Consider the following 114,674-nt stretch of genomic DNA (forward strand, 5'->3'; position numbering starts at 1 on the left):
CGTGCTCGACGGCGCCTGTGCGGGCGGCGACGGCCGCGCCCCGGTGTCCGCCATCCCGATCGGGCAGCGGTTCCGCTGGCTGACCGCGCCGCGCAGCACCCTGGTCCAGACCTCGCCGACGCACCCCGGCCTCACCGCGGACCCCGGCGCCGACCTCGACCGCCTGTTCCGCGCCCTCGTGTTGCCGCCCGACCAGCCCGGATAAGCCGGACCCCGGTACAGATGACCCGCGGGCGCGGGCCATTCCGGCCGCCTTTCCCGAACACGACCGCACGACGACCGGGCAGATTCTTTGCACCGCACGGAAAACCGACCACCCGGCCGGTGATCCTTTCGGTCACGAGATCACGCGGATGACGGGACGATCAGGCCAATTAGCCGGCAAATGGACCGGGTTTCCCGCCGACCGTGCCCGGTACGGTCGAGCCCATGGACCGCCTCGCCGAAGCCGACCGCCTGGTGGAACTCCTGGGGGAGTGGACGACCGCGAGCGGGCCGCTGTACCGGAAGCTGGCGGGCGCCGTCGCCCGCGGCATCGAGGTGGGCGATCTCATCGCGGGCGACCGCCTGCCCTCCGAGCGTGACCTGGCCAAGCTGCTCATGGTCAGCCGCGCCACCGTGGTCGCCGCCTACGACGAGCTGCGCGGCAAGGGCCTGGTCGACAGCGTGCGCGGCAGCGGCACCCGGGTCAGCGGCCGCCGCGCGCCAAGCGACCACGGCCGCCGCGGTCGAGCAGGCACCGGCCGCGACCCGCGCGGGTGGGCCGCCGGGCCCGCACCGATGATCTCGCTGGCGCTGGCCACCGAACCGGCCGTGCCCGAGCTGGCCGAGGCGTACCGCGCCATGGACGACGCCGACCTGGCCGAGCTCATGGGCGACGTCGGCTACCATCCGCGCGGCTACCCGCCGCTGCGCGCCGCCGTCGCCGACTACTACTCCGCCGCCCGCCTGCCCACCGACCCCGACCAGGTGCTGATCACCACCGGCGCCCAGCAGGTGATCGGCCTGGTCGCGCAGATGTACCTGCGGCCGGGCAGCACGGTCGTGGTCGAGTCGCCGAGCTGGCCGGGCTGCCTGGACGTGTTCCGCGCGGCCGGGGCGCGCCTGGTCGCCGTGCCGATGGACCGCGAGGGCGTGCGCGCCGACCGGCTGGCCGCCGCGTTCGCCGAGGAACGGCCCGTGCTGGCGTACCTGATGCCGACCTTCCACAACCCCACCGGCACCCTGATGTCCGAGGAGCGCCGCCGCCAGGTGGCCGAGCTGGCCGCCCGGCACAACGTGCCGGTGCTGGAGGACAACGCCTACAGCGGGTTCCTCGGCCGGACCCCGGATCCCGCGCCGCCGCCGCTGGCCGCGTTCGCGCACGGCAACGCCGAGGTGCTCACGGTCGGCTCGATGGCGAAGTCGGTGTGGGGCGGGCTGCGGATCGGCTGGGTGCGCGGCCCGGCGGCCATCGTGGAACGCCTCGCCCGCTACAAGGTGCGCGCCGACCTGGGCAGCCCGGTCCTGGACCAGGCGCTGTCGGCCCGGCTGCTGCCGCGCCTGGACAAGATCGCCACCGCCCGCGGCGAGGTGCTCCGCGCCCGCCTGGACCACCTGCGCGCGCTGCTTGCCACGCACCTGCCCGGCTGGCGGTGGACCGAGCCGCACGGCGGGTCCGGGCTGTGGGTCGCGCTGCCCGGCACCAGCGCGCAGACCTTCGCCCAGGTCGCGTTGCGGCACGGGGTGGAGGCGGTGCCCGGCTCGGCCACCGACCCGACCGGCGCGCACGACAACTACCTGCGGCTGCCGGTCACCTTCCGCACCGAGACGATCACCGAGCTGGTGCACCGGCTCGCCCGCGCCTGGGCGGACCTGCAACGGCACGGACCGGCCGAGCCGTCCCGCCCGGTCGTCTGAGCGGAGCGGGGGTGTGGCCGGGCGCCACCCCGCGCGGACGGCGCCCGGCCACGATCATGGGGTCACCGGCCCTGCAGGGCCTTGACGTTGCGGCCGAAGCTGAAGCCCTTCGAGCCGTCCCAGTTGAACGACCAGTCCATCAGGCCCTTCACCTGGCCGCCCACGCTCTTCCACGCCTGCGAGACCAGCGACGGGCTCATGTAGCCGCCACCCGCGCCCGGCTGCGCGGGCAGGCCGGGGACCTGCTTGTCGTAGGGCACCTTGATGGTGGTGCCCTGGATGGTCAGACCGCTGTTGAGACAGTCGGTCTGCACCTTGAAACCCTGCACGGTCGCGGCCTGGTAGGAGTCGCCGTGGCAGCCGTACATGCTGCCGTTGTAGTACTGCATGTTCAGCCACCAGAGGCGGCCGTTGTCCACGTACTTCTTGATGATCGGCAGGTAGGCGCCCCAGATCGAGCCGTAGGTGACGCTGCCGCCGGTGACGTACGCGGTCTCCGGGGCCATCGTGAGACCGAAGTCGGACGGCATCTGGCCCAGCACGCCGTCGATGATGCGCACCAGGTTGGCCTGCGAGGTGGACAGCTGGGTGATCTTGCCGCCCGCGGTCAGGCCGGTCTCGATGTCGATGTCGATACCGTCGAAGTTGTACTTCTTCAGGATCGGCACCACGGTGGCGACGAACTTGTCCGCCACGGTGGCCGAGTTCAGGTCGATGCCCGCCGCCGCGCCGCCGATGGACATCAGGATCGTCGCGCCCGCGTCCTTCGCCGCGCACATCTGCTCCGGCGTGGACACCTTGACGGTGCTGTCCATTCCGTCTTCCCAGAGCACCGTGCCGTCGCCGCGGATCACCGGGAACGCGGCGTTGATCACGTTGTAACCGTTCTGCGCGATCCGGGAATCATTGATCGGCACCCAGCCGAACGGCGGGTGCACGCCATTCGAGGAACCGTCCCAGTTCTCCCAATAGCCCTGTAACACCTTGCCGGTCGGCCGTGACTTCACCGCACAGGTGTCCCCGGCGGGCGCCGCCTCGGCGGCGGACACCGACAACGGAACACCCAACGCGAGCGCCAGCACGGCGCCGAGCAAACGCGACCCCCGACGAGTCATGTGCTCTCCCGAATCTCCCTGTGATCACATCGTGGTAACAGTCGAACACCGGCCGACGGCGAAGTCCATGAATCGCGGTTGCCATATCGGTCGTCGAGTATTCCGCTGGCTGAACGGACCCCGAATGGCCCGCCGCGCGGCGGCTTGAGAGGATCGGGGGGTGCCGAACCCGACCCCGCGACCCGTCCCCGACCAGTCCGACCAGGTCCCCGGCAAGCCCGCCGTCCCCGCCCAGCGCACCCCGCGCGTCCGCGTCGCCCAGGACCTGGCCGACCAGATCCGGGCCCAGCGGGCACACGCGCAACGGGTTCAGGCCCAGTTGTCCGACGCATCGTCTGAAGGTCCGGTGTCCGAAGCCCAACAGCCTGGCCCCCAGCGGTCCGAGGCCCCCCGCGCCCCCGAGCCGACCGTGTCCCTGCACCGCACGGAGGCACCCCCCGACCCCGGCACCCGCCGCGCCACCCAGCCCACGGTGTCCCTGACGCGCTCGGCCGCCCGGCCCGGCGACGAGTCCGGCCTGCCACGGTCCGGCACCGACGTGTCGGGAAGCACCCGGCCCGGCGGTGACATGGCCCGGTTCGGTACCGACGATCCGGGGAACGCCCAGGTCGGCGAGGTCGACGGCCTGTCCGCCCTGCCCGGGGGAGATGTCCGTTCCGTCGAGAACGGGCGTCCCGACGATGCCCGATTGCCGGGGAATGTCCGGACATCCGGGAACTCCGTCCCCTCCGGGAACGTCCAGCCAGGTGTGAACGCGCAGCCCGCAGGGAACGTCGTCCCGCCCGCCGGAAACGCCCCCTCCGGCGAGGACAGCCTCCGCCCGAGCCCGGTGCCGCGCCCGGTCACCCGCCCACGGCTGCTGCCGGACCCGGAAGCGGAGCCGCACGCGCTGTTCAACCCGCCTGCCGACCCCACGGTCCGCTTCTCGCCGATCCGCCACGGCTCAGGCCCCGCGCTCACTCCCGGCACCGCGTCCCCGACCACTCCCGAGGCGTCGGCCCCGAGCTCTGCTGCGCCACCTTCCACCAACCCCACGGCGCCGCACGCCGCTGACCCGATGGCGCCGCACGGCTCCGGTCCCGCGGCACCTCCCGGTGTCGCGGCTCCGCATGCTTCCGGCTTCGCCCCGCCACACGCTCCCGACCCCGGTGCACCGCGCACCCCGGGCCCAGACGGGGCTCCCATCGACGGGACTGCCGCGTCCGACCCCACCGCATCGTTCGGGACCGGACCGGTTTCGGCGTCCGGGACACCTGGCACTCCACCGGCGCCGTCGGGGACCGCAGGTTCGCAGGATGCCGGGTTCGCACCCTCCGCCTTCCCGGGCACGCCGCCTCCGGGACTCGACACCCCGAACACGGTTGCCCCCACCCAGCCCGCGGCCGGTTCTGCCCCGCACGCCACGCCCGGGTTCGCGTTCGGGGCCAGGACCAGCGCCGGACCCATCGCGGCAGAAGGCGCGGCACCCGGGGACGGCGTGAGCCCCGCCGCACCGCCGTCGGGCCCGGCCACCGACGCCCGGGTGTCTCGCGGTCCGGTTCCACCCGCCTGCCACGCGGGCGCCCCGCACCTGCCCCCGGCAGCGGCCCCCCGGACACCTGCGCAGCCCCTGCCGGGCTCCGCGACCGAGCCGACCGCCCGCTTCGCCCCCGTGTCCCCGGCCCCCACCCCGATGCCCCGCTCGGCCCCGCGCCCGCCGCAGCCCCACTCGATTCCACCCGGCGAGATCTCGAACCCGCGCCCGCCGCAGCCCCACCCGATCCCGCCCGGCGAGATCTCGACCCCGCGACCGGGCACCACCCCCCTCCCTGCAGGTGGCCAGCCCGCCCCGACGGCCCCCATCCCCGGCGGCCCGATCCCGGCCGACCCCGCCCCCGACGCCCCGACCAAGCCCGCGACGAAGGCAAGCTCGGCCAGGCCGAAGTCGTTCCTCCGCCGCATGGCCCGCAAGATCGTCGGCCCCAGCCTCCTGCAACGCCGCGAGTAGCCCAGCCTTCCGAAGGCCGAGTCGTCCACAGCCCACCGGCCGACTCGGCCTTCGGCTTGTCCGGTCCCGGGCACGGGGCCGCGAGTTGTCCACAGGTAGGCCCACGGCGCCATCCCGAGCCTGTTCGCCCCGGTAGACTCGAACTCGGGGGATCCCCGGAAGTTATCCACATCCAGGCGAGTCATCCCCAGGTTCGGCGAGGGCCTTGACAACGCCGGATGAGGTCCCGGCGGTCCTCGACAGATGCCTGGTGCAACTCCAGGAATACGCCACGGTGGATGAACTCCAGCCGAGAAGAAGGCTGCGGCACCGTAATGGATTGTTCCCGTCGTCGATTCTCGATTCGGGCTACGATGGCCTTGGGAGAGGTATTTTCGGAGGGGAACGGCGTGGTGCGGACAGGCATGGGGAATGACCCGGTCGGGCAGCGGATCGCGCTGGTCACCGGGGCGAACAAGGGGATCGGGTTCGAGGTGGCGGCGCAGCTCGCCGAGCTGGGGATCACCGTGGTTGTCACTGCCCGCGACGATGCCAGGAGGCAGGACGCGGCGGCCAGGTTGCGGGAGAAGGGCGGGCAGGTGCACGAGGTCGCCTTGGACGTGACCGATTCGTCGACCGTCGAGGCCGCCGCGCGCTATGTCGACGAACGGTTGGGCAGGCTCGACATCCTGGTCAACAACGCCGGTATCGGCGGCGACGTCGCCGCCCAACGGCCGAGCAGCGCCGATCTGGACATGGTGCGGAAAGTGTTCGACACCAACTACTTCGGCGTCATCGCGGTCACCAACGCGATGCTGCCGCTGCTGCGCCGGTCGGCAGCGCCCAGGATCGTCAACGTGACCAGCGGGCTCGGGTCGCTCACCAACCAGGCCGACCAGGACCACTACCTGGTGAACGTCCCGGCCATGGCCGGTTACCCACCCGCCAAGACCGCGCTGAACGCGCTGACCGTCCAGTACGCCAAGGAGCTGCGCGCCGACGGCATCCTGGTCAACGCGATCGACCCGGGCGGCTGCGACACCGACTTCACGCGCGGCCGGTTCACCGTCCAGCGCACCGCCGCCCAGGGAGCCGCCGTCGCCGTGCGGCTGGCCACCATTCCCGCCGACGGTCCGACCGGCGGCTACTTCAACGAATCCGGCACAGTCGCCTGGTAGAGAATCAGCCCGGCGAGCCTGCAGGCGGCCGCCGGGGGTTGGTTCGATGATGGGGCGGTGGGAGAGAACTCGGGTGAGGTGCACGGGGACCTGACCCGGATCGGCTCGGTGTACGGAGACCTGTACGTCGGTGGGGCAGCGCCCGCGCGTAGCCACTATCTCAAACAGGTGGAACGGTTGGCGCCGCCCGAGCTGGTGGGCCGCGCGGCGGAGATCGCCCAGCTCACGGACTTCTGTAGGTCGGGCGGCGGGTATCTGTGGTTGCGGGCCCCGGCATGGTCGGGCAAGTCGGCGCTGCTGTCGTCGTTCGTGTTGGAGCCGCCTGACGGGGTGGTGGTGGTTTCGTTCTTCATCACCGCGAACCTGGCTCGACAGGCGGACCGGCGGGCGTTCGTGGACAGCGTGCTGGAGCAGCTCTGCGCGCTCCTCGGACGGCCGTTTCCGCACCACAGCCCGGAGACCAACCGGGAAGCGCACCTGTTGGGCCTGTTGGCGGAGGCGGCCCGGCTGGTCCGCGATCGTGGCGAGCATTTCGCGCTGGTGGTGGACGGGCTGGACGAGGATCTCGGGGTCGACGGCGGCCACGACGCCCACAGCATCGCCGCTCTCCTGCCCGTGGATCCGCCTGCCGGGATGCGGGTGATCGTCGCCGGTCGGCCCGCGCCGCCGCTTCCGGTCGATCTTCCGGAGCACCATCCCCTGCGCGGGGATTCGGTCGTCTTCCCCCTCACCCCGTCCGAGAAGGGCAAGGCCGTGCGCGCCTCCATGGAACGCGATCTCAAACGACTGCTCACCGGTACAGCTGTCGAGCGAGACCTGTTGGGGCTGGTCACGGCTGCCGGCGGTGGTCTCGGCACGGCAGACCTGGCCGCATTGACGGACTGCTCGGTGTGGGAGGTGGAGGACCGCCTGGAGACGGTCGCGGGCCGCAGTTTCACCCGCCTACCCGGGGTCGGTGGCGACTCGCCCGACGTGCTCGTGCTGGCCCATGAGCGCCTGTTGGTCACCGCCCGTCGCATGCTCCACGGCAAGCTGGCTCCCTACCACGAACGCCTGCACACCTGGGCTGACGACCACGCTGCCCGAGGCTGGCCATCCGACACTCCGGAGTTCCTGTTTCGCGGCTACTTCGCCCTGCTCACCGCGATCGGTGACCATGCCCGAATGGTCCGACTGGCCACAGATCCCGCGAGACACCGCTGGTTGCTCCGGACTACCTATACGGACAGCGCTGCCCTCGCCGAGATCGCCGCTACTCAGGCGGTTCTGCGTGGCGTTCCGGACCTCGCCAACCTTGCCCGGCTGGCGGTACACCGAGCCGCCCTGTTACGGCCGAACAACCGGTTCCCGACGAACCTGGCCGCCGCGTGGGCGATGGCGGGTCAGACCGAACGCGCCGAGGAGATGGCCGGTCTCTTCGTGTGGCCGCCCGAGCAGATCGATTCGCTGCTCGCCACCCAGCGTGCCGTGCGCGATCTCGGGGAGACCGAGCGAGCGGACAGATTGCTTGCCCAGGCCGAGGCGGCATGTGCGAGGGTTCATCAGTTCTTCGGCGGCAGGCCGATCGCGCTTGTCGCCGCAGAGTATGAGCGGCTCGGCGAGTGCTCGGCGGCCGAGCGGGTGTCCGGGCTCGGTGCGAACGAGTTCGAGAGGATTCGGGCCCTCACCGTGCGAGCCGGGGCGACTGTCGCGACGGATCGGGCGTGGGAGCTGATCGCTCGTGCGGAGGCGGTGACGAGTGTCGAGCAGTGGCCCAGTCGGGCGCTCGCCGACCTCGCGACAGTGGTCCACGGTCTTGGTGAACCTGTGCGAGCCACGGATCTTTTGGCTGCGGCCGAGTCGAACCACGGTTGGACCGGTGCCCTGAAAAGCCCAGGACATGCCGACCTGCTGACTGCGGCCGGGTTCGAGGTCGATGGCATCCTTGCTCCGATCGACGCGGACTATATCGCCGAATGCGCGGCGGAGGTGGGTGATGTCCAGCAGGCGGTCCGGCTCGCGGCCCAGGTCGACAAGAGCAATCGTGAACCGCTGATCGACAGGCTGGTCGAACGGATCGCTCGTCTCGACTCCGGTCGCGCCGAGGAACTCGCTCGTCCTACGGCAGATGGAGCGCGGTTGGGCGTCCGGCTGGCGATTGTGGCGGCGTCGGCCACCGGAACGCGTGCAACGGACCTGATAGCCGAGGCGGAGACCCTGGCCGGGGAGACTGTTGATCCCGTGCAGCGGAGTACCGCGTTCCTGGCTGTCGCGACTGCCTTGGCAGAAAAGGGTGACACGGGGCGGGCCGTGGAGATGGCACGCGACTACGCGCGCCCCGAAGCCGGGAACGCCGTAGTGCGTGTGGCCGCGCGGCTGCTGCGTGCCGGAGACGTCAAGGGTGGTACCGGGCTGCTCGAACTGGTGGAGGTGTTGACCAGGGGGCGTTACTCGGTCGAGGACGAGCGTCGGGCCGTGAAGTGGGTGCAGGCGATGGTGGACTTCGGTGACCTCGACCATGCCGAGCGGGCCGCCGCCGGGTTCGCCGACGCGACCGCGCGGTCCGCCGCTTGGGCGGTGATCGTGGAAGGTGCGGTCCGAAGAGGAGCACTCGATCTCGCGGAGCGCGCCTTGGCCGCTGTCGAGGACGAGGCCCTACGCAGGTGTCCGCGACTCGACTTGATTCGCGGTCGGCTTGCCGAGGGAGACCACGCGCGTGCAGCCGATCTCGCCGGTGCGGCGCCCGACCCCGAGCACGCGGCGGACGCATTGGCCGTGGTGGCTGCCGACTCGCGTCTTCCGGAGCACTTGGCCTTGGCCCGGCGGGCTGTCGACGCCGTGCCCGAACCGCATGTCCAGCGGCGGATACTTCTCGATCTCCTTGAGGCGGCGGCATCTTCGGGCCGTCGTACGGCTGTCGAAGATCTGGTGGGGGACCTCGACAGGGTCACTCAGGAGGGCCTGACTCGGTTGGAGACGCCTTCGCTCCGCCGGGGTGCCGCGCGATTCCTGGGGTTGCGCAGGTTCAGCTTGCGGAGCCTGCGCGAGATTGTGGAGACGATCGACAGTCATCGACGTGTGTCGATGAGCCCAACGGTGTCTCTGAACGTCTCGAAACGCGTGGTGCCTGTGGAACCACCTGCCCGGCGCACGGACACCGCCGGGCTGCCTGCGGATCAAGTCTTGGCTGTGGAGCTGGTCGAGCGGGACTGGCACTACGTGCTTGACGACCTGCTCGACCGGCACCCGGAGATCTACCCCGTGATCCTGGCCGAAGTGGACAAGCTGTCAGCGGGCGTTGTGTAGTCGGATCCCGCTGAACTCCAGGGTGCTGGTCGTGACCGCCGCCCAGAACGCGTGGAGCTCCGGCAGGACCCGCAGCTGGATGCCCGCCTCGTCGTGCAATGCGAACAGGTCGCCGACCGGTTCGGCCGGGCCGAGCGGCTCGACCGTCTCCGTCGTCACCATCGCGTGTCCGACCGAGTGGAACGGCTCGGCGGGCAGCCGGTAGGCGTAGAGGCGCACGGTCCGGATCGCGTCGAGCCAGCCGTATTCGACCGCGTGGACGCGGGTGCCGCCGCCGGGGCCGATGATCCGGTCGTGGTCGTCGGGGCTGGTGGTCGGACCGACCCAGGCCATCGCCCGGGGGCATTCGCGGGGGAACCAGTAGTCGGGGCTGCGGGGGGAGCCGACGGCCCAGACGCGGGGTTCGGATTCCGCGGCGGTGACCGCGACGTGGGGGGAGAAGCGGGTGATGGTGGGGTCTTCGGAGAAATGCAGCACCTGGCCGGGGTCTGGACGCATACCCGAGGCTATGCCGGGCCTCGTTTCTATCGCCACCCATTCTGGCCGAAGGTGGCGCGGATGCGGTCGATGTCGTGTCCGGTGGCGAGCAGACGGTGGAGGAGGATGCGGGCCTTGAGCGGGTCCAGGAAGTGGGCGCTGATCAGTCCGCGGTTCAACAGGTCCGATTCGGAGCCGGGGAATCCGTAGGTGCGGCTGAGCACCGACCCGGCCCCGGTGCGCGAGGCCAGTACGACAGGCATGTTCGCGGCCAACTCGGTGAGCCTGTCCACGACGCCCACGGGCACGTGCCCGGCGCCGAACCCGGCGATCACGAGCCCGTCGAACTCGTGGGCCGCGCGGAGCGACGTGCCGGAATCCCCGAGCGTCATGGTGACCAGCCCGACGTCGACCGCCTTGCCGAGCGCCCCGACGACGGTCTTGCGACCGGTCTGGCCGTTCAGGAACCGGGGCTGCCCCTCGACCACGTATCCGAGCGGTCCGCCGTCGGCCGAGACGAAGGTGTGCCCGCTGGTCGAATGCGTCTTCCGCACTCGCGCGGCCGCATGGATCTCGTCGGCGAGCACCACCAGCACACCGTGCCCGGACGCCGTGGCGGCGGTCTGGATCGCGGCCAGCAGGTTCGCCGGACCGTCGGCACCGGCCTGGGCCGCGTTGCGCATCGCCCCGGTGACCACCACCGGCTCGGGTCGGGTGTGGCCGAGGTCGAGCAGGTAGGCGGTCTCCTCGATCGTGTCCGTCCCCTGCACGACCACCACCCCGGTCGCCCCACCCGCCAACCGCTCCTCGATCGCCTCCGCCAACGCGTCCACGTCCTCGAACGACACCGACGCCCCCGGCACCCGCCGGAACTCCACCACCTCGATGTCGATCCCCGCCGCGGCCAACCCGGGCACCGCCGCCACCAACTCCGCCGCCGACAACGCCGGAACGGCCCCCGCGCCGGTCGCCGAACTCATCGAGATCGTGCCCCCGAGACCGAACACGACGACGTGGGGCGTGGAACCGGACATGAGCATGTCCTCCAATCGGCGGGTGATCATCGAAGCGTAACCGCCGCAGGACATCCGGGGAGCATGGCTCAGTTCGCTGCCAGTCCGCGGAGGGTTCGGAGGGTTTCGTCGGCCCAGGCGAGGGTGGCGCGGGCGCCGTGTTCGCCCGCCGAGACGGTCAGCAGCCAGAACGGATGGTGGGCCCGGTCCTCTTCCTCGGTCGCCATCGTGGCGCGGATCGCGGCGTAGTTGGCGAGGCGTTGTTCGGCGTCGACTTTGGCGGCCTGGACCAGTTCCACGCACGCGTCCACCCCCAGCTCACGGCCGAAGAACAAGCGCAACAGCAGGCCGTTGCGTTCGGGGCGCGGTGACTCCGGTTGCCGTAGCAGTTCCGACAGCCGGGCCCGGCCCGCGGTCGTGAGCGAGTACGTCATCGATCCGGACCGTTCCCCGCCGTGGCGGTCGAGGAGGCCTTCGGTGTGCAGGCGGGTCAGGGTGGGGTAGATCTGGCCGTAGCTCTCGTTCCAGAAGTGGCCGAGGACGGTGCGGATCGCTTCCCGGACCGCGTATCCGGTCATCGGGCGGACGCTCAGGGCGCCCAGCACCGCCATCTCCGACTGGCTGACCCTTGCCATCGCCCACCTATCTGTTAGATATTTCTGTCAGATACTCCATGAGGATAGGGGAACACGATGACGACCACCAGGGTCGCGGCGGCCGCCGCCGGGCTGTTCGGGGTGCTCGGCCTGTTCCAGGCGGCGCTCGCGCTGGGGGTGCCGTGGGGGAGGGCGGCGTGGGGAGGCTCGGCCGCGGAGTTGCCGACCGGGCTGCGGATCGCCAGCGGGGTGGCCGTGTTGCTGTTCGCGCTGGCCGTGGTGACGGTCCTGAGAGCGGGCGGGCATCCCGTGTGGACACCGCTGTCCGACACCTGGGCGCGCCGGGTCGTCTGGTTCTTCGCGGTGTACTGCGTGCTCGGCACGGTCGCCAACGCCATCTCGCGCAGCGCCGTCGAGCGCGCCGTCTGGACACCCGTCTGCCTCGTCCTGGCCGTGCTCACCTTCATCGTGGCCCGGTCCGCCCGACCGCGGGTCACCTGACCGTCCGGCGTCGGTCGGCGCGGCCGGGCGCCGGACGAGCTGTGGACGGCATTCGTGGTCGCCCGGGTTCCTTGTTGGACCCGGCCAGATTGTGGGTGGCGAGTTCCTCGCGCATGCGGGGATGCCCCGGCCCTGAGTCGCCCCAGGGACCGGGGCACCCCACACTGCATTCTCTTCCCAAGCCACGTATGGCCATGTAGTCGATTTCGGGAACCGGGCAGTCGCCTTGGGGGCCACCAGGTGGCGACTTGTCCACTGGTAATGGGCTCACCCGGTTGGTGGTATTCCGCCCCGGCCCCCGCGGGATGGACGGTGGTTGAACGTTGCCCGAACAGGTCTATCCCCGGCCGCCCCCACCATCTAGTTTCAGCCGGCAACTGTTCTCACAAGGCAGGGAGTTGACGTGCGCTCACGTCTGCGACGGCTGTTCGGCGGGGTGGTGGTGACCGCGCTGGCGGGATCCGCGGTCGCCGTGGTCGGCGTCCAGTCCGCCGCGGCGGCCGGGTTCGCGCCGGGCAACATCGTGGTGGCGAGGGTGGGGAGTGGGGACGCGGCGTTGAGCAGTGCCGCGACCGCCGTGTTCCTCGACGAGTACACCCCGTCCGGCACGCTCGTGCAGTCGGTACCGCTGCCCACCGCGACAGGTGCGGGCAAGCGGCTGACGTTGAGCGGGTCCGCGACGTCGGAGGGGGCGCTCGCCCGGTCCGCCGACGGTCGCTACCTGACTCTCGCGGGCTACGACGCCGATCCGGGTACCGCGAGTGTGGCGGGCACGACCGCCGCCGCGGTCAACCGGGTCGTGGCCCGGGTCGACGGCAACGGGACCGTCGACTCCAGCACGGCCATCTCCGACACGTTCAGTGCCAACAACGTGCGCGGCGCGGTCACCGACGACGGCAGCCGGTTCTGGGTGGTCGGCGCGAACGGCGGTGTGCGGCTGGCGAACCTGGGCGCCACCGGCACCAGCACGCAGATCAACTCCGCCAACCCCGTCAACCTGCGCGGCGCGGTCATCGCGGGCGGACAGCTCTACGTCTCCACCGGCAGCGGCACCACCGGTGTCTACTCCGTCGGCGCGGGCCTGCCCACCACCGGTGGCCAGACCCCGCAGCTGACCGTCCCCGCCGCCAGCCCCTACGGCGTCGCCGCGCTCGACCGCGACCCGGCGGTCCCCGGCATCGACACGGTCTACGTCGCCGACGACACCTCGGCCACCGGCGGCATCCTCAAGTTCTCCTCGGACGGCACCACCTGGACCGCACGCGGCACGTTCCGCCCGGCCAACAGCGCCGTCCGCGGCCTCACCGGCGAGGTCACCGGCTCCGGCGCGACGCTGTTCGCGACCACGACCAACAACCTGCTGGTCAAGGTCGACGAGACCGCCGCCCCCGCGGCCACCATCACGGCCACCGCGACCACGCTGCGCACCGGCGCCGCCAACACCGCCCTGCGCGGTGTCGCGTTCGCGCCCGGCGCGAGCACGAGCGCGCCGTCGATCACCACGCAGCCGCAGGACACCTCGGTCGCGTCCGGCGCCTCGGCCACGCTCTCCGTCGCCGCCACCGGCACCGGCCCGCTGACCTACCAGTGGTACACCGGCACCGCGGGCGACACCGCGAACCCGATCGCGGGCGCCACCGCCGACACCTACCCGACCCCGGCGCTCACCGCGTCGGCCTCCTACTGGGTGCGCGTCAGCGGCCCCGGCGGCCAGGCCGACAGCCGCACGGCGGCGGTCGCGATCTCCGGTGGCGTCAACACCCCGCCGACGATCACCGGCGGCGCCGAGATCGCGCTGACCGCGGGCGACCCGGACAACCCGCCCGCCGTCCGCACGGTCACCGTGGCCGACGCCGAGACCCCGGCGAGCGGCCTGACCGTCACCGTGACCAGCAGCGACCCGGCGATCGTCACCGGCGGCAGCACCGGCACCGGTGACGTCCGCACGCTCACGTTCGCCCCGGTCGCCGTGGGCCGCGCGACGCTGACCGTGACCGTCTCCGACGGTTCGGCCACCGCGTCCACTGCCGTGCCGGTCGCCGTGTCCGCCGCGCTTCCCGCGGGCAGGCACAACTACTACGGCGCCAGCGACGCCAGCACCGCGATCGACCTCGGCGACGGCGCGATGGTCGTCGCCGACGACGAGACCAACGTGCTGCGCGTCCACGACCGCGACCACTCCCGCTACCCCGCGCAGTCCCTGGACGTGCGCGCGGCCGGGTTGGCGCTGCGCGACACCGACGTCACCCGCGAGATCGACATCGAGGCCGCCGCGCGGTTCGGCGACACGATCTTCTGGGTCGGCTCGCAGGGCCAGAACTCCTCGGCCAAGACCCGCCTCAACCGCCAGGAACTGTTCACCACCACGGTGACCGGTACCGGCACGGGCGCCACGCTCGCGCTCGGCGGCAGCTACCAGCACCTGCGCGACGACCTCGTCACCTGGGACCAGGCAGGAGGCAACGCGCTCGGCCTGGCCGCCGCCGCGGCCCGCGCCCCCGAGGGTGACGGCGCGGGCGGCCCGACCGGCGTCAACATCGAGGGCGCCGAGTTCGCCCCCGATGGCGCGCTGCTGCTGGGTTTCCGCGGTCCGCTCACCGCCGACGGCAAGGCCATCGTGATCCCGGTGACCAACCCGAACGCGCTGGTCACCGCCAACCCGACCACCGGTGCCGCGGCCACCTTCGGCACCCCGCTGCGCTGGGACCTGGGCGGCAAGGGCATCCGCGAGATCCGTCGGAACGGCGCGAACCAGTACCTGATCATCGCGGGCCCCTCGGACGCGGGCACCGGCGCGGCGGGCGAGTACCGGTTCTACAGCTGGGACGGTGACGCCACGCACCAGCCGGTCCCGCGCGCGGGCTCGCTCGACGCGTTCACCCCGGTCGGCAAGCCCGAGGCGATCGTGGACGTGCCCAACCCCCTGCTCGACTCGTCCTCGGCGCAGATCCTCTCCGACGACGGCGACACCGTCTTCTACGGTGACGGCACCATCGCCAAGGAACTGCCGCTGTGGCAGCGCAAGGCGGTCGGCGCCACCGTCGCGATCGGCGCGGCGCCCGCGTGCACGTCGTCGGTCGTGACGATCGGCTCCGTGCAGGGCACCACCGACACCAGCCCGCGCAACGGCCAGACGGTCAGCGTCCGCGGCACGGTCGTCGCGGACTACGAGGGCGCGCAGCCCGCGCTGCGCGGCTTCTACCTCCAGGACGCGGGCGACGGCGACGCGAACACCTCGGACGGCATCTTCGTCTTCGACAACGGCGCCGACCTGGTGTCCAACGGCGACGTCGTCCAGGTGACCGGGCCGGTCTCGGAGTACCAGGGGCAGACGCAGATCACCGCGTCCGCCGCGGGCGTGCAGGGGTGCGGCGCGCAGGCCGCCGTCGCCCCGACCGTGGTGACGCTGCCGGTGCCCGACCCGAACTACCTGGAGCGCGTCGAGGGCATGCTGGTCAAGTTCGACCAGACGCTCACCGTCACCGAGCACTTCCAGCTCGGCCGCTTCGGCCAGGTCGTGGTGTCCGCCGGTGGTCGGCTGCTCCAGCCCACCTCGGTCATCCGGGCCACCGACCAGGCGGCGGTGCAGGCGAAGCAGACGGCCAACAACCTCAGCCGTCTGATCATCGACGACGCCACCCAGGCACAGAATCCCGACCCGATCGTCTTCGGTCGCGGCGGTCAGCCGCTGTCGGCGTCGAACACCCTGCGCGGTGGCGACACCGTGACCGCGCCGGTCGGTGTGCTGACCTACACCTGGGCGGGCAACGCGGCCAGCGGCAACGCCTTCCGGCTGCGGCCGATCGGCGCGCTCGGCGGCTCGGCGGTGTTCGACGCGGCCGACCCGCGCCCGACCGACCGGCCCGACGTGGGCGCCGCGACCGTGCGGGTGACCGGTGCGAACCTGTTGAACTTCTTCAACACCTACACCGGCTGCAAGCTCGGCACCCAGGGCGCGACCACCGACTGCCGTGGGGCCACCGACGACACCGAGTACCAGCGCCAGCTGGCCAAGGAGGTCGCCGCGCTGCGCTCGCTGAACGCCGACGTCACCGGCATCATGGAGATCGAGAACGACGGCTACGGCCCGACCAGCGCCATCCAGGCCCTGGTCGACGCGCTGAACGCCGCCGACGGCCCGGGTTCCTGGGCGTTCATCGACCCGGACGCGGCCACCGGCGTGGTGGACGTGGCGGGCACGGACGCGATCAAGGCGGGCATCCTCTACCGGACGGCCGCGGTGACCCCGGTCGCCACCTTCGTGGACCAGAACCCGCTGTTCGAGCGGCGCCCGGTCGCGGAGACCTTCCGCACCGCGGACGGCGGCCGGTTCACCGTCGTGGCCAACCACTTCAAGTCCAAGGGCTCCTGCCCGACCAGCGGCCCGGACACCGACCAGGGTGACGGGCAGAGCTGCTGGAACGCGCACCGCACCGCGCAGGCGAACGAGCTGGCGGGCTGGATCGGCTCGACGGTCGTGCCCGGCGCGGGCGACCCGGACGTGCTGATCGTCGGCGACCTCAACTCGTACGCGGGCGAGGACCCGATCGCCGCCCTGGAGACCGCGGGCTACGTCAACATGCCCAAGGCCTTCCACGGCGACGAGGCGTACTCCTATGTCTTCGACGGCCAGTGGGGCTACCTCGACCACGCGCTCGCCTCGCGGTCGCTGGTGTCGCAGGTGACCGGCGCGGCCGAGGCGCACACCAACGCGGACGAGCCGTCGGTGCTGGACTACAACACCGACTTCAAGACCCCGGGCCAGGTCGCGTCGCTGTACGCGCCGGACCGGTTCCGCACCAGCGACCACGACCCGGTCCTGGTGGGCCTGCGCCCCGGCGCCCCGGCGACGATCTCCGGCACGCCCGGGGCGGCCGCGGTGGGCGAGCCGTACTCGTTCGCGTTCACCCTGAGCGGTCCGGCGGCGGTGTCGCCTGCGTCGGGCACGTTGCCTGCGGGCCTGTTCCTCAGCGAGGAGGGCGTGCTCAGCGGCACCCCGACCGTCGCGGGGGAGTCGACCTTCACCGTGCGCGCGTCGAACAGCTACGGCGCGACCGAGACCACGGCGACCGTCCGGGTGACCGCGGGCGTCAGCACCACCAGGCTGACCGCCACGCCGAACCCGGTCGCCGTCGGCGACCCGACCACCCTGACCGCCACGGTGACCGGGCCGGTCCCGGCAACCGGCTCGGTCCGCTTCCTCGACGGGACAACGGTCCTGGGTGACGCGGCCCTGGTCGACGGCTCGGCCTCGCTGTCGGCCACGCTCGCGGTCGGCAACCACCCGGTGACCGCGGTCTACTCCGGCAACCCGAACCTGGCGGGCTCGACGTCCGCCGAGGTCCGGGTGGACGTGCCTGCGAAGGCCGCCACCACGACCACGGTCACCGGCTCGGCCGACCCGTCCATCCTCGGCGGCGCGGTCCGCTTCACCGCGACCGTCGCCGGGTCTGGTGGCTTGGTCCCGTCCGGCACAGTTCAGTTCACTGTGGACGGTAAGAACACGGGTGCCCCGGTGGCCTTGGTGAACGGCGTCGCGGTGAGCGCGCCGGTTTCCGGCCTCGCTCTTGGCGCCCACCAGGTTCGTGCTGTCTACAGTGGATCGTCGTTCTTCGTGGGCAGCACGGGTTCTGTCGGCCAGTATGTCCAGTTCGGAATCCGGATCCTGTCGCCCGCGGACAACTCCAAGGCCCGCGCGGGGGACATCATCCCGGTCCGTTTCCGGCTGGTCGACGCCAACGGCAACCCGATCCCGCCGCTGGCCTCGGCCCTGGTGTTCCTGACCGGCCGCGTGACGGTCTCGGTGACGGGCGTGCAGACGCTCGCCTCGACACCCGCGTTGTACGACCCGTTCGGTGACTCGTTCGTGGTGCTGTGGAAGTCGGCGAAGAAGCCGACCGGGCAGGTGACGGTCACGGTGTCGGTGAACTACCCGGACGGGCCGGTGCAGAAGGTGCCGGTGCGGGTCACGCTGAACTGATCGAGGAGTGAGGGAAGGGGCGCACCCGGCACGGGGTGCGCCCCTTTTCCGTTCACCCGCGCGCTCAAACCGACAAAACCGGCGTGCTTGGTCAACCGGATGAACTCATGACGGACCGGCGCGGCGGATCTTGACACGTGCCGCGATTCTCCAGGACTCTGGCATCGCTCGCCGACGGCCGGGAACAACGCGAACCACCCGCCCGTCGGCGACGATTCGTGGCGTGTGGCTCGCGTGATCGGCGGGTCGCACGCCATTGATGTGGCGACCCTGAAATCACCGCCCGGGGGAGTATCGGCCCTGTTCCGGGGGTACGGCACAGCGGAGGAGTAGGAATGCTCATCGCAACCCGACGTAGACGCGGTCTCGCTCGTTTCGGCGCGGCTCTGGCCATCGCTTCCTTCCTGACCACGGTCCTGGTCGGCGCCCCGGCGAACGCGGCATCGATCACGGGCCCGCTCGCCAACGGCAGCTACCTGTTGAACAACGCCAACAGTGGCCTCTGCCTGGCCTACGACCCGTCCGCCCGCGGCGCCGCCCGCCAGGAGGGCTGCAACGACGACAACACCACCACCTGGTACGTCGCCAACGCGGGCGGCGACAACTACGTCATCATCAACGAGCACAACAACCAGTGCCTCTCCATCTGGGGCGGCGGCGTCAACGACGGAGACGCGGCTTTCGTCTACGACTGCCAAGGCACCACCGACCAGATGTACACGCTCATCCCGGCCACCCTGCCGATTTACGCGGGTTCCTACCAACTCCGAAACGTCCACAGCGGCAAATGCGTCGCGGTCGGCGGCGGTCGGACCAACAAGGGCGCCTGGGTGATCCAATGGGGCTGCGCCGAGAATGGCGCGTACATGTGGCGCGCGTACAACTTCTAGGAAATCCCGGATAACCACAGCACGAGGTCACCCGGAGATGGGGCCGGGTGACCTCGGCGACCATTCGGCCTGTCGTGACCAAATCGCCGCGGATTACGCGCTCACTGAAGGGTGCAGCGGCGACACGATCCTCCGGACGCTCGCCCACCTAGGGTTCGATCAGATCGAGATAGGCGGGAATGGCTTTGTCCGGTGGGCCGTCGAAGGCCACGCGAGTGTCGTCGAAGACGAGGACGCGGTCGAAGTCGGTCAGCAGGTCCAGGTCGTGGGTGACCAGGACGACCCGTTGTGGGAGTCCGGCGATCACGGCCGCCACCCGGCGTTTGTTGCGCAGGTCCAGCAAGGTCGTCGGCTCGTCGAACACCACGTGGGCCGGTTCCGTGACCAGCACGGCGGCGATCGCGAGCATCTGTTTCTGGCCGCCGCTGAGCAGGTGGGCCGGGTGGTCGCGGTGTTCGGCGAGGTCGTACGCGGTCAGGGCGCGGTCGACGAGGGCGGGGATCTCGGTCTTGGGCACGCCGTGGTGCCTGAGGCCGAAGGCGAGGTCCTCGGCCACCGTCGGCATCACGATCTGGATGTCCGGGTCCTGGAAGACGAACCCGACCCGCCGCCGGACTTCCCGGCCGCGTTTGCGGGTGTCCAGCCCGTCGACCGTCACCCGCCCGTCGCTGGGCAGCAGCAGGCCGTTCAGGAGACGGGCGAAGGTGCTCTTGCCGGAGCCGTTCGCGCCGATCACGCCGACGCGGTGTTCGTCCAGGCGGAGGTCGATGTCGCGGAGGACCCAGCGGTCGCCGTACCGGTGGGCGACGCCGGTGAGGTCGATCATGCGCGGGCCTCGACCAGGGGATAGGCGCGACGGACGGCCACGGCGGCGAGCGCGGCGACAATGACCTTGGCCGCGTCGCCGGGCAGGAAGACGATCGAACCGGTGATCGCCTTGCGCAACGGGAGGTCGCCCACCACAGCCATCCACGGGATCCCGATCACATAGAGCACCAGCGCCCCGCCCACCGCGTTGCACAGCAGCGCCCACGCCAGGTTGTACCGGCGCCAGGCCAGCTCGGTGAGCAGTCCCGTCACGAACGCGCCCACCGGGTACGCGACGATGAAACCGCCGGTCACACCCAGGATCACACCGATACCGCCGCGGCCGCCGGGCAGCACCGGCAGCCCGATCGCCACCAGGACCGTGAACAACAGGATCGCCAGGCCGCCGCGGCGGGCGCCCAGGATCGAGCCCGCGAGCATCACGCCCAGGGTCTGGGCGGTGAAGGGGGCCGGTACCAGCGGTAGCTCGATCAGCGGGAACAGCCCCAACACCACCATGACTGCCGCGAACAACGCGATAAGCGCGATGTCCCTGCTGCGCACCGGCTCCCCCTCGACACCTCGGCGGGGCGCGGTGCCCCGGGTCAGCCCCGGGCCGTGACCAGCTGCAGCGGGTGCGAGGACCTGTGGCCCAGGGCCAGCCGTCGCTCGACCTCCTCGTCCGAGGGACGCGTCCGGGTGAACACGTCGAATCCCACCATGGTGGACTCCCAGAGGTTCGCGGGAGTGGTCTGGACGGTCAGCAGCCAGGTGGTGGTGAGCCGTTCCTCGTCGATCTGGAAGTACTGCCCGCTCCAGGTCGTGACCGAGTCGGAGTCGTGCGTGCCGTTCACCCACGCGACCGTCCACCCGACGGCCGACCCGTACCGGGTGACCACGCGCGAGTCGTTGACCCTGCCCACGAGCTGGTACTCATCGGGAGCGTCACCGACCACGGACTGGTAGGTGCCGACGATCTGCAGGCCGTCGGGCTGGGTGTTCAGCGTCATCTTGGACTGCAGCTCGTTGTACCAAACCCCGTCGATGCTCATCGATCCCCCTGTGGATCCGCGGATGGGCCGTGCCGCACGGTAGCGCTCCCGGCCTGGGAGCGCTCCCCGGAACCGACGCCCCGTGCGTCCAGCGCCTCGCCCAGCCCGGCCGCCAGCCGCAGCGTCTTGATCAACAGCGGGGCGAGGAACCCGGTGCCCCGGCGCGCGCCCCGGGCCCGTTGGGCGGCGCGGACCTGGTCGGCCTGCTCCTTGATCACCGGGATGAACCGGATCGTCAGCGCCACGACCAGACCGACCCGCTCCGGCCGCACGCCCAGTGGCCGCAGCGGCCGCAGGAGTGCCTCGATCGTGGCGACCATGGCCGACGTGCGGGTGGTCAGCGTGACCAGGTTCGCCAGCAGCACCACGGCGAGCAACCGCAACGCCACCAGCGCCGCGGTGCTCCAGCCGGTGAGCAGCCCCTGCGCCGCCGCGATCACCACCAGCGGCGGCAGCACCGGAACGGACTGCCGCAACGCGACCCGCCACGGCACCCGCGCGATCACGTACAGAACCACGACTACGCCCAGCGCGGCGGCCAGCACCGGAACCGACCGCACCAGGAACGCCGCGGAACCTGCCGCCAGGAGTACCAGCAGCTTGACCCCGGCGGGCAACGCGTGCACGGGGGACCTGGCCTCGTGGTACAGGCTCAACATCCCGGGTCCCCCACTCGGCTCTCGTGTCCCGAACCTACCCAACGCGCCGGGACCGGGTCTCGAACAGCCCGTGCCATGATCGGGAGATGGACGCCGCCGACCTGTTCACCGCCCTCGCGCGGAAGGCCCTGGACCGCGAACCGCCGACCCGCGCCGAGGCGCTGTCGGTCCTGAGCGCGCCGGACGACGACCTGATGGACCTGGTCGCGGCCGCGTCCCGGGTGCGCAGGCACTACTTCGCCAACCGGGTCAAGGTCAACTACCTGGTCAACCTGAAGAGCGGCCTCTGCCCGGAGGACTGCGGCTACTGCTCTCAGCGCGTCGGCTCCAAGGCGGACATCCTCAAGTACACCTGGCTCGAACCGGTCGCCGCCGCGGCCGCCGCCGAGACCGGCGTGGCCCGCGGCGCCAAGCGCGTCTGCCTGGTCGGCAGCGGCCGCGGCCCCACGGACGGCGACGTCGGCCGGGTCGCGGACACCATCGTCCGGATCAAGCAGGACCACCCCGACGTCGAGGTCTGCGCCTGCTTCGGCCTCCTCACCACCGGCCAGGCCGAACGCCTCCGCGAGGCGGGCGCCGACGCCTACAACCACAACCTCAACACCGCCGACAGCCGCTACGCCGACATCTGCACCACACACGACTACAGCGACCGCGTCGACACGGTCAACCAGGCCAAACACGCGGGTCTGTCACCCTGCTCCGGCCTGATCGTCGGCATGGGCGAAACCGACGACGAGATCGTGGACGTCCTGTTCGCCCTGCGCGAGCTGGACGTGGACTCGGTGCCGGTGAACTTCCTGATCCCGATCAAGGGCACCCCGCTGGACACCCGCTGGTCCCTCACCCCACAACGCTGCCTGCGCATCCTGGCCCTCACCCGGCTGATCCACCCGGACGTCGAGGTGCGCGTCGCGGGCGGCCGCGAGATCCACCTGCGCTCGTTGCAGCCCCTCGCCCTGCACCTGGCCAACTCCCTCTTCCTGGGCGACTACCTCACCAGCGAGGGCCAGGACGGCGACCTGGACCTGGACATGATCGCCGACCTCGGTTTCACCGTGGAGGGCGCCGACCAGCCGATCCTCCCCGAAGGCCGCCACGACCTCGTCCGGTCCCGCAAGCGCGGCGCGGGCACCGACCTCCCCGCCAACGCCTGAGTCATCCGAAAAGCAACCGGTACCCCATGGAATGGCTTTGTGTGGGGCCCGCCTTGGCGAACATCGCTCCGACAAACCCGCAACCAGAAAGCCGTCCACCCCGTACACCGCAACCGGAGGAGCCCCACCGGCCGTAGCCATTCATTCGAATGGAGCCATCCTCGTAGCCCAAGCGCGGACCACCCGTGACCGTATTCCGCCACCCGTCACTCCAAACGGCTGACCGCACCGGACAGAAACGCGTCACCTGCCCGATCCCGGGACCGCGACCACCCCCTCCCGCGTACAGTGCCCCAGGTGGGGGTGGACCGACCGCGGAGACTCTGGCAGGCACGACTACACGATGAGGCAGGCCGCACGATCGGCGCGGCCATCGTCCTGGATCAGGACCACATACTCACCTGCGCCCACATAGCAGACCCTGCCGCGCCGATCCTCGTCCATTTCCGGGGAGCCGACAAAGCGACCGCGCATGTGCTCGATGGTCATCGGGTCCCCGCCACGTCGGACGAACGCGGCAATGTGGCCCTGCTGAAGCTGGCCGAGCCATTCCGCGCGGCGGAAAGCGCCCCGCTGCGTCGGAAAATAACGGTCGACGACCAGATCGTCGACGTATACGGATTCGCGGAGACCTCCGACAGCGGATCATGGACGAGCGCAACCCTGGCCGACACCGGCGTTCCGGGTTCCGAATGGCTGCGGCTGCACCGGGATGCCGAGCCGATCACCCGGGGATTCAGCGGCGCACCCGTCCTGGAGCCGCCCTCCGGCGACGTGATCGGCATGGCCGTGAGCAACGGCCACCAGGCCTGGATGATCCCCGTCGAGACCATGGCGGGCCACCTCCCCGCCCTGTCCCGCTGGCTCACCGGCACCCCCGCCCTCGACGACACCTTCGCCACCGTGACCCACGACGGCGTCGACCTCACCTTCACCCGCGAGGTGGTCGCCTGGTTCGCGGGCGCCGGTTCGCCGGTATGGGTGGTGATCACCGGCGACGCCCGCTCGCCCCGCGCCCGAGCCTTTCGCCTGGGCGTGGCCCTCGCCGATCGCGAACGCGCCCCCCGCCTGTCGGCCCTGCTGCCCGACCTGCGGCCGCGGCCGGGCAGCGTGCACGTCGCGGTGGACGCCGCGGGCAAGACGTCCGACCAGGTCGGCGGCCGGATCGCCGAACGGATCGGGCCCGGTTCCACCGCGCTGCGCACGATCGTGGTCGACGGCATCGACGAGGCCATCGACCCCGACCACCTGGTCCGCACGGTCATCGCCCCGCTGGCCACCAGCGCGGGCGTCCTCGGCCTCCGCCTGGTCCTCGGCTTCCGCCACGAGGCGTCGCCCGCGGTCACCGTCGCCCGCTCACTGCCCGGCACCGCCCACCCGCCCGGCCCGCTCGACGACCGGATCAAGGCGATGGCCGAGCTGGTCGACGAGCTCGCCGCCATCGAGGAACACCATCAGGTCATGGCGCCCCGGTTCACCGGCGTCCCCCGGCTCGCCCTCAAGGCCAGGCGCCTGGGCGGCGCGCTCACCCAGCTCCGCACCCACCGGACCGCCGGTGACGCCACCTGGGTCGCCCGCAAGCTCGGCGACTGCGAGCGTTCCATCACCGTCGCCGTCGAGGCCGGTCGCCGCGGCCGCGCCGGTATCGACCACCTGGTGTCCCGCCGCGCCGAGCTGCGCGCGCGGCTCGCCGCCTACGCCGAGATGGCCCGCGACCACGACCTGGTCGAGGACGCCGCGCTGGACACCGCCTACGGCCGCGCCTACCGGCTGCTCTTCGAGGGCCCGTGCGACATCGAGGAGGCCGGTCGCGCGGTCGACGCCTACATCGCCGTGGTGCGCGGCAGGATCGAGGGTCGCGGATGATCGGCATCGGGGGTCGGGCATGACCGTCTGCGGCCGGAACGGCTGTCCGGGCACGATAGGCCGATCCGGGTTCTGCGGCACGTGCGGCTTCCCGCCCCAGGACACCACCGCCGAACCCCCACCCGCCGACGACCCGCCGGTCCTGTTGCCGGGCCGGGTGACCAGCACGATCGCGACCCGTGCCCAGCAGACCACCGGCCAGGGCACCGGCGACGTCGGCGTGCCGCTGCCGGAGGTGGAGCTGCCCGACCTGGACGGCCTCGTCCTCGCCGACCCCACCGTCCCGCCCGAGGACCGGTTCTGCGGCAAACAGGGCTGCGGCGCCCGGGTCGGCCGTTCCATCGGGGGCGGATCCGCCCCGCTGGAAGGGCACTGCGCGGAGTGCGGCAGCCGCTTCTCCTTCCGCCCCAAGCTCAAACCGGGCGACGTCGTCGCGGGCCGCTACGAGGTGCGCGGCTGTGTCGCGCGCGGCGGCCTCGGGTTCGTCTACCTCGGCAACGACGTCCGCCTCGGCGTGCCGGTCGCGATCAAGGGCCTGATCGACACCAACAACACCGCCGCCACCCGGCTCGCGGAGAACGAGAGCCAGGTGCTCATCGCGTTGGAGCACCAGAACATCGTGCGGATCTTCGACGTGGTCACGCACGAGGACGCCCGCTACATCGTGATGGAGTTCGTCAACGGACTGTCCCTGCGCGAACTTCTCGTCCGCGAGGACCGCCTCCTGGTCGAGCACGTGGTCGGCTACGGGAGAGAGATCCTGACCGCGTTGTCCTATCTGCACAATCAGGATCTCCTGTACTGCGACATGAAGCCGGACAACGTGATCCACGGCGACCGCCGGGTCAAGCTGATCGACTTCGGCGCGATCCGCCGGGTGGGCGACCACGACAGCGTCCTCGTCGGCACCGACCGCTACCAGGTCGGCCCGGAGGAGATCGCCCACCACGGCCTGACCGTCCGCTCCGACATCCACACCGTCGGCGTGACGCTCGGCGACCTGTTCGCCGCCAGCGACGGCGCGCGCGCCGGGGGCCACCACCCTGCCGCGTTCGGCATCGAGTCCTTCCGGCACGTCCTGGCCCGCGCCACCGCCCCCTACGAACGCCGGTACGCCAGCGCCGACGAGATGCTCGTCCAGCTCGACGGGGTGCTCAACGAGATCCGCGGCCTGCGCGAGGGCAAGTCGTTCCCCATGTTCTCCACCCTGTTCGCCGAGCCGACCGTCCTGCTCGACGCCGGACTCGGCCACGCCCCGCCGCTGGCGCGTTGGACAGGCGAGCAGACCACTCTCGACACCCGCCCCACCCCGCACGAGATCGCGACGGCCCTGCCCGCGCCGCGCGAGGACCCCGGCGACGAACGGATCTCGTTCCTGCGCACCGTCCGTGCCCCCGATGCCGCGCGGCTGCTGCGCAAGCTCGACGGCACGTCCTCGGTGGAGGTCGAGTTCCGCCGCTGCCGCGCCCTGCTTGAGCTGAGCAGGATCGACGAGGCGAGGCAGGCCGTCGCCGAGGCGGCCCGCCTGCTCGCGGACAAGGCCGCGCACGACTGGCGCGTGCAGTGGCACCACGGCCTCGTCGCCCTCGCCGACGGTCGCACCGACGCGGCCCGGACCCATTTCGACCGCGTCTACCGCGACCTGCCCGGCGAGGAGACCCCCAAGCTCGCCCTCGGCTTCTGCGCCGAGCACCTCGACGCCGCCGACCCCGCCCCGTACTACCGCGCGCTCTGGGTCAACCACAACCAGGTCAACGCCGCGTTCGGGCTGGCCAGGGCGGCGCTCGCGCGGGGCGACCGGGCGGCCGCGTTCGCCGTGCTGGACGAGGTCCCGGCCTCCTCCCGACACGACGAGGCCGCCCGTATCGCCGGTATCCGGGTGCTCTCCGAGCCGCTGCCGTCCGCGTCCGGGGTGTCGCTGCCGTCCGAGGACGACCTGACCGAGGCCGCCGGGCTGCTGGCCAAGCTGCGCCTGGACCGGGTCCGCGAGGCCCGGCTCACCGCCGTGCTGCTGGAGACCGCGCTGAGCCGGATGGAGGCTGGGTTTGCGCCCGGCGCGGTGCTCGACGACCCGACCGAGCGGTGCCTGCGGTCGCGGCTGGAGGAGACGCTGCGCGCCCTGGCCACCTGGGCGCCGCGCGCCGCCGAGCACGGCGTGCTGACCGACCTGGCCAACCGGCATCGGCCGGTCACGTGGTTCTGACCGCCCGGGAGGAGCGATGACGTCCGTCGAACTCGGTGTCGAAGTGCACCAGCAGAGGTTCCTGTCCGCGGGCGAGGCGGACATGCACGCCGTGCTCACGGTCAGCTCGCGCGGCGCGCCCGCCAAGCCCGCGGGCCGGGCCGCAGAGGTGCTGCTGGTCGACTGCTCCAGCTCCATGCGCTCGCCGCACACCAAGATCGAGGCAGCCAAGCGGGCCGCCGCGGCCGCGATCGGCGTGCTCCCGGACGGCGCGCGGTTCGCCGTCGTGCGCGGGACCGAGACCGCGGACATGGTCTACCCGCGCGACGAGGCGCTGGCGGTGGCCTCGGCCGACACCCGGCGGGAGGCGCAGCGGGCGGTCGCGTACCTCGCCGCGTACGGCGGCACGGCGATGGGGACCTGGCTGGACCTGGCCCGGCGACTGCTGGAACCGCAGGCCGACAGCGTCCGGCACGCGATCCTGCTCACCGACGGCCGCAACGAGACCGAGTCCCGCACGGCCTTGCGCCGCACGCTCGCCGCCTGCGAGGGCCGGTTCGTCTGCGACGCGCGCGGCATCGGCGACGGGTGGGAGCCCGCCGAGCTGACCGAGATCGTGACCGCGCTGCGCGGCAACGTGGACTCGGTGGTCGAGGACGACCGGCTCGCCGACGACTTCCGCGGGCTCATCGAGACCGCGCTGACCAAGGTGCTGCCCGAGGTGCGGCTGCGGATCGGCCTGATGCCCTACAGCAGGCTCCGGTTCGTCAAGCAGGTGCGGCCGGACAAGTACGACCTCACCGACCGTTGCACGCCCGACGGCGAGGGCGAGCTGGTGCTGTCGCTGGGGGCCTGGGCTGGGGAGGAGTCGCGGGACTACCACGTCTGCCTCGACCTCGACCCGAGCCTGCCGCCCAGCCGCGACCAGGACCGTCAGCTGGCGTGGGTGGACCTGGAACCGGTGGGCATGGACCGGCCCGCGGTGATCCTCGGCCGGTGGACGCTGGACCCGGTGCAGCCCACGCTGATCCACCCCATGGTGCTGCACTACACGGCGGAGGCCGAGCTGGCGGCCGCCGTCACCGAGGGCGGCGACGCGCTCGCCGCCGGGCGCACCGCCGACGCGGAGGCGGCCTGGGGCCGGGCGGTGCGGCTGGCGACCGAGCAGGGCAACGACGAGATCCTGCGCAGGCTGCACCGCGTCGTGCGGGTCGACAAGGACTGTGTGCGGCTGCGGCAGGACGCGGGCCGTAGCGAGGTGCTGAACCTGCTCATCTCGCACGTCTCGCGGATCGCGCACCCCCCGAACCGCCGCGGGCCGGACACCGACGGCCCGCTCGTGGCGTGCCCGCACTGCGCGAAACCCACGCGCGCGGACAAGGAGTTCTGCGTCTCCTGCGGGAAACCGGTCCGGACGGGCGAAACATGAGCCGCGCCGGGACACGGGTCCGGCTGACCCGGCTGCGGGCGGCGCTGCTCGCCGTCACGACCCTGATGCTGGTGCTCTCGTTCTGGGCGGTGAGCCTCGTGCAGGACACCGCCGAGGTCGCGCGCGACCGCGCCACCGTGGCCGTCCTCGGCACGGCCGACGTGCGGACCGCGTTGGTGGCCGCGGACCGGGCGGCGGTCACCACGTTCGCGCCGGGGGAGACGACGCTGGTCGGGCTGGGGCAGGAGTACACGAACCAGCTGGCGATCGCGAACCAGAGCCTGGCCCGGGTCGCGGAGGCACACCAGTCCGCCGCCGGGACCGGACAGCTGCAGGTGGTCGCGGGCCTGGTCGCCGCCTACGCGGGGGCGATGGCGCAGGCGGACGCGCACTATCGGCAGGCCGACTCGCTCGCGCTGGGCACCGCCGACCTCTGGTACGCCTCGCGCCTCCTGCACGGCCCGGGTGGCGTGTTGGACCAGCTGTCCGATCTGGAGGATGCCGAGCTGGCGGTGTTGGACGCCCAGTTGCGGGACGGCGGGTCGGAGGTGTTGCCGGAACAGCTGCGGTTGTTGCCGGTCGCGTTGATCCCTCCCGCGGTGTTGTTGGTGCTGATCGTGTTCGCGCACCTGGCTTTCCGGCGCTGGTTCCGGCGGCGCCTGGTGCCGGGGCTGTTGGTGGCGGCGTTGTTGACCGTGGGCGTCGGGGTCGCGGTGGTCGGGGCGATGAGCAGGCAGGGGCGGCTCGACGCCGTGCGGGCGGAGGTGCATGCGGAGGTGACCGACCGCGGCCTGCGGATCACCGATGAGGACGTGCTCGGCCAGCGGGCGCTGGAGTCGTTGCTGGCCAAGCGGTGCGTCGATCTGTGCGGTGCCTCGGTTGCGGCGTTCCGGAACTCGTTGCCGCCCACGCCGCCGGAGCCGGGGCCTGCTTCGCCGCGTCCCGTCGCCGCGATGGCGCGGGACGCGGCGGAACCGTGGATCCCGGAGTGGCTGGTGGCGGTCGCCGTGGTGTTGGCGGGGGGTTCGTTGGTGGTGGGGTTCCGCGCGCGCATCGAGGAATACCGGTACCGGGAGACGGAGGCGGTATGAACCACCGGACTCGCCTGGTGTTGCTGCTGGTGATCACGGCGTTGCTGGGCAGCGGGGCGTGCTCGGCCCGACGCGCCACGGTGACCGTGCTGGCGTCGTGGACCGGGGACGAGGAGGTGCGGTTCCGGGCCGTGCTCGACGCGTTCGAGCACCGCACCGGCATCCACTACGACTACGCGGGCAGCCGCGCGGTGGACCAGGTGCTGGCTTCCCAGGTCCAGCAGGGGAACCCGCCCGACATCGCCGTGCTGCCCAACCCGGGCTCGGCGGCGGCGTACGTGCGGAGCCGGAAACTGACACCGCTCGACGGTGTGCTGAGCCCCGAGGTGCGGGCCGGGTATGGACCCGCGTGGACGGTGCTGCAGCGGATCGGCACGGACAGCCAGTACGCGGTGGCGGTGAAGACCGACCTGAAGAGCATGATCTGGTACGCGCCCAAGAAGATGGCCGAACCGTTTCCCCAGACCCGGCAGCAACTGCTGGACCTGAGCGCGCGCCTCACGGCGGCCGGACGCACACCGTGGTGCCTGGGGATGGGCGCACCGCCCGCGTCCGGCTGGCCCGGCACGGACTGGATCGAGGACATCCTCCTGCACGCGTCCGGCCCGGACTTCTACCGACGGTGGTCCGGGGGCAAGGTCGCCTGGACCACCCCGGAGGTCCGGGACGCGTGGCAGACCTGGGGAACGCTGGTCACCGGCCAGGGCGCCGTACGCGGCGGCTCACGCGCGGCACTGCTGACGGACTTCGGCGACGCGGGCGAGGGCCTGTTCACCGACCCGCCCGGATGCCTGCTGGAACACCAGGCATCCTTCGCGCTGAGCCGCTATCGGGCCGAACGATCGTCCACGCGGTCGGTCGCAGGCCAGGACTTCGACTACTTCCCGTTCCCGCCCCGGGGAGTGTCGGAGGTGTCGGCGGACCTGGCCGTGATGTTCGACGACACCCCCGAGTCCCGTGCCCTCATCGACTTCCTGGCGGGCGACGAGGCCCAACTGATCCAGGCGGGCACCGGCGACAACGTGTTCTCGCCCCGCCGCAGCCTCGCCGACCAGCACACCGACGTCGTCAGCCGAGGCATCGCCCGAACCCTGACCGCCGAGTCGCTCTGCTTCGACGCCTCGGACCTGATGCCCGCCCCGATGACCGAGGCCTTCTACCGCGCCGTCCTGGAGTTCCTGGACGACCCGGCCCGCCTGGACGCCCTGCTGCACGAGCTCGACGGCATCCGCCTCGCCATCCCCGCCGACCAATGGCTCGACATCCCTTGTGGACAGTGACAGGTGCTCGACACGATCCGGCTCGCTCGCTCACCCGCCTGGACCGAGAACCGGGTCGTGGCGTCGGTGCGCCCGGACTCGCCGTCGGTCGTCGGGGTCGGTCAGAGTCGGTCGAACCATGTGCGAGCGGCGGCCACGCCGCCACCGGCGCCGAGGGCGGTCATCAGGGCGACGCGGGCGTGCGGGCCCGCCAGCCCTCGGGAACCGATGGCCCCGACCCGCAAAGCCAGGGCGGCGGTGTCGTGCCGCTCGGGGCGGGCCCGGGAGGCGATGACGACCGGGATGTCCCAGCCGGTGAGTTCCATGATCGTGGTGAACAGTTCCACGGGGACGTTGCCCGCTCCCGTGCCCTCCAACACCACCCCCCGCGCTCCCGCGTCGACCACCGAGGTGAGCACGACCGTGGGCATCCCCGGATAGGTCTTGATCAGCGCCACGTCCGTCTCGGGCGGATCGTGCACCGGGCCGAGCCGGTCCGGCGGGGGAGTGGTGACGATGACGTCGTTCCCCGCCACGCGACCGAGTGGCGCGTGGGGCGCCGAGGAGAACGTGACGTCCGTCAGCGTCGCCCAACGCGCGGCGTGCAGTAGGTGGTCGAAGCAGACGACTGCGCCGAGTACGCGGGTCACGGGATGGGCGGCGGCGACAAGCGCGTCCGCCAGGTTCGCGAGACCGTTACTGTCGGGGTCGTCCAGACGGCGGGTCGCGCCGGTGAACACGACACCGCCCCGGGCCGGGCCGAGGAACAGGTCGGTGAGGAAAGCCGTCTCCTCCACCGTATCGACCCCGTGCGTGACGACGACGCCGTCGAACCCGTCGGCCGCCAGCGCCTTCCGGGCCCGGCGAGCCAGGGCGAGCATCGTCGCGGGCGAGGTGTCCCAGGACGGTTCGGCCTGCACGTCCTCGACCCGCACGTCCACCGGCACCTCGCCGAGCCCGGCGAGCAGCTCGGCCCCGGTGGCGATCGAGTTCCGGCGGTGGGCCAAGGTGTCGCCGGTGGCCAGGAGAAGTACGCGGGGAATCACACCGCTCCGATCAGGATGAGCACGACTGTCGCCACGAACAGCGCACTGCTAGTGGTGCGACCCAGAACGTCGACCATGTCTCGACCCGCCCACGACGTGCCTGACGGCACCGCCGAAACGACCAAGTACATCCAGTACGAGGCCGTCCCGGCGGCACCGCCAGCCACGCCGTGGACCCGCCGATACACGGCCGACGTTCTGAGTCGCACCACTAGTCACCGGCCCGCTGTTCCAGCCGCTCCACCCGTTCCAGCACCGGCCGCAGCTCCTGCCGCACCACGGCCGCGATCATGCCCGCCGCGTCCCCACCCGTCTGTGCGCGCAGATGCGTGTACCCGGTGAGCGCGGCGACGACCGTACGACGCGCGACCCGCAACTCGACGCCGACATCCCGCAGCACCTGCCCGCCGGTCCCATCGGGCTCGCCGACCAGGCCGAGCAGCAGGTGCTCGCAACCGACATAGTTGTGCCCCAACGCCAACGCCTCGGTCACCGTCAGCTCCAACGCGTTCGCCGCCGCCCCACTGAACTGCGTCGCGGTCCCTTCCGGCCCGGCCTCGGCATTGGCCAACGCGCGGGACACGTGCGCGGGATCAATCTCCATGGCCCGCAACACATGCAGCGCGAGATTGGTTCCCTCGGCGAGCATCCCGTGCACCAGATGCTCGGTCCCGACCGTCGCCGCCCCAACCTCCCGCGCCTGCCCGACAGCCAGCTTCACCACGACCCGCGCCCGTTCCGTGAACTGCGAGAACTGCGCCGTCGGATCCTCGGTCTCCAGATCGCCCAACACGGTCGCCCGGATCGCGCTGACCCGCCGCACCGACTGCTCCAACGCCCGCTGGCAGATCGCGGACACCGGCACCCCGGTCGCCTTCACACTGTCCGCCAGCTCATCGGGCAGATACACGTTGATCTTCGGCATGCCGACCACCTCCCGAATCTATAACCCTATTTATAACCCCGATCGGGGTTAGGGTCAACCGGGTGTCGGTGGAAGGGGCTTGTCCACCTCCGGGGCATGGGCCGGTGGTGGACACGGCCGTCAGGACGATGCTGCTCCCTCGCCCCGGACGCGGCCCGCGATCCACGGCGGGAGGCCGTCCTCGTCGTTGCGTCCCTTCTCGATGAAGGCGATGTTGTGGTGGACATGCACACCGACGACCGCGCCCGCGGTCGCGCCCGGCGTCGCCGCCGAGACCCGCTCGGCGTGGTGCAGGCCGTCGAGCAGGGACTTGAGCAGCCCGACCGAGGTGTGCCCGGGTGCGGTGTCCGTGTCGACCCCGCCGAACGACGGCCAGTACGCCGTCTGCAGGTCCTCCACCACGTACACGCCCCCGTCGCGCACGTGCGGGAACAGCGTGGCGAACGTGCTGTGGACGTGGGCGTTCAGGTGGCTGCCGTCGTCGATGACCACATCGAACGGTCCGTGTTCGCGGGCCACGGCCAGCAGTGTCCCCGGATCGGACTGGTCGCCCACCACGACGGTCACGCGCGGCGCGGTCAGCGCGGTCTTGTCGACCACGTCCATGCCCACGATCCGGCCGCGCGGGAACCATCGTCGCCACATCCGCAGGGACGCCCCGCCCAGTTCGCGCCCGTACCCGCCGATGCCGATCTCCAGGAGTCGGATCGGCCGGTCGCGGAAGGGCGCCAGGTAGTTCTCGTAGTGCCGCGTGTACCAGTGGAAGCTCGCCCACTTGTCCGAGCCGTACCGCACGGACAGCTCGCCGAGCGCGGGGGCGGCCGCCAGGCCGGACATGATCGTGCCGGTGGCCTGTGCGGCGGCGCGCATCAGCGGGTCCGGTCCGGCGTGGTCGCGCGGGGGAGCGGGCAGGAAGCGGTTGCCGAAGTCACCGCCTCGCCGGGTACCGCCGAAGAGTCGGCAGGCGAGGTCGACCGCGGTGAACCGCAGGACCATGCCGACCGGTTCCGCGTCGTTGTCCACCGCGGTCGGCGGTTCGTCCCGCACCAGCCGGAGCGCGGTCCGTGCCGTCTCGGTGCCCGCGGTGATGTCCAGGACGACGTGCACGGGGTGGGTGTTGGCGGGCGGGTCGCAGCGGAACACGACCTCGTCGACCAGCACCGCCGCCACCGCGGCCAACCCGGCCTCATCGACCAAGCGGGCCACCGCGTCCGGGTCCGGTCCGGCGAGCAGGAGACGGGTCACGATGTCCACGGGACCCCTCACCCGGCCATCGCGGAGTCGCCCGCGGCCACGACCGCCGGGTGCGGGATCGGGCGGATGAACCGACCGCCGCCCGCGAGGAACTCCCGTTCCCGCCGCACGATCTCGTCGGTGTAGTTCCACGCCAGCAGCAGGAAGTAGTCGGGCGGGTTCGCCCTGGCGTGCGCGGGCACCTCGACCGGGATGTGGCTGCCCGGCAACACCTTGCCCTGCTTCAGATCGGTGGTGTCGATGCAGAACGACACCTCGTCCCGGCCGATGCCGCAGGTCGTCAGCACCGTGTTCCCCTTGGCCGGGGCCCCGTACCCGGCGATGGTCGCGCCGCCCGCGCGCAGGTCGCGCAACAGCTGCGGCAGCTCGGCCCGGATCAGCGCCACCCGCCGGGAGAAGTGCCCGTAGGTCCCGTCGTCGAACACGCCCGCCGCCCGCTCCAGCTCGACCAGCCGGTCGACCGACGGCCTGGTCGGCCACGGGCCCTCGGCGCGCGCGACGACCACCACGACGGAACCGCCGTGCACCGCCGTCCGCTCGACGTCGACCACCCGCAGCCCGAACCGCGCGAACAGCGTCGCCATCGTCGACACGCACAGGTAGGACAGGTGTTCGTGGTAGATGGTGTCGAACGCGGTCTGGTCCAGCAGGTCCAGCAGGTACGGCACCTCGATGGCGAACACGCCGCGCGGCGAGAGCAGCTCCCGCACGCCCTCGGCGAGCCCGGCGAGGTCGTCGACGTGGCCGAAGACGTGCCGTCCCAGCACCAGGTCGGCGTGGCCGCGCTCGCGGGCGATGCGCCTGCCGAGGTCCGCGTCGAAGAACTCCACCAGGGTCTGCACCCCGTTGGCCGCGGCGCGGCCCGCGAGGTTCCTGGCCGGGTCCACGCCGAGCCCGCGCATCCCCGCCCGCTGGAACTCCACCAGCTGCTGCCCGGTGTTGCTGCCCAGCTCGACGACGAACGAGCCGGGGCCGAGCCCGAACCGGGTGCCCAGCAGCTCGGCCACCCAGCGCATGTGCCGGGTGATCGTCACCGACTCGGAGGTCACGTACGCGTAGTCGCGGTAGAGCAGCTCGGGGTCGACCACGTGGGTCAGGCTCATCAGCCTGCAGGACCGGCAGGACTGGGCGCCCAGCGGGAACGTGCGCTCGTCCGCGTAGGACGCGGCCGGGTCGAGGTAGTTGTTGGCCAGCGGGACCGAGCCGAGGTCGACGACCGGCAGCCAGTCGTCGGCCCCGCAGACCCGGCAGGCGGTCACGCGGCGCACGCCGTCGGCGGTGTTCACAGTGGAGCCTCCCTGTCGGCGCGGTCGGTATGGCCGCGGCCGGTCGCGGTACCCGCGATCTCGTAGAGCTCGTACCGCCCGGCCGGGCGGTCGAGGTGGCGGTAGCCGTCGAGCTTCCCGGTGTGCGCGCGGTGCGCGGGGTCGTCGGCCCAGGCGCGGAAGGCGACCAGGCTCTCCCACTCGCTGGCCACCACGAACTCTCCGGGCGCGGACACCGACCGCAGCAGCTCGTTGCCGCGCAGGCCGGGGACGTCCACCAGCCCGGCACCGATCTCCCGGTAGGCCCGCTCCAGGTTCTGGACCTCATCGCCCGTCGCGCGGTACCACAACAGCGCGCGCACGCGGCCCACCTCAGCCACGGCCCGCCCCGGCCAGCTCGGTCACGACGGTGGTGGTCCACATCCGACCGCCCTCGCGGAACGGCTGGAGCCGCTCGCGGTGGCCGACGTGGGCGTCGCTGTGCTCGAAGGTCCGGAACGCCGCCTCGTCCGTCCAGTCGCTGATGATGTAGTAGTGGCCGTCACCGGTGGTGCTGCGCATCAGCCACTGGCCGAGGTTCGCCGGGTCGCCCGCGACGACGTCCCCCACGCTCACCCATGTCTTCTCGAACTCCTCTGCCATGCCCTCGCGGATCCGCATCTGCAGGATCACGCGGAACGGCGCGGAAACACTCATCTCCAACCTCCGGAGGGGATATGCGCGGGAAGCCCGCGCGGGGTCTCAGGCGAGCACGAGGCACACGGCGACCGCGTCCGCGACGACGGCACCGCAGATCAGGCCTGTCCGCACCAGGTGCCAGCGGCGCCACCGCGCCCGCGGGTCGACGGCGGCCCAGTCGGCGGGCAGGTGGTCGGCGTCCAGACCGGCCACCCAGCGGTTGATCGGCGCGGTGCGGGTGGCGGAGACCGCCAGCACCGCCGCCGTCGCCAGCACCGCCACGACCACCGGGACCCGCGCCCGCTCCGGTACGGCGACCGCGGCGCCCAGCTCGCACAGCCAGGACAGGCAGGTCAGGATCGGCATCAACGGCTCCAGCCGTGGTCCGGCGAACTGCTTGGCCAGCACGTAGTCGCGGGGCGCCATGGTGACCAGCAGTGGTTCCGAGGCGAGGGCGGCGCCCAGCATCACCCCGGCCACGACGGCGCTCATGGCGAGTGCCAGCGTGGGCAGCAGACCGGCCATGTCACCTCCCATTGTGCGTTCTCCCGGTGCCGCAACGACTATCGCGGCCGACGGTCGAGGCGATCTCGAATGGACTCAGGTCCGCAGCACCGCCGCGGACCAGGTGAAGCCGGACCCGATCCCGAGCACCAGCAACAGCCGGTCGGTGGCAGGCGCGCCCGCGCGCAGCAGGTGGTCCAGGCCCGCGAACTGGTCGGCCGCGCCCAGGTGCCCGATATGCCTGCTCCACGCCCAGTTCGTGGCGTCCGGGTCGATGCCGAACGGCCGGAGGAACCCGGCGGTGAGGCGGCCGAAACCGAAGTGCGGCAGCACGAAGAGGTCGATGTCGGCCAACCCCACGCCCGCGTCGGCGAGCGCCCGGTCGACGGCGGCGCGTTGCCCGTCCAGGATGCGACCGATGACCTGCGCCAGTCCGACCCGGCGCAGGTACTGCCGGACCCGGGCGTCGGCGGCGAACGGCACACCGCCCGCGAGCGGGGTGTCGGTGAACGGCTCGTCCCCGCGGTGCATCCGTTCCAGCTCGCCGTCGCCGACGGTGGCCACGCTGAGCAGTCGGGCGAGACCGCCACCACGCGCCAGCACGATGGCCGCGGCCCCGTCACCGAAGACCATGCCGTTCTCCGCGGTCCACCGGTCGAACGCGGGCGGGCAGAACTTGTCCCCGGCGGACAGCAATGCGGCCTGCCGCCGTGGGTCGGCCGCCAGGTAGGACGCGGCCAGTTCGAGCGCCGCCATGCCGCCGTTGGACATCTGCCGCACCTCGAACGCCGGGCAGCTCCCGCCCACCGCCTCGCGTTGCACATAGGACGCGGGCGCCCACAGGTCCAGGCCCTGGTGGTACACGCTCGCGTGCAGCACCAGGGCGAAGTCGGCCGGGTCGCGCCCGGAGTGCGCCACCGCGCCGATCGCGGCGGCGGCCGCCATCTCGATCGCGGCCTCGTCGCCCGCCACCCGGATCGCCGCCACCCGATCGGTCACCAGCCGGTCCGCGGGCCAGCGCCCGGCTTCCACCGCCGCCCGAGTGGGCACCTCCGGCGGGAGGTAGGAGCCCGTACCGGCCACGTACAAGTCGTCGCACCGCACGCGGGCAGCCTCGCGGTCCGGCCTCGAACCGCCCTTGACCGCACCGTTCGAGGCCGGTTCGAGGCCCGGGATCCACTGTGGATTCCGGAACCGTGGATCCCGGAAGGGAGTCGCCATGACCACCGGGGAGCCCCGACTGGTGTGCTGGTGGGGCGCCGACGAGCGGGCCGCCGCGCGGATGGCCGAGCGGGTCGTCGCGGCCCTGGCCGCGGGGACCGATCCGCCCGACCCGTCGGTCGCGGGCCCGGGTGACCTGGTGCGCGGCGCCGTGGTCGCCGCGGACGCGGCCACGGCCGCCGCCCGGGTGTCGGCCGTCCGACCGGTCCGCGCTCGTGACCGCCCGGTCGTGCTCCTGCTCCCCGGCCAGGGCGCGCAGCAACCGCGCATGGCGGCGGGCCTGTACCGGCACGAGCCGATGTTCACCCGGCACGTCGACGAGCTGCTCGACCGGTTCGACGACCGGGTCCGCGCGGCCTGGCTCGCGGACCCGGCCCCCGGTCCCGCGGTCTTCGACGACCTGGCCATCGCCCAGCCGCTGCTTTTCGCGATCGGCCACGCACTGGCCCGGGTCGTGCTCGGGTGGGGCCTGCGGCCTGCCGAGCTGCTCGGCTACAGCGTCGGCGAGTTCGTGGCGGCGACGGTGGCGGGTGTCTTCGCCCCCGCCACCGCGGCGGAACTGTTGCGGGAGCGGGTCGAGCGGCTCGGCGAGGCCACCCCCGGTGGGATGCTGGCCGTGCTGGCCCCGCCCGACGCGGTGGCCGACCTGCTCGGCGGGGGAGTGGCGGTCGGCGCGGTGAACGCGCCGCGGCAGACGATCCTCGCGGGTCCCGACGGCCCGCTCGACGCGGTCGCGGCCCGGTTGCGCGAGCGCGGGATCACCTGCCGTCGGGTGCGTGCCCGACAGCCCTTCCACAGCCCGGTCATCGCCCCGGCCTGTGCCGCGTCGATCCCCGCCGTGGCGGCGGTGCCGCTGTCCGCGCCCGTGATCCCGGTGCGCTCGGCCTACACCACCCGGGTGCTGCGCCCCGACGAGGCTCGCGACCCGGTGTTCTGGGCCATGCAGCCCGCGGAACCGGTGCTGTTCCACCCGACGCTCGACACCCTGCTCGCCCGCGACCACCTGCTGCTCGACATCGGACCGGGACAGAGCCTGACCTCACTTGCCGCGCTGCACCCGGCGGTGCGGTCCGGGGCGAGCGGGGTGGTCCCCCTGCAACCGGCGGCAGCGTCGCCTGTGGACGATCGAGCCGCGCTGCTGGCCGCCAAGGGCAGGCTGTGGGCCGAGGGCTCCCTGCCCCTGCACGGGTCCCGATCGATCTGAACTCCGTTTCCCGTCCCCTGCGCGGGTGATCCCCGTGGGACGGCACGGCACCGCCCGACCGTGAGATCGTCGCGGTCGGGCGGTACCCGTGGGACCTCAGCGCCGGGTCGCGATCACCAAGGTCTCGGTGCCCGCGATCGGTTGCGACGTCACGTCGTCGAACCCGTGCCGGACCAGCAGCTCCCGACAGTCCGCCACCGTGTACTCGGCACCGTCCGGTGTGGTCAGCAGCATGTTCAGGCTGCCGAGCAGGCTCAACGCCGACCCCCGGCGGTCGTCGGCGATCATCCGGTCGTAGATCGCCACCCGGCCGCCCGCGGGGAGCGCGGCGTGCGCCTTGCCCAGCAGCATGGCGCGGTCGTCGGGGGACGCGCCGTGCAGGACGTGGCCGAGGACGAGCACGTCCCCCGCGGGCAGCGGTGCCCGCTCGAAGTCGACGGCGGCGAACCGGATCCGGTCGCCGAGCCCGAAGCGGGGGATGTGCTCGTCGTACAGGCGTTCCACCGCGGGCAGGTCGAGGCAGACACCGCGCAGCGTCGGGTTGGCGGACAGCAGGACGCCGAGCAGGTTGCCGCGGGCGCCGCCGACATCGACCACGGTGGTCGGCTCCGGTGCCTCCGACAACCGGAGCGCGGCGGCCAGCTCGACCGCCACCCTGGTGCTGACGGTGTCCATGGCGGCCATGAACTTCCGCGCCGTGACCGGGTCCTGGTACATGCCGTCGAGGAACACCGCGCCTGCCGCGCCCTGCGGCTTGCCCGTGCGCAACGCCTCGGTGAGGTTCCCCCACACTCCATAGAGGACTGTCCCGGCCATCTCGGCCAGTCCGCCGAGGTAGGCGGGCGAGTTCCGGTCGAGGAACATCCGCGTCGACGGGGTCGGCTGGTAGCGGTCCTCGTCGTCGCGGTCGAGCAGGTCGAGCGCGACCAGCGCGTCCAGGAAGTCGCGGCTCGACCGCGGGTGCAGGCCGCACCGCCGCTCGACCTCGGCGGCCGTGCCCGCCGCGGCGGCCAGCTCGGTGAACAGGTCGAGCTCGACCGCGGCCTGCACGGCCCGGGAGGCGAAGAACCCCATGGTGAGCTGGTGCAGGCGGGCGGGGTCGAGCCCGGCGGTGGTGGTCATGCTGGTCTCCTCGTGGTCGGGTGCTCGGTGGTCGGTCGGCAGCGCAGCACGGTCCAGCGGCCGGGTTCGGGGTCCTCGACCAGTCGGTAGCCCGCCCCGCCGACCAGCTCGCGCCAGTCGGCGAGGGTGCGGTCCCGGCCGCCGAAGACGGCGAGCATGTCCAGGTCGAGGAACTTGGCGTTGTCCCACGTGCCGGGTTCGGCGAGCACGCGGTCGAGCACGTGCACGTCCGCGCCCGCCTCGGTGGCGACACCGTGCGCCCAGCGCAGCACCCGTCCCGCGGCGTCGTCGTCCAGTACGTGCAGCACGCTCTTGAGCAGGTAGTGCGTGCAGCCGCGGGGCGGGTCGGCGGTGAAGAAGTCGCCCCCCACGACCTCGGCGCGGTCGGCGACCCCCGCCCCGGCCAACACCGCGGGCGCGTGCGCGACCGCGGCCGCGCGGTCGAACAGCACCCCCGTGCACTCCGGGTTGGCCCGCAGCAGCGCGGCCAGCAGGGTGCCGTCGCCGCCACCGAGATCGGCGATCCGCGAGCCGGGCGGGAAGCGCAGGCGGGCCTGGTAGACGTGGCTGACCGACGCCGCCAGCGCGCCCATCGCCTCGTCGAACACCGCCTCGTGCTCGGGGTGCTGTTCGATGTAGCGCCAGACCGGGGCGCCGAACACGGCGTCGAACGCCGTCTCCCCGGTGCGCACGCTGTGCCGCAGCGCGCCGAAGGACCGCCAGCCCAGCTCGCCGCCGAGCAGCCGGAACAACGCGCCGGGCCCGCCGCGCAGGCACGCGCTGACCTCGTTCTGCGCGAACCGGCCGTCGGGGAGCTCGGCGAACACCCCGCCGGTGGCGGCCGCCCGCAGCACCCGGTGCAGCGACCGCGGGTGCGCGCCGACCCGGTCCGCCAGTGCCGCGGCGTCGCACGGACCGTCGGCCAGCTCGTCCGCGACGCCCAGCTCGGCGAGCACGGTCACCGCCTGCATGAGCCGCATCCCGTCGGTGACGTGCAGCAGCCGGGCGACCGGCGGCAGCGTCGCCGGGTCCGGTCCGGCGGTCACGAGCCGACCCCGGTGCGCGCCGCCAGCTCGATCAGGCCCTTGATCCGTGCCATCTGCTCGGCGGAGCCCGCGGTGATCCGCCGCGCCATGAACTCGTCGTCCACCGGCGCGGTGTCCTTCAGATGGAACTCCTGGCGCCACCGCAGCTCCACTCCCGCGGGCAGCTGCCGGTACTCCCAGGTGATGTGCATGAACTCGAAGTGGCCGGTCTCCACGCGCTCGGCGCGCACCCGCAGCCCGGCCCGGTCGCGGACCCGCCGGGACACCCAGCTCCAGGCCCGCCCGTGCTCGTCCGGGTGGGTGTGCAGCCGGAAGGTGGTGGTGACCCCGTCGTCGTCGAGGATCTCCACCCGCGCGTACTCGGAGAACAGCCCGGTCCACGACGCGACGTCGTTGGACATGTCCCACACCAGGTCGAGCGGCGCGTCGATGACGACCGCGTGCTCGGTGCGGGCGGTCACGACCGGGCCTCGACGAGGCGGTCGTTCACGTAGTCGACGACCGACCGCGGCGTGGTCAGCCGCTCGACCAGCTCGTCGGGCACCTCGAAGTCGTAGCGCCGCCCGATCAGCGAGGTCAGCTCCAGCACGGCGAGCGAGTCGTAGCCCAGCTCGGGGAACCCGGTGTCGAGGATGTCGGCGCCCAGGTCGACGCCGTCGTCGACACCGACCGCGGCGCGCATGATCTCCCGCAGGTCGTCGAGGGTGAACGTGGTGGTCTGGCTCATGGTCTGGCTTCCTCCCGCGGTCGGTGGTTCAGCGGTCGAACGGGTCGTGGCGGACGAGGACCATGGCGCTGTTGAACCCGCCGTGGCCGCGGGCGACGACCAGGGCGGCGCGGACCGGCGCCTCCCGCGGCCGGTCGAGCACCAGGTCCAGGTCGCAGCCGTCGGCGAGGTCCCGGGTGGCGACCGTGGGCGGGATGAGCCCGTCGCGGATGGCCAGCGCGGCGGCGGCCACGTCGAGCGCGGCCCCCGCGTAGAGGCGGCCGGTCATCGTCTTGGGCGCGGTCACCGGCACCCCACGCGGCCCGAAGACCTCGGTGAGGACGCTGGCCTCGGCCAGGTCCAGCTCGGCGACCCCGGCCGCGTCGGCGAACACCACGTCGATGTCGGCCGGGGCGAGACCCGCGTCGTCGAGGGCGCCTGCGACCGCCCGGCCGAGACCGCCGGGCCGCCCGGAGCCCGGCCTGGGGTCGAAGGTGGCGGCGTGGCCCGCGATCCGCGCGTACGGCCGGGCGCGCCGGTGCCGCACCGCGTGTTGCTCGTCCTCCAGGACCAGGATCGCGCCGCCCTCGCCGGGCACGTAGCCCGCCGCGTCCCGGTCGAACGGCGTGTACGCGGCGGCGGGGTCGGTGCCGGTGGCGAGGTGCCCGGTGGTCAGCTGGGCCACCAGGCCGTACGGGGCCAACGAGGCGTCGGTGCCGCCGCTGACGACCATGGTGGCCGGGCCGTCGCGCAGCACCCGCCGGGCGTGCGCGATGGCGTCCAGGCCCCCGGCCTGCTCGGCCGCGATCGCCGCGCACGGTCCGCGCATGCCGTACCGGATGGACAGCTGGCCGGTGGTGGCCGCGTAGAACCAGGCGATCGACTGGAAGGCCCCGACGTGCCGGGGGCCCGCCGACCACAGCTTCGCGAGCTCCCGCTGGCCGAACTCGCCACCGCTGGACGAGGTCGAGGTGATCACGCCCATGGCGAACTCGGGGTACCGGGCCGGGTCGAGCCCGGCGTCGTCGAGGGCCATCGAGGTGGCCGCGAACGACAGGTGCGTCCAGTGGTCGGTCTGCGGGATCACCCGGCCGGGCACCCACCGCGCCGCGTCGAAGCCGGGCACCTCGCCCGCCAGGGCGCACGGGTAGCCGGTGGCGTCGAACCGGGTGATCGGGCGGATGCCGCTGGTGCCTGCCAGGGTCGCGGCCCAGTACCGCTCGGTGCCGACGCCGTTCGGCGCGGTCACGCCGATCCCGGTCACCACGACCCCGCTCACCGCCGGGTCCCCGGCGCGCGCAGCACGAGCGCGGTCTGGAACCCGCCGAAACCGCTGGCGACGCTGAGCACGGTGCGCACGTCGGCCTGCCGGGCGGTGCCGGGCACGTAGTCGAGGTCGCACTCCGGGTCCGGGTGCTCCAGGTTGGCCGTCGGCGGGATGACGCCCCGGTCGATGGCCAGGGCGCAGGCCACCGCCTCGATCGCGCCGACCGCGCCCATCGAGTGCCCGATCATCGACTTGATCGAGCTGATCGCGACCCGCCGGGCGTGCCTGCCCAGCGCCGTCTTGAACGCCGCGGTCTCGTGCCGGTCGTTCTGCCTGGTGCCCGACCCGTGCGCGTTGACGTAGTCGACCGCGTCCGGGGCGATCCGGGAGCGGTCGAGCGCGAGGGTGATCGAGCGGGCCAGCTCGCGGCCGTCGGGGCGCAGCCCGGTCATGTGGTAGCCGTTGCTGTGCGCGGCGTACCCGGTCACCTCGGCGTAGACGTGCGCGCCGCGGCCGCGGGCGTGCTCCAGCTCCTCCAGGACCAGCGCGGCCGCGCCCTCGGCCAGCACGAACCCGTCCCGGTGCAGGTCGAACGGCCGGGAGGCGCGCTCCGGCGCGTCCACCCTGGTGGAGGTGGCCCGGATGGCGTCGAAGCTGGCCACCGAGATCGGCGTGACCGGGGCGTCGGTGCCGCCGCCGACCACCACGTCGGCCGCCCCCTCGCGGATGAGCGCGGCCGCGTGCCCCACCGCGTCCAGGCCGGAGGTGCAGCCGTTGGACACCAGGGTCACCGGTCCCTCGGCTCCCGCGGTCCAGGCCACCTCGGCCGCGACCGTGCTCGGTGCCATGTGGCCGTAGAGGTGCGGCACGGCGTAGTCGTGGTCCACGAGCCAGTGCCGCCCGCCGTTGCTGACCACCGTGTACTCGCGCTCCAGGCTGGTCGCCTGGCCGGTGGCGCAGCCGACGGCGACGCCCACCCGGGTCGGCGCGATCCCGGTGTCCGCCAGGCCGCTCCCGGCGAGGGCCTCGCGGGTGGCGGCCACCAGCATCTGGGTCGCCCGGTCCATCCGGCGGATCTCCTGCGCGTCCAGTCCGGACTGGGCCGGATCGAAGTCGCACTCGCCCGCGATGGGGGAGCGGAAACCGCCCGCGTCGAAGAAGGTGATCAGCCGGGTCGCCGTCCGCCCGCTCTCCATCAGCTGCCAGAAGTCCTTGGTGCCGGTCCCCCCTGGGGCGACCACGCCGAGCCCGGTGACGACGACGCGGCGGGTCACAGGACCGCTCCGTGGTCCGGGGCGCCCGGCGGGAGCGGCTCGGTGTCCACGTGCCCCAGCTCAGGCCGGGGGGCCAGGGGCGCGGTGTGGAACACCACGAACGCCTCCGTCGCGCCGGTGTTGACCAACCGGTGCCGGACCCCGCGCGGCACCATCAGCGCGTCGTCCGCGCCCAACGCCACCGCTTCGCCGTCGAGCGTCATCTCCAGCTCGCCCCGCACGACGAACAGGAACTCCTCGGAGTACGGGTGGTAGTGCTCGGACACGTACTCGCCGGGTCCCAGGTGCAGCACGCCGCCGAAGCCCGCGGTCGCGCCGCAGGTGCGGGGACCGAGCAGCACCCGCAGGTCGCCGCCGCGGCGGCGGTTCGCGGGGATGTCGGCGAGCCGGACGGGTCTGCCCGGCGCGGGCGTGCTCACCGCGCCTCCCACCCGTAGAACTGCTGGGCGAACGCGTCCGCGGGCGACCGCCACGACTCGTGGTAGGGCGCCATGAACGGGCGCAGCCGGTCGGAGACGTCGGTGTAGAGCGGGTGCTGCTGTACCTTGGCGAGGTCGGCCGATATGTCCACTTCGGACTCGATCAGGTGCAGGTAGAGGTCGTGGAAGCGGAAGAGCGTGCGCCGCCGGACCCCGACCAGGTGGGGCAGCTCGGTGGCGTCGGACTCGGCGAAGATCCGCGCGATGCCGGTGAGGTCGTCGTCGCGCATCCTGGCCACGATCAGCTTGCGGCTCTGCTGGGGCATGTCCGTTCCTTTCCGGGGGAGTGCTGGGGTTCCTCGGGTCCGCGCCGTCACACCGTGATCACGACCTTCCCGAACACGGTGCCGCGGGCCAGCGCCGCGATCCCGTCGCGCACCCGGGCCAGCGGCAGCGTGCGGTCGACCACCGGGCGCACCCCCGACTCGACGCAGAACCGGGCCAGCTCGGCGAGCTGCGCGCGGGTGCCCATGGTCACGCCGACCACGGTCAGCTGGTGGAAGAAGACCCGGGCCAGGTCGAGCGTGGCGAACCGGCCGGAGGTGGCGCCCGCGACGACGATCCGCCCGCCGGGCCGCACCGACCGCGCCGAGTGCTCCCATGTGGACGGACCGACGGTCTCCATCACCGCGTCCACCCGCTCCGGCAGCCGCTGTCCCGGCGCGAACGCGGCCTCCGCGCCGATGCCCAGCGCCATCCGCCGCTTGTGCTCGTCGCCGCTGGTGACCCAGACGCGGTGGCCGAGGGCCGTGCCCAGGACGGTCAACGCGGTCGCCACACCGCCGCCCGCGCCCTGCACGAGCACCGTGGCCGCCTGCCCGAGCGCCGCCTTCTCGGTCAGCATCCGGTAGGCGGTGAGCCAGGCACCGGGCAGGCAGGCCGCGTGTTCCAGGCTCAGGCCGGCGGGCAGCGGCACGAGGTTGCGGGCGGGCACCTCGACCTGCTCGGCCAGTGTGCCGTCGTGGTCCTCGCCGAGCAGGGTCCGCTTCGGGTCAAGGGTTTCGTCGCCCGCCCCCGCCGCCGGGTCGCCGACGACCCCGTGCACGAGCACGCGGGTGCCGTCGGCGGCGGTGCCCGCGCCGTCGCTGCCCAGCACCACGGGCAGCCCGCGCGGCGCGCCCGCGCCCCGCAGGGTCCACAGGTCGTGGTGGTTGAGCGAGGCGGCCCGCACCCGCACCACGACCCAGTCCGGCCGCGGTCGCGGCTCGGGCCAGTCGCACACCGCCAGACCCGCGAGCGGGTCGGCGGCGTCCGCGCGCAGCGCGACGGCGGCGCGCATCACTGCTGCCTGAGGCAGACGCTGCCCCAGCAGAACCCGGCCCCGATCGCGGACAGCAGCACCAGCTCGCCGCGCCGGGGCCTGGCGCCGTGCGTGCCGGCGTGCAACGCGGTGAAGATCGAGGCGGCGCCGGTGTTGCCCAGCTCCCGCACCGTCACCGGGGCGGCCGACGGCGACACGCCCAGCCTGCCGAGCACGTCGTTGATGATGTTGAGGTTCGCCTGGTGCAGGTAGAGGTGGGCGATGTCGGTCGGGTCGACACCGGCAAGCGCGGCCGCGGCCCGGATGCTGCGCGGCAGCACGCCGGTCGCCACCCGCCAGACCTCCCGGCCCTCCATCCGGAGATACTGCTCGCCGCGCGCGGCCGTCTCCGGTGTCGTCGGCCGGGCCGCGCCGCCCGCCACGATCTCCACGCTGTGCGACAGCGCCGAGCCGAGGTCCCAGGACAGCAGCCCGAAGCCCGACTCGACCGGGCCGAGCACCACCGCGCCCGCCGCGTCGCCGAAGTACACCCGGGTGCGCCGGTCACCCGGGTCGGTCACCCTGGACAGCGCGTCGGCGCCGATCACCAGCACGTGCGCGAAGTCGCCGTTCTGCATGAGCTGCGCGCCCAGCACCACGCCGTAGACCCCGCCCGCGCACGCCACCTGGTTGAGGTCCAGCGGCACGGCCCGGGTGGCGCCGATGCGCTCCTTCACCGTCAGCGCCGTCGAGGGCAGCGGCTGGTCCGGGGTGATGGTGGTGACGACGATGGCGTCGATGTCCGCAGGCGCGATCCCGGCGGCGGCGATCGCGTCGGCGGCCGCGGCCACGCAGAGATCGGAGGTGTTCTGCCCGGCGGTCACCCAGCGGCGCTCGCGGATGCCGATGTGCGAGCGGATCCACGCGTCGGAGGTGTCCAGGTGCCGTTCGAGGTCCGCGTTGGTCACCACCGTGTCCGGGACGGCGACGCCGCAGCCGAGGATGCCGACGGGCACCCGCAACCGGCCGCGCGAGGCCGTCCCGGTGGTCGGTCTCGCGGTCTCGGCGGTCGTGGTCATGACAGGGCTCCCTGTGCGCGCTCGGAGTTGGCCAGTCGTTCGAGTACCTCGCAGACCTGGGCGAGCGGGGGCTGGGCGGCGATCTCCGCCGCGGTCCGGACGGCCCGCTCGCGCAGGGCCGGGTCACCGACCACCGCGGCGAACCGCTCCGCCACCGCGTCGGCGGACGCCTCGGCGGTGGGCAGGTAGTGGCCCACGCCCGCGGCGGCCATCCGCTCGGCGTTGAACAGCTGGTCGGGCACCTGGGGCACGGCCAGCTGGGGCAGGCCGTGGGTGGCGGCGGTCATGACCGTGCCGGTGCCGCCCTGGTGCACGATCGCGTCGCAGGTCGGCAGCACCAGGTGCAGCGGGGTCGGGTCGATCAGCCGCACGTTGTCCGGGACCTCGCCGAGCAGCTCCCGCTCCGCGGCGCCCGCGGTCACCAGCACCTCGGCGTCGTGCTCGCGCAACGCGCGCAGGATCTCCGGCACCCGGAACAGGTGCGTCAGCGCGTTGTCCCGGATCCAGGTGCCCCAGGTGAGCAGCACCCGGGACCGGCTCGGCGGTTCCCGCAGCCAGTCCGGCACGACGCCGGGGCCGTTGTAGGGCACGCAGCGGACCGCCTGGGCGGGGCCGGAACCGGGGGCGCGCATGGCGGTCGGGCACGGGTCGACGGTCAGGTCGCCCGCGGCCCGCAGGTCGTCCACACCGAACCTGCGGGCCAACGGCGCGAGCCGGTCCCCGGCGAGCTCGTCCATCCAGTGGAAGAAGTCCGGGCCCCACACGTGCCGCACCGAGGGGATACCGAGCACCCTGGCCAGCAGCGGCCCGCCGACCGCGGTCGGCTCGTGCACCACCAGGTCGGGACGCCAGGAACGACCGAACGCGACCAGGTCGTCCGCCAGCACCTCGGCGACGTCGCGGAAGTGGTCGAGCCCGCGCAGCACACCCGGCAGCAGGCCCGCGTCGCGCAGACCGGTCACGGTGCCCGGCCAGCTCGCGGGCAGCCGGGTGGTGGCCCGCAGCTTCGCGTCGAAGCCCTGCCGGAACATCGCGGCCACGTCGACGTCGGGACCCAGGCCCACCGCGGGCAACCCGGTGCCGGTCACCTTCGGCGCGAACGCGGGCTGGGTGGCCACCAGCACCTCGTGGCCCGCCGCGCGCAGCGCCCAGCCGAGCGAGACGATCGGGTAGTAGAAGGACGGTCCAGGGTAGGTCGTCATCAGCACCCGCATGGTCGTTCCCCTCCCTCGCGGCGCGCCAGCGCGGCGCGCAGGTGGTCCCGGTAGGCCCCGGCCTCGTTGAGGTGCGGGAAGGGGACGTCGGGGACCGGCACGCCGAGCGCGGCGCACAGCGGTGCCCACCCGTCCTGGACCCGGTAGTCCAGCAGGCGTTCCGGCGCGATCCCCGCGCGCACCATCCCGGTGTACTGGTCGACGATCGCGGCGGCGTGCGCCTCGTCGCGCAGCAGCGGGGCGCCCGACGGGTGCGCGGGCGCGCGCGCCCCGTCGTCGTCCGCGCCCAGCGCGGCCAGCATCTGCCTGCGCTGGAACGCGCCGACCTCGCCGACCATCGCGGCGAGCGGCGCCAGGTCCGGTGTGTCGAACGCGGTCATCGCCTCGCCGAACATCCGGTTGGCGCTGGCGCGCCAGCTCGCCGGGTCCCGGGTCAGCAGCACCACCTTCGCCGCCGGGAAGTGCTCGGCCAGCTCCCGCCAGAACGCGCCTGCGGGCCAGTCGGCCGCCGACCCGTACCCGGCGAGCACCGCCGACCAGTCCACCGGGGCGCCGCCCGCCGCCGCCCGCCAGGGTCGCTCGCTGCCCGGCCGGGCCACCACCTCGTACATGTGGTGGCACGGGCCGAAGCCGAGGATCGTCAGCGCCCGCGCCGTCGACAGCGTGCCCATCCGGCCGAAGCCCGCCACGATCACCCGCACGGCTCAGCCCGCCAGCTTCTCAAGGGTGCCGACCAGCTCGGCCGGGCTCGGTGCCGCGCGCATCTCGTCGGCCAGGGCGCGGGCGTTCCCGGCCAGCGCCGGGTCGGTGCGCAGCCGGTCCACCTCGGCCGCGGTCAGAGTGTCCACTGTGGACGCGATGCCCGCGCCGGTGCGGGCCAGCTCGTGGATGTTGAAGACCTGTTCGGGCATCTGCGCCACGCCCAGCTGAGGCAGGCCCGCCGCCATCGCGGTGAGCATCGTGCCCGCCCCGCCGTGGTGCACGACGGCCGAGCAGGCGGGCAGCAACAGGTGCAGCGGCACCGACTCGGCCACCCGCACACCCTCGGGCGACCGGTCCCGCCCGGCCGATCCGAGCGCGGCCAGCACCTCGACGCCGGTGCCTTCGAGGGCCGCCGCGACCGCGCGCACCATGGCCCGGCCGGTCTCGGCACCCGCCCGCCCGGTGCCCGCGGTGACCAGCACCCGCTCCCGGACGGGCAGACCGGGCAGCCAGGCCGGGACCTCGCCCGGCCCGTTGTACGGGACGAACCGCAGCGCCTGGCGGGTCGGCGCGGGCGCGGCCTGCAGCGCCCGCGGGCAGGGGTCGAGGGTGAGCGCGTCCACCAGGTCCGCGAAGGCGGTCCCGGCCCGGCGCAGCAGCGGCGCCAGCATGGCGGGCTCATGGTCGCGTCCGCGCTCGGTCAGGTCCGGGCCGAACAGGTGGCGCACCGCGGGAACGCCCAGCGCGGCGGCGGCGACGCGGCCCGCGTAGGCGGTCGGGTCGTAGACCACCGCGTGCGGTCGCCACCAGTCCGCGAAGGCGAGCAGGTCGTCGAGCATGGCGTCGGCGACGGTGCCGAACATGCCCATCGACCGGGCACCGCGGGCGGCCCGCAGCGCCGCCGGGTCCAGCCGGTCGTCGCCCGGCGCGGGCCGGGTCGCCGCGGCCACCACGGCCAGGAAGTCGAGATCCGGTCCGACCCGCACCGGGGTCGCCCCGCCCGCGGTCACCGCCGCGGCGAGCGCGGGCGGCACGGCCACCCGCACCTCGTGCCCGGCCGCCGCCAGCGCCCAGGCCAGGGGCGCCATCGGCAGGAAATGCGTCGGCCACGCACAGGCCGTGAACAGAACGCGCATGCGGTCGCTCCTGACTTCTCGGGATGTCGGGAAACGTATGGCCGGGGGCTCGAACGGATCTCGGACGCGGGCGGTCGAGGCCGGTTCGAGGCCGCCCGCACAGGATCGGCGGGTGACCGAGCGCACCGACGTTCCCGCCCGCCCGTCTGCGGCACCGGGCCGGGTGGTGTTGCTGACCGGCCTGTCCGGCTCCGGCAAGACCACTCTCGCGGCCGCCGTCGTGACCGCGTTGGTCCGAAGTGGACGGCGCGGCGAGGTGCTCGACGGGGACCGGCTGCGCGGCCGCTTCTGGCCGGAGCTCGGCCTCACCCCGGTCGACCGCCGGGCCAACCTGGCGCGCGCCGGGGACCTCGCCGTGCTGCTCGCGCGCCACGGCGTCGACGTGGTCCTGGCGATGATCGCCCCGGAGGCGGCTGCGCGGGCGCGGCTGCGCGCGGCCTGTGCCGAGCACGGCGCCTTCTACGAGGTGCACCTGGACCCGGGCGTCGAGGTGTGCCGGGCCCGGGACGTCAAGGGCCTCTACGCCCGGCAGGCCGCAGGCGAGATCACCGGCCTCACCGGGGTGGACGCCCGCTACGACGTGCCCGCGCACCCCGACCTGAGGTTGGACACCGGCGCGGCCGATGTCGGGTCGTGCGCGCGACGGGTGCTCGACCTGTTGGCGTGACGGGGTCGTTCGCACTCATCGCACGCACCAGGTCACCACGGCCGCCCGTCGTCACCGCGCCGCGATCCTGATCAGTACACAGTGGACGATTGGGCCCCGGGATCCCGGGCCCGACCGGTCAGGCCGGGACCGCCGCGGGGATCCGACCGACGTAGCGGTCCAGCAGCGTGTCCGCGTGGTCGGCGTCGTCGCGGCTCGGCCAGTCCGGCACCAGTGCGCGCAGTCTGCGCACCGACGTGGCCGTGGTGACCACCGGCCGGTCCACGTACCGGCGTGCCACCCGGGTGCCGAGCCGCCGTTCGATCCCCTCCACGATCCGCTCGACCGGGGTCAGCACCCCGGACGCGACGTTCACGACCGTGTCGCGGGTGTCCGAGGCGAGGAGGCCGTCCAGCGCGCCGACCACGTCCCGGACGTCCACGAGGTCGCGGTGGGCGTGCCGGAAGATCGTGACCCGGCCCGCGCGCACCTGCCCGACCAGGGCGGGCAGCAGCTGGTGCGGGCGCTGGCCGACACCGAGGACGTGCGCGAGGCGCAGGGTGAGGTGGCGGGCGCCGGAGGCGGCGAGGACGGCCTCCATGGCGAGCTTGTGCCTGCCGTAGGCGGAGGTCGGGAAGACCGGCCCGTCCTCGGCGCCGGTCGCCCCGATCCCGCCGTACATGGAGTCCGACGCGGTGGAGAAGAACACGACCGTCCGCCCGTCGGCCCGGCACCGCCGGGTGACGTCGTAGACCAGCGCGGCCTCGCGGTCGAACTCCGCGGCGGTCGCGTCGATCGTCCGGGTCACCCCGGCGGCGAGCGCGGTGACCTCGGGATGCCGGTCGCCGAACGCGATGTGCAGATGACGGGCGAGGAACCCGTTCCCGACGATCTCCATGTGCGCTCCCGCGGGTTCGTCGGCGGACTGGGGCGCCGCCCGCTAGCGCCTGCGCAGGGACCGGCGCGGGGTGCGGGCGGTGATCGGCAGCGTGCGCACGCCGGTGGCGCGGGCCCGCGGCACGATGGTGGCGGCCTCGACGACCAGGGACAGGCCGAGCATGAGCATCAGCGTCCGCTGGTCCGCGGCCACCCGGGCGCCCGCGGCGTGCGCGCCCGCGTCCAGGGCGAGCCGGACGCCGCCGAGCCCGATCCAGATGACCAGCGTCGACACGCGGTAGCGCATCCACAGGTAGCCGTTCTTCTCGAACAGCGCGACGCTGCGCCCGCGCGCCCATCCCGTCGCCGCCGCGAGCGCGGCGGCGACCAGCAGGAACACCACGTCCAGGCCGGTGATCCCGGTGACCCCGCCCGCGAAGTCGGCGACCCCGACCACCAGGAACACCGGCGGCAGCAGGAACAGCCGCCGCGCCTGGACCGGTTCGCCGTAGAACCGGACCGCGATCACGACCAGCACGATCGCCACGACCACCAGCACGCGCAGCCGCTCGGGTACCGCGGCCAGCGGTCCGCCGTCGGCCGCGAGCAGCCGTCCTTCACTCGGTGCGTTCATGTCGCCACCATATCATTACTGCCTGGAAGTAAATTCCCCGAATGCTCACATGCCGCCGTCGACCGTCAGGGTCTGCCCGGTGAGGTAGGTGGACAGTCCACTGGCGAGGAACACGACCACCCCGGCGACCTCGGCCGGGTCGCCGAGCCTGCCCAGCGCGGCCATCGCCTCGTAGCGCGCCAGCCGCTCCCTGGGCAGGGCGGCGGCCTCCTCGGTCAGGATCGCGCCGGGGGCGACCGTGTTGACCCGGATCCGGCGCCCGCCCAGCTCCTTGGCCAGGGTCCGGGTCAGCCCGAGCAGGCCCGCCTTGGCCGCGGCGTAGTGGCTGCGCAGCGGGACGCCCACCACCGCCACCCGGGAGCCGATGTTGACCACCGACCCGCCGTCGGCGAGCACCGGCAATGCCGCCCTGGTCACCAGGTAGGCCGAGGTGAGCCCGGCGGTGAGGACCCGGTTCCACTCGGCCAGTTCGAGCTCGGCGAACGGCACGTGGCTGATCGCCGCGGCGTTGTTGACCACCACGTCGAGTGCGCCCAGTCGCTCGCGGGCGGTCTTGACCAGTACCTGCACGTCGGCGGGATCGGCCACGTCGGCCCGGACGAAGTGGTGCTCGCCGGGGGTGTCGGCCAGCTCGGCCGCGAGCGCCGCGGCGGCCGCGTCGTCACTGCGGTAGCAGCCGACCACCGACGAGCCCGCGGCCGCGAAGGCGCGGGTGATGCCCGCGCCGATGCCGCGGGTGGCCCCGGTGATGAGGATGTTCTTGCCCGTCAGGCCGAGTGTCATGGTGGCCAGCCTGGCCGCCGGGGCTCGTGCGGACCTCGAACGCGCCGCGCCGACGGCGAATGGCGCGGGCCCGACGCATTCGCCCCGTTCGGCCGGAGCCGTAGGGCGTATGCTTCCTTCGAGTCATCAACACCCCCCGAACTTGCCCGCCGCGACTACGGACAAGTAGCTTTCTTTCGGCGCTGAAACGAAAAGACCCGGAGGGTCGGCCTCGGTTTACACCGTATTGCCGACGCCTGTGCGAAAATGTGCGGAATGACATCTGGGGGATGGCATGGAGTTCAGAGTGCTGGGGTCGGTGGAAGTGCACGAGGCCGGACGGGCGTACCGGCCGCGGGCGGCGAAGCTGCGCGATGTGTTGCGGCTGCTGGTGTTCCGGGCGGGCGAGTTCGTGGCCACCGATACGATCATGCAGGAACTGTGGGAAGACAACCCGCCGGTGAGCAGCATCACCACCACCCAGACCTACATCTACCACCTTCGCCGGGCCTTCGCCGAGGAGCTCGGCGTGCCCCGGCCCGAGGACGTGCTCACCACCCGGCAGGCGGGCTATCTGCTTCGGGCGGACCCGGCCGACACGGACTGCGGTCGGTTCGCCGCACTCATCGGGCGCGGGCGGGACCTCGCGGGCGCGGGCCGGTGGGCCGAGGCGGCCGCGGCACTGCGCGAGGCGCTCGCGCTCTGGCACGAACCACACGCGAGATCGGCGACGGTGACCACGCTGAACGCCCAGCACCTGGAGCACTACCAGGAACTGCACCGCGCCGCGGTGGAGTTGCGCGTGACGGCCGATCTGCGCCAGGGCAGGCATCGGGAGCTGATCCCGGAACTGCGGGCGCTGGTCCTGCGGAATCCGCTGAACGAATGGTTCCACGCGCAGTTGATAAGTTGTCTCGGCGTGTCGGGGCGGCGCGGTGAGGCGCTGGAGGCCTATCGCAGCGCCCGGCGCATCATCATCGACGAGCTCGGCCTTGAGCCGTCCGTCGAACTGCAGCGGGTCCATCGCGAGATGCTCGCGACCGGGTGACCGGTCCGGGTGGGCGCGGACGGCCGCCCGCGCCCACCCGGACCCGGGGTGTGATTGACAGGCGGTCGGACGGCATGGGATGTTACCTTCATGGAAGTAACTAACAACCAGAGCTGGGCGCTGGTCCGACAGCTGTGGACCGTCGCCCAGCACGTGCGCCGCGGTCAGGCGGCCAGTCCGCACAACGCGGTCACCGTGCAGTTGCTCGCGCTCGCCGCGGAACACGGGCCGCTGCGCCCGCAGGACGTGGTGAGCCTGCTCGACGTCACCGCGCCGTCCGCCACCCGGTATGTCCAGGCCCTGGAGCAGGCCGGGCAGATCGACGTGATCGCCGACGCCAACGACGGGCGGACCTACCTGATCCAGGTCAACGAGAAGGGCCGCGAGGTGCTCGACTCGTTGCGCGACGACCTGCTGGAGGCCATGCGGCCGGTCATCGGCGACTTCGACCAGGAGGAGATAGAGACGCTGCTCGACCTGCTCGGCAGGCTGACCGCCTCGATGGCCGAGCACGCGCAGACCCGGCCCGCGCGGCCGAGTCGCAAGAACCGTTGGCGGGCGGGCGCGTGACCGGTCGGTCGACCACATCCCCGCCGCGCCTGCTCGCGGGCCGCACCGTGCTGGTCACCGGGGCGTCGCGCGGCATCGGCGCGGCCACCGCGCGCCTGCTGGGCGGACACGGCGCGGCGGTCGGGGTCAACTACCACTCCTCCCGCGCGGCGGCCGACGAGGTCGTCGGGGCCATCCGCGCGGCAGGCTCGCCCGCGACCGCCGTGCGCGCCGATGTCGCCGACGCGGACGAGGTCCAGGCGATGGTCGAGTCCGTCCGCGCCGAGCTCGGGCCGGTGGACACCCTGGTGCTCAACGCGGCGGGCCACAAGGGCGCCTTCGCCCCGAGGCCGCTGATCGAGTCCACCGTGTCCGAACTGGCCGCGCTGGTCGACGAGCAGCTGCGGGCACTGCTCGGGCCGTGTCGGGCGGCCCTGCCGGACATGATCGAGAGCGAGCGCGGCTGCGTGGTCGTGGTGGGCTCCGGCATGTCGACGCAACCACAGCCGGGCATGGGCCTGCCCAGCGTGGCCAAGGCCGCGGCGGACGCGGTGGCCAGGGTGCTCGCGCTCGAACTCGGCCCGCTCGGCGTGCGCGTCAACGTGCTGGCGCCCGGTTTCGTCGAGACCGACACCAGTGCCCGCTTCGTCCCGCCCGCGGCTCGCGAGCACCTGGCCAAGTCGGTGCCGTTGCGCCGCAACGCGGTGCCCGACGATGTCGCGGGGGCGGTCCTGCTGCTGGTGTCGGAGTACGCGGGTTACCTCAGCGGGGGCCGGATCCGCCTCAGCGGTGGGCTGTGAAACCCCAGCCACCCAACCGAACCGGGGGACACTCGATGTCTGGACCTGCCACCGACACGACCGGCGCGCGCACCGCGCCCACGATCGGCGACCGGGTGAAGGCCGTCGCGGCGCCGTTGTTGCTCGACCTCGTTCTGCCGTACGCGATCTACCTCGTGCTCACCGCGCTCGACGTGCCCGTGGTGGTGGCGCTGACCGCGGGCGGTCTGGTGCCCGCGGGCCGGGCCGCGGTGCACTGGCGCCGGACCCGGTCCGTCGACCTGGTCGCGGTCGCGATCGCCGGGCTGTTCCTGCTCGGCGCGGTGTTCTCCGCGATCACCGGCGACCCGCGGTTCGCGGTGGCGAAGGAGTCCCTGCTCACCGGTGCGGGCGGGCTGTTCTGCCTGGCCACACTGGCGATGCGCAGGCCCGCGATGTTCTTCGTGCGCCAGCGGTTCTCGCCGTTCCCGCCGCGCGCCTGGGACCGGGCCTGGACCGGGTCGACGGCGCTGCGCCGGGACCTGCGGGTGCTGACCGCCGCGTGGGGCGTCGGCCTGCTGGTGGAGGCCGCGGGCCTGCTGGTGCTCGTCTACACCGAGCCGGTGGACAAGACCGCCGCGATCGCGCCCCTGGCCAACATCGGCGTGATCGTCCTGCTGGTCACCTTCACCCACGCCTACACCTTCCTGACCCGCCGCAACCTCGACGTCGCGGCCATGACGGACGGGGCATGACACCGGCCGCGGCCCGGGGCGCCCGGTGCGTGCGGCCCGTGCCGCGGGTGCGCGTGGACGGTTCCCGACCCGGTCGCCGGGGCGTCCGCGTCGGGAACCACGGCCCCGGCCGACGACTGTCCGATCGCACCAGTTCGCGTCGAAGGGGGCGGCTCATGCGGGATACCTGCGAGGTCGGCGACAGACGGCTGCAGCGGATGGCGCAGTGCTTGCGCGGTTTCCAGATCGGCCCGCGGCACGGGCCGGACCCGACGACGTTGGTCGGCCCCCGGTTGCCGTCCGGGCCGGGCCGGGTCGTCGTGGTCGGCAACGCGGTGCTGTTCCGCGACGGCCTGGCGCAGCTCATCGCCGATGAGGAGGACCTGCGCGTGGTCGCCGCGGTGGACGAGTCCGAGGACGTCGCGCGGTCGCTGCCGTTGTCGGCCCCCGACGTCGTGGTCTACCACCCGGAGCCGGACGACCCGGGGACGCGCCTGCGCACGTTGTCCGATGCCCTGCCGGGGGTGGGTTTCGTCCTGCTGACCCCGCCGTCGCCCGCGTACCCGGTGCCGCTGCCCAGGACGGGGGCCACGGTGCTGCGGGTGTCGGTCCAGGTGTCCGGCGCCCGGTTCGTGGCCGCGGTCCGGGACGCGTGGACCCGGTCGTGCGGGGCGAGCCGGGTCGGGGCGACCGCCGAGGACGAGCTCTCGCCGCGGGAGACCGAGGTGCTCGACCTGGTGGCCGCCGCCTACACCAACGGCCAGATCGCCCGGCTGCTGCGGATCTCGGAGAACACGGTGAAGCGGCACCTGCGCAGCGTCTTCCGCAAGCTGCACGCGGTGTCCAGGATCGACGCGGTCAACCGCGCGACCGCGCGCTCGCCGAAGGGGGCCGCGGATGTCGGGTCGAGGACGCCGTCGTGACCGCGCGCACGGTCGTCCTGGGCGCGGGCGGCCAGGTGGGGCGCGCTGCCACGGCCGCGTTGCCCGGCGCGGTCGGACTGGGACACGACGAGCTGGACATCGCCCGGCCGGTCGGTCCGGACTGGGCGGCGGTGGACCTGGTCGTCAACGCCGCCGCGTACACCGACGTGGCGGGGGCGGAGCACCCGACGGGACGGGCGGCCGCCTGGCGGGCCAACGCCGAAGGGCCCGCCGCGCTCGCGCGTCTCGCCGCCGTGCACGGGTTCACCCTCGTCCACGTCTCCAGTGACTACGTGTTCGACGGGCGCCACGGCGAACCCTGCCGGGAGGACACGCCCTTCGCGCCCGTGAACACCTACGGTGCGAGCAAGGCCGCCGGGGACCTCGTGGTCGGCCTCGTCCCGCGGCACTACGTGGTGCGGCCGTCGTGGCTGGTGGGGGACGGGCCGAACTTCGTACGCACCATGTTGGACCGGGCCCGGCGCGACGAGCCCGCGGTGGTGGTGGCCGACCAGGTCGGCAGGCCGACGTTCGCCGTGGACGTGGCGGCGGCGGTGGCGCACCTGGCGGGCTCGGGGGCCCCGTTCGGGACCTACCACGTGACGGGCACCGGCGACCCGGTCAGCTGGGCCGACCTCGCCAGGACGACCTACCGGCTCGCGGGCGCTGACCCGGACCGGGTCACCGACGTGGCGACCGCCCGCTACCGGCAACGGTATCCGGACGCCGTGCCGAGGCCCGCGTCGAGCGTGCTGGACACCGACAAGGCCCGACGTGCGGGCGTCCCGCTGCGGGACTGGCGGGACCGTCTCGCCGAATACGTGCGCGAGTCGACCTCCCGGCCGCGCACGCCGTAGCCGCCGAGGTCGAGTACCCCCCTCGACCTCGGCGGCCGCCGGACGGCGGAGGGGCGCCCGCGCCGGGCGCTCCTCCGTCCTAACGGGACGGAACCAGCCGGATCCGCCGGTCCGCGTGCTTCTCGACCTCGGACCGGCTGTACAGCAGCGGGAACGCCCGACCCGCCGTGTAGGTGGGCATCAGGTCGCGGTAGTGCCTGCTGCGTTCGTCACCCGACTGGCCGGGCGCGTTGATCGCCAGCGAGTTGTCCCAGCCGCCCACGTCGAGCGACATCTTGAAGGTGGCGCCGATGACCTGGCGGTGCGTCATCGGGTTGTAGAACGACGGGTGGATCGTGTGGTACGAGCCGCCGATCGGGGTGGGGCCGACGTTCGGCGCGCCCAGCGGGTGGACGAACTCCTGCAGGTGCATCCGGCCCCACTGCCAGGTCGCCGTGTCCGGGCCCAGCTGCGCGCGGACATCGGCGAACGCGGTCTTCAGAGTGGTGCGCAGCAGGTCGTCGCGGACCGCGGCGCCGTCCGGGCCGAACCAGCGCACCGGGTCCGCGAAGGAGGCGATGACCAGGCTGAAGTCCGGGTTGATGTTGCGCACCATGGCGTCCGCCGCGGCCTGCGGGAGCACCCGGTGCGCCCAGCCCGGGTAAAGGTGCATCATGATCCACTGCTCGAACAGGGCCGCCGGGGCCGAACCCGCCGCGGTGACGCCGTCGTAGCCGCGCAGCAGGTCGATCGCCGCCCGGGTGTCCGGGTCGTCGGACGACAACGTCGCCACGAACGGCACGATGTTGGTGGCCACCAGCGACTTCTCGTCGTTCTGCAGCGCGATCGAGTCCCGCACGGCCGCCATCGGGGTGGCGGCGATGATCTCGGAGATGCGCTGCTGACGGTAGGGCAGCTGCCACTCGTAGTTCGGGATGACCTTCTGGTCCGGTGGCAGGTTGTAGTCGTTGGCGGAGGCGAAGAACCCCTGCCCCGGGTTCAGCACGCCGCCCAGTTCGGCGTTGGCGTGGAAGCCGTTCCAGTCGTAGCGGCCGTCGCCGGGGACCGGGAGCAGGCCGTCGTAGTTCTCCCCGGTGCGGTCGGGCGTGAGGCCCGCGGGCACGTAGGCGATGTCACCATGGATGTCGGCGAACACGAGGTTGGACCCGGGCGTGCGCCACTTCGCGGTGGCGTTCTTGAACTGTCGGTAGTCCCGGCTGCGCTGGTAGTTCAGGCTGGCCAGGTAGGGCGACGTGCCCGGTTCGGTCCAGACCGTGCGCACCGCGTAGGCCTTGTGGCCTGCCTCGTCCACCTTCACGACCGGGCCGTGCCGGGTGAACTGCAACTGCGCGCGGGTCGCGGCCGCGCCCTTGACCGGGATGTCCTCGGCGACGGTGCTGAACATCTCCCAGCCGCCCTGGTAGCGGTAGCGCGTCGGGTCGGCCGGGTCGAGGTCGTAGACGTAGAGGTCGGTCTGGTCGACCGGCAGGTTCGTCAGTCCGAACGCGACAGTGCCATTGTGGCCGATCGCGATACCCGGGTTCCACGGCTCGCCCGCGCCCTCCAGGTTCAGACCGGGCGCGGACAGCTGCGCGAGGTAGCGGCCGGACGGTAACGCGTCGGCGCCGCGGTGCGGGTCGTTGGCCAGGATCGGCCGCCCGGTGGCGGTGCGGCCGGGACCGATGGCCCAGGAGTTGCTGCCGGTGGTCGCGTCCTCGATCGCCTTGTCCGTGCCGTCGGCCGACAGCGCGGGGGAGACCACGCCGGACCGTCGGTCGAACGACACGGCGGCGGTGGCCTGGTTGTAGACCTTCAACACGTCGTCCGGGATGGCGCACGGGTCCAGCCCCGGCGGCACCTGGGCGGTGTGGTCGGGATGCAGGCCACGGAACACGCGGCTGCCCTCCGGCCCGGCGAGGCACACCAGCTTGGCGCGCGCGACCTCCCAGGACAGGTTCTCCCCGATGGCGTGCGTGCGGATGCGCACGACGTCCTCCGGTCGCCACTTCGCGGGCCGGTACCCCAGCTTCCGGAACTCGACCGGCAGGGCGTCCGGGTTACGGCCCAGGTAGTCGATGTAGGCGTTGATCCCCTCGGCGAACCGGCTCGCGGCCAGCCTGGCCTCGGGCCCGTAGCTCGCCCACTCGGCGGCCATGTCACCGCGGTAGCGGAACAGCCGTGCGGCGCGGTCCTGCTCGACGTAGGCCGGGCCGAGCACCTCGCTGAGCTGCCCGAGCCCGCGCCTGCGCCAGGTGTCCACTTGGAACAACCGGTCCCTGGCGATGTTGAACCCCTGGGCCAGGAACAGGTCGGCGGTGTCCTGCGCGTACAGGTGCGGCACGCCCCACTCGTCCACCACCAGGTCCACCGGCCTGCCCAGCCCGCCCACCGCGATGGTCGTGGCACCCCGCTCCGCGCCTGCCGGGGCGGGCGACGCCAGCCCCAGCCCGGCCAGCAGCACGGCCCCGAGCGCCGTGCCCCGCTTCCATGATCCGCGCACTGCCCCGCTCCTCACGCCAGGACGCGACAACCCGTGCCGCGCCGAAACCAGCTCAGGTTCAAGCTAACGGCGCCTTGACAGGGTCCCCACCCCTAAAGATCGGCCACCCCTCGGCACGAGAGTGGACAGTCGGCTGCGGGTCGTTCGCGGGACGCGGTGCACGGCGCACGGCTCCAGTGGTGTTCATGCATCGTCCTCGGGCTGCTGATCCTGCTCGTCGGCGGCGCCGTGAAGGTGATCGCGGACGAATTCCGAGGACATCCGGCCTGGTGAACGGCGGTATCGAGTGTCCGTTCACGACAGTGCGGGACACCGGCGGCCGCACCGGGCGGTATATTCGCCCCGACGGGCAGGTCGACGGAAGGGGCCGGATGCCGACCGGGGTGGCCATCCGCGACGCGCGCGAGCAACTGTTCGCCGCCGCCGAACGCGTCCTCCGCCGCGATGGGCCGAACGCCCTGACCAGCCGCTCGGTCACCGGCGAGGCGGGCGTGGCCAAAGGCGTCCTGCACCGCCACTTCACCGACTTCGACGAGTTCCTCGCCGAACTGGTCTACGACCGCATCGCCCGCCTGCGCGTCCAGGCCGAGATCCTGGACGCGGCCGTCGGCACCGGCACCATCGCCGCCAACCTCACCGACGCCCTGACCGGCCTGCTCGACTCGGTCGCGCATGCCATCGTCAGCCTGATCATCTTCCGGGACGAGCTCCGCACCCGCCTGCGGCGCACGCATCCGCGCGGGATCCCGCTGGCGCAGGAGGTCGCGCTGATGGTCACCGGGTACCTGACGCGGGAGCGCGAACTGGGCCGGATCCGCGCGGACGCCGACATCGACGCGCTCGCCCTGACCATCGTCGGCACCGGCCACCTGATGCTCGCCGACCGCTCGGCAGCCGCCGACCCGGACGCCGTGCACAAGGTCGTCGCCTCCGCTCTCGCAGGCGCCGTCTGACTGTTCGAGGCTCTCTTGTCAGCCTGGACAGGACATCCGGCAGGGCTTGCCCGCCAAAGGCTGCTCCACCCGATCGCAACAGCCGCTCACCAGCGCACCCGAAGGACCGGCACGGGAACGGATCCCCGTGCCGGTCCCCGACCTCACCAGGTGGAGTTGATCAGCCCCGTCCCCAGGTAGACCTGATCGAACCCATTCCCGTCATGATCATCCGTATACGTCAGCACAACCTGCCCGAACGGGCTCACCGCCACCCCTGGCTCATCCTGCCGCCCCGCGATCTCGGTATGCACCCGCAGCCGAGGCAGACGACCGGTATCCGAACCGTCCGGGTTGAGCCCCTGCGCGTACACATCGGAACCGTCCGCCCAGCCGACCACCACGTTCAGCTGGTCGTCGATCCCCACCTGCGGATCGGCCCCGGGCACGAACACCTCCGCCGCCCGCGCCACCCCGGCAGCGGTGAACGAACGTACCCCGATCTGCGGAGTCCCCGTATGGTCGGTCTCCCAGCCCACCACGAAGTCCCCGTTGAAGTCCGCCGCCACCGACGCGTGCCGCTGCTGCCCACCGGCGGTGGCGTTCGCCACCCCCTGGGCCAGTTTCACGCCGCCGGAAGGCGTGAGGATCTTGCGGCCGACGTTGAACGCCCCGTTGCCGTCCCCGTCCTCGTCCCACACCACGATGGCGTTCCCCGCCGCGCCCATCGCCACGTCCGGGCGTTGGTGGGTGCCGCCTGCGTTGTTCACCTGGGTCTCGTAGGTCTTGGACGAGATCGACGCGAACCCGGACACTCGCACGGTCGGTGCCGCCATGCCCTGCTTGTCCTCGAACGCCACCGCGAAACCGGGCCCGTCCGGGTCTGCGGCAACGGACGGGTCGAGTTGCTGCCCGTCCGCGCTCGCGTTCGCCGCCGCGGAGCCGGTTACCGTGCCGGCAGTGTTCACGGCTCGTACGGCGATGTTGTAGTAACCGTTGGCGTCAGGGTCCTCTGCCCACACCACCACCGCGCTGCCGTCCTCGTGCAACGACACGTCCGGCTGTACGTGTCGCCAGTTGCCGGTGCCGCCTGTCGAGAGTTTCTTCTCGTACTGCGAAACACCGTCCCGGTACAGGCGCAGGAAGATCTCGCTGTGCACGGGGTCGGCGGGATTGGCGGAGTCGCGGTCGTCTTCCCAGACCACGGCCGTGTAGCCGGTGCGGACAGTGGAGACTGCCGAGTTGTCCTGGTCGCCGGTGGAGTCCGTGTTGGCCACGGTCCAGGCGATGTCGGCGACGGTCGTCCCGTCCGCGAAAGCCTGCCCGGTGAGCAGGAGGGTCGCGGTGGTGGACAGCGCGCCCACCAGGAGGAGACTGCGCATGGTGCTCCTGTTCACGGTGCCTGCAGGCCGGGGTTGCCTGCCTCGATCACGTAGCTCTGGGCGGTCTTGATCGGGTAGTCGCGCACGGTCACCTTGTCCACGACCCGGAAGTCCACGCGCATCTCGGTGGACGAGGTCACGGTGCGGACGTAGCCGCGCTGGTTCTTGTAGAACTTGACGTGCGGGTTGAGGCTCGACGTGCCGGTCTCGGTGGCGCTGCCGTCGCCGCCGGAGGTGATCGAGGTGCTGACCAGCTCGGTGCCGATGATCCTGTGCTGGGTGGCGTAGTCGTCCATGATGTTCGCCGCCCAGTGCCGGTGCACGTCGCCGGTGAGCACGACCGGGCCGGGGTTTCCGCGCGCCTGCCAGCCGTTCTGGATGCGGGTGCGGTTGGCGGTGTAGCCGTCCCAGGAGTCCATGCTCTTGGAACCGTCGGCGGCGGCCAGCCGCTGCGCGAAGAACACCTGCTGGCCGATCAGGTCCCAGGTGCCCAGGCGTTGGCCGAGGCCGTCGACCAGCCAGGACTCCTGGGTCGCGCCGGTGATCGTGCGGGCCGGGTCGTCCGCGGCCGGGCACAGCTTGGTGCCGTCGCCGCAGGCCTGGTCGTCGCGGTACTGGCGGGTGTCGAGCAGGTGCAGGGTGGCCAGGCTGCCCCAGCGCAACCGCCGGTACAGCTGGAGGTTCGCCCCGGACGGCGCCTGCGCGGACCGCAGCGGCATGTGCTCGTAGTACGCCTTGTACGCCGCCGTGCGCCGCGCCGTGAAGTCGCCCGCGGGGGAGCTGTCGGCGCGGGTCAGGTTGGCGTAGTTGTTCTCGACCTCATGGTCATCCCATACGACCGCCCACGGTGCGACCGCGTGCGCGGCCTGTAGGTCCACGTCCCGCTTGTACTGCGCGTGCCGCACGCGGTAGTTCGCCAGGCTGCTGATCTCGGCCGACGGCTGGTGGGCGCGCACGCCCGAGCCCGCGCCGCCCTCGTAGATGTAGTCGCCCAGGTGCAGGATCAGGTCCGGGTGCTCCTCGGCCATCCGGCGGTACGCGGTGAAGTATCCGGCCTCGAAGTGCGAGCACGAGGTGAACAGCATGCTCAGCGCCGGGCTCGTGCCCACGGCGGGCGCGGTCAGCGCGCGCCCCACCTGCGAGATGTGGCCCGCCGCGCGGAAGCGGTACCAGTACTCGCGGCCCGGTTGCAGGCCGGTCAGCGTGACGTGCACGCTGTGCGCCCAGGCCTGTTGCGCGGTCGCGGTGCCGGTGCGGAGATTCAGGGTGAAGTACTGGTCGTCCGCGACCTGCCACTCCACGGCCACGTCCGCGCCCGACATGCCGCCCAGGCCGTCGGCGTTGAGCGGGCTGGGCGCGAGCCGGGTCCAGATGACGAAGCCGTCGGCGGCGGGTTCGCCGGAGGCGACGCCGAGGGTGAACGGGTAGCTGATCGCGTTCGCCACGCCCGCGCCGACCAGGGTCACGCCCGCGGTGGCCAGGCTCCCGATGAGGAACGTACGGCGATGCAGTTCGGTCATGGGATCGTTCCTAATCCTCCCGCCGCCGCGTGATCCAGACCGCACACCGGATGTTCACGCATTGCCCGCCCTCGCGTCTGATTGTCCACAGTGGATTCATCGATGAGCGCGAGTCGCTTTCACGATCGTCGTCGCGACACCGCGGTGCTACGGTTGCGATCAATAAGATTGAGTGGATGGGGCTCAAGTCGGGGATGGGTGGACTGGGGGCGGTGGTGCGCGACCGCAATGCCGGGGCGTACCTGGGCACGGTGGTGATGTCCGCGTTCGGCACCGGCGCGATGATCCTCGCGGCGGGCGTGTGGGTGATGTCGCTGACCGACAACGCGGGCCTGGCGGCGTTGGTGCAGGTCGTGATGTGGTTGCCCACGCTCGCCGCGCCGTTCGTCGGGACCGTGGTCGACCGGATCGGCCGCCACCGCGCCGTCCTGATCTGGACGATGCTGATCACCGGCGCGCTGCTCACCTCGCTGCTGCTGGTGAACTCCGCCTGCCGGCTGTGGCTGCTGTTCGCGGTGATGTTCGGGTACGGGCTGTCCTACCTGTTCACCGAGGCCGCCGAGGCCGCGCTGCTGCCCAGCGCCGTGCCGACCGACCTGCTGGGGCACGTCAACAGCCTGCGCATGGCCGCGCAGGAAAGCAGCAAGCTGACCGCGCCACTGGTCGGGGCCGGGCTGTTCGCCGCGTTCGGCGGGGGAGCGGTCGCCCTGCTCGACGCGGCCACCTTCCTCGCCGCCGCGCTGCTGTGCCTGTTGGTACGGCCCGTGAACCGACCGATCGGGCCCCGCGCGGGCTCCCGGGTGCGCGACGGCCTTGCCTACCTCCGGAACTCGCCGCTGTTGCGCCGTCTCGTGCTGGTCGCGAGCATCTCCATGGGCCTGGCCGGGCTCTCCGGATCGCTGACGTTCGCCCTCATCGACGACGGACTCGGCTACGCGCCCGCGTTCGCCGGCGTGCTCACCGCCGCCCAGGGCGCCGGGACCGTGCTGTACGCGCTCGGCTCCGGCGGTCTGCTGCGCCGCGTCGGCCCCGCCCGGCTCGCCGCGCTCGGCGTGGCCATGTTCGCCCTGGGCGCGCTGCTGCGCGCGACCGGCGTGGTGTGGCTCGTGATCGCGGGCACCGCCCTGGTCGGTGCCGGGCTGCCCGGTCCGCTCATCGCGTACTCGACCGTCCTGCAGTCGGACACGCCGCCGGGTCTCGTCGCCCGGGTCGCGAGCACCGCGAGCCTGATCAGCCTCGCCCCGAGCGTGCTCGGCCAACTTCTCGGCGTCGTCCTCGCCACCGCCGTCGACTATCGGATACCGCTGGCCGCGGTCGGCGTGCTCGCGCTCGGACTCGCCGCGCGCGTGATGTCGGCCGAGTCGCCCACTCGACGACGCGCAATGGCGCCCGACGGCCGTCCGGGGTCGTGATCCGGACGGCCGAAATCCGTCGTACGCGCTCAACGTCCGGCCGCCGGGCCACGATCTCGTGGGTGGACGGCCGCGCAGGCGGCCGCGAACCTTGGGGAGACCATGCGCAAGAGACCAGTCGTCGTGATCGGTGCCGTCGCGGCCATCCTGATCGCCACCCTCGTGCCGGGCGCCGCCGTCGCCGTCCCGGTCGAGGCGCCCGCCGCGCCCGCGGCCGCGCAGACCGCTGTCGCGCCACAGGTCCCGGCCACGCACGATGCCGCGCACGCGGCCGGGCGCGCCGCGGAGAACACGACCGCGCGCGGGGACGTCAACGGGGACCGGATCACCGACGTGGTGACCCTCGGCCCCATCCCGCCCGGCTCCGACGACCACACCTGCACGGTCAAGGTCGCCTACGGCAAGGCCGACGGCACCTTCGGCGCGCCGGTGGAGTCCCGCTACACCTCGCCGCTGGGCGCCGCCCCCTACTGCCCGGACATGCTGGTCGTGGCCGACCTGGGCGGCGACGGCAAGCCGGAGATCGTCACCACCGGCTTCCAGTGGTACGACGCGACCAAGGCGTTCCTGGTGCTGCGCCGGGTGAACGGCCAGATCAAGCCGGTGGCCACCTACCCGGGCGTGTCCTTCCCGAGCACCCTGCGCAAGGTCGACTTCACCGGCGACGGCCGCGACGACTTCTGGGTGTCCACCGACCAGGAGCAGACGCTGCGGTCGTTCACCAACACCGCCGACGGCAAGATCGTGCCGGGGGCGATCAACCTGTGCAGCCGCAAGCCCATCCCGCAGGTGGCGTTCGCCGACTTCGACGGCGACGGCGGCCAGGACCTGCTGGTGTCGCGACAGTGCGGCTTCGGCTACACCACCGCCGAGCTGGACTTCGGCAACGGCGGCAAGCCCGCGGTCACCTTCGCCCGCGACGACTCCGGCGCCGGCTCCTACGAGGTCTTCCCGACCTTCCACAACTGGGACGGCTTCCCGGACGTCGGCGTGATCACCACGCTCGGCTCCAGCACCACCGTGCAGTACTTCCTCAACGATGGCACGGGCGCCTTCACCCCGGAGGCGTGAAGAATTCGTTCGACCGGTAAGGGCATTGGTCTGTTCGGTCGTTGCCGCCGCGCCCGAGTGGCGGCAACGACCGGACATCCGGTAACGATCTTCGCCAATCGGCGACCAACCGGTCATGCGAGTCGGGCGCTTGATCATCGCGGTGTCGGCGGCGGTCGTGGTCACGCCGTACGCTTTCCAGTCCTTCCAGGAGGATCGGCACGAGGCTGTCGACCACGGGCACATCGTGGCGACGGCGGACGCGATGATCGCGACCGCGACGGAGCTGCCGCGCGTGGGCTGGGAGGCGACGGCGACCTCCGAGGAGACGGCGGGGGAGAACGGTCGCGCGGCCAACGTCCTTGACGGCGACCCGGCGACGTTCTGGCACAGCACATGGACAACGGCGACACCGCTACCACAGTCCATCACCATTGATACGCGTGCGACGCAACGAATCTCCGGCCTGGTCTACACACCCCGCCCCGGTGGCGGCAACGGGACCATCGGCCGTTACGAGATCCGGCTCAGCCTGGACGGGGTCACCTACGGGAACCCCGTCAGCGCGGGTATCGCCGCCGACGACGCGACCGTGAAGACGTTCAGCTTCGCGGTCGGCGGCGCGCGGTTCGTGCGGCTGACCGCGTCGACGGAGGCGGGCAACCGCGGATCGTGGGCGAGCGCCGCCGAGATCGGCCTGCTCGGCGACCCGGGCGCGCCCGCACCGGTCGTCCCGCTGCCCCGGACGGGCTGGACGGCGACGGCGAGTGACCAGGAGACGGCGCGCGAGGACGGCCGCGCGGCGAACGTGCTCGACGGGAACCCGGCCACCACCTGGCACAGCCGCTATGACGTGCTTGCAGGCCTGCCGCACCACCTGACACTGGACCTGGGCAAGCCGACCGTCGTGAGTGGACTCACCGACCGGCCGCGGCCGGACGGCACCGGGGGCAACGGGCGGATCGGCGAGTACCGGATCACCACGTCCACCGACGGGGTCACCTTCGGCGCCCCGATCGGGTCGGGACGGTGGGGCGACGACGCCTCGATCAAGCACGCCCTGTTCGCGGGCCCGGTCACCACGCGCTACCTGCGGCTGACGGCGTTGACGGAGGCGGGAAACCGGGGGCCGTGGACGAGCGCGGCGGAGATCGAGCTGCTCGGACCACCCGCGAAGAACGATCCGCCGTTGCCGCGCACCGGGTGGACCGCTTCCGCCTCTACCGCTGAACCCGGTTACCCCGCCAGCGCCGTGCTGGACAACCGACTCGGGACGTATTGGCGCAGTGCGGGAACGACAGCCGCACCACACACACTCACGCTCGACCTGCAACGCGCGCAGCGCTTGTCGGCGCTGGTAGTCGTGCCTCGTTCGGACAGCGCTGACGGGCGGACAGGGCAGTACTCGATTTCCCTGAGCAGCAACGGCTCGACGTTCGATGCCCCTGTCGCGCAGGGGACCTGGGTGGACGACGGGACGCCCAAGACCGCGCTGTTCACCGGCAACGCGCGATACGTGCGGATCACCTCCACGAGCGAGGCCGGTAACCGAGTGCCGTGGCACGCGGCGGCCGAGGTATTCGCCTACGGCCCGTCGGGCGCACCCGGCCCCGTCGCCCCGCTCGACCGCGCGGGCTGGGTGGCGACCGCGAGCGACGAGGAGACCGTTGGCGAGAATGGTCGCGCGGCGAACGTCCTGGACGGCGACGACCGCACGATCTGGCACTCGAAGTACTCCGCGCCGACCGCGCCACTACCGCACTGGATCACCCTGGACATGCGCGCGGCACGCACGGTCGCCGGGGTTTCCGTGCGGCCGCGTGGAGACGTGGGCAACGGCAACATCGGTCAATACCGGATTCAGACCAGTTCGGACGGTGTCACCTTCGGTGCGCCGGTGGTCGAGGGTTCGTGGCCGGACAGCTCCAACGTGCAGACAGCGCTGTTGGATTCCACTGTGTCCACCAGGTACGTGCGCATCACCGCGCTGACCGAGGCGGGCGGACGCGGACCGTGGACGACGGCGGCCGAGATCAACGTGCTGACCCCGTCGTCGGCACCGGACGCGAGCGCGCTCGGCTCGTGGAGCCCGATGGTCGGCTTCCCGATCGTGCCGGTCGCGTCCGCGCTGCTGCCGAACAACAAGCTGCTCACCTGGTCCGCCTACGCCCCGGACACCTTCGGCGGGAGCAATGGCTACACCCAGACCGCCATCTACGACCTGACCACCGGCCAGGTCACCCAGCGCCGCATCGACAACACCGGCCACGACATGTTCTGCCCCGGCACGTCCACCCTGCCCGACGGCCGCGTGCTGGTCACGGGCGGCAGCAACGCCGACAAGGCCAGCATCTACAACCCGTTCACCGACACCTGGACCGCCGCCGCGCCGATGGGCAAACCCCGCGGCTACCAGGGGCAGACCACCCTGGCCTCGGGCGAGGCATTCACCGTCGGCGGCTCCTGGAGCGGCGACCGCGGCGGCAAGTCGGCCGAGGTCTATTCGCCCGCCACCAACACCTGGCGCACCCTCACCGGCGTCCCGGCCGACCCACTGGTCACCGCCGACCCGCAAGGCGTCTACCGCGCCGACAACCACGCGTGGCTGTTCGCCTACACCGGAAACCGCGTCTTCCACGCGGGCCCGAGCAAGGCCATGCACTGGATCTCGGTGACCGGCAACGGTTCGATAGCCGACGCGGGCCTGCGCGGCGACAGCGCGGACGCCATGAACGGCAACGCGGTCATGTACGACACCGGCAAGATCCTGACCGTCGGCGGCGCCACCGCCTACCAGGACGTCGACGCCACCAACCGCGCCTACACCGTCGACATCACCGGCCCGTCACCCATCGTCCGCCGCGTCGGCGACATGGCCGCACCCCGCGCGTTCGCCAACAGCGTCGCCCTGCCGGATGGGAACGTCGTGGTCATCGGCGGCCAACGCCACCCGGTCCCGTTCAGCGACCAGACCGCGGTCCTCACCCCGGAGCTCTGGAACCCCGCCACCGGCAACTTCACCCCACTGGCCACGGTCGCCGTCCCCCGCACCTACCACAGCGTCGCCAACCTCCTCCCCGACGGAAGGGTCTTCTCCGGCGGCGGTGGTCTGTGCGGCACCTGCGCCACGAACCACTTCGACGGCCAGATCCTCACCCCGCCGTATCTGCTCAACCCCGACGGCTCCGCGAAGGCCCGTCCGTCGATCACCACGGCCCCGACCACAGCGGCCCTGGGCGCCTCGATCCAGGTGACGACCGACCGGCCGGTGACCCGCTTCGCGCTGATCCGCACCAGCTCGGCGACCCACTCGGTGGACAATGACCAGCGCCGCATCCCACTGACACCGACACTGGTCTCGGGCACCACCTATCGCCTGACCATCCCGTCCGATCCCGGCATCGCACTCCGCGGCCACTACCTGCTTTTCGCCCTGGACGGCAACGGCGTCCCCAGCACCGCCCCCACCATCAAGATCGGCTGAGCTGCGCAGACGGCCCTTCGCGGCCGAGTACGACACCGCAGGCCCCCGACCCGCCATCCGTGGACGGCACTCGCCAGTAAATCAACTATCCGGATAGCAAATCAAAGAGCGATGCCCCACGCACGCTGGCAAATCCCAAACCTGTGTCGCAACTTTCACTAGCTACTATCAAGATAACCGATGGCACCCGGCACCGATCAGGTGAGACGACCACGCAGCGTCCCTGTCCAGGAAGAACAGCCCCGACCACGAGGGGCCACCCGGGTGAAGAGCCGGAACACCGGATGGCGCGCCGACCCGAACGACTAGGATGGCTCGCGCTGTTCGTTGGTCTGACGAGAGGTTGCCGTGACCGGGAAAGTGGAGACGCTCGAATTCCAGTCCGAGGCGCGCCAGCTGTTGCAGTTGATGATCCATTCGATCTACTCGAACAAGGACACCTTCCTGCGCGAGCTGGTCTCCAACGCCTCGGACGCGTTGGACAAGGTCCGCCTGGAGGCGTTCCGGGACAAGGAGCTGGCGGTCGACACAGACGACCTGCACATCTCCTTGGAGATCGACAGGGAGAACCGCGCGCTGACCGTGCGGGACAACGGCATCGGCATGAGCCGCGACGACGTGGTGTCGCTGATCGGCACGATCGCCAAGTCCGGCACCGCCGAGTTCCTGCGCAAGCTCAAGGAGAGCCAGGACGCGGCGGGCGCGCAGGACCTGATCGGGCAGTTCGGCGTCGGTTTCTACGCCAGCTTCATGGTCGCCGACAAGGTCACCCTGGTGACCCGGCGCGCGGGCGAGACCGGCGGCACCCGCTGGGAGTCGGCCGGTGCGGGCACCTACACGATCGAGGACGTGGCCGAGGCCCCGCAGGGCACGGCGGTCACGCTGCACCTGAAGGCCGAGGACGCCGAGGAGCACCTCTACGACTACGCCTCGCGGGCGAAGGTCGTGGAGATCGTGCGCCGCTACTCCGACTTCATCACCTGGCCGATCCGGGTCGAGCCCGAGGGCGGCGGCGAGCCGGAGACGGTCAACTCGCGTAAGGCGCTGTGGGCGCGGCCGCAGAGCGAGGTGTCGGAGGACGAGTACACCGAGTTCTACAAGCACGTCAGTCACGACTGGACGGCTCCGTTGGAGACCATCCGGCTCGCGGCCGAGGGCACGTTCGAGTACCAGGCGCTGCTGTTCATCCCGGAGCGCGCGCCGTTCGACCTGTACATGCGCGACCGCAAGCGCGGTGTCCAGCTCTACGTCAAGCGCGTGTTCATCATGGACGACTGCGAAGAGCTGATGCCGGAGTACCTGCGCTTCGTCAAGGGTGTGGTGGACGCACAGGACCTCTCGCTCAACGTCTCGCGCGAGATCCTGCAGCGCGACCGGCAGATCGAGCTGATGCGCAGGCGCCTGGTGAAGAAGGTGCTGTCCACGGTCAAGTCGATGCGGGCGGACCGGCCGGAGAAGTACGAGACGTTCTGGTCGGAGTTCGGCCGCGCGGTCAAGGAGGGCCTGCTCGACGACACCGACAACCGCGACGCCATCCTGGACATCACCGCGCTGTCGTCCACGCACGACGCGGAGAAGTCGACCACGCTGGGGGAGTACGTCTCCCGGATGAAGGACGGCCAGGACGCGATCTACTACATGACCGGCGAGACCCGCTCGGCCCTGGAGAACTCCCCGCACCTGGAGGCGTTCCGGGCCAAGGGGTACGAGGTGCTGCTGCTGACCGACCCGATCGACGAGATGTGGGTCGGCTCGATCCCGGAGTTCGACGGCAGGAAGCTCCAGTCCGTGGCCAAGGGCCAGGTCGACCTGGACTCCGAGGAGGACAAGGCGGAGGCCCGCCTGCGCGAGGAGGAGTTCGCGCCGCTGCTGGGCTGGCTGGGCGAGCAGCTCGGCGAGGACGTCAAGGAGGTCCGCCTGTCCTCGCGGCTGACCACCTCCCCGGCCTGCGTCGTCGGCGACACCTTCGACATCACCCCGAACCTGGAGAAGATGTACCGGGCGATGGGCCAGGAGGTCCCCAAGATCAAGCGCGTGCTGGAGCTGAACCCGACGCACCCGCTGGTCACGGCCCTGCGCGCGGCGCACGCCGAGCAGCAGGAGCATGCGGACCTGGCGGACTCGGCCGAGCTGATCTACGGCATGGCGATCCTGGCCGAGGGCGGCGACCTGACCGACCCGACCAAGTTCGTCAAGCTGCTGGCGGGCAGGCTGGAGAAGGCGTTGTAAGGCCAGTGGGTCGTACCGGGAAGCCGGATCCGCCGACGCGGGTCCGGCTTCCCGCTATTCCGGCGTGGGCCGGGCGAGGTCGATGACCTGCGGCCGCTCGCGGAAGTGGTCCGCCAGCACGGTCAGCCGGGTCCGACTCGCCTCCCGGTGCCGCTGCCTGCCCGCGTCGGTGGCCAGCACGTCGACGATCCGCCGGTCGAACTCGCAGAGCTTCCGCTCGACCAGCCCGTCCCGCTCCAGCCGGGCGACCGTGCGGGACAGCGCGCTCTGGCTCAGGTACATGTCGCAGGCGAGGTCTTTCATCGGCCGGTACTCGGCGCCGCCGTCGATGAGCCGGTCGAGGGTCTCGAACTCGTTCATGTTGAGCCCGTGCGCGGCCTGTAACGCCTGGTCGAGCTTGCAGGCGACCCCGTTGTATGTCTGCAGCAGCGCCTTCCACGAGGCGATCACGCCCACGTCGTCCAGCCCCGCCGTCATATCGCGACGATAGCACGGCGACGTCCCCCTATGTCTTGACAAATGATGCTTTGACATCGTTTGTCCTGGCATATAATCTGCGGTCGGTGGTTGACGAACCCGACGGTCTTTCGGTCATGTCCGTCTTCCGGTCATGTCCGGCCGCGTGAGCGTGCCTGGGGGTCTGCCGGACATGACGCGGCCCCGGGGGCACATGCCCCGCGCCCCCGGGGCCGCGTCATCCCGCCGTCGTCCGATGAATCGGGAGATCGAGGCCGCGGGGGCCGGAGGTCAGAGCCAGCCGCGGGATTCGGCGAGGAGGGCGGCCTCGGCGCGGGTGCGGGCGCCGGTTTTGCCGATCGCCGAGGACAGGTGGTTGCGGACCGTCCCCTCGGACAGGTGCAGCGTCCTGGCGACATCGGCCACGGTGCCGCCGTCCCGGGCGGTGGCGAGTACCTCGCGTTCCCGGTCGGTCAGCGGGCTGGCGCCGCTGGCCAAGGACTCCGCCGCGAGCGCCGGGTCGACCACGCGCAGGCCCGCGTGCACCCGACGGACGGCCTCGACGAGCTGTTCCGGGGGTGCGTCCTTGACCACGAACCCCGACGCGCCCGCCGACATGGCGCGGGCGAGATAGCCGGGCCTGCCGAAGGTCGTGCAGATCAGCACCCGGCAGGACGGCAGGGCGCGGTGCAGCTCGGCGGCCACGGTCAGCCCGTCCGCGCCGGGCATCTGCACGTCCAGCAGTGCCACGTCCGGGCGGGTCTTCTCGGCGGCGGGCAGCACGTCGGTGCCCGTGCCGACCTCGGCGACCACCTCGATATCGGACTCCAGCCCCAGCAACGCCGCCATCGCCCCGCGCACCAGCGCCTGGTCGTCGGCCAGCAGCACCCGGATCACCCCGCCACCTCCCGCTCGACCGACGTCGCCAGTGCCCATCTCGGTGCCCGTCTCGCCGAACTCGCCTGCCGGTGCGGCATGGCACCGACCGCCCCCGCGCGCCCGGTCACGAGACGGCCGCCGGGGGAGTGGCGGGCACGGTGGCGGCGAGGCGGAAGCCGCCCGCCGGTAGCGGACCCGCTTCCAGCGTGCCGCCCAGTTCGGTGAGCCGTTCGCGCAGGCCGGTGAGGCCGTTGCCGCCGGGGTGCGGGGTCGCGGGACAGCCGTTGCCGTTGTCGCGGATCTCCAGCCAGGTGGGGCCGAGCCGGACCTCGCACCGGGTGGCGCCGCTGTGCCGCAGGACGTTCGTGACCGCCTCGCGCAGGACGTAGCCGAAGGCGCCGCGCAGGTCGGGGCGCACGGTGTCGACGGCGTGCGGCAGGTCGGCGGTCACCTGGGCCGCGCGCAGTGCCGCGCGGGCGCCGACCAGCTCGGCGGACAGCACCACCTCGCGGTACCCGGAGACGGTGGCGCGCACGTCCTGGGTGGCCTGCCGGGACAGCTCCTCCACCTCGCGCACCTCGGCCAGTGCCCGGTCGACGTCCTGCGAGCTCTCCAGGACGCGGCGGGCCAGGCCCGCCTTGACGGTGATCGTGGTCAGGCTGTGGCCGAGCAGGTCGTGCAGGTCGCGGGCCATCCGGGAGCGCTCGTCCGCGGCGGCCAGGGTGGCGATCTCGTCCCGGGCGGCGCGCAGCTCGCGGACGGTGCGGGTGAGCTGGCCGATGAAGCCGACGCACATCGACACCGAGATGAGGGTGACCAGCGAGCCCCAGTCCTCGGCGAGATCGCCGGTGATCGCCATGGCGACCGCGAACACCAGGACGACCCCGCCGTCGAGGGCGAGCACCAGGCCGACCGGCAGCATCATCGCGGTCAACGCGGTCGCGTAGACCAGCAGCGCCGTGGTGGACAGGCCGATGCCGAACACCAGGGCGCAGCCCAACGCCAGCAGGCCGACGCACATGACCACGTGGCCGGTCGTGGAGAACCGACGGGAGAGGTACGGGATGCACAGGTAGGCCGCCCCGTACCCGACCAGGCCGACGATGAGCAGCGTCTTGAGCCACACCGCGCGGTCCGACCGGGCGATCTCCCACACCGTGGAGGGCAGGAACGCCAACACGAAGAACAGGCCGACGACCGACCAGCCACGCCCGGTGCCGCGCTTGGCCGACGCGTGCCACGGGTCCGTGGCGGACCTGCGCCGCTGGTCGTCGACCGGGCCCAGGACGCCAACGGGTTCGCGGTTCGGAGTGGACATGGCGGGCTCCTCGGGTGCGGTCGTGCCCAGTATGTCCCGCTCGGCACGGCTGCCCGACCCCGCGTGCGCGCGGGGCCGGGCGAGGCGCTGGGACATCAGACCCGGGCGGAGTCGGCGCGGAACCGGCGGGTGACGATCAGGGCCAGGACCACCGTCCAAGCCACCAGCACGAGCAGCGTCCGGGTGGCCTGCAGGTCGTGCGTGACCACGTCCCGGCCGATGCCGCCGTACCAGTAGCTGGGCAGCACATGCGCGACGTCGCGCATCCAGCCGGGCATCTGCGAGGGCGGGAACCACAGGCCGCCGCCCAGGCTGAGCAGCATGAACACGGCGCTGCCGATGGCCTGCACGCTGTCGCCGGTGGCCACCTGCCCGATCAGCACGCCGAGCACCGCGAACGGGGCCAGCGCGATCCAGGTGCCCAGGATGACCTGTACCCACTGGCCCGGCTCCAGGTGCACGCCGGTGGACATGCCGATGATCGACACGAGCAGCAGCGGGCCGAGCGCGATCAGCATGCCGCACATGCCCTTGGCGAACAGGTAGCCCTGACCGGACAGCGGGGTCAGCCGCAGCTGCCGCTGCCAGCCGCTGGCGCGCTCGGCGGCGATGCGGGTGCCCGCGGACACCGTGGCGGTCATCCCGCCGAACGCCCCCATGCCCACCATGATGATCGTGCGGGCGTCCGGGTCGCCGCCGGAGATCGACGAGAACAACAGGTAGAAGATCACCGGGAAGCCCACGGTGAAGATCAGGAAGCGCGGCGCGCGGATGGTCCGGCGCAGCTCAAGGGCCAGGTAGGTGAGGTTCATGACCGGGACTCCTCGGTGGCGGTCAGCGCGAGGAACGCGTCCTCCAGGCCGAGCGCGGTGATCTCGATATCGTGGACGTTCGGGTAGGTGTGCAGCAGGGCGCGCAGGGCGGCGTCGGAGTTCTCGCAGCCGAGCTCCACCCGCTCGCCGCGCACGTCGACCTCGCGCACACCGGGCAGGCGGCGCAGGTCGTCGACGACCGCGCCGGGCACGACGGCGGTCAGTCGACGCCCGGAGACGGTCGCCCGAACCTGCGCCACCGACCCGTCCGCGGCGACCCGCCCGCTGCGCATCAGCACGACCCGGTCGGCGAAGTCCTCGGCCTCTTCGAGGTAGTGCGTCGCGAACAGGACGGTGCGGCCAGCGTCGGTGAACTCGCGCATGGACCGCCAGAACTCCCGCCGGGTCTCCACGTCCATGGCCACCGTCGGCTCGTCGAGCACCAACAGGTCCGGATTGCTGACCAACGCCAACGCGAACCGCACCCGCTGCTTCTGTCCACCCGACAACCGCGCCGCGCGCCGCCCTGCCAGGTCCGCGATCCCGGCCCGCTCCAACGCGTCCGAGACCGACAACGGCTTCCGGTGCAACGCGGCCACCAACGAGACGGTCTCGGCCACGGTGACGTCGTCGAGCAACGTGCCCGTCTGCAGCATCGCCCCGATCACCCCGGCCGACACGGCATCCCGTGGCGTGCGACCGAACACCGTCACCTCACCGGCGTCCGGTTTGGTCAGTCCGAGCACCATGTCCACAGTGGTGGACTTCCCCGCCCCGTTCGGCCCGAGCAGGGCAACGACCTCCCCCGGCGCGATGACGAGGTCCACCCCGTCCACGGCGCGGACATCCCCGTAACGCTTGTGCAGGCCGGACACCCCGACCGCCGCACCGTTCTTCGTGCTGCTGTCCATCATGTCCACAACTCTGCCGCCCGCTCCCGCGAACTCCCTCGTCCGCGCGTCACCGCTTCGCCATGACAGGTGTCATGGGCCCGAGGCGCACCCGTCCCGGCGACCCGGTCCGGAGCGTGCGCGCCCCATCACGGTCCGTTGCCTCGGCCGGTCACCGGTCGACCTCGGCGAGCAGTGCCGCTGTGCGGGCGCGGAGTCGCTGGGCCCTGGGGTCGGGGTACCGGTCGAGGATCCGGGTCGAGTCCTGCCACTGTGCGCGGGCGTCGGCGGACCGGCCGTTCCGCCGCAGGGCGACACCGAGACCGACGAGCGCGCCCGCCGTGCGCCAGTCGTCGCCGACCTGCCGGAACATCGTGGCCGCCCGCCGGTGGAACTCGGCCGCCTCGGCGAACCGTTCGAGCCGCCGGTACGCCGCCCCGGTCCCGTCCAGCGCCCTGGCCTCGTGCCGGGTGTTGCCCAGTTTCCGCTGCAGCACCGCGGCGCGCTGGAACGAGATCAGCGACTCGTCGACCCGGTCCAGGGCCAGCTGGATCTTCCCGAGCTCGATGAGGACGCAGGCCACGATCACGTCGTCATTGAGATCGGTGGCCGTCTCCAGGGTCGTGTGCGCCGTTCCCAGGGCCTCGTCGAGCAGGCCCGCCTCGCGCAGCGCGTCGCAGAGGCTGACCAGGGCGTCGATCTCCAGGGTCTGCTCCTCGATCCGGCGGAGCGACTCGACGGCCTCGCGCAGCAGCTCGACGGCCCGGCCGGGCAGGTCGAGCTGGACGTGGACCTCGCCAAGCAGGTGGGTGGCGAACGCCGCGTGTTCCACGTCGCCCGACGCACGGGCCGTGTCCCGGGCACGTTCCAACCGGTCGCGTGCCTCATCCAGTCTTCGCAGGCGTTGGTAGATCTGCCCGACCCGGGTCGAGGTCTCGACCTCGCCGCGTCGATCGCCGATGTCCACCTGGATCGTCAGTGCCCGCTCGAACTCCGACAACGCGTCGCCGAGCCGGTCGGCGTGCAGCATGGCCGTGCCCAGGCCGTGCAGGAGGTAGGCCTCGGCGAACCGGTTCCCGGCTCGCCGCGCCGAGACGAGCCCGGTCCGGGTGATGGCCTGCCAGGAATCGAACGGATGCCGGAACGCGTAGACGTTGCGCAGCAGCGCCGGTATCTGCCAGCCCGGCGTGTGGAAACCGAGCTGCGCTGCGAGGGCGGCCATCGCCACGAGGTTGCCCTCCTCCAGCTCCAGCCACTCGACCGCCTCGTTGTGCCCGACGAACGCCTCGGCCTCGACCATGTCGGCGGGCGGCTCGATCTCGAACGAGCGGTCCTGGTACTGGCTGGCGGTCACCGCCGAGTCCGTGGTGTGCAGGTACCAGCTCAGCAGCCGCCCCACCGCCGCGTGGATGCCCGCCTGGTCCTCCTCGTGCTGTACCTGGTCGGACGCGTAGGCCCGCAACAGGTCGTGGAACTGGTACCGCGTTCTCGTCCGCTGTTCCAGAAGGTGCGCGGCCGACAACGCCGCCAGCGCCTGCCGTGCGGGCTGGCGTCTCATGCCCGCCAGCGCGGCGGCGGCCAGACTGCTGAACTCCGCTGTCGGGTGGAGGCCGAGCAGCCGGAACACGCGCGCCGCGTCGGGTGCCAGGGCACGGTACGACCAGGCGAAGACCGACCGGACCGCGTCACCCTGCTCGTCGTCGTCGGAGTCCAGGAGGTCCCACAGCCCGGACTCGTCGTGCAGGTCCTGGACCAGGTCGCTCAAGGGCAGCAACGGCCTGCTCGCCGCCCGCTCGGCCGCGATCCGCAGGGCCAGGGGCAGATGGGCGCACAGCCGCGCGAGCTCGGCGATGTCCTCGTCGCTGTCGGTGGACCGGTGCCCCTGCACGGTCGCACGAACCAGGTCGATCGACTCGGACTCGCTCAGCACACCGAGCGTGCGGCGGTACGCGCCTTCCCTGGAGACCAGTCCGGACAACAGGTTGCGGCTGGTGACCAGGACCAGACACCGGGTCGTGCCGGGGAGCAGGGGACGCACCTGGCCCACCGACGCGGCGTTGTCGAGGAGTAGCAGCATGCTCCTGTCGGCGACCAGGGACCGGTACAGCGCAGCCCTGGCCTCAAGGTCGGCGGGGATGCTGCCGCCTGCGACATCGAGCGCCCGGAGCAGCTGTTCCAGCGCGGCGGCGGCGGTCAGTGACGGGCCGGGGTCGTAGCCGTGCAGATTGATGTACAACTGCCCGTCCGCGAAGTTGTCCCGGACTCGCTGCGCCCATTCCACGGCGAGCGACGTCTTTCCCACTCCCGCTGTCCCGACCACGATGCACAATGGGCCGAACGAGCTTGCCCGTTCGGCGGGTTCCAGAATACTGTCGAGCCATTCGATATCGGCTTGGCGGTTGACGAATATCCGGCTCCCGGTGGGCAACTGCCGTGGTATCGGACTGGCACTCGGGCCGTGCTGGTAGAAATGGACACCACCGGTGACATTTCCTGCCTGGACGACGCCGGAGCCGGACCCCGACCATCGGTTCTCGGCACCGGACTCGTGCGGTTCCGGCTGGTCGTCATGCTCATCGCGGGTGTTCATCTCAGCCGCTTTTCCGGATGGCCGGGGGCAGCGTGTCCAGGCGCACCAGGCCATCCCGCAGGGCCACGATGTAGCCCAGACCGGTGTGGCCGACGAGAGTGCCGGGTGTGTATGAGTGGTCGCATCGTGCCGCGGTGAGATGGAATGTCTTGATGGTGGTTCCGTCGGCCAGCTCGACGAAGGTGCCGAGCGCGCCGAACTTCGTCCGAACCCGGACCGCATCGTCCACTTCGGACTGTGCGGCCACGAACGTCTTGTCCGCCTGGACATGCTCCGGCCAATACGAACCGGGGCCTTGCCCTGCCTTGCGCGAGAAATGGCGCACGGGGTCGTCGAGAAATTGATTGACCAGATGTGGTGTCTCGGCGAACAGTTGCAGGGAGAGCTCGTCGAACCCGGTGCCGTCCTCGATGGCCAGCGGGCGCTGGAGGATGATGGCACCTTGGTCGAACTCGGATGTCATCTCGTGCAGGGTTATGGCGCGCAGATCGCGGTGTTCGTCGAGTATGTAGGGCAATGGGTTCGGTCCGCGCCCGTCCGGCAGCAGCGACGGGTGGATGTTGACCGCGTAGGTCACTGCCAGCCGATCCACGGGGATGCGCCACGCGTAGCCCGCGGTGATGAGGATGTCGACCCTGGCGTCGTTGAACGCGCGTATCGCGTTCTTCCTTGTCGGGCGGCCGAACAGGACCGGGATGCCGTGCCGATGGGCGACGTCGGTGACGTTGCTGACTGGGCCGTCCGGCTCACTGGTGAGGCAGAGCACGACCTCGGTGTCGGTGCGGGCGGTGAGGGTTGTGAGGCAGGATGAGAAGAAGTCGTGCCCGGCGAAGGCGATCCGACGCTTACTCATGGTTTCTCCTGGGAGGTAGCCTGTTCTCGGTAAGTCCCAGGAGCCCTGGGACTGATGTCTTGATCAAGCCGCAGGAGGCGCGTTTCCAGCTTCCGCTTTGATCATCTTGCTGCCGACCGCCGAACGGGCATGGGCGCGGGAAACCTTGTCGGCACCCCCATCGCGAGCTACCCTGGAGATCCCTGATGGGGTGACCGAGGGTTGAACAGACGGGGGTGGACCCGGCGATGCAGTTGGAGCTCCTGTTCACGCAGGTCAATTCGAGCAGCTCGTGCCCCAGCGTCTACTTGGGTGACACTGGAGAGTTCGTAGTCCAGGGTCCTGCGGTGGACGAGAGCACGGCGGCCAACCTGGTCGGTGTCGACCCTGGCGAGGTCGCGGTCCGCATTCCGGCGGAGGTCCTGCTCGGCGCCGTGCTGCGATACACCGACCGTGGTGCGCGCCCTCATTCGGGTGAATGACCCTCGCCTTTCAGGTGGAATAGCGTCAACTCGTCACTGATCGCGACGGCGACTTACCAGTGTTGTAGGTCGAATGTTCTATCAGAGGCGACAGGGCTCCGGTCGGGCGGGTTAGCCGGTAAAGCGGTGGTTGTGGACGCGGTTCCGGAATCACGAAGTCGAGTCGGTCGGCGCCAATGTCCTCCGTAGCGTCCATGCCGCATATCGAGTGCCGCTCACTACTCCTGCCTGGGGCGGGCACACGAGCGCTGAGAACCGCACAGTTTCCGTGCGTATGCCGCTATGGATGAAGCGGTGGGTCGGCTCGGGATCTGCCAGGGGTGGAGCCACGGAGCGGTTGCTACTGTCCGGCTCGTGTCGAACGACGGGCATGGCGCGCCGGGCCAGGGTGGGGGTGCTGACGAGATGGGTCGGTATGTGACGGTGGCGGCTGCCATGGTCATCGAGGAAGTACGGCTGAGGAAGTTCCTCCAGGCCCCGGTAGCGCGGGCGAATACGTGGCCGGAGAACGACTGGGCGGGGATCTGCGCACCCTGGAGCGACGAGGCAGTACGGCTGGAATACCGGGAGCAGCTCACCGCCGCTATCGCCGAGTGTGATGGTTGGATCGACGGTACCTACGCCGAACTGCTGCTGGGTATCGACGAGGAGGATGGCTCGCTGTCGGTCGGTTTCGATGAGGCGAGTGGGTCGTTGGTTGTCGAGTTCGAGGCGCGGGTCGACTTCCCGGTGCCGTCGTTGATCTGGGCTCTCACGGTCTTTCGTGGCATGGCCGGATTCATGGTCGACGACGAGACGGGCATTGTCACCGTCACCGCCGACTGGGACATACAAGCGGAACTGCTGATGCTGCTGGAGCCCGGAAAGTCCGAGTTCCCCGGTCAAGCACAGCCGAAGGCCAAGGACAGGGCGTTCGACATCCGCTGCGCCGTCGGCGATTCCGACGAGTCCGCGAGCGAGCTCATCGGGCGGTTGTCCTCCTAAAGGTCGCACCACTAGTGTCGCGTGATTCTGATGCCGTTACTTGGCGTTGTTGTCGACGAGTTTCTTGATGTTGGTTTGGACGAGTCTGACCTTGGCCAGGATCTCGTCGGCGGTGGTTGTCCAGGTGAAGGGCTTGGCGGTGGTGTTCCAGTGTGTGATGTAGTCGCGGATCTGCGTGATCAGGACCTTGACGCTGGTGAAGGTGCCGCGGCGGATCGACTGGCGGGTGATGATCCCGAACCAGGTCTCGATCTGGTTGATCCAGGAGGAGCCCTTGGGGGTGAAGTGAAACCGCACGTGCGGGTTGTCGGCCAGCCAGGCCATGACCTCCGGGGTGGTGTGGGTCGAGAGGTTGTCCAGCACGACGTGGACATCCTTGCCGGCGTGCGGTTTCACGGCCTTCTTCAGAAACGCCAGGAAGGCCGCGCCGTCGCGGACCGGCGCGCACTCGCCCAGGACCTCGCCGTCCGGCGGGACGGTCTGGGTGGTTATCTGACGGTTCTACCGTTCGCGGGCCCGCGTTTTCCGGACGCCAGGATTTCAGCGCCTGCTTAATCACTCTCCGGTCGGCCCAAGGCGTGGGTGGGGTTGGTGGTGGTCCTGGGGGTGCGGTTTTCCGCCATTGTGGTGACCGTTCCGCCATTGGTGGCGGCCGCCGTGGTGCGTTCGGTGACCCGGTCATGCTCGTCTGCTGCCTGCTCGCGGTGCTGTCTTGACCGTCGAATGTGGACGAAATGAGAGACTGTGAGTGCCGCCACGGAAATTCGGAAGCGCCGGACCGCGGTTTTGGTACCGTGGGTCAACAGACCCCTGAAACGACGGACCGATTGGGGATCGGCCCGGGAACGGGAGCTTCTGATGACCAGCACCACCACCAATCCGGCCGGCGAACCGGTATCCGACCCGGCGGCGAATACCGGCACCGAGCCGAAGCAGGTGCGCAGCTTCCGGGAGCTCATGTTGCCGCCGGAGCTCAGCGAGCGCGACGGTTGCCCGTTCGTCCCGCCCTCCGGCCTGCTGCGGCTGGGCGGCGAGGGCCCCGTGCACACCGTCACGCGCCGCGATGGCGAGAAGATCTGGCTGGTCACCGGCCATGCCGAGGCTCGTGCCGTGCTTTCCGACAAACGGATGAGCTCGGACTCGACCCGGTCGGAGCGGCGGATGGCCCAGCTCCCGGAGAAGCTGCGGGAGGCGCTGTCCGACCGGCGCAACCGGGCGGGCAGTTTCATCGGCATGGACGCGCCCGAGCACACCCGCTACCGCAGGCTGCTCACCGGCGCGTTCACCGTGCGGCGCATGCGGAACCTGGAGCCGGGCATCACCCGGATCGTCAACGAGCACCTGGACGCGATGGTGGCCGCCGGGCCGTCGGCCGACCTGGTGCCCGGGTTCGCGCTGCCGGTGCCGTCCCTGGTGATCTGCGAGCTGCTCGGCGTGGACTACGCCGACCGGGCGGAGTTCCAGCACCGCACGTCCCGGGTGCTCCGGCTGGACACCCCGCTGGAGGAGGTGTCCGAGGGGTTCGAGGAGATCCGCGACTTCCTGCGCGGGCTGGTGCGGGCCAAGCGGGTCGAGCCGGGCGACGACCTGATCTCCGACCTGATCCGGGCCGACCCGGACCACCCGCTCGACGACGACGAGCTGTCCGGCATGGCCAACCTGCTGCTCGTGGCGGGTCACGAGACCACCGCGAACATGTTGGGGCTGGGCACCTTCGCCCTGCTGGAGAACCCGGACCAGCTGGCCGCGCTGCGCGACCGGCCGGAGCTGGTGACCACCGCGGTGGAGGAGCTGCTGCGTTATCTGACGATCATCCACTTCGGAGTCCAGCGGATCCCGTTGGAGGACGTGGAGATCGGCGGGCAGCTCATCCCGGCGGACGCCACCGTGGTGGTGTCCGCGCAGGCGGCCAACTTCGACGGTGAGCACTTCGCCGACCCGGAGCGGCTCGACCTGTCCCGGCCGCGCAGCCCGCACCTGGCGTTCGGGCACGGCATCCACCAGTGCCTCGGCCAGCAGCTGGCCAGGGTGGAGATGGGCATCGGCTTCACCGAGCTGTTGCGCAGGCTGCCGGGCCTGCGGCTGGACATCGACCCGGCGGAGGTGTCCGTGCGCACCGACATGCTCATCTACGGTGTCCACGCGCTACCGGTCGCCTGGGACGCCGAGGCGGCCCGCGCGGTCCCGCCCGCACCGGTGGCCGAGACGGTCTGAAGTCGACGGCCGGGGCTGTTCACCGAAACGGCCCCGGCGACCGGGAAGCCTCGGGTCCGACCGGACCCGAGGCTTCGCCGCATGGTCGGAGAGCCCGTCAGGACACGCTGATGACCTGTGCCGGGCAGAGCTGGACGGCGGTGCGGGCGGCCTCCTCCTGGTCGGCCGCGGGCTCGTCGTGCAGCAGCAGGACCGTGCCGTCGTCCTCGCTCTGGTCGAACAGGGCGGGTTCGGTGAGCACGCACATCCCGGAGCCGACACACCGCGTGCGATCCACGGTGATCTTCATGGCGTCCCCCTCGTCGTCGGTGGATGTACCTCCATCATGCACCCACCGCGAGCGAGCCCGCACGCGGTGTGCGGGCGGGCGCCCGGCGGCTCACCAGCTGCCCGCGACCTGGCGGGTGGCGGCGTTGATCCGGTTCCACGAGTTGATGGCCGCGACGGTCACCAGCAGCGCCGAGACGCCCCGGTCGTCGTAGTGCTCGCGGACCCGCGCCCACAGCTCGTCCGACACCGGGTCGCCCTTGTCGGCCATCCGGGTCAGTACCTCGGTCAGCTCCAGCGCGACGCGCTCGGCGTCGGTGAAGAACGGGGCCTCGCGCCACGCGGCGACGGTGAGCAGCCGCTCGTCGGTCTCGCCCGCCTTGCGCATGTCCGTGCCGTGCATGAGGGCGCAGAGGCTGCACCCGTTGATCTGGCTGGCGCGCAGCTTCACCAGCTCCAGCGTGGTGTCCGGGACGCCCTTGCCCTTGGCCGCGTTGCCGAACGCCACCAGGGTCTTCATGGCCTCGGGGATGACGATGACCGGGTTGTCCATCCGAGCCTGCATTGCGGTCCCTCCACTGTTCTCGTCGGTTACAACAGCAGGACGAGGGACCGGGTCGGGATGTGACAGCCGGGGCTCAGTTCGGGGTGTGATCCACGGCACCCCCGCGCGGGGCGGCCTTCGGGTCGTCGACCGGGTAGGGCACGAGCGTGCCGAGCTTGCGCGCCGTCCGCGACTGCCGGACGTCCGCGTGCGGGAAGACCCAGCGCTTGAACGCCCACCAGCGGAACAGCATGGCGATCACGGTGCCCACGATGGAGCCGAACAGGAAGTCGGCGACCTCCTGGGTGAACGGGCTGACATTGGGCACCTGGAGGTCGAGCACGTAGCGGGAGAGCGCCAGCGGGCCGGTGTAGAAGAGGATCGAGATCCCGCTGATGACGAAGAACAGCGCCGCCTCGTGGTGCCGCTCGCGGCCGCCCCTGGTGTCGAAGGACCATTCCCGGTTGAGGATGTAGGACACGATGGTGGCCAGGATGACGCCGATGGTCTTGGCCACGATCGGCTTGGGTTCCAGGATGGTCAGCTTCAGCAGGTACCAGGTGCCGTTGTCCACGACGTAGGCGATGCTGCCCACGATCCCGAACTTCAGCAGCTCCCGGTGCTTCACCGCGAGCGGCCGCAGCCTGGGCGGCAGGGCGCGCAAGGCGATATCGCGAAACGGCATGGGGCCCAGGCTAGCCGATCCGGGCGTGGCGGTGATCACGCCCGGAACGGCCCGTTCCGTTTGTCCGGTGTGCACCCGGGCGTTCCTCGGCCGCCGAACAACGTGTCCGCGCCGGTCATCGCGGGCGTCGTGATATCGGATATCCGGTGGTCGTCAGCCGCGGCGGAAGAACTCGACCTCACCCAACGCGATGTGTTTGCCGGGTCCCAGTCCGGCCGCCGCGCGCACGGTCAGCTGGATCTTCACCACATCGCTGATCGCGGTGTCCTGCTGCTGCGGACCGGGTTCGTCGGCCAACGGGATACTGAACGACTGCGTGGTGCCGTCGGCGGTGGTCACGGTCGCGTCCAGCAGGGTGGGCCGCGCCTCGGTGGCGAACTCCTCCGGCTTGGCCGACGGGCCGGTGTGCGTGACCACGGTCAGCAGCCGGATCGGCTGGTCGAAGGTGGCCTCCAGCGAGGCGCCCACGGCCGGTGACCCCCAGTACTTGTTGGTGGCACCGTCGGTGGCCGCCTTGGCCGGGTGACCGGGCAGTTCCGCGGTCGCGGACACCGAGACCGGCACCGCGGGCACGGTCTTGGACGTCTTGTCCAGCACGTCCTGCACCAGCCGCTTGCCCAGCGGGTACAGCGCGATCCCGGCGATCACCAGGGCTATCAGCAGCGCCAACAGGATCAGCCTGCGGGTCAGCGCGCCCGATCCGCCTGCCTTGCGCGACTTCTGCGCGGTCCTGGTCTCCTCGGCCGTCTCGGTCAACGGGGTGGCGCAGCGGCGACAGAACTTCCGCCCCGGCGGGTTGGGTGTGCCGCAGTTCGGGCACGGCGGGCCTTCGACCGCGGTGTCGGCGATCTCGACCCGCTTGGCCGGACGGGGCGCGACCGGCCGCGCGGGCTGTACCGGCCGCGGGTCGGTGTCCTCGGGGTCGGGACCCGCGGCGGGTGACGCCTGCGCGGGTTCGGACGGCGGCCTGGCGGGCGGTTGGACGAGGGCGCTACCCCGCGCCGGAGTCGGTTTTCCCCGGTCCGGGGCTTGCGGCGAGGACGGCTCCGCCGCTTGCGGCGAGGCGGGCGACTCGGCTTGGGGGGAGGTCGGTGGCTGGGCCGGTGACTCGGCGCCGGGCGGCGTGCCCGGTATGTCGCCGGGGGGCTCGGGTGTGGTCCGAGGTGTGACCGCCTGCTGGGGAGCGCCGGTCTCGCCCCAGCCCAGATAGGTGCCGCAGTTGCCGCAGAAGTCGTCGGTCGGTCCCACGGCCGCCCCGCACACCGGACATGTCATGGCCGAGCCCTCCCGTCCGCCACCGCCACCGACCACCGCACGTGCAGCGGGCACGCGGTGGCCACGATCGAGCGCACCAGGTCCAGGTCGACCTCGCCGCCGTCCGACCACACCCGCACCGTGACCTCGCCGCCGCCGTCCAACCCGGCCCCGGGCGTCGCCGACCAGGTCGCGCCGGGCCCGTCCGAGACCTCGGCCCGCACGCCCGCGCACAGCCACAGCCGGGCGACCAGCCCGCGCGCCGTCCCGCGCCACCGGTGTGCGTCGGCGGCGCCCGCGACCGCAGCTCTGCGAACCGACTCCGGCCACCCGTCGGACATGTCCGCCGCCACCCAGGAGCCCAGCCACGCCACGAAGTCGGCGGGTGTGCACTCGGGCGCCAGGTAGGCAGCGAAGTTGTCCAAAGTGGACAACAAGGGTGCGAACACCACGTCGAGCCCGCCGGTGAGGCGTTGGACGAACCCGTCCGCCGCGTACACCGCCGGCAGGCTGTCGCCGAGCGGTCGGCGGGTGGGCAGGTCGGGGACGGCGGCACGGGTCATGGCTGCTCCACCGCCACCTGGTGCTGGTGCGAGAAGACCAACGCGTTCGGCTCCAGCTCCACCCGTTCGGTCGCCGTGCCCCGCCGCCCGGTGATCGGGTCGGCCGGGAACAGCCGCACACCCTCGACGCTGTCCACGCCCGGCAACCGTTGCAGCACCGCGAACACCGCTCCGTAGTGGACGGACTTCCCGAACGGCCACCCGCGACCGTCGTCACCGCCCCGCAACGGGTCCAGGTAGTGATACAGCGCGTCCAACGCGTCCCGCTCGGCGTCCGGATCGGACGATCGGATTCGGGCGACCACCGTGACGCCCTGGTAGAACGGCGGTTCCACGGACACCCTGGTCCCGATCAACCGGCGTTCGTCCAACCGTGCCGCGATCGTGGCCAGCAGCTCGTCCGGCGGGATCAACTGCTCGAACCGCAGCCGCTCGTCCCCGCCGCCGACCGCCACGTTCGGCACCACCACGACCCGTGCCGCCCCCGCTTCCTCGGGCATGCACCGGATCCGCGCGGCCGACGGCGCGGCCAGCCGGGCGAAGTGCTCGTAGTCCTCGGCCGTCACCGCGCGCTCCTGCACCCGGAGCTGGTGTGGCGCGCGGACCTTGGCCTCCGCGACCGTCTCACCGTCCACACCGCCCTGCGCCCCTTCGCGATTCTCCACCGACGCCACATACGGCACCGAGCTGCGCAACACCGAGATGGCGCCTCTGGCCACGTTCCCCGCGCGTCCGCCGCCGGTGCGATAGCGGGGGACGCGCACGTGCGCGCCCTTCGTCGGCACGGCCCCGTAGGCGCGCATCGACCCGTCCGCCTCCCGCACGCTCGGCGGGAACTCCACCTCGCCGGTGGTGGCGTCCAGGGTCACGTGCCGGTCGTCCGGGCCGGAGGTCCCGAAGTGCTCGACCACCGTCCACTCCGCCCAACCGTCCGTGGTGGACACCTCGACCACTACCGGCGGACCGCCCGGCAGCACCGGCACCCTGGCCAGCCGCAGCCGCTGGCCGGGCACGCCGGTGGCCAGACCGAGGCCGGTGTCGACGATCGTCTCGGCGTGCTCGACCGCGGTCCAGCCCCCGATCGTGTCCACCTCGGCCACCCGCACGGTCGGCGACTCCGAGTAGAACGGCTGCCCCTCCGCCGGTTCGACCGCCCGGCAGCGCAACCAGCCCGCGCGCACCCCCGCCGACACCGACTCCACGTGCCCGGCCGGGATCCGCAGCACCACCTCGCCGGGCCGGTTCAACCCGCCCGTCGTGTCCTCGAACGCCTCGCAGACCTGCCAGCCGTCCGCGGTCCACGCCTCCCACACCAGCGGTGGCTGGCGCGGGTCCACGCCGATGCCCTCCACCCGGCTGTCCAGCCGGACCGCCACCACGCACCGCGGCACCGCGTCGGTCAGCCCGAACAGCAGCACGTCCCCGGGCGCGGGCCGGGCCTGGAAGCACGGCACGTCGTGGCCCGCGGCCAGGTCGTTGGTGCGGTCGGTGTGCTCGCCGGACGCGCTGGAGGTCACCAGCCGGTCCAACGCGCACGGCACGACCGGCAGCTCCTCGACGGTGGCGAACACGACCGCGTCGCCCGCCTCGGTCTGCTGGGTCGCCACCTCGGTGCCCGCCGCCAGCGTCACGGTCTCCTGCCGGGCCGCCGACAGCCAGAACACCACCTCCGCGCGCGCCGCCGTCGGCGGGAACAGCCGGATGCCCAGCAGGTCCAGGAATGCCAGGTAGTGCCGCTCCGGCACCCGGTTGAGCCGGTAGATCGTCTGGTCGACCATGTGCGCGAACGTCTCGATCAGCGTCACCCCGGGGTCGGACACGTTGTGGTCCGTCCACTCCGGACTGCGCTGCTGTACGTAGCGCTTGGCCTCGTCCACCAGCTGCTGGAAGCGGCGGTCGTCGAGGTTCGGGGCGGGCAGCGCCATCACAGCTCTCCGGCGGGCTCGGACGGGATGGTGTAGAAGGGGAACACCAGGTTGCGGGGGTCGTTGGTGGAGCGGATCGAGTAGCGGATGTCGATGTAGAGCACGCCCGCGTCGACCGTGTCGAAGGCCACCACCACATCGGTCACCTCGATCCGCGGCTCCCAGCGCTCCAGCGCGGCCCGCACCTCGAACCCGATCCGCCCGGCGGTGGCGCCGTCGCTGGGGGCGAAGACGAACTCGTGGATCCCGCAGCCGAACTCCGGCCGCATCGGCCGCTCGCCCGGGGCGGTGCCCAGGATCAGCCGGATGGCCTGCTCGATCTCGCGCTCGTGCCCGACCATGGCGATGCCGCCGGTGGTGGACACCCCGGTCGGGAAGGCCCAGCCGCGCCCGATGAACCGATCGCTCACGGCCGCTCCCCGATGATCACGTTGAGCGCGCCGGTGAGGATGGTGCCACCGCACGCGGTCGGGTCGCCCACACACGCCAGCGGCAACCCGCCCACCAGCACCATCCGCGGCCGCGGCGTGGCGATGACGCGGTTCACCGGGGTCATCGCGTAGTGGATGGCGCACTGGTGCAGGGAAGTGGACACGACCGGCGTGCGCCCCGCGATGAACACCGTCGCCAGGCGCGGCGACATCGGCATCGGCGGGAACAGGACCCCGGTCGGGGGAGGGGTGCGGGTGTGCGTGGTGGTGTCGCCGATGCGGGCCGCGGGTGGCATGGCTTCCCTCCTTGTCGGTTCCGGACTGGCTGATGGGCTAGGCGCTGTCCGGTAAGTCTGGTGCGCGGGATCCGTGATCCGCCGCGCGGGCGCGGATAGCGTGTGCCGGACTTGCCGGACAGCGCCTAGTTGATGCGGACCACGCGGCCCGCCAGCGAGGCCGTCAGCCCACCGTCGATATCCACGCTCCGCTGGCCGTTGATGGACACCGCCCCACCGAACAGCGCCAGCTCACCCGATCCCGCGTCCAGCGTGATCCCCCGCGGCGTGAGCTGGATCGAGGCGAGCGAGCCGCGCCCACCCGGTCCGTGCACGGTCACGTCGATGGTGCTCGCGGTCTCGTTCATCCGGATCTCCAACCGGTCGTTCCCGCTGGCGATCCGTACCCCGGGCGGCCCGGTGAGCCCGTCGATCAGCTCCAGCCGGTGGCCCTTGCGCGACACCACCGACCGCCGGTTGACCCGCCCCGACCGGTCCACCAGCGGCATCGAGTGCGGCGACGGCACGTCCCGGCCGTTGTAGAGGCCGCCGATCACATACGGCTTGTCCAGGCAGCCCTGCTCGAAGGCGACCAGCACCTCGTCGTCGACCTCGGGGCTGAACACGCCGCCGCCACCCTGGCCGCCCCACTGCACGGTGCGCACCCAGTCGGTCTCGTAGGTGTCGTCCAGCCAGGGAAACGACAGCTTGACCCAGCCGCGCTGCCTGCCGCCGAGCTCCTTGACGTCGGTGACGATGCCGGACACGACGCCCGGGATGCGCGGTCCCCGGTCGATGTGCGGGGCGCTCGACGTGAGCGCGGCGAGCGAGCGGTCCGGGGTGGCGCTGACCATGACGGTCGTGCGGTAGCCCTGCTCGGGTTCGAGGGTGTGGTGCACGGCGGTGGTGGTGTACTTGCCGGAGAAGTCCGGGCCGACGTTGCCCAGGGCGATCGGGATCCCGGCGCGCAGCTGCGGGTCGCCCTCGGCGACGGCCTCGATCTCGCCGACGCCGGTGCTCACCGACTCGGCGCGGGACCTGGCGGTGGTCCTGGCCTCGGCCTGGTTGCCGTGCGGGATGTCGGTGACCAGCGCGGTGGCCTTGCCGAACGCGTTGGCCACCTTGGCGCCGGACATGCCCGGCTTGACCGTCTTGCTGGTCCCGGTGGTCTCGTAGGCGAGCACCTTGAGCTTGGTGTCGACGTTCCAGCCGCGCACGCGCACCGAGTTGGCCTGGTCGGACGCGGTGAGCACGGCCCGCAGCGCGAGCAGGTTGCGCCCGTACTCCAGGACGAACCGGTTCTGCGCGGCCCGGGTGGTCGGCGCCGGGGCGGCGGTGGCCTGCTTGGGTCGCACGAACTCGATGTTGCCCTGCCGGTCGGCGCGCACCACGGCGCCGTGCTCGCGGGCGAGGTCCGCCAGGAAGTCCCAGTCGGACACCCCGCCCTGGGTGCGCTGGGTGTAGACGACCCGCTCCGCCTGCACCCGGCCCACGCCGAGTCCGGCACCCTTGGCCACCTCGGCCACGATCGTCTGGGCGGTCGCGTTCCGGAACGCCTTGACCCGCTTGCCCCGGGTGAGCCGGTGCACCTTGCTCAGCGCCCGCACGATGGTGAACGACCCGGTGCCGTCGGTGTCCAGTTCGAGCGCGGTCACCTCGCCGCTGAACAGCAGCTCCTGGGCGCTGCCGTCGGACAGGGCGACCGACACCTGCAGTGGCTTGCCGATGGTGATCCCGGTGTCCACCAGCAGCTGGTGGTACGGGTCGCGGAAGGTCAGCGTGGCGGCGTCGGGCAGGCCCACGTTCTCGTCGACCACCGTCCGCACCAGCATCACCTGCCACGCCTGGGGCAGCGGCCCGGGAATGGCCACGATCGGGTCGGCCGCGTACGCGCGGGCCGCGCGCCCGGTCACGCCGGGCTCCCGGCGGTGATCGGGATCAGGATCTCGGTGCCCGGCGGCAGGTCCTGCGGGTCGTCGATGTCGTTGGCCTCGGCGATCGCCCGCCAGGCGCCCGGGTCGCCGTACTCCTGCCAGGCCAGGTGCGCGAGGGTGTCGCCCGCGATGACGATGTGCGTGCGGCTGGGCTCCGGCGTGCCGGAGGTGGGGTTCTGGTTGGCCGTGTCGGCGGTGGCCTCCTCGATGCCGATCGAGCAGGTGGCGCGCAGCGGGGTGCCGTCGGTGTCGAACAGCGTGTACTCCACCGAGAACCGGGAGAGCACCCCGTCGAACGAGGTGGTGCGGGCGCTGCCCCACTCGAACCGCACCCACGGGCTGGCGGGCTTCTTCGCGCGCAGGCTCTTCGGCGTCGGCACGCACCCGGTCATCAGCTGTTCGATCTTCTGCTCCACGGACTTGTCGTGCGTGTCGGTGGCGTCCAGGAGGATGTCCACCGACAGCGAGCGCGGCCCGGAGCCGACGAACTCCGGGGTGGACGACTGCGGCGCCATCCGCGCCGGGCTGCGCCGCCACTCGGTGCTCTTGGTCATCGACAGCTTGTTCGGGTTGAACTGGAACCTGACCGTCTCCAGCGTCGCCCCCGGTTTCGCGCCCACCTTCGGCGGCGGCTCCATGATCAGCAGCTGCGCCCGCGCCATGCCCCGGCTCACGACGCCCGCAGTCCCTCGTGCGCGATCTCCAGCGTCTCCACCGCCGCCTGTGGCGACCCCGGGTCGAACGACGGCCCCTGCCAGCTCACCGGCACGATGCCGAGCACCTGCCAGCGCGCGATCGGGGTCAGGTTCGGCTCCAGCGCCACGATCTCGCCGTTCTTCCGTTCGACCTTGCGCATCAGCTGCTCCAACCAGCGCGAGACTTTCGTGGTGTCGGCGGTGACCGGCCGGGACAGCGTGATGTTCGTCCAGCTGATCCGGGTCGGCAGCGCCCAGGTGAACCCGTTGTTCCCGCCCTCGGCGAACTGCTCCACCTCCACCTGGGCGCCCAGGCCCGAGCAGGTGTGGAACGCGCCGAGGTCGTCGCCGCCGATGGCGAGCCGGAAGAACATGCTGCTGGCGAAGATGCGGTCGGTCATCGCTGGTTCCTAACGGTCGTACGGGCGGCCCGCCCGGTCCCGCGACTGCCGCAGGTCGGCGCGCAACATCCGGCTGAGCGGGTCGAACAGCCTTCTGGCCAGCTCGTCGATGTGCTGTGGGGTCGGGGGTTCGGGTTCCGGTTCGCTCTTCTCGTCCTTGGCGTTCTTGCCGTCCTTGTCGGACACCGAACGCAGGTTGCCGCGCTCGGGCGGGTTGTGCGGGAGATCGGCGGCGGTGAACGGCATGAACGCGCCCGGGTGCGGTGGCGTGCGTTGCACGGGAGCCTGCCGCCCCGCGCTCCGGTCGGGGAGAGGTCGAATGGTCAGTCCGTCCTGTGTGGACGGTATTCCTGGGGCTGCGGGTGGGTTGATGTGCGGGACGAGCGGGGTGTGCCGTGGTCGGCGGTGGACCGGACGGACCACTGTGGACTGTGTGGTCCGTTGTGCCGGTACCTCGCCGGTCGACATGGGCCGGATGGATCGCTGGATCATCCCGACCGGCGGCAGTGCCTGCGGCGCCTCGGGGGCGACTCGCGCGGGCGGCTCGGACGACGGCGAACCCGGCTGTCGCGACGACGGGACGGGCATATCCGGGGTCGTCCGCCGCTGCGTGCTCGCCGCCATCCGAACCGGCGTGTCCGCCGCCTGAGTCGTGCCGGGGGTCGAGTGGGTCGGTGCATCCCCGAGCAGCCGGGTCACTGTGCTCACCGGGTGCATCGGCATGTCCTGGTCGGGGCGCATCCACGCTTCCACGGCCGGTGGGCTCGTGGTCACCGCTTGGAGCGGCATGTCGGGCGGGGCTGCCGTGTTCGCGGCCCGCTGTAGTGACGCGCCGGTCTGGTGGACCGGTGTGTGCGGGGTGGTGTCGGCCGACAGGGGCGGCTTCCTGACCTGGGTGTCCGGTATGGAGACCGCCGTGCTCGACGTGGTGCGGACCAGCGGGGTCGTGGTGCCCTGGGTCGGTGTGTTCGTCGTGTGCAGGTTCGGCGTTGTGGGGGCTGGTGACTCGACGGCCCTCTGCACCGGTGCGGTCGATGGAGTCCGGGGCGGCTCGTCTGGTGTCGGTCGGACCGAGGTGGACGGTGGCAGCGCGGGTACCCAGATCTGGCGCGTGGTTCGTCCGGTGGGCTGTGATCCGGGCGCGTTCGGGATGGCCATGCGCGCGAACGGCCCCACATCGCCGCGTGGTGGCGCGGTGGCGGTGGCAGGCAGCTCGGACAGTGGCTCGCCCAAGCCCTGCCTGGACCGCTGCACCCGCACGACCGGCCTGGCAGAACTGTCCTGTTCGGACTCGGTCGCGCGCTGGACCAGGCCGTGGCTCGTGCTGCTCGCGGATATGTCCGGCTGCTCGGTCGGCTCGACTGCCGGACGGTCGAAGCCGCGCAGCGGTGGGCGCTCGACAGGCTCGGGACCGGCAGGTGAGCTGTCACGCCGGACATCAGGCAGAGCTGATCGAGGGGCCGATGAGCTGGGGCGCAGGGGAGCAGGCGAACCACTGTCCGGCTGCCGCGTCGACGAGACGACAGGGCGGGGGGAGTCCGCCGGGGCGCTTGGCCGCGAAGTGTTCTGGATCGCCCGATTCGGCCGCGCGACCTGGTGGATTGCCGGTGCGGTGGTGCTCGGGGGAGTCGACAGCACCGGACGTTCGACGTCCGCGTCCCGCTGGATCGCCTGCCGCGCGTCGGGCGACTCGATCGACACCACTGGATGTTCGGGGATCGCCGGGATCATCTCGGCAGGCGCGCCACGCGACTCAGGCGAAGACGGCCGCGGCGCTCGCTGAACAGCGGGTGCCCCGTCCACCGACGTCACGGTCCGATGCGGTGCGGCTTGCCTGCGGGACCCTTGCTGCTCCGGTGTTGCGGCGCGCTGGATCGCTGCCTGCTCGACGCTCGATATCGGCCGGACGACCGGCTGGTCCACAGCGTCGTGCGACGGAGCAGAGGGGGCGACCGGCGGCTGTTCCGTGTCGCTGTCACCGATCACCGGATGGGAGTCCATCGGGGCAGCAGGGGACTCGCTTGTCGTGCCTGCCAGGGGAGTCCGCTGCGCCACCGGCGGCGTGGCCTCAGGCGAGTGAGTATCTTGCCGAACCGAGTCCGCCCGGTTGATGGGCGCCTCGGACCCCGGGCTCGTCGAAGGGCTGACGACCGGCCGCCGATCTGGGCGAACGACTCGTTGGATCGCGGCCGACTCGCCGCCGGAGGTCTGCTTGCCGGGACTCTGGCTGCCGGATACCCGGTCGTCTGAGGCTCGGCCGTTCGACGTCCGAGGACCCGGGGGCGTCGGACTCATGGGAGGAGTCCGACGAACCACAGGAGACTCGGCCACCGGCGGCGACTGAGGCTGGTCCGCGTACCCGGCCGTGGACCGTCGGATCTCGGCCGGGCGTGACCCGGTGGCTTGCGTGGCCCGAACCGGACGACTCTGCTCGACCGCCGCCGCCGAGTCCGATGTGGACACGTGGTCCGATGTGGACACGGAGCGGAGTCGGTGCACCGGGACCAGGTCCTCACCGGAGGGCGGCGTGGACCGGGTGACACCCCGCATCGTCCCCGCGGGCGCGTCCGCCGTGACCCCGTGCCCGATCCCGGTCATCAGCCCCGCCGACCGCCACGAGGCCAGCGTGCCGCGGAAGTCCGAGGCGGGCGGACGCGGCCGGATCACCGTCGGCATCGGACCGGTCTGCCGCCACTGGTCGACCGGCGCGGCCGGGACGGGCGGCACCGGGGCGCCCTGCATCGCCCCGGTGCGCGCCGCGGCCGTGTCCCGCTCGCGTCTGCGCCACAGCCGCATGTCACCCGCCCTCGTTCATCCGCTTGTTGATCCGCGCGATCTCGCGCACCCACGACCGCCGCTCGTCGTGCGTCAGGTCGAGGATGTCCGCGCGCGGCCAGTGGAAGTGGTAGGCGACGTACGCGACCTCCTCCAGCAGCCGGTCGGCCGCGTACGTCACGATTCCCCCAGGCGCCCACCGGCCAGCTCGACCTCGAACTCGGTCTCGCAGGTCGGGCAGCGCACCCCGGCCCGGGTGTGGCCCTCGCTGTTGACCCGGCGGTAGAACTCCTGCAGGAACGCGATGTCCGTGGCATACATGCGTTCCACCACGCCCGGGTGGATGTCGGTGATGGTGCCCAGCCTGGTGATCACCTGGGCGAGCAGCACCACGCTCAGGTAGCCGGGGTTCTCCTTGACCCGCACGTCGACCTGCGGGCGCAGCTCGTCGCGCGCGGTCGCCAGCCGCATCCGGCCGGTGCGGTGCAGCCTGCCCTGCTCGTCCAGATAACCGCGGGGCAGCTCGAAGTCGAACTCGGTGCGCAGGCCGCCCGGCTCGGCGGACTGCTCCGGGATGGCGGGCGCCGACCGGGCGGTGTCCGGGGCCGACTGGGCCGCCAGGGCGTCCAGGTCGGCCACCGACACCGTCCGGCGCCTCACTCCACCTCGATTCGCTCGAAGGTGACCGTGGCCTTCTCGTCCGCGCCGGAGGACTGGGTGGCGTTCAGGCCGGGGCCCTCCCACTTGCTGACCCAGGCGTCGAACAGCTGCATCCGCCGCACGGTGTCGCCCTTGGTGTCCATGACCTCGATGGTCAGGTTCTGCCGCGCGTCCTCGACATCGCCGTTGAGCAGCGTCTTGTTGATCCACTCGGTGAACTCGGGGCTCTTGTCCATGCCCCGGGTGATGGTCACCTCGCCGCCCTTGTGCCCGCCCGGCTGCTTCTTGTTGATGGGCTTGCCGCGGTCGGTGACCTGCATGCTCTCCACCACGTCCTGCTCCACCACCAGCCCGCTGACCTCCTTGATCGACTCGACGGTCACCCCGCCGAGCTGGACGCCGAACCGGTGTGTGGCAAGCGTGTCGCCCTCGGCCATGTGCTGTCCTCCCCACTCACTCGCTGATCAGGCTGGTGCTGTCGCTGAACTGCGCCAGCCGGAAGATGACGAACTCGGCGGGCTTGACCGGCGCGACGCCGATCTCGCACACCACCTGGCCCAGGTCGATCGACCCCTGTGGGTTGTTCTCCCGGTCGCACTTGACGTAGAAGGCCTCCTCGGCGGTGCGGCCGAACAGCGACCCGCGCCGCCACTCCTCGTGCAGGAAGGCCCCGATGTTGCGGCGGATGCTCGACCACAGCCGGTCGTCGTTCGGCTCGAACACCACCCACTGGGTGCCGACCAGGATCGACTCCTCCAGGTAGTTGAACAGCCTGCGCACGTTCAGGTAGCGCCACGCCGGGTCCGAGGACAGCGTCCGCGCGCCCCACACCCGCACGCCGCGCCCGGCGAAGGTGCGCAGGCAGTTGACGCCGATCGGGTTGAGCAGGTCCTGCTCGCCCTTGCTCAGCGAGATCTCCAGGTCCACCGCGCCGCGCACGACCTCGTTGGCGGGGGCCTTGTGCACGCCCCGCTCGGTGTCGCTGCGCGCCCAGATGCCCGCCACGTGCCCGCTGGGCGGCACGAAGGTGTTGCGGCCGGTCGGCGGGTCGAACACGCGGACCCACGGGTAGTAGACGGTGGCGTAGCGGGAGTCGTAGCCCGCCTCGTCCTGCCGCCACTCGCGCACCCGCTGCGCGCTGAGCCCGGGGGGCGCGTCCAGGATGGCGACCCGGTCGCCCATCTGCTCGCAGTGCGCGATCGCGGCCAGCTGCACGGTCTTGACGCCCTCGGCGTCGATCAGGCCGCGTTGGTGGGCGCTCATCAGGTCGGGCACCGCGACCATGGTGATCTCGTCGATGGTCTCCAGGCCGCCGAACCCGGTGCGGTCGGCCAGGTCGCCGACGTACTCCTGGGCGTCCAGCGGCGCGTCCGCGGCCCCGGCGGGCGGCACGGTCACCGACTGCTTGTCCGGCCTGGTCAGCGCGGTCCCCGGCGCCTCGGCCACCTCGACCAGCTTGGACCGCTCGGCGACCTGGGTGACCACGTAGCTCTTGATGTTGCGGCGGGTGGACACGTCGTGTGTCTCCACGACCTTGCCGTCCTGGCTGACCAGCAGCCTGAACCGGTCCTCCGGCGGGTTCTCGCCGTCCGCGTCGGCCACCTGCACGGTGATCTCGCCGGTGGCGCCGGGACGCGCGGTGATCCGCAGCCCGCCGAGGCGCACGGACTCGCCGCCGCTCGGCCGGGACTTGCCGGACAGCACGGTGTCGGTGGACCGGCCGCCGATGCGCACCACGTACGCGGCGCCGCCGCCGTTGGCGAAGTAGCCGTAGATCGCGTGCGCGAGGTAGGTGTGCTCGGTGAAGCCGCCGAACGTCTGGACGTACTGGTTCCAGTTGGTCACCAGGGTCGGCCGGTGGAAGGGCCCCTCCTCGGCGAACCCGACGAAGGCGGCCACCGCGGTGCCGACCCCCTCGATCGGCCTGGCCCCGGTCTGGACCTCCTCCACGTACACGCCAGGGGAGAGGTAGGACGGCATGCTCGCTCCTTCGTGTGCCCGGTTGGCTGTGCTCCACCCTGGTCGCCCGCGCGGGCCCGGCGGCAGGGCTCGCGGACCCCAGTCGTGGGCAACGCGGTTGCCTCTTCGGCCACGTTCCCGGCCGGGGAAACCGGGTTGCCCGGCCGTGTGCCCGGCGGTCCCTGGGGCTCGGCGGGTGCGTTCCAGTAGGACTGGTCGTATGCGCGAACACTCGCGGGACAGGCAGGTCGGCGACCAGGTGCGCGTCCCGTCGCGGGCGAGACCCGCACGGACCCAGGCCGACGAGATCCTGCGCCTGCAACGCGCGGTGGGCAACCAGGCGCTGGCCGAGGGAGACCTCGTGCACTCGGTACTGTCCGAGTCGGGGCGGCCGCTGGACACCCCGGTGCGCGAGGAGATGGAGTCCCGGATGGGTGAGGACTTCTCGGATGTGCGCGTACACACCGACACCTCCGCGCAGCGCTCGGCGGAGGAGATCGGTGCTCGCGCCTACACCTCCGGCAACCACGTGGTCGCGGGCGCGGGCGGGCTGGACAAACACACCCTGGCACACGAGCTGACACACGTGGTGCAGCAGCGCTCGGGTCCGGTGGCGGGCACCGACAACGGCTCCGGACTGTCCATTTCGGACCCATCGGATGCGTTCGAACGGGCCGCCGAGGCCAACGCGCACCGGGTGATGTCCGCCGCGCACGAGGAGCTGCCCGAGTAGGCTGCGCGTGGTGACCGCGACCCACGAGCAGGCCATCATCCTGATCACCGGCATCCAGGCGGCGGGCAAGTCCACCGTTGCCCAGCTGCTGGCCGAGCGCCTCCGCAACTCCGTACACCTGCGCGGCGACGTGTTCCGCCGGATGGTGGTCAACGGCCGCGCCGAGATGACCCCGGACCCGTCCCCGGACGCCCTGCGCCAACTGCGGCTGCGTCACCGGCTGACCGCGACGGTGGCGGGGGAGTACTTCCGGTCCGGGTTCACGGTGGTCGCCCAGGACGTGGTGCTCGGTCCGCATCTGGGCGAGCTGATCGGCGCCATTCACTGGCGGCCGCTGCTGGTGGTGGTACTGGCACCGAGAGCCGAGGTGATCGTCGCGCGGGAGGCCGCGCGGGCCAAGGACGCCTATGACGAGTGGACGGTGGCGGCGCTGGACCAGGGGCTGCGCACGGAGACGCCTCGGCTGGGGTTGTGGCTGGACACCTCGGACCAGACGCCTGAGGAGACGGTCGAGGAGATCCTGACCCGCGCGTGGAGCGAGGGGGCGATCGGGGGCTGACGGCTGTGTCGGAGTTCGAGGGGTCGGGTGGTGTGGTCGGGTCATTCGTCGGGTACCACGACCGCGCGCCTGCCGCGTAGGCCTGCGCGTGTTCCACTCTCGTCCCGTCGGGTTCCGACCGGGCCCGGGTTCAGGGTGGTCCAGGGTCACCTGTCGTTCCGGCGGGTACCTGGTCGGCCTGGTGCACCCGCCGGGATGCCTGCAGGCTGACGGTCCGCTCCGCGCGCGGTCGGATATGGACCTGCTCGAAGTGTTCGAGGCGGGTTCGCCACGGTCCGGGTGGAGTGTGTGTTTCGGTCATCTCCCGTTAGGCTTCCGGCCGTGTCATCGTCCGCTGCCTCCGACGACCGGCTCCGGGTGCTGGAAGCCGTCACCGACAGCGCCCTGGAGCATCTGGAGCTGGACGAGTTCCTGCGGGCCATCGTGGAGCGCGCGCGGGCCCTGTTCGACGTCGACACCGCCACCGTCCTGCTCTACGACGCGACCACCGGCCTGCTGCGGGTGTCGGCGTCGGTGGGCATCGAGGACGAGGTGTTGCAGGGTGTCACCGTGCCGCTCGGCGCCGGGTTCGCGGGCGTGGTGGCGGCCACCCGGGAGCCGCTGCTGCTCGACCGGGTCGACCGGGACACCGTGGTCAGCCCGGTGCTGTGGTCGCGCGGGATCAAGGCGTTGCTGGGCGTGCCGATGCTGGCCCGCGGCGAGCTGGTCGGGGTGCTGCACGTGGGCAGCACCGGCGACCGCCGCTTCGGCGACACCGACGTCGACCTGCTGCGCCTGGTCGCCGACCGGGTCGCGCTGACCGCCCGCACCGAGGTCACCCGTGCCGAACGGGCCGCGGCGGTCGCCCTGCAGCACAGCCTGCTGCCCGCCCGCCTGCCCGACGTCCCCGGCCTGGCACTTTCGGCCCGCTACGTCCCCGCCACCCGCACCGCGGTCGGCGGCGACTGGTACGACGTGTTCCCGCTGCCCGGCGACCGCTTCGGCATCGTGATGGGCGACGTCGCGGGCAACGGCCTGCCCGCCGCCGTGGTCATGGGCAGGCTTCGCAGCGCACTGCGCGCGTACGCGCTCGACCACGAGAGCCCGGCCCGGGTGATGACCAAGCTCAACCGCAAGGCCACCCACTTCGAACACGGCAGCATGGCCACGGTGAGCTACGCGGTCGTGGAAGCCGACCGCACCCGCGTCACCCTGTCCCTGGCGGGCCACCTGCCCCCGGTGCTGGCCGCTCCCGGCCGGTGCGCGGAACTCGTGTCGGTCCCCGTCGACCCCCCGATCGGCCTGTCGCTGGCGGGCGACCACCCCCGCCGCGACACCGTCATCGACCTGCCCCCGGGCGCCGCCATGGTCTTCTACACCGACGGCCTCGTCGAACGCCGCGGCGAGTCGATCGACGACTGCCTCGCCCGCCTCGCGAGTGCGGTCACCCCCGAGGACCCCGACCCCCTGTGCGCCCGCATCATGTCCCGCCTGATCGGCCACCAACCCACCCGCGACGACGTCGCCCTCCTGGTCGCGCGCCGCCGATGACCGGAACCGGTGCCGAAGGAGGCACGATGAGCGCGAGCCACCAGCCCGCCACCACAGTGGACGAGGCGAGCCTGCGGGTAGAGGTCGCCGCCAACCCGGAGGACATGGCCGTCATCCGCTCCGCCCTCCGCACCTGGCTCACCACCCACGGCGCCTCCGACACCCGCACCGACGAGATCCTGGTCGGCATCGGCGAAGCGGTGGCCAACAGCGTCGAACACGCCTACCGCGACGGCTCCCCGGGACGGGTGAGCGTGGCCGCCCGCTCCGGCGCGAACTCGGTGACGATCACGGTCACCGACCAGGGCCACTGGCGAGAGCCCCGATCGCCCGGCTCCGACGGCTATCGCGTCCCGCTGCGAGGACGTGGCCTCGCCATTCTCCGAACGGTGTCCAGCCAGGTCGACATCAACCCGGGCGTGGATGGCGACCTGGGCACGATCGTGACCGCCACTTTCCCCCTCATCCCCTGACCTCCCCTTCCCCGCCCTGCGCTCGCCATGATCATCGAGTCCGGCGCGAGACATGCCCCTCCCGCCCGGGGGCCGGCCAGCGCGTGAGTCTATCGCCGCAGGTCAGGGGCTTGAAAGAGGTGCCATCGGGGCTGCGGATGATTTCGCGGGGTGCACTGTTGTCGATGTTGATCGTCGAGCCTGCGTCCATGAGAATGGCTGAGGTACGGTCGTCGACGTCGAGCGTGATCGTGTGAAGCGAGGAAGGCGGCCCGGTGGGTGAGCAGGCTGGCCCTTACAGTATCGGCAGCGACGTGTGGCCGGGCGCCAGCAGGCTTATCGAAGAATGCGGCGAACTCATGCAGGTACTCGGCAAGCTCATCGGCTCCGGCGGCGCGACGGCCCATTGGGACGGGACGGACCTCCGCGCGAGGCTGACCGATGAACTGGCGGACGTGCGAGCCGCGCTCGACTATTTCATATTCGCCAACTCGATGCCGGACGCCGCTATCGCTGACCGGGCCGACAAAAAGCGCGCACAATATGAGCGCTGGCATCACGGCGACAACTGACCGGTCACACGTTGAGCGCGGCCCGGATCTGTGGCCGCAGCTCCCGAATGATCGACGAGTTGAGGCGGTTTGTCTTCGTCAAGAACAGGGTCAGTTGCGTATTGACTCGACTCGACATCACACGTGTGTGAAGAATGCGTCGCGCGACTACGCTTGCTTCTTCGAGTCGATCCTGCTTTATGTACAGACGGGAGAGCATGCCCAGGTACAGCACAAGGTCTCTGGAGTCTTCCAGACGCGCGATTGATACTGCGGCGGAGAGGTACTTCTCCGCGAGTTCGAAGTCGCCCACATCCTTGTAGGAGATCCCGGCGTTTCCGTCACCGAACTCTCCCCCAGTTGCATCCCACCTCTGCTGCGCACCCGCGACACCGCCGCACGCATCGCCCGCGCCGGAGAAGCCCCCGCCGACCAGGTCGATGTCCACCTTGACGCGCTACGGGAACGTCAACGCATCCTGTTCAACCAGAAGGCCGCCGACATGGCCGTCCTGCTTGGCACCGACGCGCTCACCCCACCGCCCAGCGACCTCGACATCTTCGGCGCTCAACTCGAATACCTGCTCAGACTCGCCACACATCCTCGCCTCGACATCCGCCTCACTCCCATCGTCCACGCGCCGGACCGACCGTTCACCCTGACCCGAACCCACAACACCACCCTCGCCGTCATCCACACCCGGCGAAGCACCCTCTGGTTTCATCGGCGAGAAGAACTCGACAACCTCTCCCGCGACATCGACCGGGCCCGCGCGTCGGCGCTCAGCCCCGACGACACCATCACCCATATCACCGACACTCTCCAACGACTCCGCGCCGAGAACGACCACAACACCGCCTATGACCTGGTCCGAGCCGGCTGACCAGCAGATGCCATGACCACGCCTACCGTGGTTGTGCGCGGAGCTGTCCACAGCAAGCCGTGGTGTGCGGTCTGTCAAGTGTCACTGCGCACCTGGGGCCCCTCCGGCGGGTTGTGGACAACTCGCCGGAGGGGCCCCCGATTTCCATTCTACCTGGGCAAATGGTCGGACGGGACAGTGGTTGATCTTGCCTGTGGACAACCTGGAGCCCGGATCCGCCCAGGCATCGGCTCGACTTCGGGTTCATGGGGTGGAGAGCCAGGGGTGGAATTCCGTGTCCCGGATGAGGTGGCCCTGTTTCAGGTGTTCCTCCCGGATCGACAGCATCAGGTCCCGCATCGTCACCGATCTCCCGGCTGCTGCGGCGAGGTAGGCCGCGCCGACGGCGCAGGCGCGGATGGCGCCGCCTGCCAGTTCGAAGCGGTCGGCGCAGGTGGTGAGGTCGACGTCGGCTGCGCGGGGCAGGTCGGGGCCCAGGCATGTCTCCCACAACAGCCTGCGGTGTGCGGCGTCCGGTACCGGGAAGGCGGCGATCACGTCCAGGCGACGGGTGAAGGCCTCGTCCAGGTTGGCGCGGAGGTTGGTGGTCAGTACGGCGATTCCGTCGAAGGATTCCATGCGCTGCAACAGGTATGCGGATTCCATGTTCGCGTACCGGTCCCGCGAGTCGCTCACCGCCGAGCGTTTGCCGAACAGGGCGTCGGCCTCGTCGAACAGCAGGACGCCGTTGACGCCCGCCGCTTCGGCGAATACCCGGTCGAGGTTCTTCTCCGTCTCGCCGATGTACTTGTCCACGACCGTCGACAGGTCGACCACGTACAGGTCCATGCCCAGGTCCGCCGCCACGACCTCGGCCGCCATCGTCTTCCCGGTGCCCGACTCGCCCGCGAACAGCGCCAGCACGCCCCGTCCGCGTCCGCCGCCGGGGCGCATTCGCCACGTGCCCAGGACCGTGTCCCGGAATCGTGCCCGTGCCGCCAGTTCCCGCAACTGGTTGCGTGTCCGTTCCGGGACGACCAGGTCGTCCCAGCCGACCGCGGGCGTGATCCGTCGTGCGAGGCGGGACAGTCCGGCGCCGTTCTGGCTGCGGATGCCCTCCCGCAGGTCGGCCACGGTGATCGCGCGCCCGTCCCGTTCCGCCAACCGGGACGCGACCGAGACGGCCGCGCGCATCTGGCCGCCGGTCAGTCGGAACGCGGACAGCTCGTTCTCCGGGAATCCGTCCAGCACGGTCGCCCAACTCGGGGCGGGACCGGCCTCGACCGGCACCGGTGTCACCGGTGCCCATTTCGGGTCCCACGCGCCGGAACCGTGCAACACCAGCGATACCTCGTGCGTCAACAACTCCCGCAACGCCGCGGGCGGCATCTCGTCGGCCGGTCCCACGACCAGGCACGCCCGCCGCAACCGGGCCTCCCGCACCAGCAACGGGACAAGTTCCACCGCGTTGCTCACCCCGCCGAGTGCAACAACCACCGCCGGGCCTGCAACTTCCGGTTCTCCGCGTACATAGACCGGCATTCCCGGCCGCACCGTGGCAATCGACAGCTCACAGCCGGAATCCGGGACTTCCCGCGGGCCGGGCAGGCCCGGCTCGATCCGGGCGCATCGGGCCAGTCGCGGGTCCAGGTCGTGCGATCCCAGCAGGTGTGCCGACACGGTGTCGGGTACGCGCAACTCCCGGGCCAGGAAAGGTTGATCCTCGGCGAGTACCTCCACCAGCCCGCCCGCCACCAGTGGCGCGTGTGGGAGGAAACGGAACCGTCCGGGACCGGCCTGGGACTGTCCGCACAGCGACAACGCCAGCCCGATCGTCGGTCGCCTGCGGGTGACGTCGTCGTTGAGGTAGCCGTAGAGCCGCTCGAACCGCGCGTCCAGGTCGGGGGCCAGGGCGACCAGCAGGAACTCCAGGTCCAGGCCGGTCAGCCCGAACGCGGCCGCCAGCTCGCCGTCCACCGCGTCCGGGATGTCGATCTCGGCAGGCACGTCCGGCGGCCCGGCCAGCAACTCCCGGACCGTCTCGTCCGTCAGGTACAGGCCGCGGTACGGGTCGGTCAGGCCGGGATCCCGGGCCGACCGGTCCGCCACGGCCTTGCGGACGCGGTGTTCCACCGCGCCCAGGCGGTGCCACAGACGGGACAGCTCGGTCATCGGCCGCCCCGACGTCGGCGGATCGGGACCCGGGGACGGGACGCGGCGAAACCGTCGGACGGGGCGGAACCCTCGTAGCGCAGGCGACGGTCCGGGTCGGCGCCGGTGCGGACCACCAGGCCGTCGGTGACCGGCGGGCCGACCGGCTTGCGTTCGCGCGCCAGCGGTGCGACGACCCGCAGGTTCACCGCCGCCTTCAACCGGCCCTCCAGTGCCGACCACACCTCGGTCGCGGCCTCCCCGTCGGTCACCGGGCCCGCCGACTGGAACAGCACCGACCGGCCGAGCTCGGCCAATGACCCGGTCAACCACCGAGGTTGCAACACGTCCCGACCCGCGACCGCTCGGAGTACATCGGCGAGCAATCGGTGCTCGTCGCGTGGTCGCGAGGTCCACACCGTGGCCAGGTAGGACAGCTGGAACCACAGCGGCGGCTCGCGACGGCCGAGCGTGGTGCCCTCCTCGTCCACCTCGTCCTGGGCGCCGGTGAGTCTGCGCGTGGTGTCCTCGCGCAGGTCGTAGAGAAACACGCTGATCGTCGGCGAGGTCAGCTTGGCCGCCCACTCCTTGGTCGGCGCCTCGAAGTCCAGGTCGACGCCCTCGGCGGGCAGGCCCTCCTCGGCCAGCATCAACCGCAGCGCCTCGTCCACCTCGTCGATCATCGCGGCTCTCCCCGGCTCATCGGCGGCTCACCACGCCCGGCGGCGCGATCGTGCCGCTGACCACCAGGAACGGTGTCGTCACCGGCCCGAACCCCGGCCCGCTCGCGGTGATGACGCGCGGCCCGGTCTGGTCCTTGGCCAGGATCAGCAGCTGGGCGGTGAACCTCCCGTCACCGCGCGGGAACGTCGGTGCTGCGGCGGCCGTGATGCCCGGCGTCCAGGTCAGCACCACCGGCGCGCCCGGCGGGAAGTCCTCGCCGCGCACCGACGTCACGAATCCGGGTTTACCGATCGGCGGCACCGCGACAATGCGCGGCAACAGCACCCGCAACGTGGTGCGGGCCTGGTTGTCCCGTCGGTCGTTGTCGGAACCGGTGGTCTGCAACGTGGCGGTGATCGTCGCGGTCAGCGGCGTGTTCGGACGCAACAGCACCTGCGTGACCGAGGTGGCGCCCGGGGCAAGATCGGGCACCGGGCACCCGGCCACGGCACAACCCGGTGGCAGTGCTCCGATCGGGATCTGCGGGGGCAATCCGAACCCGAGCCGCAGTCCGGTCGCGATGGACCCGCCGGTGTTGCGCACCGTGTAGGTCACCACCGTCGAACCGCCCACATAGGACGGATTCGGCTGCGCGACCACCGCGACACCGGGCCCGGCGGGCGGTGGTGGTGCCGGTGCGGGCGGTGGAGGCGGCGGGATCGTCGGCGGTGTCGTGGGTGGCGGCGGCGGGGGCGGGACGTCGACCGGGACGAGGGTGCTGTCCGAGTTGTCGCCCGGCCGGGTGTCGAGCACGCTGCCCGTCACCGTCCAGTCCAGCACGTGCGTCCCGGGGCCGACCGGCGCCAGATCGGCGGTCACGGTGACCGCGGCGCCCGGTTGGAGCAAGCCCAGATCGCACCGAGGCAGGTCGGAGGAACACGCGCCGCGCAATCGGATCAATCGGAGCCCGTCCGGCACCGCGACCTGCACGATCGTGACCGGCGACGGCCCGGGTCCCCGGTTGGTCACGGTCACCGTCACGGAGGTGTCGGTCCCGACCGTCGCGCGCGCGGCGACCGGCGGCGCGGTGAGGTCGAGATCGACCGCCAGCTGCCAGGTCGGCTCCTTCTGCCGTCCGGGCAGGTGCTCGCCCAGCCGGGTCAGCTTCCGGGTGGTCAGGTCGAAGATCACCAGCGACTCGGCCGAGTTGGGGTCACGCGCCCGCCGTTTGGTCAGCACGGCCTGGCTGCCGTCCGGCGAGAACGAGATGTCGCGCGGCTGGAACGGGCCGTTCGGCGCGGTCAACGGACCGGCGCACGAGGTCTGGTCGGTCGGCAGCAGCACCTCGCAGCCCAGGTTCGACAGGGTGACCCGCACCAGCCCGTCGTTCTCCCGGTTGAACACGACCGTGCGCCCGTCGGGGGCGAACGCGGGACTGTCGTCGGTCGTGTCGCACGCGAACCCGCACACCGCCGCGCTGATGTCCCGCTGCCGGTCCAGCCCGTCCGCCCGCGCGGTCCACACGTGCTGCGTGCGCGGCTGCCCCTGCGGCCCGCCCGCCACCGTGCCCCGGCTGAACGCCAGCACCTTCCCGTCCGGCGACCAGGCAGGCTGCGCGTCGTCCTCGTCCGCGGTCGGGTCCGGGTTCCGCAGCCGGGCCAGCACCTGTCCGTCGTCGACCCGCACGATCAGGATCCGGCCCGGCCCGCCCTCGCGGTTGGGCGCGCCGGGGGAGCGGCGCGCGATCGCCACCTTCGTCCCGTCCGGCGACCACGCGGCGTCGGTCTCCCAGTCGCCGGGTTTGCGATCGGCGAGCGGCAGCGGCGCGGCGTTGGAGCCATCGGCGTCGGTGAGCCAGATCCGCTGCACCCGCCTGCCGTCGATCGTCTCGAACCGGCTGACCGCGATCCGCCGCCCGTCCGGCGAGAAGCTCTGCCGCTGCGTCCACGGGTCGAACCCGTCGCCCGGGTCGAACAGCTTGCTGCTGTCGGTGCGCGCGGCCGGATCCTCGGTGAGTACGGGGATGCCGAAGTCGCGCGGATCGGCTCCGTCCGGCCGGATGTCCTGCATCGTGGCGACGTTGCGGGTGATCGGGTCGGTGCGGGTGACGACGAGCTTGCCGTCGAGCCAGGTGGGCGAGTCGACGCGGCGGTCCTCGGTGAGGAGGACCACCGGGTCGGCCTGGGTCGGGAAGGCGGCCTGGACTCGGTAGACGATATCGACCGTGCCGCGCGGTTCCGGATCGCCGGGACAGCCGCAGACGTGGTTGAGACTGAGGAAGAGCAGTGTCCGACCGTCGGGCATCCAGACGGGCCAACGGGTCTGCCAGCCCGCGCGGGTGCCGGTGAAGAGCGGGCCCGCGGTGGAACGGATGGTCTGGTCGTCCTCTGTGGACGGATTGCCGTCGGTGTCGAGGGTGTAGGCGATGATGTCGTCGGTGGGGTTCCAGGCCGGTTGGATCGCGCCGCCGACGGGCTCGTTCGTGACCTGGGCGGCCGCGAGGTGGGAGACCGGGGTGCGATAGACCTGCCAGTTCCCGTTGGCGTCACAGGAATAGGCGATCTCGCTGCCGTCGGGGGAGAAGCTGGGCCACTCCTCGTTGTCCGGGGTGTCGGTCAGCCTGCGCAGGTCGGTGCCGTCGGTGCGGACGAGCCAGAGGTCCCGCTGGTCGTCACCGGCCGCGTCGAAGGCCACCCACCGGCGGTCGGGGGACAGGTGCGGGTGCGCGGCGTCCATGCCCGTGGTGAGCCTGCGGATGTCGCCGTCGGCGGTCCGCAGGTAGACCTGCGGCTTGGCCTCGTCGCGGAGGCTGGTGAAGACCAGGAGGTCGCCGCTCGCGAACGAGTTCTGGTCGTAGTGCGCGGGAACCGTGTCGAAGATCGGATCCGAGTGCTCGGTCGACACCGCGACCCCGATGCCCCGGTGCTCGGTCCCGGCGTACGCGATCCGCTCGGTCGGCGCGGCCACAGTGGACGGAACCGGCCCCTGCCCCGCGGCGGGCACCTCGCACAGCGCCATCACCGCGACGAGCACGGCCCCCAACCGGACAAGCCCTCCACGTCGCTCCACAGCTCTCGATCCTGGCGGCCGGGTGGGTCCTGGCCGAGGAGCGCGGGGGCATGTCCGGGGGAAGGTGGGGGAGGGGGATCGGGCAAGGCGCGGGCCGGGTTGTGCACAACCTCGCCGATTCATGCACAGCTCACGGTCGGGGGATATCGACAGCTTTCATGATCGCCTAGGGTTCCTCGTATAGGGCGGGTTTGCCCCCGGGTGGGTGGGGGCGTGTCGTGGGGTGGGATGCGGGGGAGTGCGGGCATTCCGCGGTGTGGCGGGGATTTCGGGTGCCCGTTTCGCGTGGGGTGGAATCAAGGGAGTCGCGAAGGCATCTCGTGCACGGCACGCTCCTACCGGCCCGGAGGTGGTCGGCGTCGGCAGGGGGTGGCAGGGGTTGTGCAGGGCCGGTGGGGATCGGGGTGCGGGGATCAGATCAGGCCCTGGCGGAGCGCGTAGCCGACGGCGTGGGCGCGGTTTCGGAGGTGGAGACGGGTGGTGATCTCGTGCAGGATGTTCTTCACCGTCCGTTCCGAGTAGGACATCTTGTCGGCGATCTCGCCGGTGTCGAAACCCTCCGCGATCAGGCGCAGGACGTCGACCTCGCGGGCGGTCAGCGTCGAGAGGGTCAGGCCGCGCGGGTCGAGTACCTCGCGCTGGAGGCGGCCGACGTGGTCGATGAGCTGGCCGAGGAGGTCGCCGGGGAGGACGCCCTCGCCGCGGGACATGGCGGTGACCATGTCGGTGAGGCGGTCGGCGCTGGCCGTGGCGCGGCGCAGGACGGCCGCGACGCCGCATTCCAGGGCGGTCTGCAGGGCGGTGCGTTCGAAGCGGCCGACGACCAGGCCGACGCGGGAGGTGGTGTGCCGGAGTTTGCGCAGGACCTGGACCGCCGAGTCGTCGACCTGGTCGACCACCACGAGGGCGACCGCGGCGGTGTGCGCGTCGGTGTCCGCGAGCAGCTCGACCGTCGGCTGGTGGCGGAGCTGGTGCACGACGCCCGCGCGCAGGATCGGGTCCTCGGCGTGGACGGCGACGGCGACCCGGTGCGTCGGGCCGCCGTAGGTGGTGGTGATCGGTTCGATCGTGGTGGTCATGTCTCTCCCTCCAAGGCAGGGCAATCGGTGTGCCCCGGCTGTGCCCGCGCGCCCCTGCCCGCCTCCACGGCACGGGCCTAGCGTTTCGCGGGTGACGACTTCAGCTGAGTTGGAACTCGCGACGGTGGCCGTCGCCCCCGGCGGCGAGGCCACCACGACGCTGACCGTGCGCAACGACACCGACATCGTCGAGGCGTACACGTTCGAACCGGTCGGGCCGTGCGCGCCGTGGACCACGGTCGAGCCGGACCGGTTGTCGCTCTACCCGGGTACCGCCGAGACGGTGGTCGTCCACCTGCGTCCGCCGCGCTCGGCCGAGGTGCGCGCGGGCGAGACGCCGCTGGGCATCCGGGTGCTGCCGGTGGAGCGTCCGGACCTGGTGACGGTGCCGGAGACCACGGTCGTGATCGAGGCGTTCGGGCAGCTCGACGCCGCGCTGCGGCCGACCCGGCGGCGTACCTGGAAGTCGGCCCGGTTCCAGGTGGAACTCGGCAACCGGGGCAACACGCCCACCACGGTGACCCTCGTGCCCGTCGACACGGGCGACGATCCGCGCATCCGGGTCGACCCGACGACCGTCGACCTCGGACCCGAGGCTACCGCCTCGGCCGGTGTGCGGGTGCGAACGCGAGGGATCGTCTGGTTCGGCAAGAACACCAGCTTCCCGGTGCCGATCACCGCCACCACGGCCGAGGGCGAACGCCACGAGCTCGCCGGTGAGCTCGTGCGCATGCCCGTGCTGCCGCGTTGGCTGCTGGCCCTGCTCGCGCTGCTGGTGGCGTTGCTGCTGCTGTGGTTCACGCTGGTCCGCCCGGCCGTGCGCAGTTCCGCGCGGGAGGCGGCGGAGACCAAGGCGAAGGAAATGGTGCAGGATGGCCAGATCCAACCCGGACCGTCCAACACCGCCGCCCCGCGCCCCGGCGGCGGTCAGCCCCAGCCCGGTGGCGGCGGCGGGGGCGGTGACGGCCAGGGCGCCTCGCCCGGCACCGGTGGCGGGGTCAGCAAGCAGAGCTCCGGCACCATCGAGGTGCGCACCGGCGGCGGCCAGCCCGGCAGCGGCACCTACGTGGTCCCGCCCGGCAAGACCTTCCTGATCACCGACCTGGTGCTGGCCAACTTCCAGGGCGACGAGGGCACCCTCACCGTGGTGTTCGGCGACCGGGTGATCACCACCATCGCGCTGGAGACCTTCCGCAACCAGGACTACCACTGGGTGACCCCGATCGAGATCACCGAGAACGGGGCCGTGACCGCCAACGTCACCTGCGACCGCCCCGGCACCCCCGCCTCCGGCAAACAGGCCGAGACCTGCACGGAGGTGCTGAACGTCAGCGGCGAACTGCGCGATCTGCCGCGTTAGCCCAGCCCCGCCCGGTGTCCCGATCACGTCATCGAGGGAACCACCGGCTGCCCCCGGGCACCAGGAAGTTCCACTCACAGGATTGGATGTGGATTTCTGCCGAACCGCGTTGCTCGTTCACCCGTGTAGGTCACAGGCGGCGCCGCCCGGATGGGGGTGTGGCGTCGTCGCCCGCCTTCGGCACGATCGTGTCCGGGCGCAGCGGCGAGGGAACGAGCAGGGGGTTTCACAGTGGTGGACAGGGCGTACGCGGTGTTGCTCGCCCGACACCGGCGCGCGGCAGGGCTGACGCAGGAGGAACTGGCCGAGAAGTCCGGGGTCAGTGCCCGTGCGATCAGCGACCTGGAGCGCGGCCGGGCACGCAGGCCGCAGCGACGGACCTGTCAGGCGCTGGCCTCGGCGTTGGCGCTGGCGGGCGATGAGCTGGCGGAGTTCCTGGGCACCGGCGGGTTCCAGCAGATCCACACCGAACCGGAGACGGAACCGGACCAGCCCGCGCCGGACCGGCCGATGCGCGAGCTGCCGCCGGTCGTCGAGCTGGCCGGTCGCGACGAGGAGCTGGACCGCGTGCTGCGGCTGGCGGACGGGGCCTCCGACACCCAGCACACCGCCGTCGTGGTCGGCGTGCACGGGGCGCCGGGGGTCGGGAAGACGGCGTTCGCCGTGCACGCGGGACACCGGCTGGTCGAGCGCTACCCGGACGGCTGCCTGTTCGTGAACCTGCGCGGCACCGACCCCGACCAGCTCACCGCCGACCAGGCGCTGGCCCGGCTGCTGGTCGCGCTGGGCACCAACGAGGCGCGACTGCCGACGGGGGTGGAGGAACGGGCCGGACTGTACCGGGCCTTGTTGCGGGACAGGCGAATCCTGCTCGTGTTGGACAACGCCGCCGACGAGGCCCAGGTCCGGCCGCTCATCCCGAGCACGCCCGGTTGCCTGGTGCTGATCACCAGCAGGCGGGTGCTGTCCGGTCTGGAGGCCGTCGCCCGGGTCCCGCTTGAGGTGCTCCGGCCGGTCGCGGCGGTGCGGCTGCTGACCTCGATCGTCGGCGAGCACCGCGCGCAGGCCGAACCGGACGCGATCACCCGGGTCGCGGAACTGTGCGGGAACCTGCCGCTGGCCCTGCGCATCGCGGGCAACCGGCTGGCGACCCGGCCGCGCTGGCGGATCGGGCACCTGGTCGGGCACCTGGAGGACCAGCGGCGCAGGCTGACCACGCTCACCGCCGGGGACCTGCAGGTGCGGTCGGCGTTCGAGGTGTCCTATCGGATGTGCGATCCCAGTACCCGTGCGGTGTTCCGGCTGCTGTCGCTGGTGCCGCCGCCGGAGGTGCACGCGGACCTCGTGGCGGTGCTGGCGGGCACCGACGTGGACACCGCCGAGCGCAGGCTGGAGGAGCTCGTCGACGTCAGCCTGCTGGAACCCGGCGTCCTGCCCGACCGCTACACCCCGCACGACCTGCTGCGCGTGTTCGCGGCCGAACGGTTGGCGCTGGAGGACTCGCCGGACCGGGTGCGCGCGGCGGAAGTACGGATGATCAGCTGGATGCTCGGCACGGCCACCCGCGCCGGGATGCTGCTGTGCCCGCCCGGATCCGGACCGGACGAGCCCCCGGCCGGACCCGACGTCGTGTACACGGCGGCGGAGGCGATCGAGTGGCTGGACGTGGAACGCCCGCGCTGGCTGGCGGCGGTGCGCGCGGCGGCCCGGATGGGCAGGCATGAGGAGGTGCTCGCGTTCAGCCGCGCCATGCACTGGTACTCGGAGATCCGCGCCTACGCCGACCTGTGGCGCGAGATCTTCGGCCTGGGCGTCGCGTCGGCGCAGGCGCTGGGCAGGCGCCGGGACGAGGCGGTGCAGCTCAACTTCCTCGGCTGGGCACTGACCCTGACCCGCACGCGCAACGCGGAGGCCCTCGCCGTGCACGAGAAGGCGTGGCGCGCCGCCCGGGAGACCGGCGACCGCAACGAGGAGGCGTGGGCGCTGCAGTACTGCGGCCGCACGGAGCTGGTGCAGGGGAAGGCGGCGGAGGCGGCCGAGTACATCCGCCCGGCCATCGCCCTGTTCGACGAGCTGGGCGACGACCTGGGCAAGTACGTGACGCTGTCGATCCTGGGCATCGCCCTGCACAAGCTCGGCGACTACCCGGCAGCGATCGACGCGCACGGGCAGACCGTGGCCTTCTTCCGCACCCCGGAGATGCGCCCGCACGGCAACCTGCTGGCCATCGGCCTGCTCCGGCTCGCCGACACACTGGAGGCCGCGGGCGACGTCCCGGTCGCGGAGGAGACGTTCCGGGAGGCCCAGGAACTGGCGAACGCGGCCAACTACCCGCAGGTGGAGGGCCTGGCCGCGTTCGGCCGCGCCCGCTGCGCCACCGACGACCCGATCGCGACCCGGCGCCATCTGGAGACGGCTCGGGCGGTGTTCCGGCAGGCGGACGAGCCGTGGCACCACGCGCAGGTGCTGGATCTATTGGCCGAGGCGGTGGTGGCGGCCGAGCCGGGGCTGGCGGCCGAGCATCGAGCCCAGGCGGCGGAGCTGTGCGCGCGGGTCAACACGCCGGAGGCACGGGCGTTGATGGAGCGGCTGGAACAGGGAGACTCGGCCCTGGTCACCGACACCCGCACCGGCTGACCGCGCCGCTCGACTGACCGCGGAGCTCGACTGACCACGGAGCTCGGCTGACCACGGAGCTCGACCGACCGAGGCACTAGGCCCCCGACCGACCTCGGCACTCCACCGAGCAATGGCGGCCGCGGGCACCGAGGCCGACACCGACCACGTGCGGCGGTCGCTCGCCGGGTACCTGGCCCCCGCCCGGGGCAGGCCCTGCTTCGACCCTATCGGTGCTGGTCAGGTCGGGGAAGGCGGGCGCGTAGGGCTGTGGATGGATCCGGGGGCGTGGATGAGCGGGTGTGGGCAGGGAGCGACCACACCCGCTCGATCACCTGCCTGTGGCGCCGTCGTCATCGTGCATAGAGAAGCGCTCCGCACTTGCCGTGTCGGTCTCGTGACCGACCGTGAGCAAGTGCGGAGCGATTCCCGGGTGTCGACTATGCGCCGCCTGTGCGCGGGTTATGGGAAGATCACACACTCACCGCTCGAAGACGACCCGGCCGTCCACGATCGTCATGGCCACGCCGACACCGGGCAGGTCGGCCGGGGCGAGGGTGAGCGGGTTGGCCTCCAGCACGGTCAGGTCGGCGACCTTGCCCACCTCGATCGAGCCCTTCCACGACTCGGCGCCGTCCTGCCTGGCCGCGTTGACCGTGTAGCCGCGCAGCAGCGTGCGCATCAGCTCCGGCGACGGCTCGGCGCCCATCCACTCGGCCGCGGCCGCGATCCACTGCCGCCAGTCCGGGCCGATGACCGGCGCGTCCGAGCTGAGACAGACCGGGATGCCCAGGTCGAAGGCGTCGCGCAGCGGCCAGGCGGCGCGCACGACGTCGTCGCCGAGGGCGGCGGCCAGCCACGGGGCGGTGGTCACCGAGATGCCCGGCTGGGTGTTCAGGCCGATGCCCAGCTCGGGCAGCCTGGCCAGCACGTCCTTGGCGACCAGGTCGCCGTGGATCAGGTAGTGCCTGCCCGCCGGGCCGTGCGCGGCGATCGCGTCGGCCATGGCCGAGACCACGACCTCGATCGTCCGGTCGCCGGTGGCGTGCACGCCGATCTGCGCGCCCGCCCGGTGCGCCAGGTCGATCATGCGGCGCAGGTTGACCTCGCGGTCGGCCAGGTCGTCGCCGTCGACCAGCAGGTGGCCGGAGGTGCCGTCGGCGTAGCAGTGGTGGATCCAGGCCG

Annotated in this window: 105 protein-coding genes (2 of these 105 running past the window's edge); 40 read left to right on the forward strand and 65 right to left on the reverse strand. The window is 71.9% G+C overall.

Annotation, left to right across the window (positions count from 1 at the left end; all coding sequences use genetic code 11):
- Positions 1–205 carry the 3' portion of a DUF3037 domain-containing protein gene (locus C503_RS0108715; protein ID WP_018681805.1) on the forward strand. Its footprint begins 191 nt before the window's first position, so the window shows 205 of its 396 coding nt (coding positions 192–396); the start codon falls outside the window, past its left edge; its stop codon occupies positions 203–205.
- Positions 206–429: 224 nt separating this feature from the next.
- Positions 430–1,899 (forward strand): aminotransferase-like domain-containing protein, encoded by a 1,470-nt coding sequence (locus C503_RS0108720; RefSeq protein WP_018681806.1) that lies wholly within the window; start codon positions 430–432, stop codon positions 1,897–1,899.
- Between the two features lie 62 nt (positions 1,900–1,961).
- Here C503_RS0108720 and C503_RS0108725 read toward each other — a convergent pair whose 3' ends face one another.
- Positions 1,962–3,014, reverse strand: coding sequence for a chitinase (locus C503_RS0108725; RefSeq protein ID WP_026316097.1), 1,053 nt, complete (start codon positions 3,012–3,014; stop codon positions 1,962–1,964).
- A gap of 160 nt (positions 3,015–3,174) precedes the next feature.
- Between C503_RS0108725 and C503_RS45780 the strand changes: the two genes are divergently transcribed.
- From C503_RS45780 to C503_RS43135, 3 genes are all read left to right on the forward strand, one after another.
- Positions 3,175–5,001: a hypothetical protein gene (locus C503_RS45780; RefSeq protein WP_026316098.1), complete on the forward strand. Its 1,827-nt coding sequence runs from the start codon at positions 3,175–3,177 to the stop codon at positions 4,999–5,001.
- Positions 5,002–5,405: 404 nt separating this feature from the next.
- Complete coding sequence (locus C503_RS0108735; RefSeq protein ID WP_018681808.1) at positions 5,406–6,158, forward strand: SDR family oxidoreductase; 753 nt, start codon at positions 5,406–5,408, stop codon at positions 6,156–6,158.
- A gap of 57 nt (positions 6,159–6,215) precedes the next feature.
- Positions 6,216–9,443, forward strand: a complete 3,228-nt coding sequence (locus C503_RS43135) for an ATP-binding protein (RefSeq protein ID WP_051114780.1) — start codon at positions 6,216–6,218, stop codon at positions 9,441–9,443.
- Here C503_RS43135 and C503_RS0108745 read toward each other — a convergent pair.
- From C503_RS0108745 to C503_RS0108755, 3 genes are read right to left on the reverse strand one after another with little or no spacing between them, the layout of a single operon-like run.
- A complete protein-coding gene (locus C503_RS0108745; protein WP_018681809.1) occupies positions 9,426–9,941 on the reverse strand; it encodes a DUF6886 family protein in 516 nt (171 codons plus the stop codon). The two genes, C503_RS43135 and C503_RS0108745, sit on opposite strands and share 18 nt — an antisense overlap.
- A gap of 26 nt (positions 9,942–9,967) precedes the next feature.
- The gene (locus C503_RS38680) at positions 9,968–10,984 is read right to left on the reverse strand and encodes an asparaginase (RefSeq protein ID WP_245572431.1); all 1,017 of its coding nucleotides are present in this window, start codon (positions 10,982–10,984) and stop codon (positions 9,968–9,970) included.
- A 38-nt stretch (positions 10,985–11,022) separates the two neighbouring features.
- On the reverse strand, positions 11,023–11,568 hold the full coding sequence (locus C503_RS0108755) for a PadR family transcriptional regulator (protein WP_018681812.1): 546 nt from the start codon (positions 11,566–11,568) through the stop codon (positions 11,023–11,025).
- Positions 11,569–11,625: 57 nt separating this feature from the next.
- On the opposite strand from C503_RS0108755, the gene C503_RS0108760 reads away from it, so the two are divergent.
- The 3 genes from C503_RS0108760 (at position 11,626) to C503_RS0108770 (ending at position 18,900) form a co-directional block, all read left to right on the forward strand.
- Positions 11,626–12,030, forward strand: a complete 405-nt coding sequence (locus tag C503_RS0108760) for a hypothetical protein (RefSeq protein ID WP_018681813.1) — start codon at positions 11,626–11,628, stop codon at positions 12,028–12,030.
- 403 nt (positions 12,031–12,433) lie between these two features.
- Positions 12,434–18,010, forward strand: a complete 5,577-nt coding sequence (locus C503_RS0108765; protein WP_018681814.1) for an ExeM/NucH family extracellular endonuclease — start codon at positions 12,434–12,436, stop codon at positions 18,008–18,010.
- Positions 18,011–18,345: 335 nt separating this feature from the next.
- Complete coding sequence (locus C503_RS0108770) at positions 18,346–18,900, forward strand: RICIN domain-containing protein (RefSeq protein WP_018681815.1); 555 nt, start codon at positions 18,346–18,348, stop codon at positions 18,898–18,900.
- A 148-nt stretch (positions 18,901–19,048) separates the two neighbouring features.
- Here C503_RS0108770 and C503_RS0108775 read toward each other — a convergent pair whose 3' ends face one another.
- Genes C503_RS0108775 through C503_RS38685 form a run of 4 tightly spaced genes read right to left on the reverse strand, consistent with a single transcriptional unit; the run spans position 19,049 to position 21,418 of the window.
- A complete protein-coding gene (locus C503_RS0108775) occupies positions 19,049–19,726 on the reverse strand; it encodes an energy-coupling factor ABC transporter ATP-binding protein (RefSeq protein WP_018681816.1) in 678 nt (225 codons plus the stop codon).
- Positions 19,723–20,271 carry a biotin transporter BioY gene (locus C503_RS0108780; RefSeq protein WP_018681817.1) on the reverse strand — a complete coding sequence of 183 codons (549 nt, stop codon included), beginning with the start codon at positions 20,269–20,271 and terminating at the stop codon, positions 19,723–19,725. Before C503_RS0108780 ends, C503_RS0108775 begins: the two co-directional genes overlap by 4 nt.
- A 41-nt stretch (positions 20,272–20,312) precedes the next feature.
- On the reverse strand, positions 20,313–20,759 hold the full coding sequence (locus tag C503_RS0108785; RefSeq protein ID WP_018681818.1) for an avidin/streptavidin family protein: 447 nt from the start codon (positions 20,757–20,759) through the stop codon (positions 20,313–20,315).
- Positions 20,756–21,418 carry an energy-coupling factor transporter transmembrane component T family protein gene (locus C503_RS38685; RefSeq protein ID WP_018681819.1) on the reverse strand — a complete coding sequence of 221 codons (663 nt, stop codon included), beginning with the start codon at positions 21,416–21,418 and terminating at the stop codon, positions 20,756–20,758. The genes C503_RS0108785 and C503_RS38685 overlap by 4 nt, the downstream gene beginning before the upstream one ends.
- Positions 21,419–21,504: 86 nt before the next feature.
- On the opposite strand from C503_RS38685, the gene bioB reads away from it, so the two are divergent.
- The 6 genes from bioB to C503_RS0108820 all read left to right on the forward strand — a co-directional run bounded on the left by bioB (position 21,505) and on the right by C503_RS0108820 (position 30,423).
- Entirely contained in the window at positions 21,505–22,575 is a 1,071-nt protein-coding gene (bioB, locus tag C503_RS0108795) for a biotin synthase BioB (RefSeq protein WP_018681820.1), read from the forward strand.
- Between the two features lie 303 nt (positions 22,576–22,878).
- The gene (locus C503_RS0108800) at positions 22,879–24,441 is read left to right on the forward strand and encodes a trypsin-like peptidase domain-containing protein (protein ID WP_245572438.1); all 1,563 of its coding nucleotides are present in this window, start codon (positions 22,879–22,881) and stop codon (positions 24,439–24,441) included.
- Between the two features lie 19 nt (positions 24,442–24,460).
- Positions 24,461–26,644: a serine/threonine-protein kinase gene (locus tag C503_RS0108805; protein ID WP_018681823.1), complete on the forward strand. Its 2,184-nt coding sequence runs from the start codon at positions 24,461–24,463 to the stop codon at positions 26,642–26,644.
- Between the two features lie 16 nt (positions 26,645–26,660).
- The gene (locus C503_RS0108810; protein WP_018681824.1) at positions 26,661–28,052 is read left to right on the forward strand and encodes a VWA domain-containing protein; all 1,392 of its coding nucleotides are present in this window, start codon (positions 26,661–26,663) and stop codon (positions 28,050–28,052) included.
- Positions 28,049–29,143, forward strand: coding sequence for a hypothetical protein (locus C503_RS0108815; protein ID WP_018681825.1), 1,095 nt, complete (start codon positions 28,049–28,051; stop codon positions 29,141–29,143). Before C503_RS0108810 ends, C503_RS0108815 begins: the two co-directional genes overlap by 4 nt.
- Positions 29,140–30,423 carry an ABC transporter substrate-binding protein gene (locus C503_RS0108820; RefSeq protein WP_018681826.1) on the forward strand — a complete coding sequence of 428 codons (1,284 nt, stop codon included), beginning with the start codon at positions 29,140–29,142 and terminating at the stop codon, positions 30,421–30,423. Before C503_RS0108815 ends, C503_RS0108820 begins: the two co-directional genes overlap by 4 nt.
- A 101-nt stretch (positions 30,424–30,524) precedes the next feature.
- Here C503_RS0108820 and C503_RS0108825 read toward each other — a convergent pair whose 3' ends face one another.
- From C503_RS0108825 to C503_RS0108865, 8 genes are all read right to left on the reverse strand, one after another.
- Positions 30,525–31,448, reverse strand: a complete 924-nt coding sequence (locus C503_RS0108825) for an asparaginase (RefSeq protein ID WP_018681827.1) — start codon at positions 31,446–31,448, stop codon at positions 30,525–30,527.
- 211 nt (positions 31,449–31,659) lie between these two features.
- A complete protein-coding gene (locus tag C503_RS0108835) occupies positions 31,660–32,373 on the reverse strand; it encodes a Clp protease N-terminal domain-containing protein (RefSeq protein WP_018681829.1) in 714 nt (237 codons plus the stop codon).
- 120 nt (positions 32,374–32,493) lie between these two features.
- The gene (locus tag C503_RS0108840; protein WP_211222354.1) at positions 32,494–33,618 is read right to left on the reverse strand and encodes a class I SAM-dependent methyltransferase; all 1,125 of its coding nucleotides are present in this window, start codon (positions 33,616–33,618) and stop codon (positions 32,494–32,496) included.
- A 17-nt stretch (positions 33,619–33,635) separates the two neighbouring features.
- Positions 33,636–34,913, reverse strand: coding sequence for a class I SAM-dependent methyltransferase (locus C503_RS0108845; RefSeq protein ID WP_018681831.1), 1,278 nt, complete (start codon positions 34,911–34,913; stop codon positions 33,636–33,638).
- Positions 34,910–35,254: an antibiotic biosynthesis monooxygenase family protein gene (locus C503_RS43140; protein ID WP_169514517.1), complete on the reverse strand. Its 345-nt coding sequence runs from the start codon at positions 35,252–35,254 to the stop codon at positions 34,910–34,912. The genes C503_RS0108845 and C503_RS43140 overlap by 4 nt, the downstream gene beginning before the upstream one ends.
- Positions 35,255–35,264: 10 nt before the next feature.
- Positions 35,265–35,588: an antibiotic biosynthesis monooxygenase family protein gene (locus tag C503_RS0108855; RefSeq protein WP_018681833.1), complete on the reverse strand. Its 324-nt coding sequence runs from the start codon at positions 35,586–35,588 to the stop codon at positions 35,265–35,267.
- Positions 35,589–35,633: 45 nt separating this feature from the next.
- On the reverse strand, positions 35,634–36,095 hold the full coding sequence (locus C503_RS0108860; RefSeq protein WP_018681834.1) for an anthrone oxygenase family protein: 462 nt from the start codon (positions 36,093–36,095) through the stop codon (positions 35,634–35,636).
- A gap of 75 nt (positions 36,096–36,170) precedes the next feature.
- Positions 36,171–37,178, reverse strand: coding sequence for a ketoacyl-ACP synthase III family protein (locus C503_RS0108865; protein ID WP_026316102.1), 1,008 nt, complete (start codon positions 37,176–37,178; stop codon positions 36,171–36,173).
- A gap of 115 nt (positions 37,179–37,293) precedes the next feature.
- Here C503_RS0108865 and C503_RS0108870 point away from each other — a divergent pair, with 115 nt between their 5' ends.
- Positions 37,294–38,499, forward strand: coding sequence for an acyltransferase domain-containing protein (locus C503_RS0108870; RefSeq protein ID WP_245572432.1), 1,206 nt, complete (start codon positions 37,294–37,296; stop codon positions 38,497–38,499).
- A 96-nt stretch (positions 38,500–38,595) separates the two neighbouring features.
- Here C503_RS0108870 and C503_RS0108875 read toward each other — a convergent pair whose 3' ends face one another.
- The 13 genes from C503_RS0108875 to C503_RS0108935 are packed head-to-tail and all read right to left on the reverse strand — an operon-like array spanning position 38,596 to position 49,764.
- Positions 38,596–39,621, reverse strand: a complete 1,026-nt coding sequence (locus C503_RS0108875) for a methyltransferase (protein WP_018681837.1) — start codon at positions 39,619–39,621, stop codon at positions 38,596–38,598.
- A complete protein-coding gene (locus C503_RS0108880) occupies positions 39,618–40,667 on the reverse strand; it encodes a methyltransferase (protein ID WP_018681838.1) in 1,050 nt (349 codons plus the stop codon). The genes C503_RS0108875 and C503_RS0108880 overlap by 4 nt, the downstream gene beginning before the upstream one ends.
- A complete protein-coding gene (locus tag C503_RS0108885; protein ID WP_018681839.1) occupies positions 40,664–41,128 on the reverse strand; it encodes an SRPBCC family protein in 465 nt (154 codons plus the stop codon). The genes C503_RS0108880 and C503_RS0108885 overlap by 4 nt, the downstream gene beginning before the upstream one ends.
- The gene (locus tag C503_RS0108890; RefSeq protein ID WP_018681840.1) at positions 41,125–41,394 is read right to left on the reverse strand and encodes an acyl carrier protein; all 270 of its coding nucleotides are present in this window, start codon (positions 41,392–41,394) and stop codon (positions 41,125–41,127) included. The genes C503_RS0108885 and C503_RS0108890 overlap by 4 nt, the downstream gene beginning before the upstream one ends.
- Positions 41,395–41,422: 28 nt before the next feature.
- Entirely contained in the window at positions 41,423–42,652 is a 1,230-nt protein-coding gene (locus tag C503_RS0108895; RefSeq protein ID WP_018681841.1) for a ketosynthase chain-length factor, read from the reverse strand.
- Positions 42,649–43,914 (reverse strand): beta-ketoacyl-[acyl-carrier-protein] synthase family protein, encoded by a 1,266-nt coding sequence (locus C503_RS0108900; RefSeq protein ID WP_018681842.1) that lies wholly within the window; start codon positions 43,912–43,914, stop codon positions 42,649–42,651. Before C503_RS0108900 ends, C503_RS0108895 begins: the two co-directional genes overlap by 4 nt.
- Positions 43,911–44,333 (reverse strand): cupin domain-containing protein, encoded by a 423-nt coding sequence (locus C503_RS0108905; RefSeq protein WP_026316104.1) that lies wholly within the window; start codon positions 44,331–44,333, stop codon positions 43,911–43,913. The genes C503_RS0108900 and C503_RS0108905 overlap by 4 nt, the downstream gene beginning before the upstream one ends.
- Positions 44,330–44,659, reverse strand: a complete 330-nt coding sequence (locus C503_RS0108910) for a TcmI family type II polyketide cyclase (protein ID WP_018681844.1) — start codon at positions 44,657–44,659, stop codon at positions 44,330–44,332. The genes C503_RS0108905 and C503_RS0108910 overlap by 4 nt, the downstream gene beginning before the upstream one ends.
- 47 nt (positions 44,660–44,706) lie before the next feature.
- Positions 44,707–45,672 (reverse strand): zinc-binding dehydrogenase, encoded by a 966-nt coding sequence (locus tag C503_RS0108915; protein ID WP_018681845.1) that lies wholly within the window; start codon positions 45,670–45,672, stop codon positions 44,707–44,709.
- Entirely contained in the window at positions 45,672–46,712 is a 1,041-nt protein-coding gene (locus C503_RS0108920) for a 3-oxoacyl-ACP synthase III family protein (protein WP_018681846.1), read from the reverse strand. Before C503_RS0108920 ends, C503_RS0108915 begins: the two co-directional genes overlap by 1 nt.
- Positions 46,709–47,926, reverse strand: coding sequence for a nucleotide disphospho-sugar-binding domain-containing protein (locus C503_RS0108925; RefSeq protein WP_018681847.1), 1,218 nt, complete (start codon positions 47,924–47,926; stop codon positions 46,709–46,711). The genes C503_RS0108920 and C503_RS0108925 overlap by 4 nt, the downstream gene beginning before the upstream one ends.
- Positions 47,914–48,627 carry a sulfotransferase family protein gene (locus tag C503_RS38695; RefSeq protein ID WP_018681848.1) on the reverse strand — a complete coding sequence of 238 codons (714 nt, stop codon included), beginning with the start codon at positions 48,625–48,627 and terminating at the stop codon, positions 47,914–47,916. Before C503_RS38695 ends, C503_RS0108925 begins: the two co-directional genes overlap by 13 nt.
- A 3-nt stretch (positions 48,628–48,630) precedes the next feature.
- A complete protein-coding gene (locus C503_RS0108935; protein ID WP_018681849.1) occupies positions 48,631–49,764 on the reverse strand; it encodes a nucleotide disphospho-sugar-binding domain-containing protein in 1,134 nt (377 codons plus the stop codon).
- A gap of 112 nt (positions 49,765–49,876) precedes the next feature.
- Here C503_RS0108935 and cysC point away from each other — a divergent pair, with 112 nt between their 5' ends.
- Positions 49,877–50,431, forward strand: coding sequence for an adenylyl-sulfate kinase (cysC, locus tag C503_RS0108940; protein ID WP_018681850.1), 555 nt, complete (start codon positions 49,877–49,879; stop codon positions 50,429–50,431).
- A gap of 118 nt (positions 50,432–50,549) precedes the next feature.
- On the opposite strand, the gene C503_RS0108945 is transcribed toward cysC, so the two are convergent.
- Genes C503_RS0108945 through C503_RS0108955 form a run of 3 tightly spaced genes read right to left on the reverse strand, consistent with a single transcriptional unit; the run spans position 50,550 to position 52,703 of the window.
- Positions 50,550–51,308, reverse strand: coding sequence for an NAD-dependent epimerase/dehydratase family protein (locus C503_RS0108945; protein WP_018681851.1), 759 nt, complete (start codon positions 51,306–51,308; stop codon positions 50,550–50,552).
- Positions 51,309–51,350: 42 nt separating this feature from the next.
- Positions 51,351–51,920: a DUF1453 family protein gene (locus tag C503_RS0108950; protein ID WP_018681852.1), complete on the reverse strand. Its 570-nt coding sequence runs from the start codon at positions 51,918–51,920 to the stop codon at positions 51,351–51,353.
- A 45-nt stretch (positions 51,921–51,965) separates the two neighbouring features.
- Positions 51,966–52,703, reverse strand: coding sequence for an SDR family NAD(P)-dependent oxidoreductase (locus C503_RS0108955; RefSeq protein WP_018681853.1), 738 nt, complete (start codon positions 52,701–52,703; stop codon positions 51,966–51,968).
- Between the two features lie 274 nt (positions 52,704–52,977).
- On the opposite strand from C503_RS0108955, the gene C503_RS0108960 reads away from it, so the two are divergent.
- The 6 genes from C503_RS0108960 to C503_RS38705 all read left to right on the forward strand — a co-directional run bounded on the left by C503_RS0108960 (position 52,978) and on the right by C503_RS38705 (position 57,551).
- Positions 52,978–53,730 (forward strand): AfsR/SARP family transcriptional regulator, encoded by a 753-nt coding sequence (locus C503_RS0108960; RefSeq protein ID WP_018681854.1) that lies wholly within the window; start codon positions 52,978–52,980, stop codon positions 53,728–53,730.
- A gap of 90 nt (positions 53,731–53,820) precedes the next feature.
- Entirely contained in the window at positions 53,821–54,300 is a 480-nt protein-coding gene (locus C503_RS0108965) for a MarR family winged helix-turn-helix transcriptional regulator (protein WP_018681855.1), read from the forward strand.
- Positions 54,297–55,079, forward strand: coding sequence for an SDR family NAD(P)-dependent oxidoreductase (locus tag C503_RS0108970; RefSeq protein WP_211222355.1), 783 nt, complete (start codon positions 54,297–54,299; stop codon positions 55,077–55,079). The genes C503_RS0108965 and C503_RS0108970 overlap by 4 nt, the downstream gene beginning before the upstream one ends.
- Before the next feature lie 35 nt (positions 55,080–55,114).
- Positions 55,115–55,792: a VC0807 family protein gene (locus tag C503_RS38700; RefSeq protein WP_018681857.1), complete on the forward strand. Its 678-nt coding sequence runs from the start codon at positions 55,115–55,117 to the stop codon at positions 55,790–55,792.
- Between the two features lie 155 nt (positions 55,793–55,947).
- Positions 55,948–56,694 carry a response regulator transcription factor gene (locus C503_RS0108980; RefSeq protein WP_018681858.1) on the forward strand — a complete coding sequence of 249 codons (747 nt, stop codon included), beginning with the start codon at positions 55,948–55,950 and terminating at the stop codon, positions 56,692–56,694.
- Entirely contained in the window at positions 56,691–57,551 is an 861-nt protein-coding gene (locus C503_RS38705) for an SDR family oxidoreductase (RefSeq protein WP_018681859.1), read from the forward strand. The genes C503_RS0108980 and C503_RS38705 overlap by 4 nt, the downstream gene beginning before the upstream one ends.
- A 79-nt stretch (positions 57,552–57,630) precedes the next feature.
- On the opposite strand, the gene C503_RS0108990 is transcribed toward C503_RS38705, so the two are convergent.
- On the reverse strand, positions 57,631–60,030 hold the full coding sequence (locus tag C503_RS0108990; protein WP_018681860.1) for a penicillin acylase family protein: 2,400 nt from the start codon (positions 60,028–60,030) through the stop codon (positions 57,631–57,633).
- A gap of 371 nt (positions 60,031–60,401) precedes the next feature.
- On the opposite strand from C503_RS0108990, the gene C503_RS0109000 reads away from it, so the two are divergent.
- Entirely contained in the window at positions 60,402–60,983 is a 582-nt protein-coding gene (locus C503_RS0109000) for a TetR/AcrR family transcriptional regulator (RefSeq protein WP_026316107.1), read from the forward strand.
- Positions 60,984–61,126: 143 nt separating this feature from the next.
- Here the strand turns inward: C503_RS0109000 and C503_RS0109005 are convergent, their stop codons facing one another.
- Together C503_RS0109005 and C503_RS0109010 are read right to left on the reverse strand one after the other, a co-directional pair.
- Positions 61,127–62,344, reverse strand: a complete 1,218-nt coding sequence (locus C503_RS0109005; RefSeq protein ID WP_018681863.1) for a hypothetical protein — start codon at positions 62,342–62,344, stop codon at positions 61,127–61,129.
- A gap of 11 nt (positions 62,345–62,355) precedes the next feature.
- Entirely contained in the window at positions 62,356–63,864 is a 1,509-nt protein-coding gene (locus tag C503_RS0109010) for an alkaline phosphatase D family protein (protein ID WP_018681864.1), read from the reverse strand.
- Positions 63,865–64,040: 176 nt separating this feature from the next.
- On the opposite strand from C503_RS0109010, the gene C503_RS38710 reads away from it, so the two are divergent.
- The 4 genes from C503_RS38710 (at position 64,041) to htpG (ending at position 72,039) form a co-directional block, all read left to right on the forward strand.
- A complete protein-coding gene (locus C503_RS38710; protein WP_169514518.1) occupies positions 64,041–65,276 on the forward strand; it encodes an MFS transporter in 1,236 nt (411 codons plus the stop codon).
- A gap of 102 nt (positions 65,277–65,378) precedes the next feature.
- Positions 65,379–66,347, forward strand: coding sequence for an FG-GAP repeat domain-containing protein (locus tag C503_RS0109020; RefSeq protein WP_084476923.1), 969 nt, complete (start codon positions 65,379–65,381; stop codon positions 66,345–66,347).
- Between the two features lie 115 nt (positions 66,348–66,462).
- Positions 66,463–69,810, forward strand: coding sequence for a galactose oxidase family protein (locus C503_RS38715; protein ID WP_018681867.1), 3,348 nt, complete (start codon positions 66,463–66,465; stop codon positions 69,808–69,810).
- Positions 69,811–70,158: 348 nt separating this feature from the next.
- Positions 70,159–72,039 (forward strand): molecular chaperone HtpG, encoded by a 1,881-nt coding sequence (htpG, locus tag C503_RS0109030; RefSeq protein ID WP_018681868.1) that lies wholly within the window; start codon positions 70,159–70,161, stop codon positions 72,037–72,039.
- A 54-nt stretch (positions 72,040–72,093) separates the two neighbouring features.
- On the opposite strand, the gene C503_RS0109035 is transcribed toward htpG, so the two are convergent.
- The 7 genes from C503_RS0109035 to C503_RS0109065 all read right to left on the reverse strand — a co-directional run bounded on the left by C503_RS0109035 (position 72,094) and on the right by C503_RS0109065 (position 79,837).
- The gene (locus C503_RS0109035) at positions 72,094–72,516 is read right to left on the reverse strand and encodes a MarR family winged helix-turn-helix transcriptional regulator (protein WP_018681869.1); all 423 of its coding nucleotides are present in this window, start codon (positions 72,514–72,516) and stop codon (positions 72,094–72,096) included.
- A 270-nt stretch (positions 72,517–72,786) separates the two neighbouring features.
- Positions 72,787–73,392, reverse strand: coding sequence for a response regulator transcription factor (locus C503_RS0109040; RefSeq protein ID WP_018681870.1), 606 nt, complete (start codon positions 73,390–73,392; stop codon positions 72,787–72,789).
- Positions 73,393–73,498: 106 nt separating this feature from the next.
- The gene (locus tag C503_RS38720) at positions 73,499–74,692 is read right to left on the reverse strand and encodes a sensor histidine kinase (RefSeq protein WP_018681871.1); all 1,194 of its coding nucleotides are present in this window, start codon (positions 74,690–74,692) and stop codon (positions 73,499–73,501) included.
- 95 nt (positions 74,693–74,787) lie between these two features.
- The gene (locus C503_RS0109050) at positions 74,788–75,504 is read right to left on the reverse strand and encodes an ABC transporter permease (RefSeq protein ID WP_018681872.1); all 717 of its coding nucleotides are present in this window, start codon (positions 75,502–75,504) and stop codon (positions 74,788–74,790) included.
- Positions 75,501–76,418: an ABC transporter ATP-binding protein gene (locus C503_RS0109055; protein ID WP_026316108.1), complete on the reverse strand. Its 918-nt coding sequence runs from the start codon at positions 76,416–76,418 to the stop codon at positions 75,501–75,503. The genes C503_RS0109050 and C503_RS0109055 overlap by 4 nt, the downstream gene beginning before the upstream one ends.
- Positions 76,419–76,566: 148 nt before the next feature.
- Positions 76,567–78,696 (reverse strand): tetratricopeptide repeat protein, encoded by a 2,130-nt coding sequence (locus tag C503_RS38725; RefSeq protein ID WP_018681874.1) that lies wholly within the window; start codon positions 78,694–78,696, stop codon positions 76,567–76,569.
- 289 nt (positions 78,697–78,985) lie between these two features.
- Positions 78,986–79,837, reverse strand: a complete 852-nt coding sequence (locus tag C503_RS0109065; RefSeq protein ID WP_018681875.1) for a formyltransferase family protein — start codon at positions 79,835–79,837, stop codon at positions 78,986–78,988.
- A 326-nt stretch (positions 79,838–80,163) separates the two neighbouring features.
- Here C503_RS0109065 and C503_RS48465 point away from each other — a divergent pair, with 326 nt between their 5' ends.
- On the forward strand, positions 80,164–80,298 hold the full coding sequence (locus C503_RS48465) for a hypothetical protein (RefSeq protein WP_281170503.1): 135 nt from the start codon (positions 80,164–80,166) through the stop codon (positions 80,296–80,298).
- Positions 80,299–80,652: 354 nt separating this feature from the next.
- Entirely contained in the window at positions 80,653–81,282 is a 630-nt protein-coding gene (locus C503_RS0109075; protein ID WP_156893089.1) for a hypothetical protein, read from the forward strand.
- Between the two features lie 36 nt (positions 81,283–81,318).
- Here C503_RS0109075 and C503_RS0109080 read toward each other — a convergent pair whose 3' ends face one another.
- Positions 81,319–81,774, reverse strand: a complete 456-nt coding sequence (locus tag C503_RS0109080; protein WP_211222365.1) for a transposase — start codon at positions 81,772–81,774, stop codon at positions 81,319–81,321.
- Positions 81,775–82,140: 366 nt separating this feature from the next.
- Between C503_RS0109080 and C503_RS38730 the strand changes: the two genes are divergently transcribed.
- Positions 82,141–83,496, forward strand: a complete 1,356-nt coding sequence (locus C503_RS38730; RefSeq protein ID WP_018681879.1) for a cytochrome P450 — start codon at positions 82,141–82,143, stop codon at positions 83,494–83,496.
- Between the two features lie 97 nt (positions 83,497–83,593).
- On the opposite strand, the gene C503_RS0109090 is transcribed toward C503_RS38730, so the two are convergent.
- The 12 genes from C503_RS0109090 to C503_RS38735 form a co-directional block, all read right to left on the reverse strand.
- Positions 83,594–83,785, reverse strand: coding sequence for a ferredoxin (locus C503_RS0109090; protein ID WP_018681880.1), 192 nt, complete (start codon positions 83,783–83,785; stop codon positions 83,594–83,596).
- Between the two features lie 90 nt (positions 83,786–83,875).
- Entirely contained in the window at positions 83,876–84,328 is a 453-nt protein-coding gene (locus tag C503_RS0109095) for a carboxymuconolactone decarboxylase family protein (RefSeq protein ID WP_026316109.1), read from the reverse strand.
- A 73-nt stretch (positions 84,329–84,401) separates the two neighbouring features.
- The gene (locus C503_RS0109100) at positions 84,402–84,992 is read right to left on the reverse strand and encodes a GtrA family protein (protein ID WP_018681882.1); all 591 of its coding nucleotides are present in this window, start codon (positions 84,990–84,992) and stop codon (positions 84,402–84,404) included.
- Between the two features lie 153 nt (positions 84,993–85,145).
- Positions 85,146–86,240 (reverse strand): NADase-type glycan-binding domain-containing protein, encoded by a 1,095-nt coding sequence (locus tag C503_RS0109105; RefSeq protein ID WP_211222356.1) that lies wholly within the window; start codon positions 86,238–86,240, stop codon positions 85,146–85,148.
- Positions 86,241–86,263: 23 nt separating this feature from the next.
- Positions 86,264–86,809: a phage tail protein gene (locus C503_RS0109110; RefSeq protein WP_018681884.1), complete on the reverse strand. Its 546-nt coding sequence runs from the start codon at positions 86,807–86,809 to the stop codon at positions 86,264–86,266.
- The gene (locus C503_RS0109115) at positions 86,806–88,734 is read right to left on the reverse strand and encodes a putative baseplate assembly protein (protein WP_018681885.1); all 1,929 of its coding nucleotides are present in this window, start codon (positions 88,732–88,734) and stop codon (positions 86,806–86,808) included. The genes C503_RS0109110 and C503_RS0109115 overlap by 4 nt, the downstream gene beginning before the upstream one ends.
- Positions 88,734–89,144: a GPW/gp25 family protein gene (locus C503_RS0109120; protein ID WP_018681886.1), complete on the reverse strand. Its 411-nt coding sequence runs from the start codon at positions 89,142–89,144 to the stop codon at positions 88,734–88,736. Before C503_RS0109120 ends, C503_RS0109115 begins: the two co-directional genes overlap by 1 nt.
- Positions 89,141–89,461: a PAAR domain-containing protein gene (locus tag C503_RS0109125; protein ID WP_018681887.1), complete on the reverse strand. Its 321-nt coding sequence runs from the start codon at positions 89,459–89,461 to the stop codon at positions 89,141–89,143. Before C503_RS0109125 ends, C503_RS0109120 begins: the two co-directional genes overlap by 4 nt.
- Before the next feature lie 125 nt (positions 89,462–89,586).
- Positions 89,587–91,353, reverse strand: a complete 1,767-nt coding sequence (locus C503_RS0109130; protein WP_018681888.1) for a VgrG-related protein — start codon at positions 91,351–91,353, stop codon at positions 89,587–89,589.
- Complete coding sequence (locus tag C503_RS0109135; RefSeq protein WP_245572433.1) at positions 91,350–92,048, reverse strand: CIS tube protein; 699 nt, start codon at positions 92,046–92,048, stop codon at positions 91,350–91,352. The genes C503_RS0109130 and C503_RS0109135 overlap by 4 nt, the downstream gene beginning before the upstream one ends.
- A complete protein-coding gene (locus C503_RS0109140; RefSeq protein WP_018681890.1) occupies positions 92,045–92,470 on the reverse strand; it encodes a phage tail protein in 426 nt (141 codons plus the stop codon). The genes C503_RS0109135 and C503_RS0109140 overlap by 4 nt, the downstream gene beginning before the upstream one ends.
- A 9-nt stretch (positions 92,471–92,479) precedes the next feature.
- On the reverse strand, positions 92,480–92,749 hold the full coding sequence (locus tag C503_RS38735) for a hypothetical protein (RefSeq protein ID WP_018681891.1): 270 nt from the start codon (positions 92,747–92,749) through the stop codon (positions 92,480–92,482).
- A gap of 196 nt (positions 92,750–92,945) precedes the next feature.
- Between C503_RS38735 and C503_RS38740 the strand changes: the two genes are divergently transcribed.
- Both C503_RS38740 and C503_RS0109155 read left to right on the forward strand, forming a co-directional pair.
- Positions 92,946–93,119: a hypothetical protein gene (locus tag C503_RS38740; protein WP_156893090.1), complete on the forward strand. Its 174-nt coding sequence runs from the start codon at positions 92,946–92,948 to the stop codon at positions 93,117–93,119.
- Between the two features lie 72 nt (positions 93,120–93,191).
- The gene (locus tag C503_RS0109155; protein WP_156893091.1) at positions 93,192–94,253 is read left to right on the forward strand and encodes a hypothetical protein; all 1,062 of its coding nucleotides are present in this window, start codon (positions 93,192–93,194) and stop codon (positions 94,251–94,253) included.
- A gap of 1,014 nt (positions 94,254–95,267) precedes the next feature.
- Here C503_RS0109155 and C503_RS46745 read toward each other — a convergent pair.
- The 4 genes from C503_RS46745 to C503_RS0109175 are packed head-to-tail and all read right to left on the reverse strand — an operon-like array spanning position 95,268 to position 97,885.
- The gene (locus C503_RS46745) at positions 95,268–95,426 is read right to left on the reverse strand and encodes a DUF6760 family protein (protein ID WP_018681894.1); all 159 of its coding nucleotides are present in this window, start codon (positions 95,424–95,426) and stop codon (positions 95,268–95,270) included.
- Entirely contained in the window at positions 95,423–95,905 is a 483-nt protein-coding gene (locus C503_RS0109165) for a hypothetical protein (RefSeq protein WP_026316111.1), read from the reverse strand. The genes C503_RS46745 and C503_RS0109165 overlap by 4 nt, the downstream gene beginning before the upstream one ends.
- The gene (locus tag C503_RS0109170) at positions 95,902–96,342 is read right to left on the reverse strand and encodes a phage tail protein (RefSeq protein WP_018681896.1); all 441 of its coding nucleotides are present in this window, start codon (positions 96,340–96,342) and stop codon (positions 95,902–95,904) included. The genes C503_RS0109165 and C503_RS0109170 overlap by 4 nt, the downstream gene beginning before the upstream one ends.
- Before the next feature lie 16 nt (positions 96,343–96,358).
- Complete coding sequence (locus C503_RS0109175) at positions 96,359–97,885, reverse strand: phage tail sheath family protein (protein WP_018681897.1); 1,527 nt, start codon at positions 97,883–97,885, stop codon at positions 96,359–96,361.
- Positions 97,886–98,084: 199 nt separating this feature from the next.
- Here C503_RS0109175 and C503_RS38745 point away from each other — a divergent pair, with 199 nt between their 5' ends.
- The 5 genes from C503_RS38745 to C503_RS0109200 all read left to right on the forward strand — a co-directional run bounded on the left by C503_RS38745 (position 98,085) and on the right by C503_RS0109200 (position 101,710).
- Entirely contained in the window at positions 98,085–98,597 is a 513-nt protein-coding gene (locus C503_RS38745) for an eCIS core domain-containing protein (protein ID WP_018681898.1), read from the forward strand.
- A 10-nt stretch (positions 98,598–98,607) separates the two neighbouring features.
- Positions 98,608–99,156 (forward strand): AAA family ATPase, encoded by a 549-nt coding sequence (locus tag C503_RS0109185; protein ID WP_211222357.1) that lies wholly within the window; start codon positions 98,608–98,610, stop codon positions 99,154–99,156.
- A gap of 321 nt (positions 99,157–99,477) precedes the next feature.
- A complete protein-coding gene (locus C503_RS0109190) occupies positions 99,478–100,686 on the forward strand; it encodes a PP2C family protein-serine/threonine phosphatase (protein ID WP_026316112.1) in 1,209 nt (402 codons plus the stop codon).
- Between the two features lie 26 nt (positions 100,687–100,712).
- Positions 100,713–101,159, forward strand: coding sequence for an ATP-binding protein (locus C503_RS38750; protein ID WP_018681901.1), 447 nt, complete (start codon positions 100,713–100,715; stop codon positions 101,157–101,159).
- Between the two features lie 254 nt (positions 101,160–101,413).
- Positions 101,414–101,710: a hypothetical protein gene (locus C503_RS0109200; RefSeq protein ID WP_018681903.1), complete on the forward strand. Its 297-nt coding sequence runs from the start codon at positions 101,414–101,416 to the stop codon at positions 101,708–101,710.
- A gap of 4 nt (positions 101,711–101,714) precedes the next feature.
- On the opposite strand, the gene C503_RS0109205 is transcribed toward C503_RS0109200, so the two are convergent.
- A complete protein-coding gene (locus C503_RS0109205; RefSeq protein ID WP_018681904.1) occupies positions 101,715–102,137 on the reverse strand; it encodes a tetratricopeptide repeat protein in 423 nt (140 codons plus the stop codon).
- Here C503_RS0109205 and C503_RS0109210 point away from each other — a divergent pair.
- Positions 102,066–102,572 (forward strand): Scr1 family TA system antitoxin-like transcriptional regulator, encoded by a 507-nt coding sequence (locus C503_RS0109210; RefSeq protein WP_245572439.1) that lies wholly within the window; start codon positions 102,066–102,068, stop codon positions 102,570–102,572. The two genes, C503_RS0109205 and C503_RS0109210, sit on opposite strands and share 72 nt — an antisense overlap.
- Before the next feature lie 243 nt (positions 102,573–102,815).
- Here C503_RS0109210 and C503_RS0109215 read toward each other — a convergent pair whose 3' ends face one another.
- From C503_RS0109215 to C503_RS0109230, 4 genes are all read right to left on the reverse strand, one after another.
- Complete coding sequence (locus tag C503_RS0109215; RefSeq protein WP_018681906.1) at positions 102,816–104,723, reverse strand: ATP-binding protein; 1,908 nt, start codon at positions 104,721–104,723, stop codon at positions 102,816–102,818.
- Entirely contained in the window at positions 104,720–105,385 is a 666-nt protein-coding gene (locus C503_RS0109220; protein WP_018681907.1) for a Pvc16 family protein, read from the reverse strand. The genes C503_RS0109215 and C503_RS0109220 overlap by 4 nt, the downstream gene beginning before the upstream one ends.
- 16 nt (positions 105,386–105,401) lie before the next feature.
- Positions 105,402–108,434: a hypothetical protein gene (locus tag C503_RS0109225; RefSeq protein WP_245572434.1), complete on the reverse strand. Its 3,033-nt coding sequence runs from the start codon at positions 108,432–108,434 to the stop codon at positions 105,402–105,404.
- Positions 108,435–108,847: 413 nt separating this feature from the next.
- Positions 108,848–109,513 (reverse strand): helix-turn-helix transcriptional regulator, encoded by a 666-nt coding sequence (locus tag C503_RS0109230; protein ID WP_018681909.1) that lies wholly within the window; start codon positions 109,511–109,513, stop codon positions 108,848–108,850.
- Between the two features lie 91 nt (positions 109,514–109,604).
- Here C503_RS0109230 and C503_RS0109235 point away from each other — a divergent pair, with 91 nt between their 5' ends.
- Entirely contained in the window at positions 109,605–110,873 is a 1,269-nt protein-coding gene (locus C503_RS0109235; protein WP_026316113.1) for a COG1470 family protein, read from the forward strand.
- 231 nt (positions 110,874–111,104) lie between these two features.
- Positions 111,105–113,510 (forward strand): ATP-binding protein, encoded by a 2,406-nt coding sequence (locus C503_RS38755; RefSeq protein WP_245572435.1) that lies wholly within the window; start codon positions 111,105–111,107, stop codon positions 113,508–113,510.
- Positions 113,511–113,970: 460 nt separating this feature from the next.
- On the opposite strand, the gene C503_RS0109245 is transcribed toward C503_RS38755, so the two are convergent.
- Positions 113,971–114,674, reverse strand: the 3' portion of a protein-coding gene (locus C503_RS0109245) for an amidohydrolase (protein ID WP_018681912.1). 637 nt of this gene lie beyond the right edge of the window; 704 of the gene's 1,341 nt are visible here — the last part of the coding sequence; its start codon lies beyond the right edge, outside the window; the stop codon is at positions 113,971–113,973.

The organism is Actinokineospora enzanensis DSM 44649 (assembly GCF_000374445.1).
Taxonomy (GTDB): Bacteria; Actinomycetota; Actinomycetes; order Mycobacteriales; family Pseudonocardiaceae; genus Actinokineospora; species Actinokineospora enzanensis.

Excerpts from the sequence above, each read along its gene's own strand:
- C503_RS0108835 (WP_018681829.1), bottom strand. The coding sequence starts at position 32,373 with ATGCCGAAGATCAACGTGTATCTGCCCGATGAGCTGGCGGACAGTGTG.
- C503_RS0109220 (WP_018681907.1), bottom strand. The coding sequence starts at position 105,385 with ATGATCGACGAGGTGGACGAGGCGCTGCGGTTGATGCTGGCCGAGGAG.
- C503_RS0109100 (WP_018681882.1), bottom strand. The coding sequence starts at position 84,992 with ATGCCGTTTCGCGATATCGCCTTGCGCGCCCTGCCGCCCAGGCTGCGG.
- C503_RS0109170 (WP_018681896.1), bottom strand. The coding sequence starts at position 96,342 with ATGGCCGAGGGCGACACGCTTGCCACACACCGGTTCGGCGTCCAGCTC.
- C503_RS0108955 (WP_018681853.1), bottom strand. The coding sequence starts at position 52,703 with ATGACACTCGGCCTGACGGGCAAGAACATCCTCATCACCGGGGCCACC.
- C503_RS0108920 (WP_018681846.1), bottom strand. The coding sequence starts at position 46,712 with ATGACCACGACCGCCGAGACCGCGAGACCGACCACCGGGACGGCCTCG.
- C503_RS0108745 (WP_018681809.1), bottom strand. The coding sequence starts at position 9,941 with ATGCGTCCAGACCCCGGCCAGGTGCTGCATTTCTCCGAAGACCCCACC.
- C503_RS0109140 (WP_018681890.1), bottom strand. The coding sequence starts at position 92,470 with ATGACCGACCGCATCTTCGCCAGCAGCATGTTCTTCCGGCTCGCCATC.
- C503_RS0109005 (WP_018681863.1), bottom strand. The coding sequence starts at position 62,344 with ATGCGCAGTCTCCTCCTGGTGGGCGCGCTGTCCACCACCGCGACCCTC.
- C503_RS0108935 (WP_018681849.1), bottom strand. The coding sequence starts at position 49,764 with ATGCGCGTTCTGTTCACGGCCTGTGCGTGGCCGACGCATTTCCTGCCG.
- C503_RS38715 (WP_018681867.1), top strand. The coding sequence starts at position 66,463 with ATGCGAGTCGGGCGCTTGATCATCGCGGTGTCGGCGGCGGTCGTGGTC.
- C503_RS0109050 (WP_018681872.1), bottom strand. The coding sequence starts at position 75,504 with ATGAACCTCACCTACCTGGCCCTTGAGCTGCGCCGGACCATCCGCGCG.
- C503_RS0109215 (WP_018681906.1), bottom strand. The coding sequence starts at position 104,723 with ATGACCGAGCTGTCCCGTCTGTGGCACCGCCTGGGCGCGGTGGAACAC.
- C503_RS0109095 (WP_026316109.1), bottom strand. The coding sequence starts at position 84,328 with ATGCAGGCTCGGATGGACAACCCGGTCATCGTCATCCCCGAGGCCATG.
- C503_RS0108950 (WP_018681852.1), bottom strand. The coding sequence starts at position 51,920 with ATGAACGCACCGAGTGAAGGACGGCTGCTCGCGGCCGACGGCGGACCG.
- C503_RS0109125 (WP_018681887.1), bottom strand. The coding sequence starts at position 89,461 with ATGCCACCCGCGGCCCGCATCGGCGACACCACCACGCACACCCGCACC.
- C503_RS0108945 (WP_018681851.1), bottom strand. The coding sequence starts at position 51,308 with ATGGAGATCGTCGGGAACGGGTTCCTCGCCCGTCATCTGCACATCGCG.
- C503_RS0108875 (WP_018681837.1), bottom strand. The coding sequence starts at position 39,621 with ATGACCACCACCGCCGGGCTCGACCCCGCCCGCCTGCACCAGCTCACC.
- C503_RS38710 (WP_169514518.1), top strand. The coding sequence starts at position 64,041 with ATGGGGCTCAAGTCGGGGATGGGTGGACTGGGGGCGGTGGTGCGCGAC.
- C503_RS0109010 (WP_018681864.1), bottom strand. The coding sequence starts at position 63,864 with ATGACCGAACTGCATCGCCGTACGTTCCTCATCGGGAGCCTGGCCACC.
- C503_RS0108870 (WP_245572432.1), top strand. The coding sequence starts at position 37,294 with ATGACCACCGGGGAGCCCCGACTGGTGTGCTGGTGGGGCGCCGACGAG.
- C503_RS0108860 (WP_018681834.1), bottom strand. The coding sequence starts at position 36,095 with ATGGCCGGTCTGCTGCCCACGCTGGCACTCGCCATGAGCGCCGTCGTG.
- C503_RS38730 (WP_018681879.1), top strand. The coding sequence starts at position 82,141 with ATGACCAGCACCACCACCAATCCGGCCGGCGAACCGGTATCCGACCCG.
- C503_RS0108915 (WP_018681845.1), bottom strand. The coding sequence starts at position 45,672 with ATGCGCGCCGCCGTCGCGCTGCGCGCGGACGCCGCCGACCCGCTCGCG.
- C503_RS0108805 (WP_018681823.1), top strand. The coding sequence starts at position 24,461 with ATGACCGTCTGCGGCCGGAACGGCTGTCCGGGCACGATAGGCCGATCC.
- C503_RS0109090 (WP_018681880.1), bottom strand. The coding sequence starts at position 83,785 with ATGAAGATCACCGTGGATCGCACGCGGTGTGTCGGCTCCGGGATGTGC.
- C503_RS0108775 (WP_018681816.1), bottom strand. The coding sequence starts at position 19,726 with ATGATCGACCTCACCGGCGTCGCCCACCGGTACGGCGACCGCTGGGTC.
- C503_RS0109035 (WP_018681869.1), bottom strand. The coding sequence starts at position 72,516 with ATGACGGCGGGGCTGGACGACGTGGGCGTGATCGCCTCGTGGAAGGCG.
- C503_RS38700 (WP_018681857.1), top strand. The coding sequence starts at position 55,115 with ATGTCTGGACCTGCCACCGACACGACCGGCGCGCGCACCGCGCCCACG.
- C503_RS38750 (WP_018681901.1), top strand. The coding sequence starts at position 100,713 with ATGAGCGCGAGCCACCAGCCCGCCACCACAGTGGACGAGGCGAGCCTG.
- C503_RS0108820 (WP_018681826.1), top strand. The coding sequence starts at position 29,140 with ATGAACCACCGGACTCGCCTGGTGTTGCTGCTGGTGATCACGGCGTTG.
- C503_RS0108735 (WP_018681808.1), top strand. The coding sequence starts at position 5,406 with ATGGGGAATGACCCGGTCGGGCAGCGGATCGCGCTGGTCACCGGGGCG.
- C503_RS38740 (WP_156893090.1), top strand. The coding sequence starts at position 92,946 with ATGGATCGCTGGATCATCCCGACCGGCGGCAGTGCCTGCGGCGCCTCG.
- C503_RS0108855 (WP_018681833.1), bottom strand. The coding sequence starts at position 35,588 with ATGAGTGTTTCCGCGCCGTTCCGCGTGATCCTGCAGATGCGGATCCGC.
- C503_RS0108890 (WP_018681840.1), bottom strand. The coding sequence starts at position 41,394 with ATGAGCCAGACCACCACGTTCACCCTCGACGACCTGCGGGAGATCATG.
- C503_RS0108770 (WP_018681815.1), top strand. The coding sequence starts at position 18,346 with ATGCTCATCGCAACCCGACGTAGACGCGGTCTCGCTCGTTTCGGCGCG.
- C503_RS0108925 (WP_018681847.1), bottom strand. The coding sequence starts at position 47,926 with ATGCGGGTGCTGATGACGACCTACCCTGGACCGTCCTTCTACTACCCG.
- C503_RS0109020 (WP_084476923.1), top strand. The coding sequence starts at position 65,379 with ATGCGCAAGAGACCAGTCGTCGTGATCGGTGCCGTCGCGGCCATCCTG.
- C503_RS0108815 (WP_018681825.1), top strand. The coding sequence starts at position 28,049 with ATGAGCCGCGCCGGGACACGGGTCCGGCTGACCCGGCTGCGGGCGGCG.
- C503_RS0108980 (WP_018681858.1), top strand. The coding sequence starts at position 55,948 with ATGCGGGATACCTGCGAGGTCGGCGACAGACGGCTGCAGCGGATGGCG.
- C503_RS0109230 (WP_018681909.1), bottom strand. The coding sequence starts at position 109,513 with ATGACCACCACGATCGAACCGATCACCACCACCTACGGCGGCCCGACG.
- C503_RS0109065 (WP_018681875.1), bottom strand. The coding sequence starts at position 79,837 with ATGAGTAAGCGTCGGATCGCCTTCGCCGGGCACGACTTCTTCTCATCC.
- C503_RS0108725 (WP_026316097.1), bottom strand. The coding sequence starts at position 3,014 with ATGACTCGTCGGGGGTCGCGTTTGCTCGGCGCCGTGCTGGCGCTCGCG.
- C503_RS38720 (WP_018681871.1), bottom strand. The coding sequence starts at position 74,692 with ATGTCCACTCCGAACCGCGAACCCGTTGGCGTCCTGGGCCCGGTCGAC.
- C503_RS0109110 (WP_018681884.1), bottom strand. The coding sequence starts at position 86,809 with ATGACCCGTGCCGCCGTCCCCGACCTGCCCACCCGCCGACCGCTCGGC.
- C503_RS0108910 (WP_018681844.1), bottom strand. The coding sequence starts at position 44,659 with ATGCCCCAGCAGAGCCGCAAGCTGATCGTGGCCAGGATGCGCGACGAC.
- C503_RS0109055 (WP_026316108.1), bottom strand. The coding sequence starts at position 76,418 with ATGATGGACAGCAGCACGAAGAACGGTGCGGCGGTCGGGGTGTCCGGC.
- C503_RS0108960 (WP_018681854.1), top strand. The coding sequence starts at position 52,978 with ATGGAGTTCAGAGTGCTGGGGTCGGTGGAAGTGCACGAGGCCGGACGG.
- C503_RS0108965 (WP_018681855.1), top strand. The coding sequence starts at position 53,821 with ATGGAAGTAACTAACAACCAGAGCTGGGCGCTGGTCCGACAGCTGTGG.
- C503_RS0108760 (WP_018681813.1), top strand. The coding sequence starts at position 11,626 with ATGACGACCACCAGGGTCGCGGCGGCCGCCGCCGGGCTGTTCGGGGTG.
- C503_RS0108785 (WP_018681818.1), bottom strand. The coding sequence starts at position 20,759 with ATGAGCATCGACGGGGTTTGGTACAACGAGCTGCAGTCCAAGATGACG.
- C503_RS0109175 (WP_018681897.1), bottom strand. The coding sequence starts at position 97,885 with ATGCCGTCCTACCTCTCCCCTGGCGTGTACGTGGAGGAGGTCCAGACC.
- C503_RS0109155 (WP_156893091.1), top strand. The coding sequence starts at position 93,192 with ATGTCCTGGTCGGGGCGCATCCACGCTTCCACGGCCGGTGGGCTCGTG.
- bioB (WP_018681820.1), top strand. The coding sequence starts at position 21,505 with ATGGACGCCGCCGACCTGTTCACCGCCCTCGCGCGGAAGGCCCTGGAC.
- C503_RS38685 (WP_018681819.1), bottom strand. The coding sequence starts at position 21,418 with ATGTTGAGCCTGTACCACGAGGCCAGGTCCCCCGTGCACGCGTTGCCC.
- C503_RS38745 (WP_018681898.1), top strand. The coding sequence starts at position 98,085 with ATGCGCGAACACTCGCGGGACAGGCAGGTCGGCGACCAGGTGCGCGTC.
- C503_RS0108755 (WP_018681812.1), bottom strand. The coding sequence starts at position 11,568 with ATGGCAAGGGTCAGCCAGTCGGAGATGGCGGTGCTGGGCGCCCTGAGC.
- C503_RS38680 (WP_245572431.1), bottom strand. The coding sequence starts at position 10,984 with ATGATCACCCGCCGATTGGAGGACATGCTCATGTCCGGTTCCACGCCC.
- C503_RS0108810 (WP_018681824.1), top strand. The coding sequence starts at position 26,661 with ATGACGTCCGTCGAACTCGGTGTCGAAGTGCACCAGCAGAGGTTCCTG.
- C503_RS0109000 (WP_026316107.1), top strand. The coding sequence starts at position 60,402 with ATGCCGACCGGGGTGGCCATCCGCGACGCGCGCGAGCAACTGTTCGCC.
- C503_RS0108720 (WP_018681806.1), top strand. The coding sequence starts at position 430 with ATGGACCGCCTCGCCGAAGCCGACCGCCTGGTGGAACTCCTGGGGGAG.
- C503_RS0109115 (WP_018681885.1), bottom strand. The coding sequence starts at position 88,734 with ATGGCGCTGCCCGCCCCGAACCTCGACGACCGCCGCTTCCAGCAGCTG.